Consider the following 112,237-nt stretch of genomic DNA (forward strand, 5'->3'; position numbering starts at 1 on the left):
TCCGCCAGTCCGACAAGGCCCCGGAGAGCGCGACACTCCCCCGAACGTCGATGTCGCGAGTTCGAGTCTCGTCATCCACTCCAGTTCTCCTCACAGGCCCCGACTCCTCGTACCGGGGCCAGGCGCGTTCTGCCGAGTCAGCACTACTGGTGCTGACTCGGCCCCCTACTTCTGCTGACTCGGCGGAAGGTCTGTGACAGGTGGTGCAGTTGACACTCGTGTGACTGATGGGGATGGTGGGAGGGCTCCCTCTTCCCCCACGCTCGGAGTCTCTCGGATGTCACGCCCACGATGGATCGCCATCGGCGCGCTCGCTCTCCTGCTGGCCGTCGCCCCCTTCGTCCCCCGGGGGGGCGATGACGACGACGGTGCGATCACGCCCTCCGGGCGCCAGCAGTACGACGCCCGCCCGGCGGCCACGGCCGGCCTGGGCCGGGTGACCCCGGAGGCCGCGAGCGAGATCGAGCGGGTCCTCGCGGAGACGCCGCCGGTGACCGCGCGGGCCACGCCCGCGGCGCTCGCCGGCGCGCTGACCCGCTGCGCGGAGTTCGAGGGGCAGCGCTACTGCCTCGGCACCGGCTGGACCACGGACAGCGAGGCCGACGTACGGGGTCGGGTCGCGACGGCCGCTCGACAGGCCGCCGTGACCGCCCGGCGGGCCGCCGTCGAGACGACCGGCGACCTCGACACCGCCGCCCGGCTGGAGCGGACCGCCGCGCTGCCGGCGGCGCGTCGTACGGCGCTCGAGCGGGCCGAGCTGACCGCGGCCGCCCGATCGGTCGCCAAGGTCTGGCTGCTGCGCCACGAGCTGCAGGGCGTCCCCCTCCCGAACGGCTTCCTGAGGCGGCACCCCGAGGCCCGCGCCACCGCGGGCGCGCCGGCGACCAAGGCGGCGACGTACCCGGCGAGCGCCCGGGTGCTGCGGGCCAGCCAGGTGAGCTCGCAGATCCGGACCTACTGGTGCGGCCCGACGGCGATGCAGATGATCGCCTGGGGGTGGCGCGGAGAGAAGGCCGCGCAGAGCCGCTGGGCGCGGCGCCTCGGCACCACCACCTCCGGCACCGCGATCTCCAGCATGGTGTCGACGATCAACGCGACCACCGGCTGGGACCGCCCGGACCGCGCGGGCCCGTACGTCGTCCTCGACATCGGCGACTGGAGCTTCCGCCAGTGGTCGTCGCTGCTGAAGCGCCACGTGGCGGACTACCGCGCGCCTGTGGTCCTGCACCCGATCCTGCTGAAGCGCTACTACCCCTACCTCGACGACGACGCGTCCGGGCACTTCCAGGTCGGCCGCGGCTACCGCCAGCGCCCGGGCAAGCCGCTGGCGATCTCCTACTTCGAGCCGTGGGACCAGCAGCGCTTCGACCCCTCGGAGCCGTACGTCGAGCGCGTGCAGTGGCGCAGCGCCTACAAGAGCTACCGCGCCAACCTGGCCCACCCGCACCAGAACATCGGCGTCTGATGATCCGGTACGCCGTCCCCGCCCTCCTGCTCGTGCTTGCCGGCTGCTCGGGCGACGACTCGTCGTCCCCGCAGGCCGAGCCAGCGGAGACGACGACAGAGACGACGACAGAGGCGGCGGCCGCCCCGGCCCCCGACTGGCAGCCGGTGCCCGGTCCGGCCGACCGGGCCCACACGCTGAACGCCCGCGGGACGGACCTGACCGGCGCGACGCACCGCGAGACGTTCCTGACCGAGACCCACTCGCTGGTGGTCGAGCAGGACCCACAGGAGACCGAGCCGGCACGCGCGGTGCTGACCGACCTGGAGTCGGGCGAGGAGACGGTGCTCGACGACGGCTCCGAGGTGCCCACCACCACCGGTGGCAGCTGGGCCCTGGGGACCGACTCCCTCGTGCACGCGACCGTCGACCCGGCCGGCGCCTACTGCCTGGCCACCGTCGACCTGGCCTCCGGCGAGGCGAGCATCGGCTGGTGCGCCCCGGAGCGGCACGGCTTCACCGGCGCCCGGGTCACCGCCGCCGGCACCACCCTGCAGACCTTCGACGACCAGCGCCCGTCCTGCCGCACCGTCGGGACCCTCGACGGCACCGAGGTGGTGCCGTTCCCCGACGCCCCCGACTGCACCGCCTGGGACGGCCTGCTCCTCGACTCCGGTCCGGTCTGGTCGGTGGTCCGCGACGAGGGCAACGTGGAGCGGGTCGACCTGTTCGCGCAGGGGCCCGGCGGTCCCGGCGACGTCGTCGAGCTCGGCGCCGGCACCTCGGGGACGCTCATCGAGTGCGGCGGATCGGCGTACTTCGTGCGCGACCCGCAGGACGACCGCGGACCCGCCCGGCTGGTCCGCTGGGACGGCAGCGCGGCCGAGGTGGTCTACGAGTCACCGGCCGGGCCCGCGTTCCTGGAGACCCCGCGCTGCGGCGGCGAGGTGCTCACGGTGACGGCGTACGCCGAGGGCGGCGACGAGCAGGTGACCGCAGTCCTCGGCTGACGCCGTCCGTAGGCTGAGGGGATGAGCTTCACCGGCTTCCCCGTCTCGGCCCTCGACTTCTACGACGACCTCGAGGTCGACAACACCAAGTCGTACTGGGAGAAGCACAAGGCCGTCTACGCCGAGGCGGTCAAGGCGCCGATGACCGCGCTGTGCACGGCCCTGGAACCCGAGTTCGGTCCGGCCAAGATCTTCCGGCCCTACCGCGACGTCCGCTTCGCGAAGGACAAGACGCCGTACAAGACCCACCAGGGCGCGTTCGTCCGGGTCGGCGAGGCGACCGGCTGGTACGTCGAGGTCTCGCCGCGCGGGGTCCGCACCGGCGCCGGCTTCTACGAGGCCAGCGGACCGCGGCTCGCCGCGTTCCGCGAGGCGGTGGCGCACGACCGGTTCGGCCCGGAGCTCCAGAAGGTGCTGCGCAAGCTCCAGAAGCAGGACTTCGAGGTCGGCGGCGACCGACTGAAGACCTCCCCGCGCGGGTACGACGCCGACCACCCGCGCATCGAGCTGCTCCGCCACCGCTCCCTCACCGTCGGCCGCTCGCTCGGCTTCGAGCCGGTCATCCACACCCCTGAGCTGCTCGGCCTGGTCCGCGCCGACTGGCAGGCGCTGCGGCCGCTGGTCGACTGGGTGGCCCGGCACACCAGCGTCTGAGGCGCGATGTACCGCGAGCACCCGACGACCGCCGGCCCGGGCACGACGTGCGCCTGGGACCGGGTCGTCGCGAAGCCCGCGGCGCCGCTGATCGTCCCGGACGGGTGCGTCGACCTGGTCTGGTTCTCCGACGGTGCCCTGGAGGTCGCCGGGCCGGACACCGGGCCCCGGCACGCGACGCTCGCCGACGCCGTGGAGATCGTCGGCGTGCGGATCGGTCCCGGCGCGGCGCGGTCGGTCCTGGGCGTCCCGGCCTCCGCGGTGCGCGACCAGCAGCTGCCGGTCCGCGATCTCGGCCGGACCTGGGAGGTGCTGGCCGACCGGCTGGCCGAGCACGCCGGCGCCGCGGACCTCGCCGTACGACGGGCCGCCCTGGCGGCCGAGGTCGCCGCCCTGCCCCGGACCGGCGACGACCGCGTCGTCGCGAGCGCCGTCCGACTCCTCGAGGCCGACCCCCGGCTCCGGGTGCGCGAGGTCGCCGGGCGCATGGGCCTCAGCAGCCGTCAGCTCCAGCGACGCTTCGACGAGGCCGTCGGCTACGGCCCGAAGACCTTCGCCCGGGTCGCCCGGCTGCAGCGGTTCGCCCGGATCTCGGGCCCGACGACCTCCCTCGCGGAGACGGCGGTGGCCGCCGGCTACGCCAGCCAGTCCCACCTCTCCGACGAGGTCCGCGCCCTCACCGGCTCGACCCCCGTCCGATTCCTGGAAGACCGGCGCGGCGAGGCGTCCTAGCGTGGAGGCCATGAGCACCCCGACCGCCAGCCGGCACGTCAGCACCGTCATCCGGCGCGCACCCGCCGAGGTCTACGCGTACGCCGCCGACCCCGACCACCTGCCCGCCTGGGCGGCCGGCCTCGCGCAGGCCGAGGTCACCCGCGAGGGCGACACCCTGCTGGTCGACTCGCCGATGGGCCGGGTGACGGTCCGGTTCGTCCCGGCCAATGACCTCGGGGTCCTCGACCACGACGTCACCCTCCCGAGCGGGACGACGGTGACCAACCCGGTCCGGGTCCTCGCGCACCCCGAGGGCGCGGAGGTCGTCTTCACCGTCCGTCAGATCGAGCTGAGCGACGACGAGTTCGAGAACGACGTCCGCACGGTCGCCGCCGACCTGGGACGGCTGCGGAGCATCCTGGAGGAGGCCGCCGTCACGCCGGGGTGAAGCTCGCCATCGTCCGGTCCGGCTCCCAGTAGGCCTTCATCGAGGCCACCCGGCCGTCGTCGTGCACGACGTAGACCATGATCAGCTCGGTCGTGGTGTGGCTGCCGTCGGGGAAGGACGTGCGGATCCGGCCGATGTTGGCGCAGGTGTTGCTGCCGGGGTTGGCGAACGACTCGTAGATCTCGAACTCGAACGTCGCGATCGGCTCGATGGCCAGCTTCCAGAACGCGGAGATGCCCTCGTGGCCGTGGTGGCCCTTGCCCTCGGGGTCGAACATCGACGGCCCGACCGGGTCCTCGAGCACGGCATCCTCGGCATAGACGGTCAGCCACTCGGCAAGGTCGCCCTTGGCCACGGCGGAGTACGACCGCTGCGAGGCGGTGCGGGCCGGGTGCAGGTCGTTCGGGGCGGTCCAGGTGATGGCGTCCGACGTGATCATGTCCGGCAGCCTAGAACCAGTTCTAGTTTCGGCGCACCTCGTTCGTCCCTCACGAGACACTCGACTACCGATTCTCCTCCTTTCACCCGCCCGCCACGCACGGTTCAGTCGGCGTCCGCCCGGCGCCCCGATGGTGGGCCCATGAGCAAGCGAGCGGCGTACCTGATCGTCGGCCTGCCGCACGGCGGCGGGACCTTCCTCCCCGCGGCCCTGCGCGCCCACGCGCCGAGCCTGGAGGCCGCCGGCCTCGGGCAGCCGGCCCGGTCGGCGGACGAGATGTTCCGGGCCGCGGTCGAGATCCGCCGCGACCACCAGGCCTGGGGCCTGCGCCGGCGCGACGTCGAGGGCGCCTGGGCCGAGATCTGTCGGCGTGCCTACCAGGGCAAGGGCGACGTCGTCGTCGGACACGACCTGCTCGCGGCCGCGAGCGGGGCCGAGATCGCCCTGCTGGTCGACCGGCTGCCCGGCTTCGACGTGCACGTCGTGGTCGCGGCCGGGCCGGCCGACCCTCGCCTGTCGCTCTTCCCGGACGACTACGACCTGGCCGCCGTCCTCGACCGCTGGGCCGCACACGCGCCGAGCCCCGCCCACGTCCACGTGCTGGTGACCGATCCGGGCGATCCCGCCGCGACCTGGGCCGCGCTGGGGCAGGTCGTCGGCTTCGACGCCGGCCTGCTGCCCGTCGCCGACGACCTCCTCGACGGCGACGGGTCCGGCCTGGACCTGGCCAACCTGCGCCTGCTGGCCGGCTCGGCGGGCTCGCTGACCCCGGTGGAGGAGCTCCGCGAGGCGGCCGAGGACTGGGCCAAGGCCGTCGCCGAGGGCGGGTACGACGTCCACGGCGACCTCGGCGGTCTGGCCCCACGCACGACGGACCCCGCCGGCGACGACGGACCCGTGCAGGCCCGGCTGGACCTGGTCAGCGAGGCGCTCGCGGAGACCGTCGCCGAGCTGGCCCGCCTGCGCGGGCAGCACGCCGAGCTGCAGGCGCGCACCGAGAAGCTGCAGCGCAAGCGCAAGAGGCTCAAGCGCCGACTGGCCGACGTGACGGGGGCCTGACGGCCCTCCCACTCAGTGGGGCTGCCAGGCGTCCTCGTCGGCGGTCCGCGTCGTGACCGCCTTCGGGAGCTTGCCGTCGGAGAGCTGCTGGATCGAGACCTGCTCGAAGACGTCGCGCAGCGATCGCCGGGCCGCGATCCAGACGTGCTGGAGCACGTCGGCGGCCTCGTTGTAGGACACCGCCTCGGGACGCAGGCCGTAGACCGACACGAGCGGGCCGTCGACCGCGCGGATGACGTCGGCGACGGAGACGCTCTCGGCGGCCCGTCCCATCCGCCAGCCTCCGGACTGGCCGCGCTGGGACATCACGATCCCGGCGCGACGCAGGTCGGCGAGGATCGCCTGGAGGAACCCGTGAGGGATCTCCTGGAGCCGTCCGAGCTCCTCGGCGCTGACCGCGCGACCGTCTGCCCGCGACGCCATCTCGATCAGCGCGCGGAGCGCATAGTCGGACTTCGCGGAAACTCGCATGGGTCCAGTGTGTCAGAAATGTCGATCCAGACACTCGACGACGCCCCGGTCAGGCGTCCACCAGCTCGGGCTCGGCGACACCCGCGGCCCGGGCCCGGCGCTCCTGGGCGACCGCCCAGCCGACCCCCGCGACCCCGAGCCCGCCCGCGACCAGGCCGACCCCGGTGACGACGGCGCCGCTCCCCCCGACCGCGCCGGTGATCGTGGTGGCGTTGGTGAGCACGATCAGGCTCCCGGCCGCCACGCCGAGGACCCGGGCGGGCAGGTGGCGGACCAGCCAGGCGGCGATCGGCGCCGCGATCACCCCACCGACCAGCAGTGCCGCGGCGTACGACCACTCGATGCCCTGCGAGCCGAGGGCGAAGAGGAAGCCCAGCGACCCGCCCACCGCGACCACGAACTCCGAGGTGTCGATCGAGCCGACGACCTTGCGCGGCTCCAGACGACCCGACGACAGCAGCGTCGTCGTGCCGACCGGGCCCCAGCCACCGCCGCCCACGGCGTCGAGCGCGCCGCCCACGACCCCCACCGGCACCAGCATCCGCACGCCGGGCCGCGCCTTGAAGGTCGGACGGCGACCGCCGAGGACGAGGAAGCGCCAGATCACGTAGCCGCCGAGCGCGAGCAGGATGCCGGCGACCCACGGCGCCGCCGCCTCACCGTCGAGGCTGGCCAGGAAGGTCGCCCCGGCGAAGGCGCCGACGAAGCCGGGGACGGCGAGCACGCCCACCGTGCGCCAGTCGACGTTGCCGAGCTTGTGGTGGGAGAAGCCGGAGACCAGCGAGGTGCCGATCTCGGAGAAGTGGACGGCGGCCGAGGCCGCGGCCGGGCCGACGCCGGCCGCCAGGAGCAGCGTGGACGACGTGACGCCGTACGCCATGCCGAGTGAGCCGTCGACGAGCTGAGCGAGGAGGCCGACGAAGCCGAGGACGAGGAGCTTGCGCATCGCAGGTGCCACCAGGGGGTCGGGGACAAGTTAGTCGATCGATCCGATGCAGTTACCCGTCCAGCGAGCGTTCATGCGGTCCGGGGACACCTGGTGTTGCACGGCGGGGAGAGCCGACCTACCATTAAGTTACCGGTCAGTAGTACGCCCTGCTGGCTCCTTCCTCAACACGTTCGATCACGAAAAGGTGTGCACCAGTGAGCCACTACAAGAGCAACCTGCGCGACATCGAGTTCAACCTCTTCGAGGTGCTCGGCCGCGACGAGGTCCTCGGCACCGGCCCCTTCGCCGAGGTCGACGCCGACACCGCCCGCGAGGTGCTGGCCGAGGTCGACCGGATCGCCCGCGAGGACCTCGCGGCGTCGTACGTCGACAGCGACCGGAACCCGCCGGTCTTCGACCCGGCGACCAACACCGCCCCGCTCCCCGAGAGCTTCAAGAAGAGCTACCGCGCCTGGATGGACGCCGAGTACTGGCGCCTGCAGATCAACGAGGACCTGGGCGGCACCCCCGCCCCGTCCAGCCTGGTCTGGGCGACCGCGGAGCTGGTGCTCGGCGCGAACGCCCCGGTGTGGATGTACGCCGCCGGTCCGGCCTTCGCGGGCGTCGTGCACCGCAGCGGCAACGAGCGCGACAAGCGCATCGCCCAGCACATCGTCGACCGCGAGTGGAACACCTCGATGGTGCTGACCGAGCCCGATGCGGGCTCCGACGTCGGCGCCGGTCGGGCCAAGGCCACCGCCAACCCCGACGGGTCCTGGAACATCGAGGGCGTCAAGCGCTTCATCACCTCGGCCGAGTCCGACGTGACCGAGAACATCATGCACCTCGTCCTCGCCCGCCCGGTGGGCGTCGAGGGCGTCGGCGGCCCCGGCACCAAGGGCCTGTCGCTGTTCCTGGTCCCGAAGTTCCACTTCGACCACGAGACCGGCGAGCTGACCGGCGAGCGCAACGGCGTCTACGTCACCAACGTCGAGCACAAGATGGGCATCAAGGTGTCCAACACCTGCGAGCTCACCTTCGGCGACCCCTCCGTCGGCGGCGGCGAGCCCGCCCAGGGCTGGCTGCTCGGCGAGGTGCACAACGGCATCGCGCAGATGTTCCAGGTGATCGAGAACGCCCGGATGATGGTCGGCACCAAGGCCATCGCCACGCTGTCGACCGGCTACCTCAACGCGCTCGACTACGCCAAGACCCGCGTCCAGGGCGCCGACCTGACCCAGTCGGGCGACAAGACCGCGCCGCGGGTCACGATCACCCACCACCCCGACGTACGTCGGTCGCTGATGACGCAGAAGTCGTTCTCCGAGGCCATGCGGGCGCTGGTGCTCTACACCGCCACCTGGCAGGACAAGGTGATGCTCGCCGAGCACGCCGGCGAGACCGACACCCTGGCGGCGGCCGTCAACGACCTGCTCCTCCCGATCGTCAAGGGCTACGGCTCGGAGCGCTCCTGGGTGCTGCTCGGCACCGAGTCGCTGCAGACCTTCGGCGGCTCCGGCTTCCTGCAGGAGTACCCGCTGGAGCAGTACGTCCGCGACGCCAAGATCGACACCCTCTACGAGGGCACCACGGCGATCCAGGGCCAGGACTTCTTCTTCCGCAAGATCGTCAAGGACCAGGGCGCCGCGCTGGGCCACCTCGCGGGCGAGATCCAGGCCTTCATCGACTCCGAGGCGGGCAACGGCCGGCTCAAGAGCGAGCGGCAGCTGCTCGCGACCGCGCTCGACGACGCCAACGCGATCGTCGGCCACCTCATCAACGAGCTGATGTCGGCCCAGGGCGAGATCCGCAACATCTACAAGGTCGGCCTCAACACCAGCCGCCTGCTGATGGTGCTCGGCGACGTCGTCTGCGCCTGGCTGCTGCTGCGCCAGGCCGAGGTCGCGCTGGCCAAGCTCGGGGGCGACCCGGGCAAGGACAAGTCGTTCTACGAGGGCAAGGTCGCGGCCGCGCAGTTCTTCGCGCAGACCAACCTGCCGCGGCTCACCGCCGAGCGGGCCATCGCCGAGGCGACCGACCTGTCGCTGATGGACCTCGACGAGAGCGCCTTCTGACGCTGGTTCGTCCTCGCGACGCCCCTCGCCCGGTCCGGGCGGGGGGCGTCGTACGTTCGCGGGCGGCGGGCGGCGGGCGGCGGGCGGTCCGGGGTGGCGGTGAGCTATTCACCGTTCTCCGGGCCGGAACGGTGGGCCACTCACCGCCGACCCGGCGTGCCGCGCGGACCCGCCCGGGCGGCGGTGACCAGCCACCGATCTCGATCGGCGTTCGGTGGACAGCTCACCGCCGGACCGGATCCGCGGCCGGTCCGGCTCACCCCCGCAGGTGCGCGCGGGCGGCCCGTCGTACGGCGTCGGTGAGGCGGGCCAGCGCCGGGGAGTCGAGGCGCCACCGCTGCCAGTGCAGGGGTACGTCGAGCCGCGCGCGAGCGCCCAGCGTGACCAGCCGGCCCGCCGCGACGTCCGGCAGCAGCTGCGGCTCGGGGAGCATCCCCCAGCCGAGCCCGAGGCGGACCGCCTCGTGGAAGTCGGCGCTCGTCGGGACCCGGTGCACGACCGCCGCGGCGTCGACGCCGTACGACGCCAGCACGTCGTGCTGGAGCCGGTCCTTCTCGTTGAAGACGACGACCGGCATCGCGGCCCAGTCGTGGCTGCGGCCGCGGCGCCAGCGCTCCGCGAAGGCCGGGGTGGCCGCGGGTCGGTAGCGCAGCGACCCGAGCCGCTCGACGACGCAGCCCTGGACCGCGACCGGGTCGCTGGTCACCGCGGCCAGCACGTCGCCGCCGCGGAGCAGGTCGGCCGACCAGGCCTGGTCCTCGACGTGCAGCCGCAGCACGCTGTCGTCCCAGGCGGCGACCTCGCCGACGACGTCGCGGAACCAGGTGGCCAGCGAGTCGGCGCTGACCGCCAGCGGGAGCTCGACGCGGTGCCCGCCCTCGCCGAGCGCCTCGCGCGCCTCGTCGTACAGGAGCTCGGTCTGGCGGGCCAGCCGCAGCAGGGTCTCGCCGGCCTCGGTCGGGCGGCAGGGCGTGCCGCGCCGGACCAGCACCCGCCCGGCCGCGGACTCGAGCGCCCGGATCCGCTGGCTCACGGCGCTGGGCGTCACGTGCAGCCGGCGGGCCGCCGCGTCGAAGGTGCCGGTGTCGGCGATCGCGACCAGGGCCGCGAGCTGGTCGGGGTGAGGACGCATGAAGCGATGCTAATGGTCCTGCAGATTCTTTCGCTGGTCTTCACGGCCGATCCGACCGTAGCGTCGCCCCGTGCTCGACTCCACCGCCGCCGGTCTCGCGACCGGCCTCTCTCTCATCGTGGCCATCGGCGCCCAGAACGCCTTCGTGCTGCGCCAGGGGCTCGCGCGCGAGCACGTCGTCCCGGTCGTGGCGATCTGCGCGGTCTCCGACCTGCTGCTGATCGTGGCCGGCGTGGCCGGGATCGGCACCGTCGTGGAGCGCGCGCCCGCGGTGGTGGAGGTCGTGCGCTGGCTCGGCGTCGCCTTCCTCACCTGGTACGGCGTCCGCACGCTGCTCGGGGCCCGGAAGGCGGCCGGGCTGACGGCCGACGGCGGCCGTCGTACGTCGCTGCGCTCGGCGGTCGGGCGGGCCACGGCCCTGACCTGGCTCAACCCGCACGTCTACCTGGACACCGTGCTGCTGCTCGGCTCGATCGCCAACACGCACGGCTCCGACGGGCGGTGGGGGTTCGCGGCCGGCGCCGGCGCGGCGAGCCTGCTGTGGTTCTCCGGGCTGGGCTTCGGCGCCCGGCTGCTCTCCCCGCTGCTCGCCCGACCGCGGGCCTGGCAGGTGCTGGACGTGCTGATCGGGGTGACCATGCTGGCCATCGCGGTCTCACTCGCGCTGGGCTGAACCAAGCAGCCGTTAGGGTCGCGGGCATGGACCAGCAGCGGCTCGCGACGTACGTCGAGGTCTGGAAGCAGGCGGTCGACGACCTCGTCGCCCTGCTGGAGGACCTGTCCGAGGAGGACTGGTCGCGGCCGACCGACCTGCCCGGCTGGGACGTCCGGGCGGTCGCGTCGCACACCGCCCACCTCGAGAGCCGGCTGGCCGGCGCCCCCGAGGAGACCGCCGACGTCGGCGAGCCGCCGCACGTCACGGGGCTGATGGGTCTCTACACCGAGATCGGGGTGGTCAACCGGCGCGACCGGTCCGGCGCGGAGATCGTCGCGGAGATCCGGACCGCCGCCGAGGCGCGGTACGCCGCCCTGCGGGCCGACCCGCCGACCGACCCGCTCGGCCTCCCGCCGGTCATCTTCGGCGGCGTGCCGTGGACCTGGGAGACGCTGCTGCGCAACCGGCCGCTCGACGTGTGGATGCACGAGCAGGACGTACGGCGCGCGGTCGGCCGGCCCGGCGGGCTCGACTCGGCGGCCGCGCGGCACACGGCCGACTACCTCGCCGAGGGGCTCGGCTACGTGCTGGTGAAGAAGGTCGGCGCGGCGCCGGAGACGGTCGTGGTGCTGGAGATCGAGGGCCACGAGCCGGTCGCCTGGACGGTCACGCGGACCGGCCGCGGGGAGCCGCTGCCCGTCGTACGGCACGGCGCGGACGCGACGCTGCGGATGGACCGGGAGAGCTTCATCTGCCTGGCCGGCGGCCGGCGAGCGGCGCCGGTCGAGATCGAGGGCGACACCGAGTTGGGTCAGCGGGTCGTCGACGCGCTGGCGACGACGCCGTGACGTCCGGTGCCGCCTGGTCGCTGGCCGACGTCCCCGACCAGACCGGCCGCACCGTCGTGGTGACCGGCACCAGCGTCGGCGGCCTCGGCCACCACACCGCGCTGGAGCTGGCCCGCCGCGGCGCCCGAGTGGTGCTCAGCGGTCGGACCCCGAGCAAGGTCGAGGAGACCGACGCCGCGATCCGCGCCGAGGTGCCGGGCGCGTCGCTGGAGCGGCTCGAGGTCGACCTGTCCTCCCTGGAGTCGGTACGCCGGGCCGCGGACGCCGCGAGCGCGCTGGGCCCGATCGACGTGCTCGTCAACAACGCGGGGGTGATGGGGACGCCGTACTCCCGGACCGAGGACGGACTGGAGCTGCAGCTGGCGACCAACCACTTCGGGCCGTTCCTGCTCACCGGGCTGCTGATGCCGCAGCTGCTCGCGAGCGGCGCCGGGAGGGTGGTGACGGTGTCCTCGCAGTTCCACCGCTACGCGCGCTCCGCCCCGCTGGGCGACCCGCGGGTCGAGGGCCGCTACTCGAAGTGGCCGGCGTACGGGCAGACCAAGCTGGCCAACCTGCTCTTCACCTACGAGCTCGACCGGCGCCTGCGGCACGCGTCGCTGCCGGTCCGCGCGCTGGCTGCGCACCCCGGCTTCGCCGGCACGCACCTGGCGGCGAACGGTCAGTACGGCCGGGCCCGCGGCGGCCGGGCCTCGATCCTGGACGCCGCCATCCGGGCCGTCTCGCAGTCCGCGGCCGCGGGCGCCTGGCCGACGTTGATGGCCGCGACGGCCGACCTGCCGGGTGCGACGTACTGCGGTCCCGCCGGGCTCGGCGAGATGGCCGGCGTCCCCCAAGTGGTCACCAGCAGCCGGCGCTCGTACGACGAGGTCGCCCAGCGCCGGCTTTGGGAGCTGAGCCAGGACGTCACCGGGATCCGCTACCCCTGAGCCTGTGGATAGGTGAGCCTGGGCACCCCTGACCAAAGTCGGGGCTCGGCGCGACGCGCGAACGATGTGCGCGGCCCGGTCCGGGTCCTAGCGTCGACACCATGGCCGACGACCCGCGACAGATCTGGGAGCTGGTCGTCGACGGCCACGCGCACCTGGTCGAGGTGCACGGCAGCGTGAACCGCCGGATCGAGTGGTACGTCGACGGCGAGCTCGTCGGCACGCAGAAGTCCACCGAGGACAAGATCCGGGTCAAGCCCGACGACGAGGAGCGCACGGATCTCGGCTCGATCGGGGTGTGGTTCTCCGGGATGGGTAAGCCGCGGCGGGCGACGTACTTCGACCCCGGCCAGGACGGCGACCTGAAGTCGCTGGCCGGCGTCGGCGGCGTCGACCTGGTGCCGGAGCCGGGGTCGCCGGCGGCGGCGTACGAGGACCGGGTCCGCGCGCACCCCACCCGCTACGCGCTGATCGCCACCGTCGGCGGGGTGGCGAAGGTGGTGCTGCCGATCCTGCTCGCGCTGCTGGCGGCGCGCATCGCGGTCTCGATCCCCTGGCCGGACTGGAACCTGCCGTCCGTCCCGACCCCCGACCTCCCGTCGGTGCCCACGCCCGACCTGCCCTCGATCCCGTGGCCCGACCTCCCCGACGTGAGCGTGCCCGGCTGGGTGGAGTGGCTGCTCGACAAGGTGAAGTACGTCTGGCCGATCGTGCTGGCGATCGTGATCGCGCGGGGCGAGATCCGGCGCCGGCGCAAGCAGGACGAGCTGCGCGAGCAGCGGCGGGGAGAGGCGTCAGGCTCGACCAAGGAGCAGCCCTAGGGGTCCGGTGCCGACCGGCAGCCCGTGCTCGTCGTAATAGGCGAACATCGCCCGCAGCCACGGGTGCGCGTCACCCACCTCGACGCGGCGGGCGACGTACCCGGCCTCGGCGGCGAGCCGCGCCGGCGACGCCACCCGCGTCGCCAGCTCGTACGTCGCTCCCGCGTGCCCGTCCCCGGTCAGCACCACCGCAGCCGCCTCCCCGACCTCGGCCAGGTCGGCGAACCCGAAGACCGCGTCGACGTCGTACGGGACCTCGAGGTCGGCGGTCAGGTCGAGGTTCTGCAGGTAGGCGCCGGGCTGGAGGATCGTCCAGGTCAGGCCCGAGCGCCGGACCAGGTCCTCGGAGACGGCCTTGCCGAGGTGGTGCGGCATCGCGGGCACGTACGGCGACGCCACCGAGTGGTAGACCACCCGCCCGACGCCCGCCTGCCCGGCCGCCGCGAGCACCTCGGCGACGTACGCCGGCTCGTCGGGGTGCAGGTTGGGCGCGATGACATACGCCGCCGCGCAGCCGGCCATCGTCTCGGCGAGGGCGGGCCACTCGGCCCGCCCGAGGGGCACCGGCACGACGTCCCGTCGGGTCAGCGCGGCCGCCACCGCGCGACCGGTCTTCCCGTGGCCACCGACGACCGCGATCCTGCTCGTCATCCGCCCATTCTGGGGGATCCACCCAGGCGCCGACGCGCGTAGGGTCCGCCGCATGAGCGACTGGCGCAGCGACGCGATCGAGCAGGTGCGGACCCTGATCCTGGCGGCTGAGCCGGCCACGGTCGAGGAGGCCAAGTGGCGCAAGGCGTCCAACCCGGACGGCGTCCCGACCTTCTCCCTCGACGACCTGATCTGCACCGCCGAGACCTACCAGGACAAGGTGAAGATCACCTTCGCCCAGGGTGCGTCGCTCGACGACCCGACCGGCCTCTTCAACGCCAGCCTGGACGCCGGCACCCGCCGCGCGATCGACCTGTTCGAGGGTGACGCCCTCGACGAGGCGGCGTTCACCGCGCTCGTGCACGCGGCGGTGGCGCGGAACCGGGGCTGAGCCGGGGGGAGTCCTAGTTACCCGGTGATCAGGGGAAGTAGGACGTTCCCGGGCAACGCGATGGCCGGGAAGTTCCTACTTTCCCGGTGATCAGGGGAAGTAGGACACCGGCCCCGTGCTGGGACCCGCCTGCTTGGCTGGGAGCGACCCGCCCCCGAGCCTCCTGGAGGAGACATGACCCGCGTGCTGGTGACCGGCGTCCGCGGCAAGACCGGCGTACCACTGGCCGAGCTGCTGGCCGCCCGACCGGAGGTCGAGGTGTGGGGCGGCAGCAGCGACCCGACCACGGTGACGATCGACGGCGTCACCCCGGTCGCGTTCTCCTGGGACGACCCGGCCGGCTGGGCGGCGGCGGCGACCGACGTCGACGCGGTGTACGTCGTACGCCCGGACCGTGAGGACGCACCCGAGCTGATCGGCCGACTGTTGGCCGACCTGGCGCCGGGGACCCGCGTGGTCCTGCTGTCGGAGCGCAACGCGGACGAGATCGCCTGGTCGGTGCGCTCGGAGGAGGTGGTCCGCGGCAGCGGCCACGACTGGACCATCCTGCGGCCCGGCTGGTTCCTGCAGGTGTTCTCCGACCCGCGGTTCTACCTCGACGAGATCCGCGCGGGCAGTCTCACGTTCCCGACCGGCGGGGCCGAGCTGGCCTGGATCGACGCCCGCGACATCGCCGCCGTCGCCGAGCGGGCGCTGCTCGACGACGACCTCGTCGGCCGGGTCCTGGAGCTGACCGGACCCGAGTCGCTCTCGCTCCCCCGCACCGCCGAGCTGCTCTCGCGCGCCGTCGGGCGCGAGGTGGTCCACCGCGAGACCACGATCGACGAGGCGGTCGAGGGGCTGGAGGGCTTCGAGCGCGAGCTGACGGTGGTGACCTTCGAGCGGGTACGTCGGGGCAGCTTCACCGAGGTCACCGACACCGTCGAACAGGTGACTGGACGACGGGCCCGGTCCCTCGAGGGTTTCGCTTCCGAGGGGCTCTGACCGCATGCCTGCGTGACTCTGCTGACGAGGGCGGGCATGCGGTCCGTCGTGAGCGGAGACAGAGCAGTGCGGACCTCCAGCGGCGACGCCCGAGCCGCCCCCACTGACGGCACGGGCACCCCGGACGCGTCGCCTCGCCGACACTCCCGCACAGCCTGGCTCACCTTCGCCGCGGCCGCGGTCGTGGCGGTGGTCGTGGCGGTGGTCGTCGCCGTGTCGACTCTCGTGCTGAGCTGGTCCCGGAAGGGTCCGCCCGGGTCTGATCAGTGAGGTGTGGAGGGTGCCACCCTCAGACGGTCGGGACGGTCCCTCCGTCGATCACGTACTCGGCACCCACGATGGCCGAAGCTCGATCGGAGACCAGGAAGCCGACCAGGTCGGCGATCTCCTCGGTGCTGGCGAACCTCCCCAACGGAACCCCGCCGAGGGCGTCGAAGATGCTCTGCCTGGCCTCGTCGCGCGTCATGGCGCGGCCGTTTGCGATGGTGTCCACGAAGCTCTCGTAGGCCTCCGTCTGGATCCCTCCCGGGCTGATGGTGTTGACCCGCACGCCGCGGGGCGCCAGCTCGTTCGCGAGACCCTTGCTGTAGGTCCGCAGCGCGGCCTTCGCCGACGCGTAGGGCAGCGACGCCTCGTAGAGGGGCATCTCGCGCTGGATCGATCCGACGTGCAGGACGACCCCCGCCCCGGACTCGACCATCGCAGGGAGGAGCGCTCGGTCGAGCCGCACCGCCCCGAGGAGGTTCAGGTTCAGCTCGACCAGCCACTGCTCGTCGGTGATCACGGCGTACCCACCGGGCGGCGTCGAGGAGCCGCCGACCACGTGGACCAGGATGTCCAGCGCCCCGTGCTTGCCCACGCGGGCGGCGACGGTCCCCGTGCCCTCGGCTGTCGAGGTGTCGGCCTCGATGAATCGGTCGGGGCGGTCGTATCCGGTGGGCATGGTCCGGGCGGACGCCCAGACGTCGGCGCCCAACTCGCGGAGCCGGTCGACCACGGCCCGGCCGGCGCCCTTCGAACCGCCGGTGACCAGTGCCCGGCGGCCGTCGAGGCGGTCGCGATTCTCGTGCGTCATGGGTGTCTCCTCGTCGTGCGTGATGTCGGTGCGGAACGGAGGTCAGGCGGGGACGAGCTGCCGGTGGAGCCAGGCCGCACGTGCGGCGATGGCGTCCTGCGAGATCGCCGCGTGCGGAGCAACGACGTCGAACCCGTGGAAGCCGCCGGGCCACACGTGCAGCTCGGCCCGGCCGCCCGCCTGCCAGATGCGGCTCGCATAGGCGACGTCCTCGTCCCGGAACGTCTCGGCCGACCCGACGTCGATGAAGGTCGGGGGCAGGCCCGCCAGGTCGGTGGCGCGCGCAGGTGCGGCGTACGGCGACACGTCCGCTCCCCCGCGGGCCCCGTCACCGAGCAGGGCGTTCCACCCCGTCGCGTTCGACGAGCGGTCCCAGATGCCGAGGCCCCGCATCTGGTGTGCGGAGGGCGAGTCGTTGCGGTCGTCGAGCATCGGAGCCAGGAGCAGGGCCGCGGCGATCGACGGGCCGCCGCAGTCGCGCGACAGCAACGTCAACCCCGCGGCAAGGCCGCCGCCGGCGCTCGCCCCCGCGACGACGATCCGGTCCGGGTCGATGCGGAGCTCACCGGCGTGCGCGGCCGTCCAGACCAGACCGGCGTAGCAGTCCTCGACCGGACCGGGGTGGGGCGTCTCCGGCGCGAGCCGGTACTCGACCGACACCACCGCCATGCCCAGCGGATCGGCCAGGGCCAGCATCTCGGGCAGCCCGAACCGGTTGTCCCCGACGATCATCCCGCCGCCGTGCACGTGGTAGATCGCCGGCGTAGGTGTGGATGCGTCCTTCGGGAGGCAGATCAGGAGCGAGATGTCCGGCGCTCCGTCCGGTCCGGGGACGGTGCGCTCCGCCACGTCGTACGCGCCGTCTCGCGAGAGCATCTCGTCGCTCGGCGCCTCCACGCCGGGCACCGGTTCGCGCATCTCGACGATGGTGTCGGGACGGTAGGCATCCGGCGCCCGCAGGCTCGCCAGCGCCTCGACCACCGGAGCAAGGTCCGGGTCGAACGGCGGCGGTGTCTGCGGCGCGACGTCGGGTTCCTCGGCGGTCACGGCGCGACGACGATGTCGATGCGCTGGATGCGCTCGCCGGCGAGCTCGAACCGGTAGTCCAGGTCCACGGTCCCGCCCGGGAAGTCGCCCTCGAGGTGGTGGCCGACCACCCAGGTCTCGCCGTCGCGACGTACGCCGGTGACCTCGGTGGTGACGGTGAACTTCGCCCCCGCCTCGGTGACGAAACGGCGCAGGTCGTCCTCGCCGCTGAAGGACTCTCCGACGTCGGAGATGACGGCTCCGGGGCTCAGCACGGCCAGAGCGGCGTCGGCGTTCCGCGACTCCTGGGCGTCCAGGTAGGTGCGGATCGTGGTGGGCAGCTGGGCGGTGTGGGTGCTGGGGTGGGTGCTGGGGTGGGTGCTGGTGTCCATGTGTCCAAGGCTGGGCACTCGGGCCGCGCGAGGGTCAAGGACTGGTGTCTCCCCCCGGGGGAGAGTCCAGACTTCACTCCATGTTGGCGATCGGTGAGTTCTCGCGCTTGACGCACCTCAGCATCCGCACGCTGCGGCGCTACCACGAGGGAGGTCTGCTCGAGCCCGAGCTGGTGGATGCGTCCAGCGGCTACCGCTACTACTCGCCCGACCAGATCCCCACGGCGCAGGTGATCCACCGGCTGCGCGAGCTCGACGTCCCCCTCGTCGACGTACGACGGATCCTGGGTGCCGCCGACCCCGAGCAGCGAGCAGCACTGGTCGCCGAGCACCTCGTGCGTCTGGAGGCGGAGCTGGCGCGCACCCGCGTGGCGGTCAGCTCGTTGCGACGGTTGCTGGCGCCGGAGCCGGCGCCGCTGCAGGTCGAGCTGCGCGCGGAACCCGAGGTGACCGTCGCCGCCGTCGAGGACGAGGTCGGCGCTGACGACGTCGGCACCTGGTTCGCCGGAGCGATGGCCGAGCTCGACGCAGCGCTCGGCCCACCGACCGACGCCGGACCACCCGGCGGCCTCTACGACAACAGCCTCTTCGAGCACGGACACGGACGCCTCCTGCTCTATCGACCCTCCCCCGAGCCGCCCCAGCGCGGACGTGTCCGCCCGGTCCGCCTGCCCGCCGTCGAGCTCGCCGTCACCACCCACCACGGCGAGCACGACGGCGCCGACGTGACCTACGGCCAGCTCGGCTCCTGGGTCGTCGCCAACGCCCTGACCGTGGCGGGACCCGTGCGGGAGCGGTACCTCGTCGGTCCGCGGGACACCGACGACAGCACCGCGTGGCGCACCGAGATCGGCTGGCCGGTGTTCCGCGTGGCCTCTGGTACTACGCCGCGTTGAGGGCGGCTCACCCGGATCTGCCGCGCCCGGGCGCGTGCTCATACCGATGAACGGGCGCAGCGGCTACTCGCAGTAGCAAGCTGGCTGGACGGGATTGGCGAGGACGACCGCAGCAGTTCAGGTCTTATGACCACGCCACGCGACACCCCGAGCGGTCAACCACTCGAATAGGGCAAGCGGCGAACGGAGCTCCAGGTCGCCAACGTCGTCGCGACGGACGTAACTACCGTCGCAGATCAGCCCTACCTCCGCGATCACGTCGTTACCAATGACGAACGCGAACGAGACGACCGGCATCTCCATCCAGTACACAGGTTCGCCCTCCGAGATCATCACATCGCAGAGTAGGGCGCCGAGCTGGTCAATCGCGGTCGGGTGCGTCTCGACGGCAAGAAGGTCATTCTCACGTCGCTTCTTCGGGTTGTAGCCGGAGCCGCGGATGACGACCACCTTCGTGGCGCTGCACAGAAGGGCGAAGTCGAGCATGTGACGAGTGTCCTGCAATCATCAGCCGGTCGCGCTGCCAATCGCCCGCTCATGCCGCTCATCCGCGCGACGCCGCGCGGATGAGGTCCTGAAGCAGAACCCCTAGCCCCGCAGCACCTTCTCCATCGGCCGCCCCTTCGCGAGCTCGTCGACCAGCTTGTCGAGGTAGCGGATCTGCCGCATCAGTGGGTCCTCGACCTCCTGGACCTTCACGCCGCAGACCGACCCGGTGATCAGGGCGACGCCGGGGTTGAGGCGGGCTGCGGCGAAGAAGTCCTGGAAGGTCGTGCCCTCGTCGAGGTGCCGGCGCAGCTCGGCCTCGTCGAAGCCGGTGAGCCAGCCGATCACCTGGTCGAGCTCGGCCTGCGTGCGACCCTTCCGCTCCACCTTCGTCACGTAGTGCGGGTAGACCGAGGCGACGCTCGTCGTGAAGATCCGGTGCACGCGTTCATTCTCCGACCCGGTCGCGCACCCGCACCAGCCCCGCGAGGGTGGCGACGTACGCCGACCCGTCGGGCGCGAGCGTCACCGCGGCGTAGTGGTTGTTGAACATCGACCCGAGGCCGGTGCGGACGGCGAAGGCGGTGCGGCCGGTGCGGGCGTCGAGGGCGGTGAGGTACCACGCGCTCACGCCCCAGCGGCTCGGTCGCTTGGTGTAGGCGTAGACGAGTCCGGTCCGCAGCGAGACCTTGGCGACCGAGGTGGGTCCGGTCGCCTCGGAGGTCCAGGCGACGCGGCACTCCTTCCGCGCGACGTCGACCCGGGCGAAGCCGGGCTGGGTGGCGAAGCCGAGCAGGGTGCTCCACGGGCCGTGGTAGCCGTGGTTGTTCTCGACCACGACGCCGCCGTCGCCGACCGAGACCAGCGAGTTGTCGGTGGCGCTCGCGCCCTTCCCGAAGACCGCCGCGCGGCAGACCTCCTTCCCGTCGTCGGCGCGCAGGAAGAGGACGTGCATCCGATCGTCGGCGTTGTCGGTGATGGCGACCAGGCCGTCGGGGAGCAGGGTCGGCGTGGTGCCGCTGCCCCGGCTGAGCTGGCCGGGCTTCTGCTCGTCCCCCCGGTCGTACGGCGTCCGCCACCGCACCACCGGCCGCTGCTTGCGGTCGTCGGCGACCAGCTTGTAGAGCGCCTCGACGGTCACGACGTACACGCCGCCGTCCTCGCCGGTGGCCAGCGAGTTCGCCACCTCCTCGTCGAGGTCGAGGGTCCGCACGACGGGCTCCTCGGACGCGCCGGTGTCGGTGATGGTGCCGACCAGGCCGTCGGCGGTGACCCACCAGATCCGCCCCTCCCAGTCCGGCATCAGCGCGATCAGGCAGTCGTCGTCGGGGACCACGCCGGAGAGGTCGTAGCTCTCGTCGACGGTCAGGTCCGGGTCGCCCGTCCCGTCGTCGGTGGCCACCACCAGCACCCGGCGGTCGGTCGTCGCGAGCACCGCCCGGTCCTCGGCGTCGAGGTAGAAGTACGACCCGCCGCACAGGTCCTCCCAGGGGCGCTTGCCCGAGCCGCCGCGACGGTCGGGCAGGTCCTTGGTGACCAGCGGGCGCATGGTGTCCGGGTCGAGGACGTGCAGCACCGGCCCCTTGCGGTTGCCGCAGAGCGCGACCATCCGCTCGTGCTCGTCGAAGGCGAGCGTCGCGCACTCCTCGAGGCCGTACCAGGCGGTGTCGACCTCCGGCGAGTCACCGGTCGGGCCGGGGCCGGCGTACGCGTCGGAGGCCCAGGCGTCGTTGTGCATCGAGCTGCGGCCGTTCGGGGCCAGGCCGGGATGCTGCGGCAGGCTCATGCTGATCGGGCGCTCGCTCACCGCGCGGCCGACGTACGACGGGGTCAGCAGCGACCCGCCGCCGGGCGGGATGGGGAACCAGCCGTCGGGCGCGAGCACCGGGACCGCCACCACCAGGACCACCGCCGCGGCCCAGGCGGCGACCACCCGGCGGGTCGGGCGCAGCCACGGCAGCAGCCGCCGGCGGCTGCGCGGGACGGCGAGCGCGAGCACCACCACGAGCACCACGACCGGCCCGAGCAGCAGGTAGAGCACCGCCGTCGCGAGCAGGGCGATCGTGCGTGGATACCTCACCGCGGCTCGTACGGCGGGCGCGGCGACATGCCGGGCATCCTCCCACCGACCGGCCGCTCGGCTGTGGATCTCGGGCTCAGCGGAACAGCGCGCTGTAGGCGTTGAGGGCCGGCTGCCCGCCGAGGTGGGCGTAGAGGACGTTCGAGCCGGGACCGATCTCGCCGGCGCGCACCAGGTCGATCAGGCCGGCCATCGACTTGCCCTCGTAGACCGTGTCGAGGATGACGCCCTCCAGGCTGCCGACCAGGCGGATCGCGTCGAGCGTCGAGTCGACCGGGACGCCGTACAGGTCGCCGGCCCAACCCTCGAGGACGGTGATCTCGTCGTCGCGCAGCTCGCGCCCGACGCCGATCAGCTCCGCCGTACGACGGGCGATCCGCTCCACCTGGTCGCGGGTCTCCTCGAGCTTGGCGCTGGCGTCGATGCCGATGACCCGTCGCGACCGGCCGCCGGCCGCCTCGAGGTCGGCGAACCCGGCGATCATGCCGGCGTGCGTGGAGCCGGTGACCGAGCAGACCACGACGGTGTCGAAGAAGACGCCGAGCGCCTGCTCCTGCTGCGCGACCTCGTGGGCCCAGTTGGCGAAGCCCAGGCCGCCGAGGCGGTGGTCGGACGCCCCGGCCGGGATGGCGTACGGCGTCCCGCCCCGGGCCTCGACATCGGCCAGGGCCTGCTTCCAGGAGTCCTTGAAGCCGATGCCGAAGCCGGCCGGGTCGAGCCGGACCTCGGCGCCCATGATCCGGCTCAGGAGGATGTTGCCGACCCGGTCGTTGACGGCGTCGGGCCAGTCGACCCAGTTCTCCTGGACGAGCACAGCCTTCATCCCGAGATGGGCGGCGACCGCGGCCACCTGGCGGGTGTGGTTGGACTGGTAGCCGCCGATCGAGACCAGGGTGTCGGCGCCGGAGGCGAGCGCGTCGGGGACGAGGTACTCGAGCTTGCGCACCTTGTTGCCGCCGTAGGCCAGCCCGGAGCTGACGTCCTCGCGCTTGGCCCAGATCCGCGGGCCGCCACCGGCAGGGGTGAGGTGGGCGCTGAGCCGGTCGAGCGGGTGCACGGGGCTGGGCCCGAAGGTCAGGGAGTGGCGCGGGAAGTCGGAGAGAGCCATGGGTCGCTTCAGCCTTCGGGTCGGGAGCGGGGTTCGTCGGTCAGGGTGTGCCAGGTGTCGTAAGTGACGAGGGAGGCCTGCAGGGCGTCGCCGGCCGCGCAGCGCTCGATGAGGGCGTCGTGGACCTCGATCGAGCGCAGCCCGGCACGGGTGGCGTAGCGGAGGTTCTCGGCGCGTCGCAGGACCGGGGTGTACTGCTCCAGGACCGCGGCGATCGCGCGGTTGCCGGCGACCCGGAGGGGGACGCCGTGCAACTCCTGGTCGGCCCGATGGGCGGCCTCCAGGTCGCCGGCCCGGATCGCCGTCGCGAAGCGCTCGTTGGCGGCGCGCATCTCGTCGAGGTCGTTCTCGCTCAGCCGGTCGACCGCCTGCCGGACGGCGACGGCGTGCATGCCCGCGACCACCTCGCGGGCGTCGCGGACCCCCGCCACGTCGAGGTCGCTGACAACCGTCGACCGGCCGGGCCGGGCGACGACCAGGCCCACCTCGCCGAGCCGGAGCAGGGCCTCGCGGACCGGCGTCCGGCTCACGCCCAGCCACTGGGCGAGCTCCAGGTCACGGAGCTGCTCTCCCGGCTCGAAGGAGCCGTCGACGATGGCGTCGCGGAGCCGGTGGAAGACGTCGTCGCGCAGCAGCGAACGCTCGATCAACGATTCGTCCGCCGGAATGGGCATGCAATATATTGCACACTGCGGCGACCGTCGGTCAACGTCCTCTGCCATTTCCCCCCGACTTCGGCAGCCGACGGATCGACGGTCGTCGTCTTTCGGTGGAGGTCGCCCCTTCCCCCACGCGGCATGATGTCCCGCATGGCCGACCCCCGCGCAGGACAGCCCGCCGAGCCCGCCGACCTCGTCGACGTCGCCCACCTCGTCACGGCGTACTACACCGGCGTGCCCGATCCCGAGGACGTCGACCAGCAGGTCGCCTTCGGCACCAGCGGGCACCGCGGCACGTCGCTGAAGACCTCGTTCAACGAGGCGCACATCCTGGCCACCACCCAGGCCATCTGCGACTACCGCCGCTCGCAGGGCACCGACGGTCCGCTCTTCCTCGGCCGCGACACCCACGCCCTGTCCGAGCCGGCCTGGGCCTCGGCGATCGAGGTGCTGGTCGCCAACGACGTCACGGTGCTGGTCGACTCCCGCGACGGCTACACGCCCACACCCGCGGTCTCGCACGCGATCCTGCGGGCCAACGCCGGCCGGACCTCCGGCCCCAGCCTCGCCGACGGCATCGTGGTCACCCCCTCGCACAACCCGCCGACCGACGGCGGCTTCAAGTACAACCCGCCGCACGGCGGCCCCGCCGACAGCGACGCGACGTCGGTGATCGCGCAGCGGGCCAACGAGCTGATCGTCGGCGGGCTCGCCGAGGTACGGCGGGTGCCGTTCACGCGGGCCCGGGCCGCGGCGTCGTCGTACGACTTCTTGGGGACCTACGTCGACGACCTGCCGGCCGTGGTCGACCTGGCCGCGGTCAAGGCGGCCGGGGTGCGGATCGGCGCCGACCCGATGGGCGGCGCGTCGGTGCACTACTGGGGCGAGATCGCCGACCGGCACGGGATCGACCTGACCGTCGTCAACCCGCTGGTCGACCCGACCTGGCGGTTCATGACGCTCGACTGGGACGGCAAGATCCGGATGGACTGCTCGTCGCCGAACGCGATGGCCTCGCTGATCGCGCAGAAGGCGTCGTACGACATCGCCACCGGCAACGACGCCGACGCCGACCGGCACGGCATCGTCACGCCCGGCGCCGGACTGATGAACCCCAACCACTTCCTGGCCGTGGCGATCGAGTACCTCTTCGGCGGCGCCCGCCCCGACTGGCCGGCCGGCGCTCAGATCGGCAAGACCCTGGTCTCGTCGTCGATGATCGACCGGGTCGCCGCGGCCGTCGGCAAGCCGATGGTGGAGGTGCCCGTCGGGTTCAAGTGGTTCGTGCCCGGGCTGCTCGACGGCTCGTTCGGCTTCGGCGGCGAGGAGTCGGCCGGCGCGTCCTTCCTGCGCCGCGACGGGTCGGCGTGGACCACCGACAAGGACGGGCTGATCCTCTGCCTGCTGGCCGCCGAGATCCTCGCGGTCACCGGGTCGTCGCCGTCGGACCGCTACGCCGCGCTGGTCGACCGGCACGGCGAGCCGGCGTACGCGCGCATCGACGCGCCCGCGTCCCGAGCCGAGAAGGCCGCCCTGGCCGCGCTCTCGCCCTCCGACGTCACGGCCACCTCGCTGGCCGGCGAGGAGATCACCGCCAAGCTGACCGAGGCGCCGGGCAACGGCGCCAAGATCGGCGGGCTGAAGGTCACCACGGCCTCGGCCTGGTTCGCCGCCCGCCCGTCCGGCACCGAGGACGTCTACAAGATCTACGCCGAGTCGTTCCGCGGGCCCGAGCACCTCGCGGAGGTGCAGGACGAGGCGCGGTCGGTGGTCTCCGCCGCGCTGGGCTCGTGAGCGCCCTGGCCGGCGAGGTCTACGACCTCGCCCTCGAGCCGCACGAGCGGATCGGCCTGCGGCGGGTGCAGGTCGCCGTATGGGCACTCGCCAGCATCGCGACCGTCGGAGCCCTCGACGGCCCCTCGGTCGGGGAGTGGGTGGTCCGGCGCCGCGCCGACGGGCAGGTGCTGGTGCGGGTCGACGCGGGCGACGCGGAGGACGCCGCGATCCTCCGCAGCGAGCTCGAGCGTCAGCTGGCCGAGCTGACGCCCGAGGAGTTCACCGAGCGGTGGGTCCCGGAGGCCGCTCAGGAGTAGCGGTGACTCTTGGCCGCGTGACCCTGCTCGCGGGTGCAGGTGCGGCCGCTCATGTTGCGGTGGCCGCAGAGCGCCTCGGTGGTCTCGGTCGACTCGACCGGGGCCGCCTTCTTCGGCGTCGCCGTCTTCTTCGCCGCCGGTGGCGCGACCGGGGGACGGGCCGCCGTCTGCCGCGACGCGGCCGGGGCCGACGCCCGGGCCGTCATCTCGGCGTAGCGCGCCTCACGCATCGCCCGCAGGGCGTCCATCTTGCTCATCGCTGCTTCACGCCCTGAACCCTAGGCGCCGCCACCGACAGTCCCGTGTCACCGCGCCCAGAGGCCGTGCGGCCGGATCAGCTCGACCACGCGGGACTCCAGCCAGCGGGCCTCCTCCCGGTCGGGACAGGCCGACCAGGAGACGTCGAGCTCGAGCCGGCGTACGGCGGCCGCGGCCCAGACGCGGGCCCGCGCCGGACCGGCAGCGAGCCGCTCCCCCACCCACTCGGGGTCGGCCAGGGCCCGATCGAGGGCGGCCTCGGCGAAGCCGGTCACCGGGTCGTGGCCGGCGATCGTGGCGCGCAGCCGGCCGTACAGACCCTGCGGTGACCCGCTGCCGGCCCGCTCGCCGGCGTGACCGACGTGCCGGACGACCCGCGTGCTCCGCTCCAGGAGGAGGTAGACGCCCGGCCGCCGGGGAGCCTCGGGGACGGCCTCGGCCAGCGTGGCCCAGGGCGACCATTCCGCGAGGTCCGCCAGCCCGGCGTAGGCCGCGAGCCGCGCCTCCTCGTCGGCGTACGTCGTCATGGCCCGCATGGTGCCGGGCGGCACCGACAGGACCGATCCCCCTACCGGAACTGCGACGGCAGCCCGTGCCGGATCGCCCAGGCCACGGCCTCGGAGCGGTTGTTGGCGTTGATCTTGCGGTAGGCGCCGCGGATGTGGGTCTTGATGGTGTTGATGCCGAGGTGGATCTCACCGGCGATCTCGATGTTGGAGTAGCCCTGGGCGATCAGGGCCAGGATCTCGCGCTCGCGCGAGGTGAGTCCCTGGCTGCTGCCGACCTGCTCGGCGTACGCCGCCGAGCCGCTCGACCCGACCACGGGGTTCTCGCCGGTGTCGCCGTCCTGCCACCCGGTCTGGGTCGAGAGGATCGCCTCGCAGATCTCGGGCTCGGCCGCGCCGAGCGGGAAGAACCCGTCGACCCCCCGCTTCAGCGCCTGCGCCACCAGGTCCGGCCGGAGCTCGCGCGACACGGCGAGCACCGCCGAGGCGGTCTTCCCGAGCACGATCTCCAGGTCGGTCCCGTCACCGTCGAGCAGACCCAGGACGTCGTAGAGCACGACGTCGGGATCCGGGCCGTCGGAGTCGAGGGGGACGATCTCGCTGGGGTGGTCGCAGTCCTCCAGGATCGAGCGCAGGCCGGCGACCACCACCCGCTGCGGGCTGACGATCGCGATGCGAACCGGTGCGGCGTCCACGCTCAGATGGTGCCAAACCCGCAGGTCAGGCTTCAACTAGCCGTTCGGGTGAGGTGACGCGTGAGACTCAGAGCGCGACGCGGGCCCGCTGCTCCGCGACCAGCACGTCGCTCGCGTGGGCGAGCGCCCCCAGCACCTCGGCCCGGTCGTCCAGGACCGACGCCCGCACCACGACCCGCGCCGCGGCCGCGGGCTGCGCCCCGTGCTCGACCGCGGCCCGGACGTGCTCGGCGAGCAGGGCGTTGAGCGGACCGACGTGGCCACCGACCACCAGGGCGCCCGGATTGAGCACGGTCACCAGGCTGGCCAGCACCTCGCCGATCCGGCGTCCGGCGTCGGCGACGACCCGTACGGCGCCGGGGTGCCCGTCGCGGACCAGGTCGCCGAGCCCGTCGGCGTCCAGGTCGTCGCGCGTGACGGGCGCCAGGCTGCCCAGCAGCCGGGGCAGCGAGACGACGGTCTCCAGGCAGCCGCGCGAGCCGCATCGGCACAGCACCCCGGAGGGATCGACCTGGACGTGCCCGATCTCGCCGGCGGTGCCGCCCGCGCCGCGGAAGAGCCGGCCGTCGAGCACCAGGCCTGCTCCGATCCCGGTGGCCAGCTTCAGGTAGACGAGCGACCCCTGCGGCGAGGCGGCGTCCACGCCGTGCCGCTGCTCGCCGAGCGCCCCCAGGTTGGCGTCGTTGTCGACGACCACCTGCACGCCCAGGAGCTCGCCGAGCTCGGCGCCGGGTCGTCGGCCCACCCACAGCGGCAGGATGTTGTTGTCCGCCACGCGGCCCGAGCTCTCCTCGAGCGGCACCGGCACGCCGACCACCGCGAGCCGCAGCTCGTCGAGACGCCGGCCGGCCGCGGTCACCACCTCCCGGGTCAGCTCGGCCGCGCGCCGGATCGTGTCCTCCGGTCGGTCGGCGCCCCCCAGGGTGGCGGCCCGCTCGGCCAGCACCGCGGCCCCGACGGCCGCCACCGCCACCCGGACGTGGGTGTTGCCGATGTCGACACCGGCGACGATCCCGGCGGGCGGGACCAGGCTCAGCAGGTACGCCGGCCGCCCGCGACCCCGCCGCTCCTGCCCCTCGGCGACCGCGGCCGGCCGCTCGCGGACCAGGCCCTCCGCGATCAGGTCCTGGCTCACCGCGGAGATGGCCGACGAGGAGAGCCCCGTACGGCGGCCGAGGTCGACGCGGCTCGCCGGGCCGTGGTCACCGAGCGCGGCCAGGACCTGACGCCGGCCCGCGCCGCGACTCCTATTTTCTCCGTTCACAGGCAGAAATGTGCCAGATCATCCGGTGTCGGAGGGGGTGTGGTGCGAATTGATCCGGCGGTGGTCTAATCCGGGCGTGACGCTCGTCACCTGTTCGCAGTTCTCTGCCAGTTGAGCGAAAGAAGACATCACTGCTCATGAACCTCCACACCCGACGGCGAGCGACTGCGGCGTCGCTCGCCCTCGTCACCACCGCGGCGCTCGTAACAGCGCTGCCCTCCGCGCCGGCCTCCGCGGCCGATCCCGACCTGGCCCAGCTGGGCACGGCCACCGCCTCCGCGTCCCAGGACGACCGGGACGGCACCTTCCCGGCGGCCAACGCCATCGACGGCAACCCCACCACCCGCTGGGCCAGCGGCAACGGCCCGGACGACGGCGCCGCGGTCTTCCTGGCCGACCTGACCTCCGACCTGGGCCGTGCGGCCACGGTCTCCTCGGTCGACCTGGCCTGGGAGGCGTCGTACGCCGTCGCCTACGACGTCCAGCTCGCGACCGAGGACCCCGAGGACCCGGCCAGCTGGACCACGGCGTACTCGACGACCACCGGGGACGGCGGTGCCGACGTCATCACCCTCGACACCCCCACGACCGCCCGGTACGTGCGCATCGCCATGAAGAAGCGGGCTGCCGCCACCTGGGAGGCGCCGACGCTGCACTACTACGGCTACTCGCTCTACACCCTCGCGGTGCGCGGCACCTTCGCCCGCCCGCTGGTCGGCCTCGGAGCCCCGACGACGGTGGCGGCGGGAGAGCCCGCCACCGTCCCGGTGCGCCTGTCCAACCCGTCCGAGACCGAGCAGACCGTCCGGGTCCGCACCGGCGGCGGGACCGGCGTCGCCGGCACCGACTACACGGCCGTCGACGAGGTCGTGACGTTCGCGCCCGGGGACACCGAGGAGGCGGTCGAGGTCGAGACCTTCAGCCGGGGCGCACTCGCGCCGCGGCGGACCGTCGACCTCGCACTCAGCGAGCCCAGCGCGGGCATCGACCCCGGTGCTCGCACGTCCACGACGGTGACCATCACGCCGACCGGTGCGCTGCCCGAGACGGGCAGCGCGAACGTGGTCCACGACTTCGAGGACGGCGTCCCCGCCGGCTTCACCACCTGGGGCATCACGGACGCGGTGAAGCCCGTCCTCACCACCGCCCCCGACGGCGACGTCCCCGGGTCCCCTGCCGGCAACGACGCGCTCGTGGCCACCGTGGGCGGTACGCCGGCCGCCGGCGACTGGTTCGGCTTCACGAACGACACCCCCGCCACGGACTGGAGCGCGTACGACGGCTTCAGCTTCTGGTTCCTCGGCACCGGCTCGGGCAAGCGGCTGAGCTACGAGCTGAAGAGCGACGGCCGGATGTTCGACCAGGACGTCACCGACGACTCGACCGGCTGGCGCCGGGTGAAGGTGCTCTTCACCGACCTCCGCCTGAAGGGCAACCACGCCTCCGACGCCCGGTTCACGCCGAACGCCTCGACCGGCTTCGCCGTCACCCTGACCGGGCTCGGCCAGGGCGCGTGGCGCTTCGACGACTTCGCGCTCTACGAGCGGGCGGTCCTGGTCGACGACTACGAGACGCCGGTGCAGATCTCCACCGACGCCCCGGTCGGCTACTTCATCTGGAAGGGCAGCGAGGACACGACCGTCACCATCGGCCAGGAGCCGCAGGAGCGCGGCGCCGTCGTCGACAACGACGTGCTGTCCGGGACCTACGAGATCCCGACCGGCAGCTACGGCGGGTTCTCCAAGAACCTGGTCGACTCCCAGGACTGGAGCAGCTTCCGCGGCATCCGCTTCTGGTGGTACGCCTCGCAGGCCAGCAACCCGGCCTCGCCCACGGCGGGCGCCGACATCCCCGTCGAGGTCAAGGACGGCGGCCCCGACGGCGAGCACTCCGAGCTGTGGCGCGCGACGTTCAAGGACAACTGGGGCTCCTCCACCAGCCGCTGGAAGCTGGTCGAGCTTCCGTTCTCGTCGTTCACCCCGAGCGCCTACCAGCCCGGCAACGCCGAGACCAAGAACGGCACCCTGGACCTGACCAGCGCCTGGGGCTTCGCGGTCACCTTCGCCGTCGGTACGCCGACGGCGGTCCGCTGGGCCCTCGACGACGTCGAGCTCTACGGCACGCCGGCCACCGCCGGCACCGCGTCGGTCGCCCCGACCCAGGACGTCACCCTCGTCGACGCGGGCCAGACCGCCACCGTCGACGTCGCCCTGACGACCACCACGGGCGAGCCGACCACCGAGGCCGTCGAGGTCGACTGGGCCACGGGCGGCGGCACGGCCGTCGCGGGGACCGACTACACCGCGGACTCGGGCACGCTGACCTTCCCGGTCGGCACCGAGTCCGGAGCGACGCAGCCCCTGCAGGTCGAGACCCAGGCCCGCGCGGGCGGGTCGGAGGCGCTCGACGTACCGATCGAGCTCACCGCCTCGGGGGTGACCCTGCCCGAGACCCGGACCCGGGTCGTCCTCAACGCCCACGACCTGCCCTACCTCGACGCGGCGCTGCCCACCCCGCAGCGCGTCGCCGACCTGCTGGGCCGGATGAGCATCCAGGAGAAGGCGGGCCAGATGGCCCAGGCCGAGCGGCTCGGGCTGACCAGCCCCGACCAGATCGCCGAACTGGGCCTCGGCTCGGTGCTGTCCGGCGGCGGGTCGACCCCGAAGGCCAACACGCCCGAGGCCTGGGCCGCCATGATCGACGGCTTCCAGCGCCAGGCCCTCTCGACGCCCCTGCAGGTGCCGCTGGTGTACGGCGCGGACGCCGTGCACGGGCACAGCAACGTCAAGGACGCGACGATCTTCCCGCACAACATCGGGCTGGGCGCGACCCGCGACCCCGCCCTGGTGGAGCGGATCGCCCGGGCCACTGCCTCGGAGACCCGCACCACCGGCGTCAACTGGGCCTTCTCGCCCTGCCTGTGCGTCAGCCGCGACGAGCGCTGGGGCCGCACCTACGAGTCGCTCGGCGAGGACCCCGCGCTCGTGCGGGCGTTCTCCCGGTCGGCCGTCGTCGGCCTCCAGGGCGACGACCCGACCGACATCACCGCCGCCGACGAGGTGCTGGCCTCGGCCAAGCACTGGGCCGGTGACGGCGGCACGTCGTACGACCCGACCAAGGTCGGCAACGGCTACCCGATCGACCAGGGCGTCACGAACGTGACCTCGCTCGAGCAGTTCCGCGAGCTGTACGTCACGCCGTACGAGCCGGCCATCGAGGCGGGCGCGGGCACGATCATGCCGTCGTACTCCGGCGTCTCGGTCGACGGCGGCCCGGTGGTGCGGATGCACGAGAACACCGTGCTTAACACCGACCTGCTCAAGGACGAGCTCGGGTACGACGGGTTCCTCATCAGCGACTGGGAGGGCATCGACAAGCTGCCGGGCGGCACCTACGCCGACAAGGTGGAGCGGTCGGTCAACTCCGGTCTCGACATGGCGATGGCGCCGTACAACTTCGGGGCCTTCATCAACGCCGTGGTCGCCGGGGTCGACGCCGGTGACATCACCGGTGCGCGGGTCGACGACGCCGTCAGCCGGATCCTGACCGAGAAGTTCGACCTCGGGCTCTTCGAGCAGCCGTTCACCGACGCCTCGCAGCGCGAGGCGTTCGGCGGCGAGGCGCACCGGGCGATCGCCCGGAAGGCCGCGGCCGAGTCGCAGGTGCTGCTCCGCAACACCGGCGCGCTGCCGCTCGCCAGGACCGGCAAGCTCTACGTCGCCGGCTCCAACGCCGACGACCTGGGCAACCAGATGGGCGGCTGGAGCATCTCCTGGCAGGGCGGCTCCGGGAAGGGCATGACCACCGGGACGACCATCCTCGAGGGCCTGCAGCAGTCCGCGCCCGGTCTCGACGTCACCTACTCGAAGACGGCCACCGAGCCGACGACCGGGTACGACGCGGGCCTGGTCGTGGTCGGCGAGACGCCGTACGCCGAGGGCCAGGGCGACGTCGGCAACAACGGCAAGTCGCTCGCGCTGTCGAACGCCGACCGGGCGGCGATCGAGACGGTCTGCGGCGCGATGGAGTGCACCGTCGTGGTGGTCTCCGGACGACCGCAGGTGCTGACCGGTGCGGCGGCCTCGGCCGACGCCGTGGTGGCGTCGTTCCTGCCGGGCAGCGAGGGCGCCGGCGTGGCCGACGTCCTGCTCGGCGACGAGCCGTTCACCGGCCAGCTGCCGATGACCTGGCCGGCCTCGGCCGAGCAGGTCCCGGTCAACGTGGGCGACGCGTCGTACGACCCGGCCTACGCCTACGGGTGGGGCCTGCGCACCGACGGTCCGCGGGCCCGGCTGACGACGCTGCGCGCGTCGCTGACCGGGACCGCCGCGAGCGCGGCGCAGGCGCTGCTCGACGCGCCGGTCTGGACGGCCGGGGCGATCGGCGACGCAGACCGCGCCTGGCCGCTGCTGACCGACCTGGCCGCCGAGCTCGGCGGTCGGGACGACGCCGTGCTGCCGCAGGCGGCGGTCGTGGGGTCGCTGGCCCGGGACGTGGCCCAGGCGGCGGTCGTCGCCGGCACCGCCGGGGCCCAGGCCCAGCGCGGGATCGCCGACGCGGAGCACCTGCTCTGGTCGGGGAAGGCCGCGGACGCGGTCGACCTGCTCGGCGAGGTGGCCGGCGTGGAGCCGGTCGCCGAGCCGGACGCGATCACCTCGACCTCGGCGCCGACCGTGCGCGGCAGCGCCGTCGCCGGTGGCCGGCTGGTCGCGACCGCAGGCACCTGGTCGGTGGCGGGGACGACGGCGTCGTACCGCTGGCTGCGGGACGGCAGCGTGGTCCCGGGGGCGACCTCGGCGTCGTACCTGCTGGGGGCGGCGGACGTCGGGCACCGGCTGCGGGTGCGGGTGACCGCGACCAAGGCCGGCTACCTGGCCGGGACGGCCACCTCGGCCGCCACGGCCGCGGTCCGCAAGGCCGTCCCGACGGTCTCGGTCTCGGTCACGCCGAAGCGGGTGCGGCCGGGGACCCGGCCCAAGGTCCGGGTCCGGGTGAGCAGCAGCGCGATCGACCGGGCGACCGGCCGCGTGACGCTGCGCTACGCCGGCAAGGTCCTGCGGGTCACCCTCGACCGCTCCGACAAGGGCGTCGTGACCGTGCGGCTGCCCGCCCGGAGGAAGGGGAGCTACCGGCTCGCCGTCTCCTACGACCCCACCGGCTCCGCGGCCCGCGTCCTCACCGGCGCGAGCGCGAGGAAGGTGACGGTCCGGGTGCGCTAGCCGCACCTCCCAGAACGACGACGCCGCTCCCCGCCCACCGGGGGGCGGCGTCGTCACGTCCGGGGCTTGACACGTTGTGGCTAACGTCGTTAGCTTTGGGCTAACAACATTAGCCACGAGGAGAACGACATGACCGAGCACCTCGCCGTCGACGGCGGCACCCTCGCGTACGACGTCACGGGCAGCGGGCGGCTGGTCGTGCTGGCCCACGGCATGGGCGACGACCGGGCGTCGTACCGCTTCGTGGTGCCGCAGCTGGTGGCCGCGGGCTACCGCGTCGCCGCGGTCGACCTCCGCGGCTGTGGGGAGTCCAGCGCGACGTGGCCGTCGTACACCCGCACCGACATCGCGGGCGACCTGCTCGCGCTGGTCCGCCACCTGGGCGGCCCGGCCGTGCTGGTCGGGCACTCGATCTCCGGCGGCGCCGTGACCGTCGCCGCCGCCCTGGCGCCTGAGCTGGTCGCCGGGATCGTCGAGCTCGGCCCGTTCACCCGCGAGCAGTCGGTCCGCCTGGGCGACCTGCGCTCGAAGCCGTTCCGCTCCGGGATGACCCGACTAGGGATGATGGCCGTGCTGGGCAGCACGACCTGGTGGCACCGCTACCTCGACGGCGCGTTCCCGGGGCGCAAGCCGGCCGACTGGGAGGACCAGCTCGCGCGCAGCGCGGCCCTGCTGGCCGAGCCCGGCCGGATGAAGGCCCTGCAGCGGATGGGCCGGACCGCGCCGACCGACGCCGGCGAGCAGCTGGGCCGCATCGCGTGCCCCGCGCTCGTCGTCCAGGGCACGCTCGACCCCGACTGGGCCGACCCCCGCGCCGAGGGTGAGGCCGTCGTCGCGGCGATGCCCGCGGGCCTGGGCACGCTCGAGATGATCGAGGGGGCGGGGCACTACCCGCACACCCAGTTCCCGGACGAGACGGTCGCACTGGTCCTCCCCTTCCTGCAGGCGCACGCCCGTGCCTAGGGCCGGCCTCGACCCGGCGGTCGTGGTCTCCGCCGCGGCCGGTCTCGCCGACGAGGTCGGGCTCCCGAACGTCACCATGGGCCTGCTCGCCGAGCGCCTCGGCGTCCGGCCGCCCTCGCTCTACAAGCACGTCGCCGGCCAGGCCGACCTGGTCCGCCGGATCGCCGTCCTCGCCCTCACCGAGGTGGGGGACGACCTCCGCGACGCCCTGCAGGGCCGCGCCGGCCGAGACGCCCTGGAGGCGGCGGCCCGGACGATCCGGCGCTACGTGCTTGAGCACCCCGGCCGGTACGCCGCCACGGTCCGCCTGGAGCCCCAGGGCCCGGACGACCCGATGGACGCGGCCGGGAAGCGCGTCCTGACCTCGCTCGCGGCCGTGCTGGAGGGCTACCCGGTCGACCCGACGGACACCATCCACGCGCTCCGGCTGCTCCGCAGCCTGACCCACGGCTTCGCCGTGCTCGAGGCGGCCGGCGGGTTCCAGCTGGACACCGACGTCGACGAGAGCTTCGCCTGGCTGGTCGACTTCGTGGACCGCGGCCTGCGCCGGACGGACTGACTGACGGCTCCCAGTGGTCGAGCAGGTCGCGCAACGCCGTACCCGGGAGACGACCCCGACCACCGTCACCTGTCGGCTGCGGGGGTTTCGACACGCTCACCCGCTAGCGCGGCCTCGCTGCTCAACCAACGGAGGGCACCACCACCGGTGGTCGAGCAGGTCGCGCAACGCCGCACCCGGGAGACGACCCCGACCACCGCCACCCGAGGGCTGCGGGGGTTTCGACACGCTCACCCGCTAGCGCGGCCTCGCTGCTCAACCAACGGAGGACGCCACTACCGGTGGTTGAGCAGGTCGCGCAGCGACCGTGTCGAAACCCCCGCACCCAACAGACGACCCCGACCACCGTCACCCGTCGGCTGCAGGGGTTTCGACACGCTCACCCGCTAGCGCGGCCTCGCTGCTCAACCAACGGTGGACGCCACCGAGATCGGCCGCGGGCGGAGCGTTGCCGTCATGCCACGCCGAACGGCCGCCCACCCCCGAGAGGGTGAGCGGCCGTTCGGTGCCTCAGCGACCGGTCAGCGGGTGAGCCGGACGGTCAGCCGCTGGGTGCTGCCGTCGGCGAACCGGACCACGAGCACGGCCCGGACCGCGGCCCTGCCCTTCAGCTGCTTGCGGGCCAGCTTGGTGAGGCTGAGCCGCACCTTGCCGCGGGCCCCCGCCTTCAGGCTGACCTTGCCCGTGCCGAGCTGCTTCCCGCTGGCCAGCCGGAGCGAGACCGTGCCCCGGCAGGCACCCTGGACGCAGCGCAGCGTGACCGCCGCCTTGCGACGAGCCTTGTCGGCGTCGACCTTGGTGCCGACCGTCGCCAGCTTCGGCTTCACGACCGGCGGCGGGGGCGGCGGGGTCACCACCGGCTTCTTCGTGACGGTCAGCGACCCGCTGCCCTCGCCCGGGTCGTGGGCGGCGTCGCCGTCGTACGACGCGGCGAGCGCGACCGGGCCGGTCCGGTCGAACGGCCCGACCGTGATGCTGGCCTTCCCGTCGACGAGGGTGGCCGCGGGGAGCGCCGTCCCGCCGACGGTCAGGACGACCTCGCCGGTGGGCGTCTCCTCGGCGGGCGAGCTGACCGCCACCTCGACCTTCGTGGTCCGACCGATCTCCACCGTCGCCGGCGTCGGGGTGACCGTCACCGTGGGGGCGACGTTCTCCGGGTCGGCCAGCTCCTTGACCTGCACGTCGCGGTAGAGGACGTTCTCGCCGTTGCCGTGGTTCTGCAGACCCACGTACGACGGCCAGTCCAGCCGCTCCGGATCCGCGCTGGTGAAGTCGTTGACCAGCACCTCGTTGAGGTAGATCCGGATCCGCTTGCCCTCCACCCGGATCTCGTAGTGGTTCCACGCACCCTGCGGGTTCAGCGCAGCGTCCCGCTTCGGCAGGTCCGCGGACTGGAAGTTGTAGACGGCGCCCGTGGTGCTGTCGGCGTCGTCCGAGGCGTCGATCTGGATCTCGTAGCCCCGGTTGACCGCGACCCACGGGTCGGTGCCCGGGTCGGGGAACCCGACGAACACGCCGCCGTTGTGGTCGGCCGTGAGCTTCCAGTCCAGCTGCAGGGAGTAGTCGCCCTCCAGCGCGTCCTGGTGCCAGAGCAGGCCCAGACCACCGTGGGTCTTCAGCGTGCAGTCCGCCTCGCGGGTGAAGAACCCGGGGCCGGCCATGTTCCAGTCCTCGAGGCTGGCCGCGGTGCCGTCGTACAGCATCCGGTAGCCGGGGTCGGCCGTGGTCGCCTCACAGGTGTCGGGCTCGACGACCGGCTCGGTGATCGTGAACTTCTCGAAGCGCCCGATCTGGGAGCCCGAGCCGTTGTACGCCGCCACGCCGACCTTCGGGTCGACCAGCCCGGTGGACGGGTAGCCCGCCCCCATGGACTGCCAGCTCGTTCCCTGGTCGAGGGAGTACTTCGCCTGGATGGTGGTGCCGGTCGAGACCATCTGCAGCTGCAGGTCGTTCGGAGCGCCGGCGAGCGCCGGGCTGTTGGAGAACACCATCTGCCCGTCGATGCGCCGTCCGAACTCGAGGACCCAGGTGCTCTGCGGGGTGCGCATGGCGACGACCTTGGCCCAGTTGTCCGTGCTGGTGTGGGCGATCAGCCCGCCCTGGAGGTACTCCTTGGTCCCGTTGAGCGACAGCTGCGTGGTCGCCGCCCAGGTGCCGTCGGACGGCGCGGGCTGCAGGACGACGTTGCGGGCACTGAAGATCCCACCGGTGATGTCGCCGCTCTGCGCAGAGAGCCGCAGCTCGCCGTCGCGGACCTCGAGCCCGCCGGGGGCGGGGTTGAGGACCGTGGTCCAACGGCAGGTGTCGAGCGCGTCGCCCTCGAACTCGTCGTCGGGCGAGACCCCCTCCGGGTCGCAGACCGGGGCGCTCTCGGCGACGTCGACGTAGTCGACGTTGACCCGACCGTCGGTCTGCCCGTTGGCGGCCGGCACCGTGTAGGTGACGGTGTTGCTGCCCTCCTGGAGGGCCACCTTCTCGACCGAGGCGCGCCACGCGTTCCACGCGCCGGTGTTGGCCAGCGACACCGACCGCGCCGGGCCGCCGTTGACCGAGAGATCGAGCTTCTTGGTCAGGTTCGGCGCCGGGTGCGGACCGTTGGCGTAGCCGAGCGTCAGGTCGTGGTCCCCGGCCGCGTCGGCGTCCACGGTGAAGCTCACCGAGGCACCCCCCGTCTCGAGACCGCCGACGTAGCCCGTGCCGCTGAAGCCGGCGTGCTCGTTCTGGAGGTTGGCACCGCCCGAGCGGGCCGCCGACTCCGCCTCGTACCGCGTGGAGGTCGGTCGGAGGACCTGGACGTAGTCGAGGTTCACGTGCCCGTCGTCGCCGGTCACCTTCTCGAGCCGGATCGTGCTCGGTCCGGCCGGGAGGGTGATCTGACGCGTGATGCTGCCCCAGGTCTTCCAGCCGCCGGTGGACGGCAGGGAGAGCTGGGTGCGCTGGTCGTTCACGAACACGCTGAGCTTCTTGGTGCCCTCGAACGGGTTGGGCCCGTTGGCGTAGCCGAGCTTGAGGTCGTAGGTGCCCGCCTCGTCGACGACGACCTGGACGGTCGAGCCGGCGCCCACGTCGCCCATGCCCGCGACGAAGCCGCTGCCACTGAAGCCCGCGTGCTCGTTCTGGATGTTGGCGCTGCCGGTGAGCTCACCGTCCTCCAGCTCGTAGAGCCCGAAGGGAGCGGGCTCCGGCTCCGGCTCGACGTACCCCGGGTAGGAGTTGAGCGTGTACCAGGCCTCGGTGCTCCACAGGGTCTCGCCGGAGGCGGCGGAGAACGGTCGCGGCGAGCGCAGGTGCACGACCCGGTCGGGCTTCATCCCGTCGACCTGGATCCGGACGGTGCGGCCGTCCGGCGAGGCGACGGCGCTGGTGACCTCGAGGGTCTCCTCGTCGAGCTTCGGGCCGCCGTACTGGGCGGTGGCCTTGTAGCGCCACTGGTCGAGCTGGTACTTGCTCGCCAGGTCGGCGAGCGTCGCCGGGGACAGCGGCTTGGTGTAGGTGACGTCGAAGCCGCCCTCGACGACCTTCATCGACTCCATGTCGAAGGGGACCGTGTCGTTCAGCTCCAGCTTCTGCAGGCCGAAGCGGAGCTTGCCGGTCTGGCCCCAGTTGCCGCCGGCGCCGATGCCGCCGACGTAGAGCGTGCCGTCCTCGTCGCGCAGCACCCGGCTCGAGCCGGCCTCGAGGCCCTGGCTCATCCGGAACAGCGCGCCCTGGTACTCGCCGTCGACCTTGTCCAGGTAGGCGCGCTGCAGGCCGCCGTACGTGACGTCGCCGATCAGCAGCTGGCCGGCGTACGGGCCCTCCTCGACCAGCACCGGCTGGCTCGGGGAGTTGGCGATCTCGTTCTGCGGCATCCACAGGATCGGCTTGGTCACCGGCTCCTCGTCGAAGCGGCCCTTGGTGCCGCCGGGGCCGGTGGTGAAGTGGTTGAAGAAGCGGCCGGGCTTGATCTCGACCAGCTTGGAGGCCGGCAGCCAGCCGCCCTGGTTGTCGGTCACCAGGATCTCGCCGTCGGGCCCTCGGCCCATGCCGTGCGGGGTGCGCAGGCCGCCGGCGACGTACTCGATCTCGCCGGTCTCCTTGTCGACCGTGATGTGGGTGCCGCGGTCGTGGGAGCCCTGCGGGACGGTGGTCGCACCGCCGAGGTTGATCGAGACCGACAGGTTCAGGTGGAACTTGCCGCCCTCGTAGAGCATCCCGAACGCGAACTCGTGGAAGTTGCCGTCGAACGGCCAGGTCGCGACCGTCTGCTTGGTCTCGAAGACGCCGTCGCCGCCGGCATCGACCAGCTTGCTCAGCTGGTGCTTCTCGGAGACGTAGACGTCGCCGTCGACGACCTTGACGCCCATCGGCTCCTTCAGGGTGTCGGCGATCTTGGTCCGAGTGACGCCGGCCGGGCTGGTGGCGGTCTTCACGCCCTTCAGCCGCCAGAGCTCGCCGAGGGAGACGTTGCCCTGGTCGTTGCCGTTGCCGCCCCAGGTGAGGACGAGCAGGTCGTCGCCGTCCCACTCCAGGCCGGAGACCTGCGGCTCGAAGCCCGCCGGGCGCAGGTCGACCAGGTCGTACGCCGGGTTGACCGCGTCGAGCTGGAGGCCGTCGCCGGCGGAGTCGGACTGGCCCTCGCACTGCTTGAAGCCGGGGGCGGTCACCCGGGTCACGCCGGCCTCGGTGCTGAGCACCGAGGTGGGGACCACGGAGAAGGTGGTCTGGCCCGGCTTCTGCCACTGCAGGGTCAGCCGCTCGCCGTTGGTGCCCTCGAAGTAGTTGACGCGCAGCGGGTGGACGCCGGCGGTCAGGGTGACGCTGCCGTCCTTGGCGGTCGGGCCGTGCAGGCCGTCGTGGTCGATGACGAGCTGGTCACCGATGATCAGCTCGGAGCCGTCGTCACTGGTCAGCCGGAACTGGTACGTACCAGCGGTGTCGATGCTCAGGTTCGCGAGCACCTGCACCAGGTAGTTGTCCTGCAGCCCGCCGAAGTCGTCGGGCGCGTCCCAGTCGATGGTCGGCTTGAGCAGGTCGACGTTCGGCGTCTGACCGGACTTGAGCGTGCAGAGGTCCGAGATGGGCTGGCCGAGCTGGAAGGCCCGCATGGTGACCCCCGGCTCGTCGCCGGCGGGGACCGCGGAGGCGGCCGTGACCCCGGTGGCGACACCCAGGGCGAGCGCGCCCGCGAGGACGACGGCCAGTGGCCCTCGTCTGCGCAGGCGGGACGGACGTTGCGACGTACTGCTCATCGACACCAGTGACCTCCAGAAGGGCCCCGGGCTGCGAGTGCCGGGGACGAGTGACCGGCGTCACTGTAGGGCGCTTTCGTCACAATGTGAATAACTTTGTCCAGTTGGTTGCAAAAGCCGTCCAGACCGCTACAGTCGCGGCGTGCTGGAGCAGCTGGGTCGCTGGACCCATCGCCGTCGTACGGCGGTCCTGGCCCTCTGGGCCGCCCTCGTCGTCGCCGGACTCGTCCTCGGCGGCGCGGTCTTCGAGAACGCCCAGGAGCCGGACGACCGGCCCGGCGTCGAGTCCACCCTGGTCGAGGAGCGGCTCGACGGGGTCGACCCGTCGGGCGAGACGGTCGTGGCCGTGCTGAGCGGCGCCGACGCGCTGGGGGTGACCCTGGTCGGGGAGGCCAGCCGGATCCTCTACGAGCTCCGCGACCTGCCCGGCGTCGCCGAGCTCCGCGACCCCTACACGAGCGGTGCCGCCGACCTGGTGGCCGACGACGGCCAGGGCGCCGTCGTCGAGGTCGAGCTCGACCCCGCGCTCGAGGACGACGACGCCCTCGACGTGGCCGACCGGGTCGCCGAGCAGCTGCGCACCCTGCCCTTCCCCACCGTGCTCGTCGGCGGTGAGCTCTACGCCGAGAAGGCCTTCGCCGACCAGGCGATGCGCGACGCCGCCAAGGGCGAGGGCATCGCGCTGGTGCTGCTGCTGGTCGTGCTGGTGGTCGCCCTCGGCGGCTGGCTGGTCGGGTCCCTGCCGGTGGTCACCGCGCTCGCGGCCGTGGCCGGATCGCTGCTGTCCCTGACCGGGCTGGCGGCCGTCACCACCGTCAGCGAGTACGCCGTCAACGTGGTCACCGTGCTGGGCCTCGGCCTCTCGGTCGACTACGGGCTCCTCGTCGTGGCGCGCTTCCGCGAGGAGCGCGCCGCCGCCGGCTCCCGCGGCGACCCCGAGCAGGTGCTCGGCCGGGTGGTCGCCACGGCCGGGCGCACCGTGCTCGTCTCCGGCCTCACCGTCGGCACCGCGCTCGCCGGCCTGCTCGTGCTGGGCGACCCGGTGCTGACCGGCATGGCCGTGGGCGGCGTCGTGGCGGTCGCGGTCGCGACCCTCGCCGGCCTGACCCTCACCCCGGCCCTGGTCGCGGTCGCCGGCGGCCGGATCCCGGCGCCCGACGTACGACGGGGCACCCGCCGGCCCCGGCCCGCGGGCCGCTCGCTGCTGGCCCGGCAGGCCGCCTTCGCCCAGGCCCGGCCCTGGCCGGTCCTGCTCGGCGCGACCGCGCTGCTGCTCCTGCTGGCCGCCCCGCTGCTGAGCCTCGAGGTCGGCAGCTCCGACACCCGGTCGCTGCCCGCCGACAGCGAGCCGCGGCTCGCGCAGGAGACCATCGAGCGCGATCACACCGAGACCAGCACGGCGTTCGTCACCGTGCTCGCGGATCCGCCGCCCGAGGACCCGCGCGTCGGCGAGCTGGCCCGGGCCCTGCGTGGGCTCGACGACGTCCGCGACGTCACCATCTGGGACCCGCTCGCCGACGGGACGAGCCAGCTCATCGTCGAGCCCGCCGGCGCCGTCGCGGGGCCGGCCGCGCAGGGGGTCGTCGAGGAGATCCGGTCGCGCGACCTCGGGCTCCCGGTCCTGGTCGGCGGGCCCGCCGCGCAGCTGGTCGACGCCCGGGGGGAGATGGCCGACCGGCTGCCGTTCGCGATCCTGCTCGTCGCCCTGGTCACCGGCCTGCTGCTGCTCGCGCTGACCGGGTCGGTCGTCGTCCCGCTGAAGACGCTGGTGCTCAACCTGCTCTCGCTCGGCGCCACCCTCGGCGTCACGGTGGCCGTCTTCCAGTGGGGCTGGGGCTCCTCGCTGCTCGGCTTCAGCTCCTGGGGCGCCCTCGACATCACCACGCCGCTGCTGCTGTTCATGTTCGCGTTCGGGCTCTCGATGGACTACCACGTGTTCCTGGTCGCCCGGATCCGCGAGGCCTGGCAGCACCCACCCCGCGGCCGCGACGCGCCGGCCCCCGGCAGCCGGGCCGCCAACGACCGGGCCGTGCTGGCCGGCATCACGTCGTCCGGACCGGTCGTGACCCTGGCCGCCGTCGCGATCGCCATCGTGTTCGTCGGCTTCGCCAGCGGCGAGCTGGTGGCGGTCAAGGAGATCGGCATCGGCATGACCGTGGCCGTCCTCCTCGACGTCACGGTCGTGCGCGGCCTGCTGCTGCCGGCCGCGATGACGCTCCTGGGGCAGTGGAACTGGTGGCCGGGGCTGGGCCGCCCGCGCCCGTCGTACGGCGGTGAGCAGGCCACCGGTCGGCGGCCTCGGACGGTGGAACGCTCACCGGCCGGCCGGTAGCTCGCGCGGCACGCCGGGGGGTGCCGCACCCTAGGGTGACCGGCGTGACGGAGAGCGAGTACGACGGGGAGGACTGGCGCGGCCGCGACCTGACCGGGGAGCGGTTCAGCGGAGTGTCCTTCCGCGACGTCGACCTCGGCGGAGCGGTCAGCCGGGGCGCGGTCTTCGAGGGCTGCACCTTCCACGACGTCGACCTCAACGGGGCGGTGCTGGCCGACACCGCCTTCACCGGCTGCACCTTCACCCGCTCGGCGCTGTTCTCGACGACCTTCCGGCGCTGCAAGCTCACCGGCTCGGAGTTCGACCGCTGCCGGTTCGGGCTGCTCCAGGTCGACGGCGGCACGTGGGACTTCGTGGGCCTGCGGGCCGCCGACCTCCGCAAGAGCACGTTCACCGGCGTCAGCCTCCGCGAGGCCGACCTGACCGGCGCTCGCTTCGACGGCGGCGCCCTGCGCGACGTCGACCTGCTCGGCGCCACCCTCCACGAGACGTCGTTCACCCGGGTCGACCTGCGCGGCTCCAACCTGGTCTCCGTGGACGCGCGGGTCGCCCTGCTCCGGGACGCGCTCGTCGACCCGGCGCAGGCCGCCGTGCTCGTCGAGGGCCTGGGGCTGCGCGTCGAGCAGTAGACCTCAGCGGTGCCGCACCACCGGCACCTCGATGCCGTCGCCGGCGTCGAGGTCGCCGTCGGCGTGGTCGTCGGGGAACGCCTCCAGCATGTCCTCGGGATCGACGAGCGTGACGTCGTGGCCGTCCTGGACGAGCCGGCGCACGGCCTCCAGCAGCATCCGGCGGCCGACGTCGCGCACCTCGTGCACGCGGGTCAGGTCGAGGACGACCGCCGACTCGGTCGGCGGCTCCTCGGTCAGGTAGCGCAGCACCCGCTCCATGCCGACGAAGTTGACCGACCCCTGGAGCTCGTAGGCCCATCCGTGCCCGGCCTTCCCGCCGGGCAGCTCGGTGCGGCCGCGGACCAGCGAGCGCGCGGGCGGCGGCACCTCCATCAGGTGCATGCCCATGTCGTGGGAGAGCCGCTCGAAGACCTGGACGCCGCGCACCGAGTTGCCGTGCTTGTCGAGCCGCGGCGAGAAGGTCGCCAGCCCGGCCTGGCCCGGGAGCGCGCCGATCAGGCCGCCGGCGACCCCGCTCTTCGCGGGGATCCCGACGCTGGTGAACCAGTCGCCGGCGGCGTCGTACATCCCGCAGGTGGCCATCACCGCCATCACCTGCCGGGTCACCTCGTGCGGGACGACGCGCTCGCCGCTGACCGGGTGCACGCCCCCGTTGGCGAGGGTGGCCGCCATCAGGGCGAGGTCGCGCACGGTGACCAGCAGCGAGCACTGGCGCGTGTAGCCCTCGACCACCTCCTGCGCGTCCTTCTCGACGATCCCGTGGCTGCGGAGCATGAAGGCGATCGCGCGGTTGCGGTCGGCGGTCTCGAGCTCGGAGGTGAAGACCTCCTCGTCGAGCTCCAGGTCCCGGCCGGCGAACGCGGAGAAGCCGCGCCGTACGGTCTCGTCGTCGATCAGCGCGTGCACCGTCAGCGCGCCGGCGTTGATCATCGGGTTGAACGGCCGCCCGGTGCCGATCTCCAGCGACAGCTCGTTGAACGCGTCGCCCGAGGGCTCGACGCCGACCTTCTCGAGGACCGCGTCGAGGCCGTGCTCGGCCAGCGCGAGGGCGTAGGCGAACGGCTTCGAGATCGACTGGATCGAGAAGGCGACGTCCGCGTCCCCGACCGCGTAGGTGGCCCCGTCGACGGTCGCCAGCGCCAGCGCGAACCGGTCCGGGTCGGCCTGGGCGAGCTCGGGGATGTACGCCGCGAGCTCGCCGCTCCCGTCGCCTCCGCACACGTCGAGGACCTCGGTCAGGTAGTCGGGGATCGGGGAGCGCACGCCCCCACCCTGACACCCGGCTGACAACATCGGGTCATGACCATCCTGGCCCTCGGGGGCGGCGGCTTCTCCATGGAGCCCGACAACCCGCTGCTCGACGACTTCCTGCTCTCCCTCGCCTCCCGACGGCGCGGCGCCGGCGGCCGGGCGCGGGTCTGCTTCGTGCCCACGGCGAGCGGCGACTCCGAGTCGTACGGCGACCGCTTCGTGGAGGCGTTCGCCGAGCGGGCCGAGACCAGCCAGCTGCGCCTCTTCCACCTCCACGAGCTCGAGGGTCGGTCGGTGCGCGAGCACCTGCTCGCGCAGGACGTCGTGTACGTCGGCGGCGGCAGCACCGCCAACCTGCTCGCGATCTGGCGGCTGCACGGCGTCGACGAGGTCCTGCGGGAGGCGGTCGCGGACGGCGTGGTGCTGGCCGGGATCAGCGCGGGGATGAACTGCTGGTTCGAGGGCTCGGTGACCGACTCCTTCGGCCCGCTCGCGGCGCTGCCGGACGGGCTCGGGCTGGTCCCGGGCAGTGCCTGCCCGCACTACGACGGCGAGGAGGAGCGGCGGCCGTCGTACCTCGACCTGGTCGGGAGCGGCGCACTCCCGGACGGCTACGCCGCCGAGGACGGCTGCGGGCTGCTGTTCCGCGACGGCGAGCTGGTCGAGGCGGTCTCGTCGCGCCCCGAGGCCCGGGCGTTCCGGGTGCACGTCGCCGGCGGTGGTCTGGACCTGGTCGACGGCATGCAGGCTCCGACGGTCGCCGAGAGCCCGCTCGAGGTGCGCTACCTGGGCTAGTGGCCCGCCAGATGCTCGGCAGCGAGGAACGCGAGCCCGAGGGCGGGCAGCAGCCCGTTCCCGGCGAGGTAGCCGGCCGCCCCGTGCCCGGAGATCCCCGCGGCGGCGCCGCCCGAGGCGTAGAGCCCGGGCACCGCCGAGCCGTCCGCGCGCAGCACCCGCGCGTGCTCGTCGACGACCAGCCCGCCCTGGGTGTGGAAGAGCGCGGGCGTGACCGGGACGGCGCGGTACGGCGCCTCGAGCGGGGCCTCCCAGCGGGTCCGGCCGTGCTCGTCGGGGGTCCCGTCCGCGGCCGACGCCCGGGCCGCCTCGAGGGTCGCGGCGAGGACCTCGGGGTCGACCTCGATCGCGGCCGCGAGGGCGGCGGCGTCGTCCGCCGTCCGGGTCACCCCTGACTCGACGGTGTCGCGGTAGTCGGTGAAGGAGAGACAGGCGTCGTGGACCCGCTCGTCGAGGACGATCCAGCCACGGCCGCCCTCGGCCGCCTGCAGCGCGGCGGCGTACTCGGAGTAGCCGGTGGTCTCGTCGCCGAAGCGCCGCCCGGCGACGTCGACCACGACGGCGCCGTGCATCACCGTAGCCCAGCCGGCCAGCGTCGCCGCCGGGGTGAGCGCGGCGTGGCCCTGGTAGGCGTCGAGGTACGCCGTCGCCGCGCCCAGCCGCTCGCCGATCCGCAGCGCGTCCCCGGTGGAGCCCTCGCTGCCGTGGTAGGTCGCACCCGCGATCTCGGGCAGGTGCTCGGCCACCAGCTCGCGGTCGGCGCCGAAGCCGTTGGTCGCGAGGAGCACCGCCCGGGTGGGGATCCGCTCCTCGCCGTTGGGGGTGGCGACGACCGCGTGCAGCACGCCGTCGTCCCCCTCCTCCACGTCGGTGAGCCGCGCCGGGACCATCAGGTCGACGAGGTCGGAGGAGCGCACCGCGCGCACGACGTCCGCCAGCATCGCCTGGCCGGCGCGCCCGGGGACGGTGTGGCAGCGGTAGGCGGAGTGGCCGGGGTAGCCGAAGTCGGTCACCAGCGACAGCGGGAGCCCCACGTCGTCGGCCAGCCACTCCAGCAGCCGGGCGCTGACCCCGGCCAGCGCGGCCGCCAGTCGCTCGTCGGCCTCGCCGTGGGTCTTGGCCCGCACGTCGGCGAGGAACTGCTCGGGCGAGTCCTCGACGCCGGCCTCGCGCTGCCAGCGGGTCCCGGCCCCGGGCACCATCGCCGTCGACATCGCGGTGTTGTTGCCGCGGGCGAAGTGCTCGTTGCGCTCCACCACCAGCACGCTCAGACCGAGCGACGCCGCACGCAGCGCGGCCACCAGCCCTCCGCCCGCGCCGGCCACCACCAGGTCGGGTCCCTCGACGGCGCTCATGCCCGTACCCCCGTCACCGAGCCGCGGTGGGCCAGAAGCGCCAGCGCGGCCGCCGTCGGGTCCAGGAGGTACGGCGCCCTCGGCTGCTCGGCCACCTCGACGGCCGAGCAGGCGTTCAGCACGTAGTCGCAGTCGAGCCCCTCGACCGCCCGCGCCGCGGCGACGGCCCAGGTCGCGTCGTCGGCGATGTCCTCGACACTGAGGTCCAGCACCGCGGTCGGCGCCACCGTCGCGACGTCGTACGACGCCAGCCGGCGATCGAGCTCGGCGGCGATGGCCGCGTTGCGGGCGACCGCCCCGATCCGGGCGCCCTGCCCGGTGACGAACCCGGCGGCCAGCCGGCCGATGCCGAAGACCGGTCGGGGCAGGTCGTGACCGGCACCGCTGAGCGGGTCGAGCACGCAGTCGGGCAGGTAGCCGTCCCAGCCGGCGGGGTCCACCGCGCGGTAGCGCTCCAGCAGGGCGGCCTCGCTCGCCCGCACGTCGGCCTCGGTCTCGAGGGCCCGCGGACCGTCGCCGAGGTGCTCGAGGTCGACGCGGACGCCGTCCGGCGCGAGCTCGTCGTACCGCGCCTGGCGGCGGGCGAGCTCGGCGTCGTCGACGACGATGGGGGTGATGGCGAGCAGGCGCATCAGGACGGGTCCTCCCGGGTCGTGAGCGGGTCGTTCGGGTGCTGCGCGAGCGGATGGACGGTGATGTCCATCCAGGGGTGCAGCGGCAGCGAGGTCAGGCAGGCGTGCAGCTCGGTGGCGTCGGCGACGTCGTACAGGCTCCAGTTGGCCCAGCGACCGGGGATCCGCCAGAGCCGCTGCAGCCGGCCCTCGGCCGCCAGCCGCTGCCCCTGGGCGAGCTCGCGCTCGAAGATCTCGGCGCGCCGCTCCTCGGGCTCGTCGGGCGGCCAGACGATCTCGATGTGGACGAGGAACTCCATGGCCGAGCTCCTCAGACCCCGAGGTACGCCTCGCGCACCCGCGGGTCGTCGGCCAGGTCGGAGGCCTTGCCCTCGAGCACGATCGAGCCGCTCTCGATGACGTAGGCCCGATCGGAGATCGCGAGCGCCTGGGAGGCGTTCTGCTCCACGATGAGGACGGTCACCCCGGTGTCGCGGATCCGGCTGATCGCCTCCAGGACCTGGGCCACCAGGTTGGGGGCCAGGCCGACCGACGGCTCGTCGAGGGTCAGGCAGGTCGGCCGCGCCATCAGCGCCCGGCCGATGGCCAGCATCTGCTGCTGGCCGCCGGACATGGTGTCGGCCCGCTGGAGGCGCCGCTCCTGGAGGATCGGGAACAGCTCGTAGACCTCCTGCAGCGACGACCGGACCGTCGAGCGGGACTGGGTGTAGGCCCCCATCTCGAGGTTCTCGACCACCTGGAGGTGGCCGAAGAGGGCCCGGTCCTGGGCGACGTGCACGAGCCCGGACCGCACGATCCTGTGCGGCGCACGGTTCTGCACGTCCTGGCCGTCGAGGCGGATGTGCCCGCGCGAGGTCGGGACCAGGCCGGCGATCGCCCGCAGGGTCGTGGTCTTGCCGGCGCCGTTCGCACCGATCAGGGAGACGATCTCGCCCTGGTCGACGTGCAGCGAGAGGCCGTGCAGGATCTCCAGGCGCCGGTAGCCGGCGTGGACGTCGTCGAGCTCGAGCATCATGCGTAGTCCTCCCCGAGGTAGGCCTCGACGACCCGGGGGTCACGGATGACCTCCTGCGGGTCGCCCAGGGCGAGCTCCTGGCCCTCCGCCATCACCAGCAGGCGCTCCGAGAGCGCCATCACGGCGGCCATGATGTGCTCGACGAACATCACCGTGACCCCGTCGGCGTGGATCTCGCGCAGCAGCTCGATGATCGGCGCACGCTCGGCGGGCACCAGCCCGGCCAGCACCTCGTCGAGCAGCAGCAGGCGCGGCTCCAGGGCCAGGGCCCGGGCCAGCTCCAGGCGCTTCAGGCCGGCGGTGGGCAGGCTGCCCGAGGGTGCGTGGACGTACTCGGCCAGCCGCACCCGCTCGATCACCTCGAGCGCGTGGCGGCGAGCGGCGCGCCGCGACCGGTGCCGGTGGTGGGCCGCCACGGCGACGTTCTCCAGCACGCTCATCGACTCGAAGGGCCGCATCAGCTGGAAGGTGCGCACCAGCCCGGCGCCGGCCACCTTGTCCGCGGGCCAGCCGGTGATGTCCTGGCCGTCGAAGACCACCCGTCCGCTGGTGGGCGGGAGCTGGCCGGCGAGCAGCGAGAACAGCGTCGTCTTGCCGGCGCCGTTCGGTCCGATGATCCCGAGGAACTCGCCGTCGGTGACGGTCACGTCGACGTCGCTCACGGCCCTCAGGCCGGAGAACGACTTGGTCAGCTGGTCGACCTGCAGGAGCGTCATGAGCGGAACCGATCGCGCAGGGTGCCGTAGATGCCCTTCGGCATGAACAGCACGATGAGGATGAGCAGGGCGGCGTACACCGCGACGTCGAGGCCGCTGAGCCCCTCGAGGAACGAGAGGAACCCGGGCGGCTCGCGCAGCACGTCGGCGATCCACTCCGAGAGCGGGCCGACGATCAGGGCGCCCACGAGCGGGCCCCAGATGGTGCCGATGCCACCGATCACGGCGGGCACGATCGCGTTGACCGAGACCGCCGAGCCGAAGCCCTGCTCCGGGCCGACGAAGAAGTAGTACTGGGTGTAGAAGGAGCCGGCCACCGAGGTCAGCGCACAGCTGGCCGCGACGGTCACCAGGCGCACCCGCATCACGTTGATGCCCAGCGAGGCCGCGGCCGTCTCGTCGTCGCGCACGGCCTGGGCGTACTGGCCGGTGCGGGAGTGGACGAACCAGATGGTGCCGAGCAGCCCCAGGGCCAGGATCCCCAGCGGGATCCAGAAGTAGAGCGGGCTGCCCGCCTTCCACTGCATCATCGTCCAGGAGTCCTCGGAGAGGATCGGGACGTTGAAGCCCTCGGTGCGGTTGAGCGCGTCGATGTTCTGCACCGCCAGCAGGAAGACCTGGGCGAAGGCGAACGTCGCGAGCGCGAAGTAGGGGCCGGCCAGCTTGTAGCGCAGGCACAGGAAGGCGATCAGGGTGCCGGCCGCCGCGGAGATCAGCGCCCCGACGACCATCGCGATCCACGGCGAGACGCCGTGCTGCACGAGGAGGTAGGCGTCGGTGTAGGCCCCGATGCCGAAGAAGGCGGCGTGGCCGAAGCTGAACATGCCGCCGTAGCCGCTCATCAGGTTCCAGCCGACGGCCATGATCGCGAAGATCAGGGTCCGCACCGCGACGGTCTCGGTCTGGTCGTCGAGCAGGAACGGGAGTACGGCGAGCACCGCGACCAGCACACCGAGGACGGCGTACGAGCGGGTGGCGCTGGAGTCCTTCAGCCGCGGGTCGTCCGCGGCGACGGTGGTGGGTCGCTCGGTCAGGGTGGTCACTGCGGGGCCCCCAGGATCCCCTGGGGCCGGAAGAACAGCACCAGGACGAAGACGGCGAAGACCAGGATCAGCGAGCCGGTCCCCGGGAAGTAGAGGGCGCCGACGGTCTGCACCAGGCCGATCACCAGGCCGCCCAGCAGGGCGCCGGTGACGCTGCCGAGGCCGCCGAGCACGACGATGACGAACGCCAGGATCGTGAACTGCTCGCCCACGGTCGGGGTGAGGCTGAGGAACGGCGCCATCAGGCCGCCGGCGACCGCGACGCAGGCCGCGCCGATGCCGAAGGTCAGCGCGTAGATCCGGCGGACGTCGACGCCGACGAGCGAGGCGCCCTCGGCGTTGGCCGAGACGGCGCGGATCGACATGCCGAACGACGTACGACGCAGCAGGAGCAGCAGCGCGACCGCGACGAGCAGGGCCCCGCCGAAGGCGATCAGCCGCTCGTACGACGCCACCGCGCCGAACACCTCGACCGACCCGTCGACCGAGCCGGGCACCCGCAGCGGCCGGCCGCCGAAGATCATCAGCAGCACGTTGATGATCAGCAGGCTCAGGCCGAGGGTGACCAGCAGCGGGCCCTCGTGGCTGCCGGCCAGGGTGAGCTTGTTGAGCAGCGCGGCCTGCACGACCACCCCGAACAGGAACATGATCGGCACGGCCAGGAGAGTCGCGACGTAGACGGGGAGCCCGCCCGAGGTCGTCATCTCGTAGACCAGGAACATCGCCATCGTGAGCATCGCGCCCTGCGCGAAGTTGACGATGCCGAGGACACCGAAGATCAGGGTCAGGCCGACCGAGACCAGCGCGTAGACGCCGCCGAGCAGCAGGCCGGTGACGATCGACTGGGTGACCAGGTCGGTGGCGCGCTGGCCCACGGCGTAGACGAGGACGAGCGCGACGACGACCGCCGCCATGACGCCCAGCGGCACCGCGACCTCGGAGGTACGGCGCTGCGTCCCCCGGTCCGGTGGTGCCTCCGGGGCCGGCGCGGTGGCCGTGCTGGTGGGGTCCGTCATGTCCTCACTCCTTCGCGCCGGCGGCGCGGCCGGCGGGGTAGACGATGTCGGCGGTCTTGAACTCGTCGGGGAAGACCTGCTCGACCTTCCCGTCGCGGATCTGCATGACCGTCACGGAGGCGTTCTCGTTCTCGCCCGCCTCGTCGAAGGCGATCGGTCCGCCGAACTCCAGCAGCGGGTCGTCGATCTCCAGGTCGGCGATCGCGTCGCGCAGCTCCTCGGGGTCCTTGGAGCCGGACTCCTCCAGGCCCTGGGCGATGACCACGACGGCCTGGTAGGCGAGCATCGCCGAGGTCTCCATGGTCCGGCCGTACTTCTGCTCGAAGCGGGCGCGGATGTCCTGGGCGCGCTCGTCGGTGGCGGCGTAGTGGTAGTTCGCGCTCAGCACGTCGGCGCCCGCGGGCCCCGAGTCGGCCGGGAAGGCGCTGTCGTCGAAGCCGCCGTTCGCGATGCCGTAGAGCGCGTCGACGTCGCCGCCGAGCGAGCGGACCGCCTGGGCGATGAGCAGGCTGTCGGGGTAGTAGCCGGTCACGACGACCACGTCCGGGTCGGCGGCGAGGGCCTCGCGGACCTGGGTGGTCGCGTCGGTGAAGTTGGTCGCCGGGTAGGTCACCTCGGACACCACGTCGATGCCCTGGTCGGCGGCCTCCTTCTCGAAGGCGTCGTGGACGCTCTGGCCGAAGGCCCCCTCGATGTGGAGGTAGGAGACCGTCCGGACCGGCTTGCCGTTGGCCTTCGAGAGCTCCGCCAGGGCGATCGCCCCGTCGCGGCCCATGCTGGAGGCGTTGGGCTGGATGCGGAAGGTGTGCTCGTAGCCCTGTTCGAGGATCACGTCGTCGACCGCCACGTCGATGACCAGCGGCACCCGGTTGCGCTCGGCGACCGCCGAGACGTTGGCGGTGACGTCGCTCTGGTAGGTGCCGATCAGGGCGACCGCGCCCTCGCTCACCAGCCGCTGCGCCTCGATCTGCCCGGCGTCGGCCGTGCCCTTGCTGTCACCCGCGCGGAGCACGAGGCTGTCCCCACCCAGCGACTCGATGCCGCCGGCCTCGTTGAGGTCGTCGACCGCGAGCTGGGCGCCCTCGTGCATCATCTCGCCCTGACCGGCGAGGGCGCCCGTGAGCGGGTGCACCGAGCCGATCACGACCTCGTCGTCGGCGGGCTCGTAGCCGCCGCACGCCGCTGCGGCCAGGACGATGAGCACACCGACCACAGCGAGGGAGAGCTTCTTCATGGTGCAGGACCATCCTTCCAAGCCCGACGACCTCCGGATCGTTCCTCTGACAGGAACACCATCGGGGCCGCCTAGCGTTTCGCTCAGCGAGCCGTTCAACCAAGCCTTGCGTCGCGCTGCACGCGATCCCCGTCACTATGGCACGGGTCACCCCTGTATTTCCAGGGCCTGGACGTCTCGACCTTCCCCCACTAGCGTTTCTCCTAGCGAAACGCAGGTAACGATCATGTTTCCCGAAAGGACCCACGCATGACCGAGCGAGAGACGCCGGGCGGTACGGAGGCGGCCGACCGGGTGGCCGACGTGCTGCTGCTCCTCGGGCGTTCCGACGAGCCGCTCGGGGTGTCCCGGATCGCGCGCGAGCTGGACCTCAGCAAGGCCGTGGTGCACCGGATCCTGCGCTCGCTCGCCTCGCGCTCGCTGATCCGGCCGGACCCCGGCGGCGCCGGGCACGTGCTGGGCCCGGCCGCGGCCGGCCTGGCCATCCGGGCCTGGAGCCAGCTCGACGTCCGGGCGGTCGCCTCCCCCGTGCTGCGGCGCCTGCGCGACCGCACCCGCGAGACCACGACGCTCTCGATCCTGGTCGGCGACCAGCGGGTCTACCTCGACCAGTTCGAGAGCCCGCAGGAGGTGAAGATGGTGGTCGAGATCGGCCCGCGCTTCCCGCTGCACTCCGGCGCGTCCAGCCGGGTGATCCTGGCCCACCTGCCGCAGCCGTTCATCGACGAGGCGGTGCGCCAGCTGGCGCAGGAGCGTCCGACCTTCGAGGTCGAGCCCTACCTCGCCGGGCTGGCCCGGATCCGCGAGGAGGGCTACGGCATCTCGCTCAACGAGCGGAGCACCGGTGCCGCCTCCATCGCGGCGGCGTTCTTCGACGCCGCCGGCAACGTCCTCGGCTCGGTCAGCGCGTCGGGGCCGATCTTCCGCTACAGCGACGAGTCGGACGAGCAGCAGCAGGAGCAGGTGCGGCTGGTGGTCGAGGCGGCCCGCGAGATCACCGACCGGCTCCGGCCGCCCGCCGACGACTGACCCTCACCCCCGAGGCCCACCGAAGGAGACCCGTGCTGCCCCGCTCGTTCCTCTACGTCCCCGCCGACCGTCCCGACCTGTTCGACAAGGCCGCGGCGGGGCCGGCGGACGCGATCGTCCTGGACCTGGAGGACGCCGTGCCGGCCGCGGGCAAGGCCGCGGCACGCGACGCCGTACGGCGGTGGCTGCCGTCGTCGCCCGCGACCGGGGCCGAGGTCTGGGCCCGGATCTCGCCGCTCGCCCTCGACGACGACCTGGCGGCCGTCTACCACCCGCGACTGGCCGGCCTGCTGCTCGCCGGCTGCACGCCGGAGGTGCTCGACCGGGTCGCCGCCACCACCCCGGCCGACCTCCGCCTGGTCGGGCTGGTCGAGAGCGCCGCCGCGCTGGTCGCCCTCCCCACCATGGCCGCCCATCCGCGGCTGACCGCCTTCGGCGTCGGGGAGGTCGACCTCCTCGGCGACCTCCGCGTCGCGCGCACTCCCCGCACCGACGCCGTCGTCGCCCAGCTCCGCACCCTGGTGGTGGTGCACAGCGCTGCTGCCGGTCTGGAGCCCCCGGTCGCCCCCACCTCCACCGACTTCCGGGACCTGGACGCCTTCGCCGAGTCCACCCGCCTCGCCCTGGACCTCGGCTTCCGCTCGCGGACCGCGATCCACCCCGGGCAGGTGCCGGTCATCCACGACGCGCTCACCCCCTCCGCCGAGGAGGTCGCGGCCGCCCGCGACCTGGTCCAGCGCTTCGACGAGGCGAGCGGCGGGGGCACGGTCGACGCGAGCGGGCGGTTCGTCGACGCCGCCGTGGTGCGGGGCGCGCGGGAGATCCTGTCCCGGGCGCGGTGACGCTCAGCGGGCGGGCCGGTAGCGCCGTACGTCCACCCGGGTGAGGTCCCGCACCGGGTGCCGGCGACCGGCGAGCACCGCGTCGTACGACCGGTCGCGCTGGAGGTAGCGGGCGAAGAACGCCCCGGCGTAGGTCCGCTGGACCCGGCGCTCGGCGCGTGGCCCGAGAATGCGCGAGGTCTCCTCGGAGAACCCGTCGGTGCAGCGACCGGGCCGACCCTCCGGGTGGCCGGCGTCGTCCTCGCCGCCGGGGCCGCCGCCGGCCGCCCAGCGCGTGTTGAGGTTGTTGTGGTTGGCGCCGTGCACGGTGATGCCGATGTTGACCCGGTTGCCCGCGCGCTGGGCCAGCTGGTTGTACTCGTCGCGGCCGGTGGCGTCGCAGGTGCCCGCCCAGGTCATCAGCGGGACGTCGGTGACCTGCAGCCGGCGGAAGTTCCGGTCCAGGAACGGCGGCCCGGCCGCGGCCAGGCCGAAGACGGCCCGGATCCGCACGCCCTCCGGCAGCCGCTGGCGGTGCGCGGCGGCCGCGACCCACATCACGCCGCGGCCGCCGCGGGAGTGGCCTAGCAGGCCGACGTTCCGCAGGTCGACCGCCCCGCGCAGGTCGGGACGCACCGGCCGGCCGGTCGCCGAGGAGCGGAAGGCGCCGACGAGCGGGCCGGTGCCCCGCTCGACCAGGTCGCGCCACATCCTCAGGTGGCGCAGCACGACCGTCCCGCGGGCCCGGTCGGCGACCTCGCCGAGCTCGCCCGCGTTGACGCCGTTGGCTCCCACCGAGACCACGACCATGCCGCGGGCGGCGAGGTCGCGGCCGAGGGCGTCGTACCCGCGGTCGCTGCGGATGGCGGTCCGGGTGCCGCGGCAGGGCCACCGGCCGTCGACCTCGCCGCTCGCCTCGTCGGCGCAGGTCCAGAACAGCCCGTGCGCGATCACGACGAGCGGGAGCCGTCGGCCCGCGGCGTCCGCGGGCGCGTAGACCCGACCGGTCAGCTCCAGGGGCGCCAGCTCCCGGGTGAGCTTGCCCTTCCGGTCGAACCCGTGGAAGCCCCGCACCGTCAGGGCGCGGTCACCGAGGTCGTAGTCGAAGGTCCGCACCGGGGCGGGCGCGCGGTCGGCACCCACCCCGGTGGCGGGGGACGGCGCGGCCGCGAGCGAGGCGGCGGCCAGCACCGCCACCAGGCTGCGGCGGATCAGGGTCGTCATCCGTGTCATGCCGACACGCTCGCGGGCCGATGTCAGGAACCTGTGTGCCCCCGGTCAGGGGCCGGTCAGCCGCAGGCGCGGCGACCCGGGACGCGGGAGGTCCTCCCCCGCGCCCCGGGCGCGCGGTCAGCGCACCCGCACCCGGACGACGGCCGCGGCCCGGGCGGTGTCCGCGGTCGCGGGCAGCAGCACCCGCACCCGGTGCGTGCCGCGCGGGAGCCCGCGCAGGGCAACCCGGGTCGTCCCGGCCGCCACGCGGGTGACGACCGGCCGGCGGCCCGTGCTCGTCCTCAGGACCAGGCCGGCGGGGCGGACCGGGAGGCCGGCGACCCGCACGCGCAGGCGGGGGCCCGAGCCCGACACCACCAGCCGCGGGCGGGCCTTCGCGACCCGCACGTCCACGGTCGAGCGGCTCGGCGCGGCGCCGGCCGACGGCGCGAAGACGACCGCGAGCCGGTGTGTGCCGGCCCCGAGCCGGCGCGGGAGCCGGACCGTCGCCACCCCGGCCCGGACGGTGCCGCTGGCCAGGACCCGGCCCTTCTCGGTGGCCCGGACCGTGCCGGTGCTCGCACCGCCGACCCGCACGCGCAGCACCGCGCCCGCGCCGTACGACGTCCGCGCCGCGGTGGCGGTGACGGAGGTCGCCGCGGCGGCGATCCGGCCGACGGTCACCGAGGCCGCGCTGACGGTGGTCGCGAGCTCGTCGGGGCTGGTGAGCAGCAGCCCGTGCACGACCGGCAGGCCGGCCCCGTCGGTCGACGTGGCCCCGAGGACGACGGTGGTGCTCGTCCCCGCCAGCCGGTACGACGTGCCGGGGGTGATCCGGCCCGCCGCGACCGGGTGACCCAGCACGGTGCCGCCGCCCGAGCTGACGACGGCGCCCGCGGCGGTGACGACAGTCCGCAGGTCCGTCAGGCGTACGGCGGCGTCGGTCCCGGGGAACAGGTCGAGGCGGCCGACGACGCTGCTCGCGCCGGTGGTGGCGACGGTGGTCCGCAGGCCGGTGGCGGTGACCTGCCCGGTCCCGTCGGCGAGCGTGTCGAGGACGCCGGTGGTGGTCGTCAGCGTCGCGAGCGGCGCGGCGTCGAGCTCGACCGAGCCGGTGGCGCGGACGCCGTACCCGTGCCAGGTGCCGGCCGGGACGACCGGCTGCTCGGGCTGCGGCTCGGGCTCCGGGCCGGTGCCCGGACCGTCGTCGACCCCGATCACGACCTGGCCCAGGATCACCTCGGGCCAGCTGCCGGTGTGGTCGACGTAGTGGAGCGCGTTGACGGTGGTGGTGCCGTCGGCGTGCTCGATCCGCTCGTTGACGCGCACCTCCAGCAGCACCTCGCCGTCCTCGTCGACCTTGGAGTAGATGTAGCCGTCCTGGTGATTCAGCCAGCGGCCGTCGGCGAAGAGCGCGTTGACGGAGTCGGCGAAGGTCACCGTCGACGCGCCGGCCGGGGTGACGTGCAGGTGCAGGTGGTTGACCCGCAGCGCGGAGGGGCGGTACTCGGCGAGGGCGTCCTCGGCCGGCAGCTGGGCGAAGGCGTCGACCTCGACGTCGACCGAGCCGTCGGCGGCGGTCGTGGCGCTGACGCCGGTGGCCCGGCTGCGGGCCCCGAGCGCGCGCACCTCGTCCACGGCGACACTCGCGGCGCCGGGTCCGGTGATCACGGGCGCCGGCTCGACCAGCCGTACGCCGTCCGCCCCGACGATCTGGACGCCCGCGACCCGGTGCGGCTCGCGGGCGGACGGCGCGATGTCGGTGCAGGTCACCTGGCCGAGCGCCAGGTCGCGGACCTCGTAGTTGTCGCCGTTGCGGATCCGCAGCCCGGTCGTCGTGCGGGCGGTGCCGGCGGTCGTGACCGCCTCGAGCGTGACGGTCGCGTCGTCGTCGTACGCCCCGGCGGTGGCGGGCAGCGGGATCGTCGTCCCCGCCGCCTCCTGGGCCGCGGCCGTGCGGTCGACGTCGCCGACCAGCAGCTGCTCGACGGTGACGAAGGAGCGCCCGCCCGGGGCGCAGCCGACGGTCAGGCCGCGCAGGGTGAGCGGCACCCGGCCGCGCAACTCGACCCGGGCCTCGGCGACCGTCGAGCGAGCACCGGTCGAGCCGGCGACGGTGCGGGTCCCGGTCGTCGTGATGACGTAGCCCGAGCGCAGGGCGGCCGGGGTCGTGGTGGCGGCGACCTCGCCGGCCACCTCAGCGTCCGCGGCCCAGCCGACGGACGCGGTCGGGGCCTGCAGGGTGCCGCCGTCGATGTCGCGGACGCTCAGACCGGCGGCGGTATGCAGGACGGGGTCGGCGGCGTACGCCGGCGTCGCGGGCAGGGCGAGCGCGGCCCCGGTGGTGGCCAGCGCGACGAGCGTCGCGGCCACCGTGCGGATGGAGGTCATGGTCGTTCTCTCTCGGGAGGGGTGGGGCCCGGTCACCGGGCGGTGCCGAACAGGTCGAAGAAGGCGGCGCCGCCGGGCAGGCCGACGCCGGTGAGCGGGTCCCAGCCGGGCCCCGAGACGAGCGACTGGGGGCGACGGTCGACGGTCACGACCGTCTCGGGCCAGGTCTGGCCGCCGCCGAGCGCCGTGGCCGACCAGAGGCCGGCGTTCGGGGGGGTCACGTCGCGCAGCGCCGCCGTGCCCGCCAGGCGGTAGAGCCACGGCGTGGCCAGCCCGATCCGCCGCCCGGAGCGGGCCTTGGCCATCGCGACCAGGGTGGCGACCGACGGGGTGGCCAGGCTGGTCCCGCCGATGGCGCGGTACGTCGGCCCGTCCGGCCCGGGGATCCGGGTCGTGAACCCGGTCAGCGGGTCGGCCAGCGCGGCGACGTCGGGCAGCAGCCGCCTCCCGGCGCCGGAGCCGTCGGCGAGGGTCGCCGGGACGTGCCCGCGCTGCCAGCCCGGCCGGGCGTGGACGTGGGAGGCGCCGCCGCCCCCGCCGGCGTGGAAGCCGGGCGGGATCAGCCCGCCGTTGCGGGCGAAGTACGGCGTGGACGCCCAGCCGCCGATCGCGGCGTACGAGCCGTCGCGCCGCATCCCCATCGACAGCCCGCCGACCGCGGTGACCCACGGGCTGGACGCCGGCGAGGTCACGTCGAGCTCGCCCGCGTGGTCGCCCTCGTCGCTGTAGTCGCCGTCGTTGCCGGCGGCCGCGAAGACCGACACGCCCCGCAGCGAGGCCTGCACGACCGCGCGGTGCAGCAGGGCCCGGTCGGCGTCGGTGCCGTGCTCCTCGCGGGAGCCGAGGGACATCGAGACCACGTCGACCTCGCCCGACTCGACGGCGTCGAGCAGGACCTGGAAGAGGTCGTGGGAGTAGCAGGTAGGGCTGGCCCAGTAGACGACCTTCGCGTCCGGCGCCATCGCGTGCACGGCCTGGACGTCGAGGTGCTGCTCCTCCGACCAGCCCTCGCGGTCCCCGCAGGCGGTGTCGTCCTCGGCGGTGCGGTGGACGACGTACTGCCCGGGGCGGAAGGGGGCGCCGCCGGTCTCGGTGAAGTAGTCGTCGGTGTTCTGCGCGACCGCGGGGTCGTCGTACGTCCCGACGATGCCGACGCGGGCACCCTCGCCGGTGATGTCCGCCGGGACCCGGTGCAGGGCGCGCAGGTCGGTGGGCGAGTAGCCGCAGAGCCGGTTGGAGCGGGTCGTCACGGCGGGCCGCGCGGGCCAGCGGTCGCTGACCCGCTCGCCCCAGTAGCGCGCGCAGCCGTCGGAGGTCTGCGGCCCGGTCGTCACGGCGGGCGCGGTGATCGACATCGGGACCGCGGGGGTGCGCACCAGCCCGGCGACGCCCTGGATCCGCAGCCCGCGCGGCACCGACACGGCACGGGCGGGCGCGACGATCTCGACGCCGTCGGTCTCGACCCGGACCAGCCGGGTGCGCAGGGCGCGCTCGACCCGGCCGACCCGGCCACGCACCTCGACGACCCCGAGGTCGCGTCGTACGGCGGTGACCGCGAGCCGCTGGGCGCGCAGCCAGCGGGCGGCCCGCCGTACCTGCCGCGGCGTCGCCGCGCCCTCGCCCCGCCACGGGAGCAGAACGCTGAGCCGGACCACCTCGCGGTCCGGCACCGCCCGCCGGCGTCCGGCGTCGAGCGCGGCGAGGTCCAGGCGCGACCCGGCGAGCACGGTGCGCGCGGCCGGGCGCTCCGCGGGCTCGGCGGCCGTCGCGGGCGGCGCTCCCGAGAGCGGGACGGACAGGGACGCGGCGGCGAGCACCGCGACGAGCAGGGGTACGCCGCGCTGCGGCGTGCGGGAGACGGGCACGAAGGGTCCTCGGGGTCCAGCCGCACCACCGTGGTGCGGCCCGCGGACTCTATCCGAGAACGATTCTCATTTGCATTTGGGGGTGCTGCCGATCGGGTACCACACGGGCATGAGCGACGACCCGAGGAAGACGAGCACGCAGGGCGACCCCGATCTCGACGCGGAGCGCGAGGAGATCGGGGCGCTGCAGGACCGGCTCGACGCCGAGTCGGACGAGGACGGCCTGGGGGCCGAGGCGGGCACGGCCGAGGAGAACGGCATTTCGCAGGGCTGAGCCCGCCGCGTCCTCAGGCCGCCCGCACCGCGACGGGCACCCGCACGTCGACGAGCGCCGTCCGCAGTCGTCGCTGGGTGGCCAGGACCAGGATCAGCTCCAGCACCATCGCGGTGACGGTCACGGCGAACGCCGCGGTGTGGCCGTGCGCGTCGGCGAGCCGTCCGGCGGCGCCCGAGCCGACGGCGTACCCCAGGCCGGTGGCGCTGGCCAGCAGCGTCATCGCGGTGGCGACCCGGGCGGGCGCGACCACCCGCTCGGCGAGCGAGAAGACGGCGATCATCAGGGGCGCCACGGCGCAGCCGAGGAGCAGGACGACCGGGACCAGGACGGCGAGCCCGTCCACGAGCAGCAGGGGCAGCGACAGCACCGACAGGGCGGCCGCGGCGCCGAGCATCCGGCGCTCCGGGCCGATCCGCTCGGGGAGGAACGCGGTCGCGACGCCCGCGACGGCGCTGCCGACCCCCAGCACGGCGTGCACCAGCCCGGCGGCACCCGGCACCCCGGCCTGGGTGGCCAGCACCGTCGTCCCGGTCTGGGTGGCGCCGAAGAGGCTGCCGATGAGCAGCTGCGCGACGACCAGGACGAGCAGGACCGGGGTGAGCAGCCGACCGGTCGGCAGCGGGATGCCGTCGCGCCGGACCCGGCGGGCGCTGCGGTGCAGCGCGAAGGCCGTGCCGAAGATCGCCAGCATCGCGGCCGCCAGCAGCAGCGCCCCGCCCGGCGAGACCACGGCGACGCCGACCCCGACGAGGGCCGGTCCGATCGCGAAGGACGCCTCGTCCGCAGCCCCCTCGTAGGAGAAGGCCACGTCGACCAGGCGCCGCTGGTGGACCCCGGTCGGGGCGGTGATCGGGCGCCAGCGCACCCGCGCCAACGGACCGACCTGCGGCATCGCGAGACCGGCGAGGGCGGCGGTGGCGACCACGGCCGCGTCGGCCGCTCCCCCGCGGACGAGCGCAACGAGAGCGACCAGCGCGGCGGCGCCGGCCAGCGACTGCACGAGGACGACGTGCCGCTGGCCGACCCGGTCGGCCAGGGCCCCCGCGAACGGGGCGCCGGCCGCGTTCGCGACGGCGAGCGCGCCGGCGGCCAGGCCGCCGAGGCCGTAGCTGCCGGTGGCGTCGGAGACGAGCAGCAGGGTGCCGAGCTGGCTCATGGCGAGCGGCAGCCGGGCGAGGAAGGCGACGACGACGTACGTCGTCCCGGCGAGCTCGAAGAGCCGCCGGTAGGAGGCGAGGGGTGACACGGGGGTGGGGCCTTTCGGGTGCGTCTGGACGACGCGCCGAACCCACCTCCAAGACGCGTGAAACCCTGTGCTCCCCCGATGGTACGGCGCCCTCCCGCGAGGTGGCGAACCCGCGACCCGCTCGACCCTCGGCGGTCCCCCGGCCGGCGCCCGGGGACCGCCGAGGCGGGCGATCAGGCCCGGATGAACTCCAGGATGTCGGCGTTGATGACCTCGGCCTGCGTGGTGGGCATCCCGTGTGGGAAGCCCGGGTAGGTCTTCAGCGTCCCGTTCGGGAGCAGCTTCACCGACAGCTCGGCGGAGTCGGCGATCGGCACGACCTGGTCGTCCTCGCCGTGCAGCACCAGCGTCGGCACCGTGACGGCCTTCAGGTCATCGGTGAAGTCGGTCTGCGAGAACGCGACGACGCCGTCGTAGTGGGCCTTGGCGCCGCCGAGCATGCCCTGGCGCCACCAGTTGGCGATGACACCCTCGTGCGGCTCGGCGCCCTCGCGGTTGTAGCCGTAGAACGGACCCTCGGCGAAGTCGCGGAAGAAGGCGGCGCGGCGGGTGGCCACCTGCTCCTGGATGCCGTCGAAGAAGTCCTTCGGCAGCCCGCCGGGGTTGCTCTCCGTCTGCACCATGATCGGCGGGACGGCGCTGATGAGCACGGCCTTGGCGGCCCGGTCCTGGCCGTGGCGGGCCAGGTAGTGCACGACCTCCCCGCCGCCGGTGGAGTGGCCGACGTGGACGGCGTCACGCAGGTCGAGGTGCTGGACGACGGCGGCGAGGTCGTCGGCGTAGTGGTCCATGTCGTGACCGTCGGCGACCTGCTCGGAGCGGCCGTGGCCGCGACGGTCGTGGGCGACCACACGGAAGCCCTGGCCGAGGAAGAACATCAGCTGGGCGTCCCAGTCGTCGGACGAGAGAGGCCAGCCGTGGCTGAAGACGACCGGCTGGCCGCTCCCCCAGTCCTTGTAGAAGATCTCGACGCCGTCGGTGGTGGTCAGGGTGGGCATGGGGGGCTCCCGGGAGGATCGAGGAAGGATCGAACGCACGCCCGGCGGGCGCGACGGTTCGAGTCTCTATCCCGCGGCCGTCCTCGCACCTGCACCTGGTGCGACAGGTTTCCCACGGTTTGCGTCACCGGAGGTGAACGAACCCTCCCGACGACGTACCTCGTCGCGGTAGGCCCGCGGGGAGCGCCCGAGCCGCGCCAGGAAGACCCGGCGCATCATCTCGCCGCTGGAGAAGCCCGCTGCGGTGGCGGCCGCCGCCACCGACGAGCCGGCCCGGAGCCAGTCGCAGGCGATGCCGAAGCGCAGGGCGGCCACGTAGGAGGCGGGCGTCGTACCGAGTTCGTCGCGGAAGAGCCGGGTCAGCTGCCGGTCGCTGACGTGGGCGAACGCGGCCATCGAGCGGACGGTGTGGGCCACCTGGGGCTCCGCCCGCACGTGGTCGGTGACCCGGCGGACGACGTGGGACTCCACGACCTTGGTGCTCGCGGACGGCGAGAACTGGGACTGGTCTCCGCCACGCTGGAGGTAGACGAGCAGGTCTCGGGCGACGGCCTGGGCGACCTCGCTGCCGTGGTCCTCCTCGACCAGCGCGAGGGCCAGGTCGATGCCGGCCGAGGCGCCGCCGGAGCTGTAGGTCAGCTCGTCGCGGACGTAGATCGCGTCGTGCCGCACCGAGACGCGGGGGTAGCGGGCGGCCAGGTCCCGGGTGTACTTCCAGTGCGTGGTGGCGGCCCGACCGTCGAGCAGGCCCGCCTCGGCGAGGACGAAGGCGCCCGTGCAGATGGAGGCGAGCCGCCGGCTGCGCCCCGCCAGGTCGAGCGTCGCCGCCACCAGCTCGGGCGTCACGAAGCGCAGGGCGGGCTGGGTGCTGCCGACCACGACGACCGTGTCGAAGGTCCCGGAGCCCGCGACGGCGACCGCCTCCATCCGGGCGCCCACGGACGTCTCGAAGGCTCCGCCGCCGACGGTCAGGACCGCGATCTCGTAGGCCCCGGGGACCTGCCGGTTCGCGGCCACGAAGACCTCGGCCGGACCACTGAGGTCGAGCAGCATCACCCCGTCGAACGCCAGCATCCCGATCCGGCGCGGGGAACGCGACGACTCCATTGTGGAATCATCGCTCCACCAACCGCGAGGTGTCCACCGGGCTCTGCTCGCGGGACCGGACGGGAGCCCGGCCTCCGGACGACGGCGATACGCTCGGCAGGTGCCGCGCCCCCGACAGTTCGACGAGCCCGCACTGCTGGACGCGGCCATCGAGCTCTTCTGGTCCCACGGGTACGCCGACACCTCCATCGCCGATGTGGCCCTCGCCTCGACGGTCGGCAACGGCAGCATCTACGCCGCGTACCGGTCCAAGGACGGTCTCTACCTGCAGGCCGTGGCCCGCTACTGCCGGCGGCTGACCGAGACGGTGCGCGAGGCCATGCAGGGGAGCTCCGGGGACGTCGCCACGAGCCTGCGGGCCTACCTCGAGCTCATCATCTGCGACTGCGTCAGCCAGCCCGGGCGGCGTGGCTGCCTGATGCTCAACAGCCTGACGCTGGTGGACCGGGTGCCCGAGCTGCGGCCCGTCATCGACGCGACGACCCGCGAGCTGCAGGAGATCGTCGCGGCGCGATTGCGACGCGACCTCGCGGGTGGCGCCGACCCGATCGACGTCGAGGGGCTCAGCGCGCACTACGTGACCCTGTCCCAGGGCCTCATCCACCGCAGCCGGCTCGGCCACGGTCCGGACGAGCTTCGGGCCGTGGCCGACGCCACCTTGCGGTTCAGCCCCGGCCGGAGCGCTTGACGAACTCCCCGCGCGGGTCGCCGACGACGGCGCCGTCGCTCAGGACCGCGGAGCCGCGGAGGTAGGTGTCGGTGACCCGGGCGGTCAGCTCGAAGCCCTCGAAGGGGGTGTACTCCTGCGTCGAGAGCGAGTCCTCGGCGCGGACCGTGTAGCTCACGTCGTCGTCGACGAGGCAGAAGTCGGCGTCCTTGCCGACGGCGAGGTCGCCCTTCTGCGTGAGGCCGAACCGCTCGGCGGGGTTGCGCGCGGTGAGCTCGGCGACGGCGCCGTACGACAGGCCGCGGCGGCGGCCCTCGGTGATCAGGCCGGGCAGCAGGTACTCGGTGCCGCCGAAGCCGGACTTGGCCAGGAAGACGTCGTCCTTCGGGTCGCCGAACTTCGTCTCCTCCTTGCAGCAGGCGTGGTCGGAGGTGACCCAGGAGAAGTGGCCGGCGAGCAGGTGCTCCCACAGCGCGTCGACGTCCTCGGGCGAGCGCAGCGGCGGGTTGACCTTGCCGCCGAGGTTGGCGGTGTTGAAGTCCGCGACCAGGTGGCCGACCGTGACCTCGCGACGGAAGTCGATGTGGGGGAAGGTCGCCTGCATCATCATCGCCGCCTCGATCGCCTTGCGGGACGTGAGGTGGAGCAGGTTGATGTTGGGCAGCTCGGTCTCGTGGGCGAGGTACGACGCGATGGTGATCGCCAGCCCCTCGGAGTGCGGCGGCCGCGAGGCGCTGTAGGCCTCCAGACCGGTGAGCGTGCCGTCCTTCTCCACCAGCTTGGTGTAGGCGCGCATGATCTCGGCCGTCTCGCAGTGCAGGGACAGCGAGATGGCGTCGCGGTCCTCGGCGAAGCGGGCGTCCTCGCGGGCCTTCTGGATGCCGCGCATGACGAACTCGAAGTGCGCGATGTCGTACGACTGGTCCTCGGGCAGCATCAGGAACGAGCCCTGGTCGGCCGAGCGGCCGTGCAGGCCGTGGCTGCCGTAGAACATGAAGATCTTGAACGACGGGACGCCCTGCTCGATGAGCATCGGGATCTCGTCGATGTGCTCCTCGAGGATCGGCGCGACGTGGAACGCGTAGTCGACGTAGGCGCGGCCGTCGGTCGCGGCGAGGATGTCGGGGAAGATCTCGCGGTAGGGGCCGGTCCGGTTGAGGTAGTAGGCGCCGGTGCGGATGTAGGTGATCCCGGAGGTCACGCCGCCCTGCGCCGAGGCCCGGCTCTCGGACTCGGCGTCCTCGCCCAGTTCGTTGTAGATGCCCCAGTGCTGGTGGACGTCGACGACGCCCGGGAAGAGGAGCTTGCCGCCGGCGTCGAGCACCTCGGCGCCGTCCCGGTCGAGGGACTCGCCGATCGCCGTGAAGACGCCGTCCTTGACGCCGACGTCGAGCCGCTCGGGCTCGTCGCGCCCGGGCCGGACCACGCGTGCGTTGGTGATGATCAGGTCGTGCTCAGCCATGAGGCTCACCTCTCCTTGATGTCGTCAGGGTCCACCGTCGTCAGCGGCGCGAGCACCGCGGCGACGTCGGGGCAGGTCTCCAGCTCCGCGCAGGCCCGGGCGAGGCCCTCGACCCGGTCGGCGGCCAGCGTGCGGCCGGCGTTCGCGCGGAACTTGGCGCTCAGCTCGTCGAACGAGAGCGGGCGCTGCGGCCCGCCGCGGGTCGTCAGCACCTCCTCGACCAGCTCGGTGCCGTCGGTCAGCCGCGCGGTCAGCACGGCCGGGAACTGGGTCGGGAAGATCGCCGTGCACCGCTCGTCGGGCACCACGTCGACCTTGGCCATCAGTGCCCGCCGCTCGGGGTCGCGGGCCAGCTCGTCGGTGTAGTCCTCGACGCCCGCGCCGAGCCCGGCGCCGCCGAGCAGGCCCACGGCGACGGCGTACGGGCCGCTGAACTGCGCCATGTAGCCGGTCTCGGGCGTGCGCTTGACCTCGATCGGCTCGCCGATCGTGCGCAGGTTGGGAGCGGGTACGCCGAGGGTCAGCCGCTCGACGCGGTCGGGCGTGACGCCCTGCTCGCGCAGCCGGGCGGCCGCGTCGACCGCGGCGTGGGTGAAGTGGTTGGCCGGGTAGGGCTTGAAGAAGATGTCGGGCACCGCCCAGGTCTCCCCCAGCCCGTCGACCACGGCGCCCGGGTCGAAGTCGCCGTGCAGCCAGGCCTGGTAGAAGCCGAACCGGCCCTCCAGGACCGTCGGCGGCCCGGTCAGCCCGAAGGCCACCAGCTCGGCGGCCGAGACCGCCGCGTGCGCGGCCCAGCCGCAGTGCAGCCGCTTGACGGTGCCGCCGGTGCGGTTGGCCTCGATGATCCCCGAGGCCATCGAGGCGGCGACCCCGAGGCTGTCGACGACCGCGTCCGCCCGGCCGCCCATCAGCACGGCGGCGGTGACCGAACCGCCCATCGCGCCGCAGATCGAGGTGGCGTGCTGGCCGTGCTCGAAGAAGGTGGAGTTCTTGGCGGCCTCGTCGTACCCGGCCATGCCGAGGCGGACGCAGGTCTCCAGGCCGAGCGCGATCGCGCGCACCAGCTCGGCGCCGCTCGCGCCCTCCCGCTCGGCCACGGCCAGCGCGACCGGGACGATCGTGGCGCTCGGGTGCAGCACCGAGGGGAGGTGCGTGTCGTCGTAGTCGAGGGAGTGGGCCAGCACCCCGTTGACGAACGCCGCCAGGCCCGCCGGCAGCCGCTCGGGGACGCCGACCGCCGACGCGACCGGCCGGCCGCCCTGCGAGCGGGCCCAGTCGCGGGCCGCGCGGCTGGTCTCGAGCGGGGCGGCCGCGACGGCGATCCCGAGGGTGTCGAGGACCCGCTTGCGGACGCTGTCGACGACCTCGTCGGGGAGGTCGGCGAAGGACGTGCGCTCGGCGAAGGCGCCCAGCTGCTGGGCCAGGGTGGGGGCGCTCACCGAGCGGCCCGCAGCGCCAGCGGCCGCACCGGCGAGCCGGTCGCGCCGAAGATGTTCAGCGGCACCAGCACGAACGTGAACTCGCCCCAGCCCGCGGCCGCGAGACCCTCCAGGTCGAGCGCCTCGACGATGTAGATGCCGTGCTCCACGAGCAGCACCCGGTGGGCCGGCAGCAGCGCGTGCCCGCCGCCGGGCGCGAGCCGCTCGAAGGCGATGGTGTCGGCCCCGGCCGCGTGCACGCTCCGCTCGGCCAGCCAGGTCGCCCCGGCCTCGCCGACGCCCGGCACGCCCGACGGCCCCCCGACGTACGGCGCCCCCTCGGCGAAGCGCGAGCCCCACCCGCTGCGGATCAGCACGACGTCGCCGGCACCGACGGTGACGCCCTGCCGCTCGGCGGTCGCCTCCAGGTCGGCGACGGTGATCTCGTAGCCGCCCTCGCAACAGTCGACCCCGAGGTGCCCGGCGACGTCGAGCAGCACGCCGCGGCGCACCATCGGCTCGATCGTGTGCACGCCGAGCTCCTCGTACTTGCCGCCGACCCCGGCCGCCACCGCGTCGACGCCGCCGTGCATCTTCCCCTGGAAGGAGACGTGGGCGAGCGCGTCGATGTGGGTGCCGACGTGGGTGCCGGTCGTGATCATGTCGTTCGCGGCGCTGCTGCCGTCCGCGCGGACCATGTCACCGTGGCGGCGCGGCAGGGTGTGCCAGAACTGGGGGTGGTTGGGCGACTGCGGCATGCCCGTGCGCAGCTGGCGGCCGAGGTCGATCGACTCGACCCCGCCCCGCACGACCTCGAGCAGTGGGTCCTTCGGGTGTGCGTCGTTCATCGCACGACCTCCTCGTCCTTGAGAGCAGTGATGTCCTCGGCCGCGTAGCCGAGCTCGCGGAGCACCTCGTCGGTGTCCTGGCCGAGATCGCGGCCCGTGAAGCGGATCCGGCCCGGCGACTCGCTCATCCGCCACATCACGTTGTGCTGCAGGACTGGGCCCAGGTCGACGTCGTCGACCTCGACCAGCATCTGCGTCTCCCGCACGTGCGGGTCCTCGGTGAGGTCGCGGGCGTCGTACACGGGCGCGATGGCGGCGCCGGCCTCGGTGAAGGCGGTGAGCACCGACTCCCGGTCGCGGGCGGCGATCCAGCTGCCGACGTGGTCGTCGAGCAGGTCGACGTGCTCGGCCCGGCCGGCGCCGGTCGCGAACCACGGCTCGTCCATGACCTCGGGGTGACCGACCAGCTCCATCACCCGCTCGGCGATCCGCTGGGCGCTCGTGGAGATGGCGACCCACTTGTCGTCGGAGGTCCGGTAGGTGTTGCGCGGGGCGTTGTTCGTGGAGCGGTTGCCGTGCCGCTGGGCGACCTCGCCGAGCTGCTGGTAGACCGTCGGACCCGGCCCGACGGCGGTCATCAACGGCTCCAGGATGCTCAGGTCGACCACCTGGCCGCGGCCCGTGGCGTCGCGGTGGCGCAGCGCCATCAGGACGGCGGACGAGGCGGCGATCCCGCAGATGCTGTCGGCCAGGCCGAAGGCCGGCAGGGTCGGCGGCCCGTCGGCCTCGCCGGTCGCGGCGGCGAACCCGCTCATCGCCTCGGCGAGGGTGCCGAAGCCGGCCCGGGAGGAATAGGGGCCGGTCTGGCCGAAGCCGGTCAGCCGGGCGACCACGAGGCCGGGGTTCTCGGCCATCAGCACGTCGGGGCCGATGCCCCAGCGCTCGAGAGTGCCGGGGCGGAAGTTCTCGACGACCACGTCCGCGGTCGCGGCCAGCCGGCGGAACACCTCGCCGCCCCGGGGCGCCTTCAGGTCGAGGGCGACGGTCCGCTTGTTGCGGCCGATCTCCTTCCACCACAACGGGACGCCGTCCTTGCTGCGGCCGTGGCCGCGCATGTTGTCCCCGCCCCGCGGGTGCTCGATCTTGACCACGTCGGCGCCGTAGTCGCCGAGGATCTGGCAGCACAGCGGGCCGGCGAGGATCGTGGAGACGTCGAGGACGCGGAGGCCCTCGAGGGGAGCTGGAGCGACAGACACACAGAATCCGTTTCGCTAGGAGAAACGTCCGAACTGATCCTCACCCTAGCGTTCTGGCGCGCCCTTCGGAACCCCGCGTACATTCAGGATCATGAGCGAACCCATGGCGTTCCGCTTGTCGGAACGCGCGGCTATGGCGATCGACGACCTCGTCGCGGGCGTCTCGACGCCGTACGACGACCTGCCCGTCCCGGTCCGGTCCCGGCTGCCCGTGGTGCTCGCCGACCTGCTGGGCGTGACCGCCGCCGGCCTGCGCACCCCGGAGCTGCGGCGCCTGCTCGACGCGTGGCCGCAGCCGGCCGGGCCGCACCCGCTGCCGGGCACCTCGCTGCGGACGACGCCCGAGACGGCGGCCCTGCTCGGTGCGGCCGCGGCCTGCTCGCAGGAGCTCGACGAGGGCAACAAGCACGCCGCCGGCCACCCGGCGGCGCACGTGGTCTTCGCGGCGGTGGCCGCGGCCCAGCAGTCGCCGACACCGGTCGACGGGCGGCGCTTCCTGGCGGCGGTCGCCGGCGGCTACGAGGTCGCGGCCCGCTTCGGCCGCGCCGTACGGCGTGACCCGGCGTGGCACCCGCACGGGCACTGGGGCGCCACGGGGGCGGCGTACGCCGCGGCCACGCTGCTCGGCGCGACCCCCGCCCAGGTCGCGGCCGCCGTGGACGCCGCGACCGGCCTGATGACCGTCGCGCCGTGGGACACCGTGCTGGCCGGCGACCCGACCCGGAACCTGTGGATGGGCCAGGCCAACCTCGCGGGCCTGTCGGCCGCCCACCTCGCCCGGGCCGACCTGGTCACGAACCGGGGTGGGGCGGCGGCCGCGCTCGCGCTGGTCGGCTCGCTGGACCCCGACCTCCTGGTGGCCGACCTCGGGGTGCGCTGGCTCGCCGCCGAGGGCTACCTGAAGCAGCACGCCGCGTGCTCGTTCACCCACGCGGCGATCGACCTGGTGCTCGCCCTGCGGCTCGCCGACGGCTGGTCGGGCGACGACGTCGCCTCGATCCGGGTCGGGATCCACTCGCTCGCGGCACCCCTGCTCGACCGCTCGCCGTCGAACCGGCTGGCGGCGATGTTCTTGCTGCCGTTCGCGGTCAGCACGGCCGCGGTCAGCGGCGCCGTCACCCCCGCCACGATGGAGCCCGGCACGTCCGCCTTCGCGGCGGCCGAGGCGTTCAGCCCCCGCGTCGACGTGGCCCTGCTGCCGGAGCTCGACGCCCACCTGCCGGCCCGCCGGGTCTGCGAGGTCGAGGTGGTCCTGGCCGACGGCTCCCGCGCCGCGCTCGCCCAGCCCGACCCGATCGGCGACACCGCCCACTTCCCGCTCGACGACGACGCGCTGGTGGCCAAGCTCGACGACCTCGCGGTCCCCGGCGCCGACCTGCTGGCCGCCGTACGACGGCTGCCGGAGGCCGACGACGTGGTCGCCGCGCTGGCGGGGCTGCCGTTCGACTGATCCTGGCGCCGCTCCCGCCGTACCCTCGGCGGATGGCGACCACCCTCGCGGCGACCGAGCAGCGCTCGCGCACGTCCCTCGGGCTCGCGCTGCTGGGCCTGGCGGGCGTGCTCCTCGTGGTCCTCGCGATCGGGTGGTACGGCGCCGCCGCGGGCTATGTCCACGCGGAGCGGCTCGACCACCCCACCGTCCTGACCCTCGCGGCCGGCGCGGCGGCCACCGTCGGCCTCGGCCTGCTCCTGCGCGGGACGGCCCTCACGGTCGTCGTCCTCATCGGGCTCGGCGCCACCACCCTGGGCTGCGCCGCACTGTTCGCCCTGGTCTCGGTCTTCTCGGCGTCGACCTGGGACGACCCCGCGGTCGTCGTCACCAGCCCCGACGGCAGCCTCACGACGCGAGTCCTGACCACGGGGCTGTCGGAGTCCTACGTCCTCCAGGTCCGGCAGAACGACCGCGGCCTGCGGAGCCGGGTCATCGATCTCGGGTGCCTCGACGCGGACGCCAACAGCCTGCGGGCGCTCCGGTGGGAGGGCGACGAGCTCGTCGCCGACACCTCGGCCGGGTCGATCGCGATCACGGTCCCCGCCCCGGACTCGGACCGACCGGTCGCGTGGCGGGAGGTCCTGGACGCGACGCTCGGCGAGGGCGCGGTCGGACCCGTCACCCTTGAGGAGTGCTGACCTCCCGCGTCACCACTCGCTGCACCACTCGACGTCGCCGTGGGCGAGGACGACCTCGACCCCGTCGCCACGCCACAGGTCGATCCAGGTCGGCGCGCCGTACCGCTTAGTGATGCGGGGCTTGCCCATCAGCGCGCCCCGCGCCTCCTCGTCGACCCAGGCGGGCTGGCAGCCGACGTACCCGCCGCAGCCGCAGCCCTCGAAGGCCAGGAGCGCGCCCGCCGACACCGCCGCGCTCGCCTGCTTCGGCGTGATCCGACCGACCCGCTCCAGGCGGCGGCCGTCGGGGTCGGTGAGGTCGCCGGCGCCGTCGAAGGTCCCGGGCCACTCGATGGGGTCCTGCTCAGGCTCCGACGCCGACCGCTCGGCCGCCACGTCGGCGACGATCTCGGCGAACGACCTCGACCTCTTCACCGCTCCAGGATGCACGCGGCATCGACGTCGCGGCCACGGGATTTCGCGGCTGAGATGCTGGGCGCGTGATCACCAAGGAGGAGTACCTGGCCCGAGGGCGGGCCGAGGACGACTGGGCGCCGGGCTGGCTGGCGATCGACGAGGCGTTCGCCCGGCTCTACCCCGGCGTCACCCCACCCCACCTCGGCGCGGACCTGGCCGCCCGGGCGATGTTCGGCGGCTCCGAGTACATCGACGGCTACAGCCTGTTCCCGAGCCCGCACGGCTACCAGCACCTGGTCACCTACGGCATGTCGACGCTCTACGTCGACGAGGAGTCGTACGGCGGGGAGTTCAGCGGCTGGGGCTACGAGATGACCATGAAGGTCGCGGGCACGGACCCCGACGACTGCCGGTGGGCCGTCGACTCCCTCAGCAGGCTGGGCCGCTACACCTACACGTCGAAGCGCTGGTTCGAGCCCGACCAGTTCATCAGCGGCCGGGGCGAGCCGCTCCGGGTCGGCAGCGAGACCCTGCTCACCAGCTACCTGATCGTCCCGGACACCGAGGTGCCGGGCATCGACACCGTCCACGGGCGCGTCGACTTCCTCCAGCTCGTCGGCATCACCCAGGCCGAGCTCGACTGGGTCGCCGGTGAGTCACCTGACGGTGCTGTCGAGCGGGTGCGGGATCTGGTGGGTCGGATGCGCGACGGTGGGGATGGGCTGCTCGTGACTGATCTGGCTCGGAGGCATAGCTACGTGTGACGGGGGCCTTCGAAGAGGGGCAACCGTCGGAGGCGGGAGTTCGATGCCAGGGCCTGTCGCCGTTGACAGCGCGTGCCCGAAGCGCGCTCTCATGGCAATGGGCGGTCGATTGCACGCCTGGTATCCGCCGCGGCCTGTACCGAGCATCATCGTGAAGCGGCGCGCTCAGTTCCGATCAGGACTTCGTCAAAGTCGGAGAGTCTCGTCTCGAGCCTAAACCGGTCCACGAGGTAGTCGAAGAACGGTTGCTCAACGGCCCATAGCGCCTCGGGAACACAGCCAAGATGCTTGGCCACGACCTCGTCTTCGAGGCCGACAAGTTCCCATCGAGCAGCCATTGCCTGGTGGCGGAATCCCTCGAGCACCCACTGACACGGCTCAACTGGGTTGCTCATGAGGTCGAAGGTACGCGCGAGGGCACGACGCGTCGCCCGGATCTGCCACCCTGAGTGCGCGGTCGTGCCGGTGAGCGGTAGCGCATTCACTCTCAGCCAATGTCACCAAGTGACGGCATCCGGCGGCACGGTGCCGTCTCGGAGCAGGGCGACGAGTTCCGCGAACACCTCGTCCAGTTGCACCGACGAGTTGAGGTCGTAGTGCTTGGAGACCCCCCGGACGTCAGCTTTCCGCCCGGCGTCCAGTTCAATCTCCCCTGTCTCCCAAGCGGCGACACTTGCGAGCCAGTCAGCGCTCTCGAATTCTGTTGTGGAGATCGCTTTGCCGTAGTTCGGCGAGATCGGGTTCACGCGGACCTCCACCGACATCGCAGTCCACTCGTGCTGGTGAGAGCGGATGCAGGGCTCGAAGTCAGTCAGGGCGAAGGCCACGTCGGCAGAGTTTCATGACGCGACCGCTCACGACGCCGAGTGCGCGGTCGTACCGAGAAGCGGTCGCTCGGTTCAGGCCGAGAACCTGAACGCGGCGTGGGGATTCGACCCAGGCACCGACCTCCCGGTCGGCCCATGCATGGTCCTCGGGTGCGGCCGCCTTGCTGGCCACCCAGCCACTCGGGCTCGAAGTCGTACCCGCCATCGACCGTGACGGGCGTTCTCTGAGGGGGTTGCACGCCGGCATGCTCTCAGCCCCGAGGACACACGCGCATGCTCATGCCGCCAAGCGCGCGGTCCTGGCGAGATCGGGACGTACTAGTCGCCCGGAGTTAGACGCTTCAGCGCATCCGCGACCAAGGTGTCGTACTGCCGGCTAAAGGGCTCGGGGAGCTGGCTCTCCAGCGAGCCCAGCAATCTTGCCAATGCCAGTTCTTCAGCGGGGTGCTGCGGGTTCACGTTGTCCTGGTCGTCGTCTGCCCATCGGCACAGGAGCTCGAAGAGCACGAGCGCCGCGTCAGCTTCGAGGATGATCGTCACATTGCGCTCGCCGTCGCTCACCCGGCCGATTCTGCCGCCCGACAGTCGGATATGCCGCCGAGTTCGCAGTCCTGCCGATGAGCGCTCGCCCGACTGATCCCACCGACCACGCTGAGGAGCTTCGGACTGCGGGCTGCCATGCCGCGGGGGGAACGCGGTCCCGCCGAGTTGAAGACATTGATCGGTGGCATAGAACCGATGCGCGTGGGGGCGCGTCGTACGGAGGTGGCGAATCATCGACTGTGCAACCTCTTGGTCTCGGCAGCGGCGGTCCCGGCGCTGTTCGGCGCCGCAGGGTGCTCTGGTGACGAAGTGAAGCCGTCGACCGAACCTGCGAAGCCAACGACGCAACCGTCACCTCACCTGCCCGGCAATCAGTCGCTCCCGCCGCCGGGTGGTTCGACCCCTTGTCCTTCTCTTTGACGTTGCGGTCGTCGACCGTGCAGCAGGGGAGAACCTTGCGAGGTCGCGTCGCCGTTGAGAACAACTCGACGAAGGTGGTCGTGGACCCGGACTGTGTCATCGCGGAAGGGCGGTATGCCCTGGTGCCCGTCGACGGACCGGAAACCGCCGACCTGTGGTTCAGGCCCATGACTGCCTGTGGCGGGCCGCACCGCATGCCACCCGCATACCGCGACGAATACAGCGGTCCCGAGTTCGTCGCTCGTACCATCTACGGCGCCCCGTTACCCCCTGGCGATTACCTCGCAGTGCTCGACATCAAGGGACTTTCGCAACGTCTGGAACACCCGGTAACCGTCACCCCTTGAAAGGTCCACACACGCCGCGATCCGCGGGCCCAACCTCTGCGTCGTGCCCCGCCTGTAGGCGCCTTCACCAACCTGCCCTTTCATGCCGTTGCCAGTGGTCAGAGGTCGACGGCCCGTAGCCGCAACTGGCCTCCGAACCCATCAGAGCAACGTCCAGCAGTCAGCACGAGTCGACACATGTCCGGGTTCGGGATCTGTTCAGCTCTGGACCTGCGCAACTAAATAGAACATGACGACTCGGACCCTTGATTTAGAACATAGGTTCGACCATACTGGTGTGGTCATCTCGTGGAGCTCTCGGAGGCTCGCATGGACCACCCCCACCCGATCAGGGTCGCTGTCCGCGAGATCGACCATGCGCTGAAGACCGTCGCTGACGTGAACCCGTCGTTCATGACCACGCCCGACAAGGCCGCTGCGTTGCGCGAGCTCGCGGTGTTGGAGGCGCGGGTGGGTGAGCTGCGGCTGCGGGTCGCGGCGGACGCCTGCGACGTGGCCGAGGAGCACGGGGCACGCGACGTCGGGGCCTGGACCGCGCACGCCGTACGACGCCGGCGGGCGGACTGTGCGCGCGAGCTACGGCTCGCACTGGCGCTGGCCGACCGGCCGGTGCTCGCGGCCGCGGTGCGTGAGGGGGCGGTGAACCTCGACCAGGCCCACGTGATCGCCGACGCCCTCGCCGCGCTGCCGGGTGACGTCGACGCTGAGGTGGTCGACCGGGCCGAGGTCGCGCTGGTGGGCTACGCCGCGGACTTCGACCCCACCGAGCTGCACCGCCTCGGTCGCCGCATCCTGGACGTGGTCGCGCCCGAGGTCGCCGAAGCCGTCGAGGCGCGGCACCTGGCCGACCTCGAAGCCTCCGCCCGGCAGCGGATGCGCCTCGGGCTCCGGGCCTGCGGGGACGGGACGACGCGCATCAGTGCGCTGATCCCCGACGCGTCCGCGGCCCGACTCGCGACCTACCTGCACGCGTTCACCAACCCACGCCGCGACACCGACGACGAGACGCCGGTCGAGCGGGCGCCGTCCGGGCGCCAGGCCGCTGCCGCGTTCTGCCAGCTCCTCGAAGCCGTCGACCCCGGGCGACTCCCCCTGCACGGCGGCGACACGACCACGCTGGTCGTCACGATGACCCTCGACTCGCTCCGCTCGGAGATCGGGACCGCGACGCTGGGCAACCCCGGGCCGGGTGACTCACATGATCGGATCACCGCCGGTGAGGCCCGCCGGTTGGCGTGCACCGCGAACCTCGTCCCCGCCGTCCTCGGCGGGAAGTCCGAGGTCCTCGACCTGGGCCGTTCCCAGCGGCTTTACACCCGGCCTCAACGCCGGGCGATGGGGCTGCGCGATCGTGAGTGCCGGGCCGAGGGGTGCCACATCCCGGCGCCGTGGTGCGAGGCGCACCACCTGCGACCTTGGTCGCGGGGTGGGCGGACCGATCTCGACGACGGCGTACTGCTCTGCAGCCGACATCACCACCACATCCATGACCCCGCCTACGGCGTGGAACACCTCCCCGAAGGCCAGTTCCGCTTCCACCGGGAAACCTAGGGATACCGAGCCACCGGGCTCGACTACTGACGCGTCGTGATGATCCGCATCCGCACGTTGCCGACCGATGAGTCCGGACGCCCGACCCGGTCGGAGTCCCATGATCACCGGACACCTCGACCCCCGCTTGGGCCGGGCCGACGCGACCGCACCCGCCTGGACCGACGTCGGGCGGCAGCTGGCCGAGGCCGAGCTCTACTGGTTGACGACCGTCCGTGCCGACGGCCGCCCGCACGTCACGCCGCTGGTCGGGGTCTGGCACGACGACGCCTTCGCGTTCTGCACCGGGGTGGGCGAGCAGAAGCAGGTCAACCTCGCGGGATCGCCGTACGTCGCCGTCACGACCGGGACGCCGACCTGGACCGCCGGCACCGACCTGGTCGTCGAGGGCCGGGCCGACCGCGTCGTCGGCCGGGGCTCCCTCGAGCCGGTGGCGGCCGCCTGGCGGGACAAGTACGACGGGGACTGGCCGTGGCGCGCCACCGAGCACGGCTTCGACGACGGTGACGGCTCCACCCCGTGGGTGTACGTCGTCCGCCCGGACAAGGTCATCGCCTTCGGCAAGGACCCGCACAGCCAGACGACGTACCGGCCCGGAGCTGCCGAGCGCTAGGATCAGAGCCTGACACTGACGTCAGAGGCAAGCGCTGAGAGAGGAAGTCACCCGATGCGGATCGGAGAGCTCGCCGACCGGAGCGGAGCCAGCGTGCGCTCGCTGCGCTACTACGAGGAGCAGGGGCTGCTGGCGAGCGAGCGCAGCGCCAGCGGTCAGCGGCACTACGCCGAGTCCGCCGTCGAGCGGGTGCTCTTCCTGCGCCGCCTGTACGCCGCCGGGCTGACCAGCAGCACCATCGCCCAGCTGCTGCCGTGCGCCTACGCGCCGAGCACCACCACCTCCGACCACGCGTTCGAGGTGATGGTCGAGGAGCGCGCCAAGCTGGACGCCCACATCGCCGAGCTGTTGCACACCCGCGACGCGATCGACGGCTTCATCGCGGCCAACCGCGCGCACCGCGGCGAGCTGGTCTCAGCCCAGCAATGAGTTCAACCCAGCAGTGATGGCAGTCCCGCGACGCTCGACAGCAGGTGCGTGTGCGGCTCGCGGCCGAGCGCGTCGGCGTCGAACGCCCCGCTGAGCACGCCGACCACGTGCCCGGCGCCGGCGTTGGTGCCGGCGGCCAGGTCGTTGGGGGTGTCGCCGGCGACCAGCACCTCGGCGACGTCGTGGACGCCGGTGCGCTCCATGCAGCGGAAGACCAGGTACGGCGCGGGCCGGCTCGCGGCCACCTCGTCCGAGGCCACCACGGCGTCGACCGGGCCGAGCGCCGCGAGTGCCGGCTCCGCGAGGTCCGCGGTCAGCCCGGTCTGGACGGCGACCTTCACCCCGCGGGCCCGCAGCTCGGCGATCGCCTCGGGTACGCCGGGCAGCGGTGTCGGCGGCTGGTCGCGGTAGGCGGTGGCCAGTCGCTGGGTGAAGTCGGCGTACGCCTTCTCGACGTCCGGTCCGTCCGCTGGCGCACCGAGCGCGCCCAGCAGTCCGGCGACGCCGTCGTGCGCGCCGCTGCCCTTCCACATCTCCAGGACGTCGTCGGGCACCGGTCGGCCCACCGCCTCGGCCACCGCCTCGCCGAGCACCCGGTCACCGAGGCCGCCGTCGTCGACGGTGGTGCCGGCGAGGTCGAGGGCGGCCAGGCGGAACGACAGCCGGTCGGGCAGCGCGAAGGTCGTCATCGGGCGGCGGTACCCCGCCACCCGACGACCAATCGGCTCAGGCCCGGGCGATCAGGCGGCCTGGGTCAGCTTGCGCGCCTGCTGCTGCAGCCGGGCCTGCGCGGCGCGGCGTACCTTCGGGCCCTTGGTGGTCATGGCCCAGAGCAGCTTGGTCTGCGCCGGCAGGTTCTTGGCGTTGGTGGTGGCCATCCAGCCGTTGGGCAGCGAGAGCCGCACGACCTTGTGCCAGGCGGAGTAGACCTGGGCCGGCAGCGGGGCCTCGTGGTAGTTCAGCTCGTACTTCTCGAACAGCGCCTTCACCTTCGGCGCGACCTCGGCGTACCGGTTGGACGGGAGGTCGGGGAAGAGGTGGTGCTCGATCTGGTGCGACAGGTTGCCGGTCATCAGGTGCATGGCCTTGGAGCCCGAGATGTTGGCGGAGCCCAGCATCTGGCGGAGGTACCACTCGCCGCGGGTCTCCTTGTCCGGGATCGCCTTCTTCTCGAAGGTCTCGACACCCTCGGGGAAGTGACCGCACATGATCACCGAGTGCGACCAGAGGTTGCGCACCAGGTTGGCGGTGAAGTTGGCGGCCAGGGTCGGCAGCGCGGCGCCGAACGGCAGCGCGAGGGCCGGGTTGACGACGTAGTCCTTGGTGGCCTGCTTGCGGATCTTCTTCAGGGTGCTCTTCAGGTTGGCCTTGAAGGCGTCGCTGCGCTTCTCCTTCGGGATCGACAGGTTCTTGCCGAGCTCGAGGTCGTAGGCCGCGATGCCGTACTCGAAGAAGCAGGCGTTGATGAAGTTCCACAGCGGCTGCGCGAGGTACATCGGGATCCAACGCTGGTCCTCGTCGACGCGCATGATGCCGTAGCCGAGGTCGTTGTCCTTGCCCACGATGTTCGTGTAGGTGTGGTGGATCTCGTTGTGGCTGTGCTTCCAGGCCTCGGCGGTCGAGGCGTTGTCCCACTCCCAGGTGGTCGAGTGGATCTTCGGGTCGCGCATCCAGTCCCACTGGCCGTGCATGACGTTGTGGCCGATCTCCATGTTCTCGAGGATCTTGGAGATCGAGAGACCGATCGTGCCGACCACCCAGACCGGCGGGAGCGCGGAGCCCAGCAGCACGGCCCGCGAGCCGAACTCCAGGTTGCGCTGCACCTTCACGATCTTGCGGATGTACGCCGCGTCGCGCTCGCCTCGGGTGTCGAGGACCTCCTGGCGGATGGCGTCGAGCTCGGCGCCCAGCTGCTCGATGTCCTCGGGAGTGAGGTGCGCGGTCGGGTTGACGGGCTGCTTCGTGATGACGGTCATCTCGGTGCCTTTCGTCGGTACGTGGGTTCGGTGGTCGAGTAGCCGTCGCGAGGAGCGAGCGACGGCGTATCGAGACCTAGTGGTCGATCGTGCAGGCGCCGGCGGCGGCGCTGATGCACGTCTGGATCGGGACGCCCTGGGGGCCGGTCTCGCCGGGGACGGCGGTGGTGATCGCGCCGTTGCGCAGGTCGCGCACGGCGCCGGAGCGCATCGGGAGGACACAGCCCATGCAGATGCCCATCCGGCAGCCGCTGGGCATCAGGACGCCGGCGTCCTCGGCGGCGTCGAGGATCGGGGTGGCGCCGTCGGCGTCGAGGGTGATGCCGTTGGTGAAGGTGACGGTGCCGCCGTCGCCGGGCTCGACCAGCATCGGGCGGAACCGCTCGGTGGTGAGGTCGAGACCGCGCTCGGCGTGGTGGGCCTCGAGCGCGTCGAGGAGTCCGGCCGGGCCGCAGGCGTAGGTGAGCCGCTCGTCGAGGTCGGGGACGAACGTCGTCAGGTCGCTCACGTCGAGCAGGCCGTGCTGGTCGTCGTACCGCTCGACGAGGGTGATCCGCCCGGCGGCGCCGTGGGCGCGGAGCTCGTCGCGGAAGATCGACGCCGACTCGCTCGGGTTGACGTGCACCAGGGTGATGTCGGTGGCCGGGGCCGTCGCCTTGGAGAACAGGTTGCGTAGCATCCCGATCACCGGGGTGATGCCGGAGCCGGCGGTGACCAGGAGCAGCTTGCGCGGCAGCGGCTGGGGCAGCACGAACTCGCCCTCGGGCTGGGCGAGCTGGATCATCTCGCCGACCTTCGCGCGGTGCACGAGGTAGCCGGAGACCACGCCGTCCGGGATCGCCTTGACCGTGATGGAGATGCAGCGGTCCTGGCGCGGGCCGTGGGTCAGGGAGTAGGTGCGCCACAGCCGGACGCCGTCGACGTCGACGCCGACCCGGACGTACTGGCCGGGCACGTGGCCGTCCCAGTCGCGACCCGGCTTGATGACCAGGGTCGCGGACTGCGCCGTCTCGGGGACGACCTGGACGATCCGGCCGCGCAGCTCGGTGCCGCGGCGCAGCGGGTGGAAGTGGTCGAGGACGTCGTCGAGCTCGAGCGGCGTGACCGCCGCATCGGCGACGCGACGCAGCATCCCCTTGAGCGAGCGTGTCGCTCCGGGGGAGGTACGGGGCATAGCGGCGGCCGTCATGCTTCTAGTCTCCTGCAACACGGAGGTAAAGTCCTGTCCAGGTGACGTGAACCGGGCCCCGTTTCTTGTTCACTGAGAACAAAGGAGTACGCCGTGGCGCGACCCAGCGGCCGTCGGACGACCGATCACGGCCTGCGCCTGCCGGCGGCCGCGGTGGCCGAGATGCGCGACCACCTGCCCGAGGTCGCCGAGCACGCGGTCACCGAGATCATCGAGCAGGTCCCGAGCTACACCGACGCCTTCAGCGGGCCGATGGGCGCCCGGATCCGCACCGCGGTACAGCTCGCGCTGGCCGGGTTCCTGTCGCTCGCGAGCGGGCGGCGCGGCGCCGACCTGCGCACCCCCGGAGCGCCCGCGGTCGAGGGCGCCTACCAGCTGGGGCGCGGTGAGGCCCGCAGCGGCCGCTCGACCGACGCCATCCTGGCGGCCTACCGGATCGGGGCCCGGGTCTGCTGGCGCGAGATGTCCTCGACCGCGGTCGAGGCCGGGATGGACGGCGAGACCCTCGCCGGCTTCGCCGAGCTGGTCTTCGCCTACATCGACGAGCTGTCGGCCGCGAGCGTGGCCGGCCACGACGACGAGTCGGCCCTCACCGGCCGGGTCCGCCAGGAGGCGCTCGAGCGGCTCGCCCAGCGGCTGCTCGACGGATCGAGCGCGGAGTCGGTGCTGGCCGCCTGCGAGCGGGCCGGCTGGGAGCCCCCGACCACGCTCACCGCCGTCCTGGTCCCGGCCGCCCAGGTCCGCCCGGTCCTCGGCGCGCTGACCCCGACGACGCTGCGGGCCGTCGACGTCCCGGGGCTCGAGGACGACGCGCTGCTGCTGGTGCCGGACGTCCACGGTCGCCGGCGGACCGCGCTGCTGCGGGCCCTGCGCGACCGAGGTGCGGTCGCCGGGCCGGCCCGGCCGTGGGAGCAGGTGCGGACGTCGTACGACCGGGCCCGGAGGGCGCGGCTGCTCGGTCTCGGGGCCGACACCTCCGACACCGAGGCCCACCTGCCCGACCTGGTGCTCACCGCCGACCCCGACGCCCTCGCCGACCTCCGCGCCCGCGCGCTGGCCCCGCTCGCCGACCTCCGGCCGGCCGCGGCCGAGAAGCTGACCGAGACGCTACGCGCCTGGCTGCTCCACCTCGGCCGCCGCGAGGACGTCGCCGAGGCCCTGTTCGTGCACCCGCAGACGGTGCGCTACCGGATGAACCAGCTCCGCGAGCTCTACGGCGACGCCCTCGACGACCCCGAGACCGTCCTCGCCCTCACCCTGGCGCTGGGTGTTCCTCCCCAGATCTGACGATGTCCGTCCCCCGACGGCAACCGTTCGGAGTTCCGCGACGAACCACCTGTCATGGAGAGCGGGCAGGCCATCGGCGTGCGCCTCGCGCGCCGCGAGGAGGCGGCGCTCGAGGACGCCTACGCGGTCTACGGACCGAGCCTGCTCGGCTACCTGCGCCGCTACGTGGGCGACGAGGCCGAGGACGTCCTGCAGCGCACCTTCCTCGACGTCTGGCGGTACGCCGGCCGCTATGACTCCGGTCAGCGCTTCTCGACCTGGCTCTTCACGATCGCCCACCGGCGCGCGGTCGACACGCTCCGCGCCCGGCGGCACCAGGTCGTGCCGGTCGAGGCGGCGCGCGACCTGGTCGGCGAGGACGGCCGGGAGACGCTGCAGCGCTACGCCGACGCGGCCGAGGTCCGGGCCGCGCTGGCGCAGCTGAAGGACCACGAGCGTGAGGTCCTGGAGCTCACCTACTACGCGGGTCTGACCCAGCGCGAGGTCGCCCGCCGGCTCGACGTGCCGCTCGGCACGGTGAAGGCACGGGCGTCCCGGGGCACCCGGCGCCTCGGTGCGCTCATGCGCGAGCAGGCCGACCAGGACGACCAGGACGACCAGGACGACCAGGACGACCGGACCGACGAAGGAGGCCCGTCGTGAGCGAGCACCCCGACCTGCTGGCGCTGCTGCGTGCCGAGCTCTCCAACCACGACGCGGCCACGACGGGCGACCACCTCGACGCGTGCGCGCAGTGCCGCGAGGACCTCGCGGAGCTGGCCACCGCCCACGCGATGCTCGCCCGCTCGGGCCGCACCCTCGGGGTCGTCCCTGCGGCCGACGAGCTCCGGCCCGCTCCCGCCCCCCGGCGGTCGCGACGCGGCCCGCTGCTCCTGGCCGCCGCTGCTGTCGCCGTCGCGGCGACCGCCGGCACGACGTACGGCGTGCTGCACGACGACGAGGAGCCCGCGCCGGCCGTGGCCGTGCTGGACCCGGTCGAGGGCACGGCGACCGGCCGGGTGGAGATGACGCCCGGGGACGGCGGCACCCGGATGACGATCACGACCCACGACCTGCCGGCGGCCGGGAGCGGCCGGTTCTACCAGGCCTGGCTGCTCGACCCGGCCACGAACAAGATGCTCGCCCTCGGCCAGCTCGGCCCGCGCGGCACCGCCTCGTTCGAGATCGACGATGCCCTCCTCGGCAGCTACGGCGCGATCGACGTGAGCCTCGAGGACGACGACGGCGACCCGCAGCACTCGGTCACCTCGGTGCTGCGCGCGTCGTACGACACCGACGGCTGACCCCCCAGATGTCCCCCCAGATGTCCCCCAGATGTCCCACTGAGAATCCCACCACCGGAGGAAACCCATGAAGACACGCATCACCACCGGCCTGGCCGCCCTCGCGACGGCCGCGCTCACCCTGACGGCCGTCGCGCCGGCGCAGGCGAGCGAGCCCGCGGAGCGCAAGGCCGGCAACCGGAGCCTGGCCAAGGTGCTCGCCGCGGACGGCAACCGTCTCGACCGGAACTGGCAGGACTTCGACATCCTGGAGAAGGGCGTGCTGACCGTCCTGAAGGCGAAGCCGGACAGCCCGGTCGCCCTGCTCACCCAGGGGCGCAAGCGGGCGACAGTCTTCCTGCCGACCGACGCCGCGTTCCGCGCGCTGGTCACCGACCTCACCGGGAAGAAGCCGCGGACCGAGCGCGCCACGGTCCGCGCGCTGCTGAAGGTCGCGGACGTCGACACGCTGGAGACGGTGCTGCTCTACCACGTGGTCGCCGGGCGGACCCTTACCTCGCCGAAGGTGGTCGCCTCGGCCGGCAAGCGGCTCACGACGGCCCAGGGCGGCACGGTCGGCATCCGGGTCCGCGGGAAGAAGGTCATCGTCAGCGACCTCGACAAGAACGACCGCAACGCCCGCGTGGTCGTGGTCGACATCAACAGGGGCAACAAGCAGGTCGGGCACGCCGTCAACCGGGTGCTGCGCCCGATCGACCTGCCCTGATCAACTTGCCCTGATCAACCTCGAGCCCGTCTGGCGGGGCCCTCTCAGAGGCCCTGCCAGGCGGGCTTCGCCTCGAACACGGCCCGGTGGTGCTCGGCGCGGGCCAGGCCGCCGGCCGCGCCGGGGTCGAGCAGCACCGTGACGTGCGGGTGCAGCTGGAGCACGCTCGCCGGACAGGAGGCGGACAGCGGGCCCTCCAGCGCGGCGGCCACCGCGTCGGCCTTCGCCGGCCCGAGGGCCACGAGGAGGAGGTGCCGGGCGCGGAGGATGGTGCCGAGCCCCTGGGTCAGGACGTGCCGCGGCACCTCGTCGGGCGAGTCGAAGAAGCGGGCGTTGTCCTGCCGGGTCTGCTCGGTCAGCGTCTTGATCCGGGTCAGCGAGGCCAGGGAGGAGCCGGGCTCGTTGAAGGCCAGGTGGCCGTCGGTGCCGATGCCGAGCACCTGCAGGTCCACGCCGCCGGCCTGCTGCAGGGCCCGCTCGTAGCGTTCCCCGGCCGTCGGCAGCGCGTCCGGTGCCGGGTCAGGTCCATGCACCCGCTCGGGTGGCAGCCCGAGGTCGTCGGTCAGCTCGCGGGCGATGGTCGCGCGGTAGGACTCGGGGTGGCCGAGCGGGAGACCGACGTACTCGTCGAGGGTGAAGGCCGAGACCGCGTCGTACGACGGACCCGCGCCGGCCCGGTGCCGCGCGACCAGCTCGCGGTAGACCGGGAGCGGCGACGACCCGGTCGCCAGTCCGAGCACCGCGTCGGGCCGGGCCCGGACGAGCGCCTCGACCGCGTCCGCGGCCAGGGCGGCGAGCGCGTCGACCGACGGGCAGGGGACGACCTCCATCAGGACCTCCGGTCCAGCACGACCACCCCGCCGACGACGGTGACCACCGGCTCCAGCGCCGGCGTGACCAGCACCAGGTCGCCCCGGGCCCCGATCGCCAACGAGCCGCGGGAGGGGTCGCCCAGCAGGCGGGCCGGTACGGCGGTCGCCGCGTGCACGGCCTCCGCGAGCGAGCAGCCGGTGGCCGCGCGCAGCACCGCGAGGCAGTCCATCAGCGACGCCGCCGAGCCGGCGAGCGTGCCGTCGGCCAGCCGCACCGTCCCCGCGCTGACGACGACCTCCTGATCGCCCAGCCGGGCCGGTCCGTCGGGCAGCCCGAGCGCGGCGGTGGTGTCGGAGACGGCGAGGAGCCGCTCGGGACCGAGGGCGCGCCGGTAGGCGGCCAGGGTGACCGGGTCGAGGTGGTGGCCGTCGGCGATCACCCCGGCCACCAGCGAGGCGGAGGCGAGCGCCGCCCCCACGGGGCCGGGCGAGCGTCCGGCCAGCGCCGGCATCGCGTTGCCCAGGTGGGTCACCGCCGTGGCACCGGCGGTGACGGCGGCCTCGATCTCCGCGGCCGAGGCCGCGGTGTGGCCGAGCGACACCACGACCCCGCTCGCCACGAGGGCGCGGACCGCGTCGAGCGCCCCGGGCAGCTCGGGTGCGAGGGTCACCAGCGCCACGCCGGCGTCCCGGGTCCAGCCGGCGACCAGCTCGGGGGACGGTGACGCCAGCCGGGCGGCCGGGTGGGCCCCGCGCCGCTCCGGCGCGATCATCGGCCCTTCGAGGTGCAGACCCAGCGGGACGGCGCCGACCCAGCCCGCGGGTGGCCCGGCGGCCAGGGCGGCCAGGGCGGCGGTCCGGGCCTCGGGCGACGACGTGATGACGGTCGGCAGGAACGCGGTGACGCCGTACGACGGCAGCGTGGCCGCGACCTCCCAGAGCCGGGTCGGCTCCGCGGTGACGTCGACCCCCGCCGCGCCGTTCACCTGCAGGTCGACCAGGCCGGGCAGCACGACCAGGCCGGCGGCATCGAGCACCGGCCCGTCGGACGCGGCCGCGACGACCCCGTCGGCGACCCGCACCGTGGTCGGCGCGCCGTCGACCGACAGCGCCCCGGTGACGACCAGCGAGCTCACGCCACGGCCTCGCGGGGGCCGAGCAGCGCCGCGCCGACCGCGGCGACCGGGTGGTCGACCGGCACGACCCGCAGCCGGCCGGCGAGGTCGAGCGAGGCGAGGAACGGGGAGGCGATCGCCTGGTCGTGCAGGGCGGACGAGACGGCGGCCCGCAGCGGCTCGCCGAGCTGGGCGACGCCCCCGCCGAGCATCACGACCCCGGGATCCAGGGACAGCCCGAGCACGCGCACGGCGTCGGCCACCCCCGCGGCGAAACGGTCACGCACGGCGACCGCCCGCACGTCCCCGGCAGCCGCGGCCGCGAAGAGGGCCTGGGCCGCCGGGACGTCCCCGGACGGCCAGGCGTCGGTGATCGCGCGCCCCGACGCGACGGTCTCCAGGCAGCCGCGCTGACCGCACTGGCAGGCCGCGCCGGCCGGGTCGACCGGCACGTGGCCGATCTCCCCCGCGGCCCCCGAGACGCCGCGGCGGAGCCGGCCGTCGAGCACCAGCCCGGCGGCCAGGCCGGTGCCGATGCTCAGGTAGACGAGGTCGTCGACCCCGGTGAGCGCGACCGCGCCGAGGGCGGCGGCGTTGACGTCGTTCTCGAGGGAGACCGGGACCCCGAGTCGGCTCGCGAGCAGATCCCCGAGCGGGAGCCACTCGCCGTCGACGCCGAGGTTGACCGCGTGGGCGAGGGCCCCGCGCTCGACGTCGACCAGGCCGGGGACGCCGACGCCGACGGCCGTGACGGCCCCCGCCGCGGCGGCCAGCGCCTCGACGACGCCCACGGCCGTGGCCACGATGCCCTCGGCGCCGGGCGCCGTCGCCAGCCGCTCCTGGGCCAGCACCCGCCCGTCCGCGTCCACGACGACGCCCAGCGTCTTCGTGGCGCCGATGTCCAGGCCGACGTTCACCGGTCCCACCCTGCTTCCCTCAACAGCTCGGTCACGGCGACGGCCCCGGGGCGGGACCAGCCGTGCGTTCGGATCCTCGGCAGCCCGCTCTCCCACGGGCCGGGCCAGCCCCACTCGACGACCACCACCGGGACGCCGGCCCGCTCGGCGACGTGGTCGACCACGCAGCGCGCCCACGGCTGGCGGTGCAGGTCGCGGACCTGGAGCACCAGCGGCGACCCGTCGGCCGCCGCGCGCCAGGCGTCGTAGTCGTCCGGGGTCACCGACACGTCCGCGGGCAGCCCCCACGGCACGTCGCCGACGGCGATGGTCGCGGGCGTCTCGACGGTCACGACCCGGGCCCCGGCCAGCGGCGGCAGCGTGCCGTCCAGGACCAGCGAGAGCCGGGCGTCCGCGAGCTCCCCGACCGCCATCGGCTCCGGACGGACCCGTCCGCGCAGCGCGGCGATCCGTCGTACGGCGTCCTCCAGGCGGGCCTGCTCGAGGCGTCCCGAGTCCACGGCCGCCACGATCGCCGCCTGCACCTCGCGGACCAGCGCGACGTCCTTGTCGGCGCCGAGGCAGAGCAGGTCGGCACCGGCGGCCAGCGCCAGCACGGCCGCCTCGGGGATGCCGCGGCCGGCGGACGCGCCGGCCATGTCGAGCGCGTCGCTGACGACGACGCCGTCGAAGCGCAGCCGGTCGCGCAGCAGCGTGAGCACCGGGCGGCTCAGCGTCGCCGGCAGGTACGGATCGATCGCCGGCACCAGGATGTGGGAGGTCATGATGGCGGCCACCCCGGCGTCGACGGCGGCCGCGAACGGCACCAGCTCGCGCGCCGCGAGCTGGGCGCGGTCCCGGTCGAGGACGGGCAGCGCGACGTGGCTGTCCTGGGCGGTGTCGCCGTGGCCCGGGAAGTGCTTCACGCACGCCGCGACCCCGGCCTCCTGGAGCCCGGTGGTCCAGGCCACGACGTGGGCGGCCACCGGCTGCGGCCGCGGCCCGAAGCTGCGGGTGCCGATGACCGGGTTGTCGGGGTTGCTGTTCACGTCGGCCACCGGCGCCAGGTCGAGGTCGACCCCGGCGGCGGCCAGCTCGACCCCCACCGCCCGGGCCGTACGGCGGGTCAGCGCGAGGTCGCCGACCTGCCCCAGCGCCGCGGCCCCCAGCACCGGGCTGCCCTCGTCGGGGTGCAGCCGGGTGACGTCGCCGCCCTCCTCGTCGACCGCGACGATCGCGCCCGGGCCCGCGGCGTGCACCGCGTCGGTGAGGTCGCGCAGCGAGCCGCCGCCGTGCGCACCCACGTTCGCGCCGACGTTCGCGCCGAAGAGGCAGATCCCGCCCAGCCCCTCGCCGAGCAGAGCAGCGACCTCCGGGGCGAGCGTCGTACCGCTGAAGCCGGGGAGCTGGACGGCCAGCGCCAGCGCGTCGAGGCTCATCCCTTCACCGCCCCGGCCGTCAGCCCGGAGACCATCCGACCCTGCACGATGAGGAAGAAGACGACGACCGGGACGGCGATCAGCGTGGATCCGGCCATCACCGCGCCCCAGTCGGTGCCGCGGTTGACGTCGAGGAAGGTGCTCAGCCAGACCGGCAGGGTCTGCTTGTCCTCGCGGGTCATCACGACCACGGCGAGGGTGAACTCGTTCCACGCCTGGAGGAAGCCGAAGACGCCGGTGGCGACCAGGCCGGGCGCCAGCAGCGGGAAGGTCACCCGCCAGAAGGCCCCGAGCCGCGAGCAGCCGTCGACCATCGCCGCCTCCTCCAGCTCGTAGGGCACGCCGGCCACGAAGCCGCGCAGGGTCCAGATCGTGAAGGGCAGCACCGAGGCGACGTAGACGAGCGTCAGGCCGGCGACGGTGTTGAGGAGCGAGAAGCCCTCCAGCATCTTGTACTGGCTGATGAACAGGCCCTCGACCGGGATCATCTGGATCAGCAGCAACGCCACGATGAAGCTGGTCCGCCCGCGGAAGCGGAACCGCGAGACCGCCAGCGCCGCGAGGAACGCGAAGACCAGCGCGACCACGACGGTGGCCAGGGTGACCGACAGGCTGACCAGCAGCGCGTCGGTGAACCGCCCGCCGGAGAGCACCCGCCGGTAGTTGTCGAACGAGCCGCCGAACGGCAGCCAGGTCGGGTCCGGCGAGCGGATCTCGTTGCGCTTCAGCAGCGAGGTGTTGACCATCCAGTAGACCGGGAAGACCGCGACCAGGAAGACGAGCAGCCCGACCAGGTCGACCAGGATCCGCGCGGGGCGCGAGGTGGGACGGCTCATCAGGACTCCTCCTGGCGCAGCATCAGCCGGACGTACGGCGCGGTGAGCACCACGGTCAGCGCGAGCATGAAGACCGCGACGGCGGCCGCCGTCCCGAAGTCGCCACTGCCGATCCCGAGCCGGTAGATGTAGGTGCCGAGCAGGTTGGTGTCCCGCGTGGTGCCGCCGGCCTTCTGCAGCACGTAGATCTGGGTGAAGACCCGCAGGTCCCAGATGACCTGGAGCAGCCCGACCACCAGCAGCACCGGGCTGACCGTCGGCAGCACGACGTGCCGCAGCCGCTGGCGCGGGCTGGCGCCGTCCATCGCGGCGGCCTCGACCAGCTCGGCGGGCACCTGGGTGAGGGCGGCGTACGCCGTGAACGCCACGAACGGCACGCTCATCCAGACCACGATGACGCTGGCGACCAGGAAGAAGGAGAGCGGCTCGAGGAGCCACGAGTGGCCCGCGTAGTCGCCGCCGGCCTTCGTCAGCAGCCAGTTCACGACGCCGTACTGGCTGTCGAAGAGCCACTGCCACACGGTCAGCGCGGCGAGCACCGGCATCGCCCAGGCGAGCAGCAGCCCGCTCTGGACGAGCAGCCGGACCGGCTTGGACATCCGCTGCATCAGCAGCGCCAGTCCCACGCCGACGGCCATCGTCACCGCGGCGTTGACCAGGCAGAAGAGGACCGACCGGAGGACGACCTTCCACAGGTAGGGGTCGCCGACCAGCTCGCGGTAGTTCTGCAGACCGACCCATTCCGCGGGCCGCCCGAACTGCTGGGCCAGGCCGAACTCCTGCAGCGACAGCACCACCTGGCGCACCAGGGGGTAGCCGAGGGCCAGGCCCAGGGCGAGCACCGCCGGCAGCAGCAGGCCGAACGGCAGCGGCGAGCGGGTACGCCGTGGCCGCGTCGGTCGGGAGCCGTCGGGAGCGGCGTCGTCCACGGAGGGCGGGGTCAGCGTGCTGGTGGCCATTCGGCCCTCCTTCCTTCAGTCGTCGCGATGAGCATGGCCGCACCGCTGGTCGAGGCCCCACGCTGGTCGAGCCCTCACGTTGGTTGAGGTGCGAGGAGCGCTAGCGACGAGCCTCGAAACCCGGTGCGCCGAGAGTCGACCTCGATCAGGACCGAGGGTCGACCAGCCAGGTTTCGAGGCTCCTCCGTCGCTCCGGAGCACCTCAACCAGCGGCTCAGCCGAGCTGGGCGTCCATCTGCTCGTCGGCGGCCTGCGCGAGCTCGGCGGGGTCCCCGCCCTTGGCCAGGTCGACGAACAGGTCCTCCAGCACCCGCGCACCCTCGACCTTGGCCCAGCCGGACGCGGCCGGCGTGAGCTTGGCGTTGGAGGCGGCGGCGATGGTCGCGGCGGCGTACTCGTCGTCACCCAGCAGCGTGGCCAGCGACGTCTTGGCCGGCGTCAGCCCGTTCTCGGCCAGGATCGTCTGGTAGTCGTCGCTGAGCATCAACGCCACCGCGTCCTGGGCCAGCGCCTGGTTCGGCGACTTCGCCGAGACGGCGATGTCGGACCCGCCCAGGAGCACCGGGGCGGGCGAGCCGTCCGAGCCCGGGAGCGCGAAGACGCCGGTCTTCTCGATCATGTCGGGGCAGCCCGCCTCGGGGTCCTCGATCTGGCCCTTGACCCAGCCGGGCGCCGACATCATGCCGATCTCGTTGTTGCAGTACGGCGTCCACGGGTCGGCCTCGTTGCCGTCCTTGGCCGCGCCGGAGGCGTCCTGGAAGAGCGTCTGCACCGTCTCGAGACCGGCGATCGACTCGGGGCTGGACAGGCTGCCCGTCCAGGCCCCGCCGTCCTCGGTGGCCAGGTCCCCGCCGGCGTCCCAGAGGAACGCGACGCCGTTGCGCCAGTCCTGGCCGGGGAGCCAGAAGCCGGAGAAGTTGGCCGGCTCCGGGTTGGCCTTCTTCAGCGCGACGGCGGCGTCGACGAACTCCGCCATCGTGGTCGGCACCTCGAGGCCGGCGGCCTCGAGCAGGTCCTTGCGGTAGAAGACGTACTTCGAGCCGGCGTAGTAGGGCACGGCGTAGGTCGCGCCGTCGACGGTGGCGCCGTCGACGAAGCCCGGGAGCAGGTCGTCGCCGCCCAGGTCACCCAGCTGGTCGGAGAGGTCGGAGAAGGCGCCGGCCTCGGTGAAGGTGGGGGCCTGGGTGTTGCCGACCTCGACGACGTCGGGGGTCTCGGACTCGCTGGACAGGGCGGTGGTGAGCCGCTCGACGAGGCCCTCCCACTGCTGCTCCTCGATGGTGAGCGTCGAGCCCGGGTGATCCTTCTCGAAGGTGGTCTTCAGCCAGTCGCGGGCGGCCTGCGGCGTGTCCGCGCCGTTCAGCCACACGCGGATGTCGGCCTTGTCGGGCCCGGCGTCGGGGCTCGCCTCGCTGTCGTCACCGCAGGCCGAGAGGCCCAGCAGGGCGGTGGCCGTGACGGCGGCGATCGCCAGTGTCTTCCTGTTGCGCACTGCGGTGCCTTTCTGTGGGGTGGAGCGGGTCGTTGTCTGTCTTCTGGGAGGTCAGGAGACGCCGAGCTGGCCCGCGAGGACGAGCACGGCGGCACCGACGAGGACGACGTCCTCGCCGAGGGTCGAGGTGCGGACGACGAGCTCGTCGCCGGTGACGGGCATGGTCCGCGCCCGGATGGTGCGGTCGGCGGCCTCGCGCAGCGGACCGTCGAGGAGCTCGGCCGGACCGCTGAGGACGACCTCGTGCAGGTTGAGGGTGCCGACGACGGGCGCCAGCGCGGCGCCGAGCTGCTCGCCCACCTCGGTCAGGGCCGTGTCGTGGTCGGACGCGGCGATCCGCTCGCGCAGGTGCGGGACGGCGAGCAGGGTCTCCAGGCAGCCGCGGCGCCCGCAGGCGCAGGTCGCGCCGGCGGGGTCCACGACCACGTGGCCGATCTCGCCGGCGGCCGCGCGGTGACCGTGCAGCAGCGCGCCGCCGAGCACCAGCCCGGCGCCGACGCCGGTGCCGATCCGCAGCAGCATCAGGCCGCCGTCCCGGGCGTCGCCGAAGGTGTGCTCGCCCAGCACCGCGGTGTTGGCGTCGTTGGCCACGAAGACCGGCAGCCCGAAGGCCTCGCGCAGGCCGGCGGCCAGCGTCGTGCCGGACCAGCCGAGGTTGGGGGCGTCGACCACCGTGCCGTCGTGGTCGACGACGCCCGGCGTCCCGACCCCGATGCCCAGGACCGGCTTCGTCGTACGCCCCACGAGCTCGCGGACCAGCTGGTGGACCAGCTCGACGGCCTGCGCCCCGCGGCGACCGGCGATCGGGAGCTCGTGCCGCTCGCGGACGTCCCCGAGCAGGGTGAGCACGGCCCCGGTGACCCGGTCGTCGCCGGACAGGTCGACCGCGACGATGTGGGTCGCGTCGGCAGCCAGCCCGACCAGCGTCGGCGGCTTGCCGACGCGGCTCTCGACGGGCGCGCCGAGCTCCTCGATCAGCCCCTCCTCGACGAGCTGACCCACCAGGTCCGAGACGGTCACCCGGGTGAGGCCGCTGGTCCGGGCCAGGTCGGCCCGGCTCGCCGGTCCCTCCCGGAACAGCTGCTGGAGGAGCAGCGAGCGGTGGTGCCGCCGGGCGTCCTCCTGCAGCAGCTTGCCCCGCGGGCGGAGCGGCCGGCTCACCGGTGTCGTCTGGGTCACGTTTGTTAGTTCAGCGCACTTACATATTCCCCGTCAAGAGGGTCCGGCTCTCGAATCCGCACTGGTCCAGAGCTGCCGAGTCAGCACCAGTAGTGCTGACTCGGCCCCCCACTCCTGCTGACTCGGCGGGAAACAGGGGGTCAGGGGGTGAGCGCGGGCTCGTCGGGCGGGGCGAGGGTGAGGATCGCGTCCTCGATCATCGGGTCCTGCTCGACGTCGGCCTCGACCCGGCGGAAGCGCAGGGCGAGGTGGTTCTCGGTGTCGTCGCCGACCAGGTCGACCGCGGCGACGACGAAGACCCGCTGGGGGCCGACGTACTCGACGTGGAGGTAGGTGATCCGGTCGATCTCGGGGTGCTCGAGCAGCCGGGCCAGGACCCGGGCGCGCAGCTGAGGCGACAGCCCCTCCCCCAGCAGGTACTCCATGTTGCGGCGCATCAGGAAGATCGCCACCCCGGCCAGCAGCACGCCGACCGCGATCGACCCGAGGGCGTCCCAGACCGGGTCCCCGGTCAGCTGGTGCAGGGCGATGCCGCCGCCCGCGAGCAGGATGCCGATGAGCGCGGCGGAGTCCTCGAAGAAGACCGCCCGCAGCGTGGGGTTCGACGTACGGCTGACGTAGCGCAGCGGGCGCATCCCCCACCGCTTCGCCGCGCCGCCGACCTGCCGCGACGCCTGCAGGAACGACGAGCCCTCCAGCACGAGGGCCACCGCGAGGACGACGTAGTTGACCAGGTAGCTCTCCGGGCCCGACTCCTCGTCCAGCAGCTCGGTGACGCCGTGCCACACCGACACCACGGCGCCGGCCGAGAAGAGACCGAAGGCCGCCACCAACGACCAGATGTACGTCGAGCGCCCGTAGCCGCGCGGGTGCTCCTCGTCGCGCGGGCGGCGACCGGTCCGCTCGGCGACCAGCAGGAAGACCTCGTTGCCGGTGTCGGCCCACGAGTGCGCCGCCTCCGCGACCATCGCCGCGGACCCGGTCAGCACCGCGGCCACCGACTTGGCCACGGCGAGCAGCCCGTTGGCGGCCAGGGCGACCAGCACGGTCAGCAGGGACTCCTGCCCGCCCTGCTCCTCGGATCCGCTCTTCTCCCCGGGTGTGCTCACCGCCGGGTGGTACCCGATCCGTACCGTTGCCGCATGTCCCGACGGCTCCCGGCGCTCGCGAGCCCGCTCGCGTGGGGGATCCTGGCCCTCGCGGCCCTGACGGGCTGCAGCAGCGGCAGCGGCAGCGATCAGGAGGAGCCCGAGGCGCTCGAGTACGTCGCCCTCGGCGACTCCTTCACCGCGGGACCGCTCATCCCGCCGGCCGACCCGGCCGGCGGCTGCCTGCGCTCGGGGAGCAACTACCCGTCGCTGGTCGCGGCGGCCCGGGACGACGTGGAGCTCACCGACGTGAGCTGCTCGGGCGCCGGCACCGTCCACCTGACCGCGCCGCAGACGATCGGGGCGGACATCCACGCCCCGCAGCTGGACGCGCTCGACGCCGACACCGACCTGGTGACGGTGAGCATCGGCGGCAACGACGACCAGATCGCGGGATCGCTGCTCGGGGTCTGCCAGCAGCTCGCCGTCGCCGACCCCACCGGCGCTCCCTGCGCCACGGCCGAGGCTGCCGGCGGCGACCCGGTGAGCACCCGGCTGGCCCGCCTGAACACGCGGCTCGTCGACGCCTTCGCCGCGGTCCGCGACCGTGCGCCCGAGGCCCGGGTCGTGGTGGTGGGCTACCCGCAGATCGTCCCGTCCGAGGGCGGCTGCGCCGACCTGCCGCTCGGCCTGGGCGACCGGGCCTGGGCCTACCGGCTCAACCAGGGCCTCACCCTCACCGTGCAGGACGCGGCCGAGAGGGCCGGGTTCGAGTACGTCGACACCTGGGCCGCCAGCGCCGGACACGACATCTGCTCCACCGACCCGTGGATCAACGGGCGGACCACCGACGAGGGAGCCGCCATGGCCTACCACCCGTTCCGCGCCTACGAGCAGGCCGTCGCCGACCTGCTGCTGGAGCTGCTGTGAGGCGGCTGCTGGCCGGGGGGCTGTTGGTGCTGGCGCTGGCCGCGTGCAGCGACGACGGGTCGTCCGCGGACACCTCCGAGACCGCGCCGTCTCCCACCGGGAGCACGACCACCGAGCCCGCAGGGCCGGCGTACGTCGCCCTCGGTGACTCCTACACCGCCGCGCCGCTCATCACCGACGACGCCGCCACCGACGGCTGCCTGCGCTCGCCGGCCAACTACCCGGCCCTGGTGGCGGCGGAGCTGGGCTACACGCTGAGCGACGTCAGCTGCGCGGGCGCCACCACCGACAACCTGCGGACCGCCCAGGGCACCAGCACCGGCGAGGCGCCGCCCCAGCTGGACGCCGTCACGGCGGACGCCGAGCTGGTCACGATCGGGATGGGCGGCAACGACGGCGCCGTCTTCTCGCGCCTGATCGGCTGCGCGACCACCGGCGCCTCCGCCCCCGCGTGCGGGGGTCCTCTGGAGGCCGCGATCGACGAGCTCGGCGGCCACCTCACCGCGGCCGTCGCCGCGATCGCCGAGCGGGCGCCCGAGGCGCAGGTCGTGGTCGTCGGCTACCCGCAGATCATCGCGCCCGACGCCGACTGCCCCGACCTGCTCCCCGTGGCCGCCGCCGACGCCCCCGCGCTGGCCGCGCTCAACGAGCGGCTGCACACCGTCCAGCAGGCGGCCGCGGAGGCCGCGGGCGTCACCTACGTCGACCTGTACGACGCCAGCGCCGGCCACGACGTGTGCTCCGACGATCCCTGGGTCAACGGCGTGCAGACCACGCCCGGCGTCGGCCTGGCCCTGCACCCGCTGGCCGTCGGCCAGCGCGAGACGGCCGACCTGGTGGTCGCGGCGCTCGAGGGCTAGCCCCAGCCGACCGTGGCGTCGAGGACCGGCCCGGCCGCGTCCAGCGGTCGGACGCGGACGGCGACCGGGCGGTCCGCGGCGTCGAGCCGGTAGTCGTACCGCAGTCGTTCCGTGCGCACCCGCAGGACCAGGTCGCCCACGACGTCCCGCGCCACCGAGACGTCGGCCACCGGGCCGGCCAGCGGCATCAGCAGGTCGCGGGTCGTGGCGACCTTCAGGTCCGGCGAGGGGGCCCGGGTGGCGCTGCCGGAGGGCACGTCGTCGAGCGCGCGGGGCGTGGGGGCCCGGTCCGGGGCACAGAGCGGCCACCGGTCCGACCCGGGGCTCGCGAGGAGCACGGTCGGACCGTCCGCGCCGACCCGGCGCAGCTGCTCGATGACCACCCGACCGTCCTGCTCGATCCGGGCGCAGGCGGTGCCGGTCGAGATCGCCACCCGGACCCGCTCCGCCAGCGCCTGCCGGTCGGGCAGCGGTGCCGTCGTCGCCGGCTGCACCGCCGGGACCGGCTCGTCGCGGGAGGTCACCCAGGCGAGCGTGCCGACCGAGGCCAGCAGCACGCAGGCCACCGCGGCGGCCGCGGCGAGCGGCACCCACCGCGTCGTACGGCGGGACGCGTGCACGGTCCGCAGCACGCGGGCGTGGTCGAGCTCGGCGTCCACGGAGCGCAGCACGGTCCGGAGATCCTGCAGGTCGTCGCTCATCGGGAGAACACCCCTTCGGTGTCGTCGTCGTGCTCGGAGTCCTGGGCGGCCAGCGCGTCCCGGAGCCGGCGGCGGGCCCGCGAGGCGCGGGCCGAGGCGGTGTTAGGGCTGCAGCCGAGCGCGGCGGCCAGGTCGCGCTGGTCGAGGTCGGCGGCCAGCAGCAGGCCGACGACCTCCTGGTCGCGCGGCCCGAGGGTGGCGACGGCCCGCCGCAGCGCGTCGGTGCGGTCCACCGACCGGGCCGGGTCGACCGCCTCCGGGGTCCGCTGCGCGCGCAACCGCTCCCCCAGCGCCGTACGACGACGCGCGGAGCGCACGTGGTTGGCGATCACCCGGCGGGCGACGCCCAGCAGCCAGGCCAGCTCGTGCTCGGGGACCTCCCGCCACCGCCGCAGCGCGACCACGAACACCTCCGCCGTCACGTCGTGCGCGTCCTCGGTGTCGAGCCGGCTGCGGGCGTAGCGGAAGACCACCGGCCCGTGCCGCCGGTACAGCTCGTCCACCCGATCCACACCTTGAAGTGTCCGGCACCCGACGGTCGGTGACAGGCGGACGCAGGTGGGTTTGCTCACCCGAGGGCCGGTCATCGCGACCGGCCGACCGGACAGTCCCCGAGTGTGTTCGCCTCCTTCATCGCGGCCCTGCTGAGCCTGCTCGCCGCCGTCGTCCCGCCCCCGTCCTTCGACCGGGCCGCGCGCTCGACGACCGACCCGTCGAGCCCCTGGGTCGTGGTGAACAAGCGGCTCCCGATGACGCCCGCCGACTTCGAGCCGGACCTGGTCGTCGTCGACCAGCACCTGGTCGCCCGGGCCGCGGCGGCCGACCTGCAGGCGCTGCTCGACGCGGCCGCCGACGACGGGATCGAGCTGCACGTGGCGAGCGCCTACCGCTCGCCGTCGTACCAGCGCGGCGTGTACGACGGCATCGTCGCCCGCGACGGGCAGGAGCTCGCCGACCGCTGGTCGGCCCGGCCGGGGCACAGCGAGCACCAGACCGGCCTGGCCGTCGACGTCGACACCCCCGCCCATCCGGAGTGCCGGATCGAGGCCTGCTTCGGCGACACCGACGCCGGCCGCTGGGTGCGCGAGCACGCCGCCGGCTTCGGGTTCTGGCTGCGCTACACCGAGGCCGACCAGGCGATCACCGGCTACGGCCCCGAGCCCTGGCACCTGCGGTACGTCGGCCGCCGGCTCGCCGCCGAGCTGACCCGCACCGGCATCGGCACCCTGGAGGAGTTCTTCGGTCTGCCGGGTGGTGACTACGCGGAGTGATGCACGACCCGCCCCGCCACGACGGTCAGCGCGACGGACATGTCGCGCAGGACCGTGGCGGCGTCGGCGGCCGAGGCCGCGGGCGCGAGCGGGTCGGCGTCGAGGAGGACCAGGTCGCCGCGGGAGCCGACCGCCACGGTGGGCTGGCCGTCGACCGACGCGGCGAGGGTCTCGCGGGCGGTGAGGGCCTGCTCGCCGTGCCAGGCCTCGCGCTCGTCGGCGCTGCGGTGCACGGCCGCGGCCATGGCCAGCCAGGGGTCGAGCGGCGAGACCGGCGCGTCCGACCCGAGGGCCAGGGTCACCCCGTCGTCGAGCATCCAGCGGAACGCGAAGCAGCGCTCGGTGCGGTCCGGCCAGACCTTCTCGGTCAGGTCACGGTCGTCGAGGAGGTGGGCGGGCTGGACGCTGCCGCGGATGCCCAGCCCGGCCATCCGCCGTACGTCGTCGCGGCCGACCAGCTGGGCGTGCTCGATCGAGCCGCGCGCGCCCGTCTCGGCGTACGCCGCCAGCGCGTCGGCCACCGCCGCGTCGCCGATCGCGTGCGTGGCGATCTCCAGCCCGGCGCCGTGGGCGCGCGCGAGCAGCCGGCGCAGCTCCTCGGGCGGCTGGTTGGGCTGGCCGGCGGGGTACTCCAGGCGGTGCGCGTCGGCGTACGGCTGGCAGCACCAGGCCGTGCGGGTGTTGAGCGAGCCGTCGCTGATGATCTTCAGCGGGCCCATCGTCAGCCGGTCGTCCCCGAGCAGCGGGTCGCCGGTGCGCAGCCCGGCCGCGATCACGTCCTCGAGCGTGTCGGCGTACGTCGCCCACCGCACCCGGAGCGTGTCGCAGCCCTGCGACCAGCGCTCCAGCCAGTCGGCCCGGCTGGCGCCGAACTCGAAGTCGGTGAACCCGACGATGCCCATCGACGCGGCGTGGTCGAGGGTGCGCCGGTAGGCCTCGGGCGAGGTCCCGTCGTTGCCGACCAGGGTGGCCAGCCGGGGGTACGCCGCGAACCACTCCGTCTCGCGGACGACCGAGTCGCGCACCGGCATGGCCAGGTGCATCAGCGCGGTGGTGTTGAGCCAGGCGTGGTGCCCGTCGCCGCTGATCAGCACCACGGCCGTGTCGCCGGAGACCGCGTCCAGCTCGGAGACGGTGACGTCGCGCTCCCAGGCGCCCGAGCGGTGGCCCCAGCCGATGACCGGGAACCCGGGGTAGTCGGCGATCCACTCCGTCACCCGGGCCAGGATCTCCTCCGGCGTCCGGACCGCGGCCAGGTCGAGCCGCTGCGAGGCGAGGGTCCACTGCGCCATGTGCACGTGGGCGTCCCACAGCCCCGGCACCAGCCACCGGCCCCCGCCGTCGACCTCCTCCACGCCGTCCGGGCGAGCCAGCCCCGGACCGACCGCGGTCACGGTGCCGTGCTCGACCAGGACGTCGACGGGCGCGTCGGGCACCCGGTGGCCCGCCTCGACCGGGACCAGGCGCGCGTCGCGCAGCAGCAGGCTCGTCATGGGGCCGACGCTAGGGCAGCGGCACGCATCCGCCGAACCCGGCCACCACCCACGGACGCGCGAGGGCGGTGCGACCCGTCGGATCGCACCGCCCCCGCCCCTGCCTACGACGTCACCGCCTCTGACGTCACCGCCGCTTGCGCACCACCTTCACGACCACCCGCTTCGACGCGGACGGCTTCCACGCGGTCGTGCCGAGGAACTCGGCCCGGACCCGGTGCCGCCCGACCCGCAGCCGCGGCAGGCTCACCCGGGCCCGACCCCGGGTCACGGTGACCGTGCGGACGACCTTGCCGTCCACCCGGATGCGGACCTGGCCGCTCGCCCGCGAGGAGACGGTGACCGTGGCGACCGCCCGCTTGCCTGCGGTGACCCGCTTCGGCGTCACCACCAGCTTCGTCGTGGTCGCCTTCGCCGGCTGGGACGGCGGGACCGGCGGCGTCGGCGGCGTCGTGGACACGGGGATCGCCGTGTCGCGGTACGGCGACAGCACGACCGGGCCGCGGAGCCCCGCCTCCTGCCAGGCCGGCAGCTGGTAGTTGCTGTCGCCCGACTTGCGAACCGCGTTGAACATCGTCGTCGCCACCCGGACCACGATCGTGTTCGTCCCCGGGCGCAGGTTCTTCCCGAGGTCGATCCGGTCCCGGTCGGCCTGGTCGACGACGACCGAGGTGCCGTTGACCGTGACCGACGCGGAGTCGAGGACCGCGCCGAGCGCCAGGTAGGCGCCGTCGGTGGCCGCCTTCCAGGTCGCCGGCAGCTCCACCGTGGTCGTGTAGGTGCCGACCCCGGACGACTGACTCAGGTCGACGGGAGAGGTGACGTCGCGCCAGGAGGGCAGAGTGCCGTCCTCGCGAGCGCTCAGGCCGACCGCGGGCTGGTCGGTCTTGACCGTCGTCCACTGCTGGGCGCCCGGAGTCCAGGTCTGGGCCACGAGCGACCAGGTGTCCAGGCCCCGCGCGGCGGTCAGGCCGCTCACCGCGGTCGTGCGGGTGGCGCCGTTGCTGAGCCGGGTGACGTACTGGCCGTCGGCACCGGCCCGCAGGGTCAGGGCGTCACCGGCGGCGCGGACGTCGCCGGTGCTGTCGACGGCGTGGACGGCCGGAGCCGGGGCCGGTGCGGCCGTCGTACCGGCGAGAGCGACGACCACCTTGTCGTACGGCGCGATCTCGACCGGGACCGTCACGGTGCCGTCGCCGGTCGTGTACTCCGCGATCGGGGTGATCTCGCCGGTCCAGCTGTCGAGCAGGTACGGGCGGCCCGTCCCCGTGAGGGTGAGGCGCTGCTCGACGGTCTCGCCGGACCGGTTGTGGACGAAGTCGTAGCTGACCCCGTCCGCCTCGCGACGGACCAGGCCGAGGGCCGCGGTCGGCTCCTCGGGCGTGACGGTCGGCCGGATGCCGGCGGCCACCAGGGCGGCCGGCAGGTCGGCCTCGTCGGCCACGTGCTCGACGGTCGGCTGCGCGAGCAGCTGGTCGACGACCGTGGCGAGCGCGGCACCGCCCGGCTTCGCGCCGGTGGTGGTGGTCGGCAGGCCGCCGACGAGGAAGACCCGCAGGCCGTCGGTGGCCAGGTCGCGGAGGCGCTCGGCGGTGGCGACCGACAGCGTCGTCTGGTTGTTCAGCAACAGCGCCGCGTGGTCGGACCGGTCGGCGAAGAGCCCGCCGTCGGCCTCGACCTCGAGCTCCGGGTCGGCCAGGAAGTCGGGCGCGACGTACTCGTAGGTGTAGCCGGCCTTCGAGGTGGCCGAGCCGGTGCCGAGCAGGTGCTGGACGGGCTGCTGGGTGCCGACGCTGGCCCCGGCGAGGCCGAGGTCCTCGTAGTAGACGCCGAGGTCGACCGTCGCGCGACCCTGGCGCAGGACCAGCTGGTCGCGGGCCAGGGAGTCGTTGACCGGGGCGTAGTCGGGCCAGCTGGCCTGCCGCGGTCCGAACTCGTCGTTGACGCTGATCGCGCCGAAGATGTCCCACGGGTGGTAGCCGGGCCAGGAGCCGTCGCGGCCGCTGGTGCCGACGCCGACCGGGGCGTCGCGGTAGGCGTAGCCGTGCCAGACGAGCTGGTTCACGCCCCCGGCGTACGACGTGTAGATGCTGTCGAGCAGGCCCTGCGAGTACTTGCCGCCGACCTGGGTGCCGTCGCCGCCCTGGCCGAACTGGCCGCCGACGTAGGGCCCGGCCAGGCTCGAGCGGTAGCCGCCCTGGAACACCGCGCAGCACTCGACCGAGACCACGTTCTTGCCGCTCAGGTGCGCGCCCGAGGAGACCGCCCGGTAGTTCTGCTCGGCGCCGAGGGTGCCGTTCCAGAAGTTGAGGGACTCGCCCTCGGGGATCCCGGCGACCGCTCCGGCGGCGCTGGTCGAGATCGGGACGCCGTACGACTGCGCCCGGTAGTTCAGCCCGTGGCCCTCGGCCCACTCCTGCATCGGCGCGACGTAGCGCTCGACGTAGAGGTCGCTCAGGGTCTGGCGGTAGTCCTCGCGCACCTGCGCGCCGATCCCGGCGAGCTCGAAGGCGGGGGTGCCGCTGCCCTGGATCCCGGCGCCGGCGAGGGCCGGCAGCAGGGTGGTCGGGTCGTAGCCGCGGCGCTTCTCGAACTGCTGCAGGAGGCCCCAGGTCCACTTCTGGGTCTCACCGAGCTCGAGGGAGTCCTCGAAGACGGCGCCGCTGCCGATCTTGCGCAGGTTGGCCCGGACCTTCGGGGTGAGGATGTGCTCGTCCCAGAAGTTGGTCTGGATCTGCACGCCGCCGCGACTCCAGTGGTCCGGGACGTAGTTGGGCTGGGTCGCGGTGTAGCCGTTGCGCTGCGCGACCAGGCCGGAGGCCGTCTGGACGAGGTCGATGACCACCCAGGGGTTGCCGTTGCCGGTCGGGAAGGTGTGGTCCAGGCGTCCGCCGCTGACCTGGGCGGTGACGTCGGTGACCGACGACGGGACCAGCTGGACCGGCGCCGGAGTGGTCGCGTCGCACGCGGCCGCGCACTGGGCGACCAGCGTCTTGAGGCGGGTGGTGCGGGCCACGGTGACGACGGCCTCCGCGACGGCGTGCGCGTTGCGGAGCGGCGAGACCGACAGGTCGGCGCAGGTCGCCGTACGGTCGCCGAGAGCGCTCACGACCACCTTCTCGGCGGTCCCACCGGCTCCCACGGTGACCGTGTCGCCCGGGGCGTAGCCGCCGAGGCTGTTCACCTTCAGCACCTCGTCGCCCGGAGCTGCCGGACCGCACAGCTGGGTGGTGACGTTGGGCGGGGCCACCGTCGGCGCCGGCAGCGCGCCGCTGCGGGTGGAGCCGGCGGGGTTGAACTCGCGGCCGAAGATCAGCTTCTGCTCGGCCTCGCGCTGGTTGAAGCTGTTCAGGGTCGGGACCGTGGGCGGGTACTGCGGGCCCAGGTTCTGGTCCACGACCAGGCCGAGCTCCGCCGCCTCGGCGGTGATGACCTCCATCTTGTGCGCCCAGGCCGGCGTGCCCCAGCCGTATTGCTCGAGGAAGGCGTTGGTCTGGTTGCCCGCGCCGGGGACGCCGAACGGCGCGATCTCCACCCCGCCGGCGCCCGAGGCCGCCATGTCCCGGAGCTCCTGGCGCAGCACCTCGTCGTCGGTGTAGGCCAGCGGCATCCAGTAGCGGTACATCGGCCGCACGCTGGTCGGCGGGTCGGCGTACGTCGCCGCGGTCAGCGCCGGTGTCCCCGTCGTCGGGGCGGCGGTCGGGGCAGCGACGGCCGCGGAGGCCGCGGGGCCCACGGTCGCCGTGACCGGTACGGCGAGGGCGGCGGAGGCCGCGACGGCCAGCGCGGTCGCCGCGACCGCTGGAAGGCGGCCGAGCCGCCGAGGTGCAGGAGTTCTGGTCATCGGTCCCCCGGGGTGATGAAAGGTTTCAATGTGGCGGTCGTCACCGTAGGTCTGCTCCTCTCGTCCCGTCAATAGGACACTCACAGTGTCTTATCTCCGGGCTAGACGGCTTCGCGTGACACCGGTGCGCGACAATCGCCTCCGTGGACGCCCCCGTGGACCAGGTGAGGACGCGACGCCGGGGCGCCGTCCTCGAGCAGGCGATCCTCGACGCCGCGTGGGCCGAGCTCGGCGAGCACGGGTGGTCGAGCTTCACGATCGCCGGCGTCGCCGCCCGCTGCGGCACGGCGAAGAACGTGGTCTACCGGCGGTGGGAGAACCGGATCCAGCTCGCCCAGGAGATGCTCGTGCGGGCCCTGCGCTCGGCCGACGAGGTCGTCGAGACCTCCGGCGACCTCCGCTCCGATCTGCTGGGCTTCCTCCGCGGCCTGGAGGCGTTCTACGACGGCCCGTTCGGGGAGGCGGTCCGCGGGGTGCTGCTGGAACGGGCCGACCGCACCAGCTCGCTGACCGGGCCCGAGGTCCCGTTCCCGATCGTGGCCATCGTCGACGCCGCCCTGGACAGGGGCGAGCTCACCGCCCGACCCCCCGCCCTCGTGCAGAACCTGGGCCACGCCCTGATGACCTCGGAGCTCGTCCACACCGCCGCGCCGCTGCGCGGTCCCGCCGTCGAGCTGCTCCTCGACGACGTCTGGCTGCCCGCGCTGCTGCGGCGACCCACGGGCGGCTGACCCCACGGCACCCACTACGGTGTCCGCCATGTCTGTGCGCGCGCTGGGGGCCTTCGCGGTCCTCGCGATCGCGGGCGTCGCCGGCGGGTACGGCGTCAGCGCCCTGCAGACCGACGCCCCGCTCACCATCTCGGTCGCGGCGCCCGTCCCGGCTGCGTCGCCGTCGTACCCGGTCACCGAGTACGACGTCGAGCCCGACCCCGACGACGCCCCGCTGGCGACCGGGCTGCCGCTGGAGGCCGCCAAGCTGCGGGCCAACGGCAAGCGCCTCGAGTTCAGGGTCCCGGAGGGCTGGAGTCGCGGCGGCGAGCTGCCGAACGCGATCTTCACCGCCGACCGGAGCGCCACGAACACCTACCAGCTCCGGGTGACCGGCCTGGGCGGGCTGAGCTCGCAGCGGGTCGAGGTGATGAACCGGATCAACGCCCTGCGCGACGCCGAGGCCAACGAGCAGCTCGAGAACCTGGTGATCGAGACCCAGGGCGACGACCGCTTCGTGGCGACGTACCTCCAGGGCGGCTACCGCCGGGTGTCGATGGAGCGCTTCCTGGTCCTCGGCGACAGCGGGGCGACCGCGGCGGTCGCGGCCGTGGGTCGCGAGGCGGACCGGGACGGCCTGCAGGACCTGCTGACCCGGGTCAGCGACTCGCTGCGCCTCGGCTGACCCGGGCGGCCGCCGCCCGCCGCCGCCGCCGCAAAGTTTCATCGGCTAGCCGATGAAACTCATCCCTGGACGATGAACCTTTGTCGTCCCGGCAGGAGGTTCATCGGCTAGCCGATGAAACTCTCACCCGGCCTCGCACCCCGCCGCTACATCCCGTACACCGCCACCGAGTCGAGCACCCGGTTGGCGGTGGCCCGGTCGTGGCTGCGGACCTGGATCCAGACCAGCTGGTCGGCGGTGACCTGGACGACCCGCTCGACGGTGAGGCCGCCGGGGCAGTCCCCGAAGACCACCGTCCGTACGGCGTCGCCGTCCTGGACGTCGTCGGAGTGCGGGCCGGCCCGGCCGCACTCGGGGTGCTGGGGCAGCTGCTCGGGCAGCTCGGTGCCGGCGAGGACGCCGACGAACACGCCCTGGTCGTCGCCGTCGGGGTCGTTCCAGTCGCGGGCGGTGCCGACGGAGAGGGCGGGCTGCTCGCCCTGGTCGTCGCTGCCCGGCGGCGCCCAGGCCCCGGTCGCCACCGCGGCGTCCCAGGCCGCGGGCACGGTGACCTCGAAGGTGCCGTCGTCGTCGGAGACGGTGACGTCGGGGTCGGGGCGGCTCTGCTGCCAGACCCAGCCGCCGATCCCACCCGCGCACAGGACGACGAGCCCGGCCACCGCGGCGGCCAGCACCCGCAGCGGCCGCCGGCGCCGAGAACCCGCCGACGACCGGGCGGGGACGGACGGCTCGGGGACCGCCGCGACGTCGGTCGCGGGGTCCGGGCGGGCCCCGGGCTGGGTGAGCTCGGGGTCGATCGGCAGCCACGGCGCGGGGGTGGCGGCGGTCGCCTCCGGGCCGAGCGCCGCGGCCAGCGCGTCGACGTACGACGTGACGTCGGGCCAGCGCTCCTCGCGGTCGACCGCCAGCGCCCGTCGTACGACGGCGTCGACCGCGTCGTCGTAGGGCCGCTCGTCGGTGGACAGCGGCGGGGGCGGCACCGGGCTGGCGGCGGCGCTCAGCGTCGCGTGCGTGTACGGCGCCCGCCCCGTCAGCAGCAGGTAGGTCAGCGCGCCGAGGGAGTACTGGTCGGCCCGGGCGTCCAGCGACTCGGCGGCCGCCTGCTCGGGCGCCACGAACGATGGCGTTCCCGCGACCATGGTCAGCCGCGACGACACGTCGAGCGCCTTGCCCAGCCCGAGGTCGGCGACCATCGCGCGGACCGTCCCGTCGACGCTGCGGAACAGCACGTTCGCCGGCTTCACGTCGCGGTGCAGGATGTCGTTGCGGTGCAGGGCGGCGAGCCCGGCGCCGACCTGGCGGACCACCTCCAGCGCCTGCCCGGCGGCCAGGCCCTCGACCTCGAGCCGGTCGGCGAGGGTGCCCTGGTCGGCGTAGGTCATCACCAGGTAGGGCCGGCCGTCCTCGAGCTCGCCGGCGTCGAAGACCTGGACGACGTGCGGCGACTCGACCCGCCGCAGGTAGCGGCCCTCCTCGAGGAAGCGGCGCCGTACCTGGTGGTCCTCGGTCCAGTTGTCGGCCAGCACCTTCACCGCGACCGGCGCGTCCAGCTGCTCGTCGTAGGCCAGCCACACGGTCGCGAACCCGCCCGCACCGATCCGGCGGCGCACGGCGTAGCGGCCGAGGCGGCTGGGCATGGACACCGCGCCATTATGGGCGAACCCTGAGAGGGCCCCTGAGACCGAGCCAGGGTTCGCGCCGGGGTCGGGCCAGCGTTCGTCCCCGATGCGGCAGGGGTCGGACCGCCAGCAGGCTGAGGTCCATGATCCAGGTCGAGAACCTCACCAAGAAGTACGGCGCCTTCACCGCCGTCGACGACGTCAGCTTCACGGCGCGCTCCGGGCGCGTCACCGGCTTCCTCGGGCCCAACGGCGCCGGGAAGTCCACCACCATGCGGATCATGGTGGGGCTCACCCCCACCGACTCCGGGACCGCGACGGTCGCCGGTCGGCGCTTCGCCGACCTGCCCAACCCCGGCCTGGAGGTCGGCGTCCTGCTCGACGCCTCCGCCCAGCACGCGGGCCGCACCGGCCGGGAGATCCTCACCGTCGCGGCCCTGACCATGGGCCTGCCCAAGCGCCGGGTCGACGAGATGCTCGACCGGGTCAGCCTGACCCCCACCGAGGCCGGTCGCCGGGTCCGCAACTACTCGCTCGGCATGCGGCAGCGGCTCGGCATCGCCACCGCCCTGCTCGGCGACCCCGAGGTGCTGATCCTCGACGAGCCGGCCAACGGCCTCGACCCGGCCGGCATCCGCTGGATGCGCGACCTGCTGCGCGGGTACGCCGACCAGGGCGGGACCGTCCTGCTCTCCAGCCACCTGCTGCACGAGATCGAGGTCATCGCCGACGACCTGGTCGTCATCGGCCAGGGCCGGATCGTCGCCGACGGCACCAAGGCCGAGCTGCTGGCCAGCGCCGGCACCCTGGTCCGCACCCGGGTGGTCGACGACCTCGCCACCGCCCTCACCGCCTCCGGGCTCACCCCGGTCCTCAGCGGCGCCACCGGCGGCTCCGACGTGCTGCGCGTCGACGCCGACCCCGAGGTCGTCGGCAAGGTCGCGCACGAGGCGGGCATCCCGCTCGTCGAGCTGCGCGCCGCCGACGGCGCGGGCCTCGAGGAGATGTTCCTCGAGCTCACCTCCGACACCCAGCGCGAAGGAAACTCCTGATGAGCACGCTCACCGCCCCCGCCCGCACCATCACGCCCATCCCCACCGCACGCCTGGTGCACGTCGAGGCCCGCAAGTCCTTCGACACCCGGTCCGGCTTCTGGCTGATCGCCAGCATCGGCATCCTGGCCACGCTCGCCACCGCCGCGGTGATCCTCTTCGCGCCCGACTCCGAGGTCGACTTCGAGGCGTTCGCGAGCGCCATCGGCTTCCCGATGGCCGTCGTGCTGCCGATGGTGGCGATCCTCTCGGTGACGAGCGAGTGGAGCCAGCGCACCGGACTGACGTCGTACACCCTGGTGCCCCACCGGGGCCGGGTGCTGCGGGCCAAGGCGATCGTCGCCGGCATCGTCGGCGTCGTCTCCATGGTCCTGGCCCTCGGCATCGGCGCCCTCGGCAACGTCGTCGGGTCGGCGATCAACGGCACCGACCTGGTCTGGAACATCTCGGCGCAGGAGTTCGCGCTGATCGTGCTCGGCAACCTGATCGGGATGGCCGTCGGCTTCATGCTCGGCGTGCTGATCCGCAACAGCCCCGGCGCGATCGTCGCCTACTTCGTCTACTCGCTGCTGCTCCCGACCGTCACCATGGTGCTCGGCGAGACCCAGAAGTGGTTCGCCGACAAGCAGGCCTGGATCGACTTCAACTACGCCCAGGGCCCGCTCTTCGAGGGCTCGGTCAGCGGCCAGCAGTGGGCGCAGCTGGCGGTCACCGGCGCGGTCTGGCTGGTGCTGCCGCTGACGATCGGGATCTGGGCGGTGCTGCGCTCCGAGGTGAAGTAGCCCCCACCAGGGATGATGTGCGCATGACGGAGACACCTCTCGGGCCCGACGAGATCGACGACCTCGCCCGTCGGGCCCGAGACGGTGACCGCGACGCCCTGGAGGACCTGCTCGCCGCGGTCCGTCCGCGGGCGCTCAACGTGTGTCGCGGCGTGCTGCCCTACACGCCGGACGCCGAGGACGCCTGCCAGGAGGCGATGATCAACGTCGCCACCAAGATCGGCGGCTGGAACGGCCAGGGCCGGTTCACCACCTGGATGCACGTGGTCGCGGTGAACAGCGCGCGGTCGACGTACCGCCGGATGAAGAACCAGGCCGTCGCCACCGACCCGCACGACCACGGGCCCCTCGAACGGCCCGACCCCCGCACCACCAGCGTCATCGCCGGCACCCGCCTCGACCTGCTCGAGGCGATGGAGACCATCGAGCGCGACCACCCCCAGTTCGTGGAGCCGCTCCTGCTGCGCGACGTCTACGGCCTCCCGTACGACGAGATCGCCCGGCTGGTCGGCGCCCCGCTCGGCACCGTCAAGGCCCAGATCCACCACGGCCGCAAGCTGGCCCGCCCGCTGCTGCGGGGGCAGGAGTGACCGCCCGCGTGCGGCTGGCCGCCGGCGCCGCCGCGCTGACCGCGCTGGCCCTGCTGGCCGGCGGGTGCAGCGACGGGACCTGGGAGGGCGAGGCCGACCGGGACCCGACCAGCTCCTCGGAGCCGACCACCGGCACCGACACCGACGACCCGCCCGAGGCCGATCTCGACCTGGCCCTCAGCGAGCCGGTCGAGGACCCGCTCTACCCCGAGGTCGGCGACCCCGGCGTCGACGCGCTCCACTACGACCTGACCCTCGACTGGGATCCCGCGACGTCGGTGCTCACCGGCGAGGAGGTGCTCACCTTCCGGGCCACCGCGACGGCCGAGCGGTTCCAGCTCGACCTCGGCGAGCCGCTGGAGGTCGGCGACGTGCTGCTCGACGGCGAGCCGGTCGAGGTCGAGCACGACGGCAAGGACCTGGTGGTCCTCGCGCCCGTGGAGGAGGACGCCCGCCACGAGCTGACCCTCTCGTACGCCGGCACGCCCACCCCCGCGCCCGCCCCCACCCAGCGCAGCGACTTCAGCACCACCGGCTGGACGATCACCGACGACGGCGAGACCTGGACCATGCAGGAGCCGTTCGGCGCCTACACCTGGTACGCCGTCAACGACCAGCCCTCCGACAAGGCCCTCTACGACTTCACCATCACCGTGCCGTCGCCCTGGTCCGGCGTCGCCAACGGCGAGCTGCTCTCCCGCACCGACGCCGACGGCGTCACCGAGACGCGCTGGCACCTCGCGGAGCCGGCGGCGTCGTACCTCGTCACCGTCGCGACGGGCGACTTCACGATGACCGAGGACGAGTCGGCCTCGGGCGTGCCCATCACCTACTGGACGCCCTCCGACGAGCCGGAGTACATCGAGAAGCTGCAGGAGACCCCGGCCGGGCTCGCCTGGCTGGAGGAGAGGCTGGGGCCCTACCCGTTCGACACCCTCGGCATCGTCATCGTCGACTCCGAGAGCGGCATGGAGACCCAGACCATGATCACGCTCGGCGACACCGAGTACGCCACCTCGCCCGCCGTGCTGGTCCACGAGATGGCGCACCACTGGTACGGCGACCAGGTCACGCCGCGCGACTGGCGCGACGTGTGGATGAACGAGGGCATGGCCATGTACCTCCAGGGCGCCTGGGAGGCCGACGACGCCGGCGTCCCGGTCACCGACGTGATGGACGAGTGGGCGCCGTACGAGGAGGACTTCCGCGCGGAGTCCGGCCCGCCCGCCGACTTCGACCCCGACCAGTTCGGCGCCTCGAACATCTACTACGGTCCGGCCCTGATGTGGCAGGAGGTCCGCGAGCGGATCGGCGAGGAGAGGTTCTGGTCGATGGTCCGCGCCTGGCCGGCCGCCCGCGACAACCTCAGCACCGGCCGCGAGGACTACCTCGCCTGGGTCGAGGAGGAGACCGGCGAGGAGCTCACCGACCTGTTCGACGCCTGGCTCCTCGGCGAGACCACCCCACCCCGCGACTGACCCGCCCGCGCCGACTCGGCTATTCCGTCCACAGCAGAAGAGGGTTGTCGCGGGTCTCGGCCCGGGGGAGGGTCGTTCGCATGCGGATCCTGGTGCTGGGCGGCTCGGTGTTCCTCTCGCGCGCGGTCGCCGCGGAGGCGGTACGACGGGGCCACGACGTCGTCTGCGCCTGCCGCGGTACGTCGGGCTCCGTCCCCGACGGCGCGCGACTCGTGGAGACCGACCGCACCGGACCGCTGCCGGACGAGCTGACCGGCTTCGACGCCGTGGTCGAGGTGGCCCGGCAGCCGTCGTGGGTCCGGGCCGCCGTCGAGCGGCTGCCCGGCGCGCACTGGGTCTTCGTATCGACGATCAACGTCTACGAGGACGAGTCCACCCCCGGTGGCCGGCCCGGCACGCTCCCGCTCCGCGCGCCGCAGCCCGACGACGTCGACCTGGCCGTCGACCCGGAGGCCTACGGACCGATGAAGGTGGCCTGCGAGGAGATCGTCGCCGCCGGCGCCGCGTCCTCGATGGTGGTCCGGCCCGGGCTGATCGTCGGACCCGGCGACCCGACCGGACGGTTCAGCTACTGGCCGGCCCGGCTCGGATCCGGACCCGCGGAGGTCCTCGCGCCCGGCGACCCCGGCGACGTCGTCCAGGTGGTCGACGTGCGCGACCTCGCCGACTGGGTCGTCGACAGCTGCGAGACCCGTCGTACCGGCACCTACGACGGCGTCGGCCCCGCCCGCCCCCTCTCCCAACTGCTGGCCGAGGTCGCGGCCGGCTGCGACGCCGACCCGATCTGGACGTGGGTGTCCCAGGACGCGCTCGAGGCGCAGGGCGTCGAGCCCTGGTCCGGTCCGCGGTCCGTCCCGCTCTGGCTGCCCCGCCCGGCGTACGACGGCATGCTCGCCCACGACGTCACCCCCTCGCTCGACGCTGGCCTGCGGATCCGCCCGCTCGCCGACACCGCCCGCGACACCCTGGTCTGGCTGCGCGCCACCCCCGACGCCCCCGTCACCGGCCTGACCGCCGAGGAGGAGGCCCAGCTCCTGCGCCGACCCGTCACTGAATGACCGTTTTCCGCGGTGTGTCGCGGCGGGACTGACGGTTCGATCAGCGGACGTCGTACGTCGCTCATCGAACCGTCGATCACCGACCGACTCGCCGTGAAAACTGGTCATTGAGTGACGGGTCAGCGTCGCTAGAACACGTTACAGTTTCGGCTCGTGAAGACGTACGTCGTGACCGGGGCCGCCTCGGGGATCGGGGCGGCCACCGCCGCCCTCCTGCGCGAGCAGGGCGGGCGGGTGATCACCGTCGACCAGCGCGACGCCGACGTGGTCGCCGACCTGTCCACTGCGGCCGGCCGGGCCGAGGCGGTGGCCGGGGTCCAGGCGCTGACCGACGTGGTGCACGGGCTGGTGCCGGCGGCGGGGATCGGGGGGTTCACGGGCGTCGACCCGCAGCTGGTCGTGTCGGTGAACTACTACGGCGCGGTCGCGCTCGTCGAGGGGCTGCGTCCGCAGCTGGCCGCGGCCGGGGGCGCGGGGGTCGTCCTGCTGGCCTCCAACTCGATGACCTGCCAGCCGGGCTGGGACACCGGCCTGGCCGAGATGCTGCTGGGCGCCGACGAGGCGACCGCGCGCGAGCGGGTGGCGGGGATCGACGCGGTGATGGTCTACCCGGCGACCAAGGGCGCGCTCGCGTGGTGGGCCCGCACGCACGGCGTCACCGCCGAGTGGGCCGGCGCCGGCATCCGCCTGAACGCCGTGGCGCCCGGCCTCATCGCCACCCCGATGACCGAGCAGCTGCGGGCCGACCCGGTCTTCGGCCCGTTCGCCGACACCTACCCGACCGCCCTCGGCCGGCCCGGCCGTCCCGAGGAGGTCGCCGCGGCCATCGGCTTCCTGCTCTCGGACGCGGCGTCGCTCGTGGTCGGCGTGGTGCTGATGGTCGACGGCGGCACCGACGCCATCACGCACCCGCGGTCACCGCGCCCCTGAGGCCCGAGGACGGGACCTAGGACGGCATCAGGCAGCCGACCGCCGCGTCGGTGATCTGCTGGACCATGTCGGGGTTGCTGACGATGCCGGCGGGGAGCAGCTTGCCCTCGGCCGTGAACAGCCCCATCTCGACCATCTCGTCGAAGCCGATGTCGTCGACCAGGGCCGCGGAGATGCAGCGCGAGTCCTCCTCGTTGGCCGCACCGGTGGCGAGCAGCTGGTCGGTGAACTCCTTGATCGCGCGCTTCTCCGGACCCGACCGCCCGCCGCCGTCGGTGACCGGTGCCTCCGTGGTCGGCGTCGGGGTGGGGCTCGGTGTCGGGGTCGGGGTCGGGGTGGGCGTCGGGCTGGGCGTGGGCTCCTCCGACGGCGTGGGGTCCTCCGAGGCGCTCGACTCCGCGGACGCCTGCTTCGGCTCGTCGCCGTCGCGGGTCAGCGCGTACGCCGTACCGGCGCCGGCCGCCGCGAGCAGCACCACGACCGCTGCGGCGATCAGGCCGACCCGTCGCCCGGACCGGGCCGGACCGGCGGGCGGTCCGACCGGGCGCGGCGTCAGCGGACCGGTGGGCGGGCCGCCCGGACGCGAGCCCCGCGGCGGCGGGCCGGCGGGCATCGCCCGGACCCGGCGCAGGTCGTCGCGCATCGCGGCGGCGGTCGGGTAGCGGTCGGCCGGGTTCTTGGCCAGCGCGGTGCGCAGCACCCGGTTGACCTCGGCCTCGCGCGGGCCGCCCGGCGGCAGCTGCGGGATCGGGTCCTCGAGGTGGGCGGAGACGACCTGGAAGTCGGTGGTCCCGGCGTACGGCGCGGTGCCGGTGAGCGTCGCCCAGAGCACGCAGCCGAGCGAGTAGACGTCGGAGGCCAGCCCCGGCGCCGAGCCGGTGTGCAGCTCGGGCGCCATGTACGACGGGGTGCCGACCGCGGTGTTGGTGAGCTGCTGCTCCACGCCGACCTGGCGGGCGATCCCGAAGTCGGCCAGGTAGGCGTGCCAGTCGGAGCCGCGGCGGCGCAGCAGCACGTTGGCCGGCTTGATGTCGCGGTGGGCCAGGCCCGCCTCGTGGGCGTCGGCGAGCCCGGAGGCGACCTGGCCGATCAGGTCGAGCGCGACGTCGAGCGGCGGGGCGCCGTACTGCTCGAGGAGGGCGCGGAGGTCGCCGTCGGGGACCAGCTGGCTGGCGATGTAGAGCCGGCCGTCCTGCTCGCCGAACGCGTGCACCGAGACGACGTGCGGGGAGTCGA

107 protein-coding genes (1 of these 107 cut by a window edge) are annotated in these 112,237 nt (G+C 73.5%); 48 read left to right on the forward strand and 59 right to left on the reverse strand.

Features of this window, described 5'->3' with window-relative positions:
- Nucleotides 1-277 precede the first annotated feature (277 nt).
- The 5 genes from V7S47_RS13840 to V7S47_RS13860 are packed head-to-tail and all read left to right on the forward strand — an operon-like array spanning nt 278 to nt 4,270.
- Nucleotides 278-1,465 carry a C39 family peptidase gene (locus tag V7S47_RS13840; protein WP_336562089.1) on the forward strand — a complete coding sequence of 396 codons (1,188 nt, stop codon included), beginning with the start codon at nt 278-280 and terminating at the stop codon, nt 1,463-1,465.
- Complete coding sequence (locus tag V7S47_RS13845; RefSeq protein WP_336562090.1) at nt 1,465-2,454, forward strand: hypothetical protein; 990 nt, start codon at nt 1,465-1,467, stop codon at nt 2,452-2,454. The genes V7S47_RS13840 and V7S47_RS13845 overlap by 1 nt, the downstream gene beginning before the upstream one ends.
- Nucleotides 2,455-2,475: 21 nt before the next feature.
- The gene (locus V7S47_RS13850) at nt 2,476-3,108 is read left to right on the forward strand and encodes a DUF2461 domain-containing protein (RefSeq protein ID WP_336562091.1); all 633 of its coding nucleotides are present in this window, start codon (nt 2,476-2,478) and stop codon (nt 3,106-3,108) included.
- A gap of 6 nt (nt 3,109-3,114) precedes the next feature.
- The gene (locus V7S47_RS13855; protein ID WP_336562092.1) at nt 3,115-3,840 is read left to right on the forward strand and encodes a helix-turn-helix domain-containing protein; all 726 of its coding nucleotides are present in this window, start codon (nt 3,115-3,117) and stop codon (nt 3,838-3,840) included.
- Nucleotides 3,841-3,850: 10 nt separating this feature from the next.
- Entirely contained in the window at nt 3,851-4,270 is a 420-nt protein-coding gene (locus tag V7S47_RS13860; protein WP_336562093.1) for an SRPBCC family protein, read from the forward strand.
- On the opposite strand, the gene V7S47_RS13865 is transcribed toward V7S47_RS13860, so the two are convergent.
- A complete protein-coding gene (locus tag V7S47_RS13865) occupies nt 4,257-4,709 on the reverse strand; it encodes a nuclear transport factor 2 family protein (protein WP_336562094.1) in 453 nt (150 codons plus the stop codon). The genes V7S47_RS13860 and V7S47_RS13865 overlap by 14 nt on opposite strands.
- A 141-nt stretch (nt 4,710-4,850) precedes the next feature.
- On the opposite strand from V7S47_RS13865, the gene V7S47_RS13870 reads away from it, so the two are divergent.
- Nucleotides 4,851-5,768, forward strand: coding sequence for a hypothetical protein (locus tag V7S47_RS13870; RefSeq protein ID WP_336562095.1), 918 nt, complete (start codon nt 4,851-4,853; stop codon nt 5,766-5,768).
- A gap of 12 nt (nt 5,769-5,780) precedes the next feature.
- Here V7S47_RS13870 and V7S47_RS13875 read toward each other — a convergent pair whose 3' ends face one another.
- Together V7S47_RS13875 and V7S47_RS13880 are read right to left on the reverse strand one after the other, a co-directional pair.
- Nucleotides 5,781-6,239, reverse strand: coding sequence for an RrF2 family transcriptional regulator (locus tag V7S47_RS13875; protein WP_090860568.1), 459 nt, complete (start codon nt 6,237-6,239; stop codon nt 5,781-5,783).
- A 49-nt stretch (nt 6,240-6,288) separates the two neighbouring features.
- Complete coding sequence (locus V7S47_RS13880) at nt 6,289-7,185, reverse strand: sulfite exporter TauE/SafE family protein (RefSeq protein WP_336562096.1); 897 nt, start codon at nt 7,183-7,185, stop codon at nt 6,289-6,291.
- Between the two features lie 197 nt (nt 7,186-7,382).
- On the opposite strand from V7S47_RS13880, the gene V7S47_RS13885 reads away from it, so the two are divergent.
- Nucleotides 7,383-9,242, forward strand: a complete 1,860-nt coding sequence (locus V7S47_RS13885) for an acyl-CoA dehydrogenase (protein WP_336562097.1) — start codon at nt 7,383-7,385, stop codon at nt 9,240-9,242.
- Between the two features lie 256 nt (nt 9,243-9,498).
- On the opposite strand, the gene V7S47_RS13890 is transcribed toward V7S47_RS13885, so the two are convergent.
- Nucleotides 9,499-10,374, reverse strand: coding sequence for a LysR family transcriptional regulator ArgP (locus tag V7S47_RS13890; protein WP_336562098.1), 876 nt, complete (start codon nt 10,372-10,374; stop codon nt 9,499-9,501).
- A gap of 70 nt (nt 10,375-10,444) precedes the next feature.
- Here V7S47_RS13890 and V7S47_RS13895 point away from each other — a divergent pair, with 70 nt between their 5' ends.
- From V7S47_RS13895 to V7S47_RS13910, 4 genes are all read left to right on the forward strand, one after another.
- Complete coding sequence (locus V7S47_RS13895) at nt 10,445-11,047, forward strand: LysE/ArgO family amino acid transporter (protein ID WP_336562099.1); 603 nt, start codon at nt 10,445-10,447, stop codon at nt 11,045-11,047.
- A gap of 26 nt (nt 11,048-11,073) precedes the next feature.
- Complete coding sequence (locus V7S47_RS13900) at nt 11,074-11,877, forward strand: maleylpyruvate isomerase family mycothiol-dependent enzyme (protein WP_336562100.1); 804 nt, start codon at nt 11,074-11,076, stop codon at nt 11,875-11,877.
- Nucleotides 11,874-12,806, forward strand: a complete 933-nt coding sequence (locus V7S47_RS13905; RefSeq protein ID WP_336562101.1) for an oxidoreductase — start codon at nt 11,874-11,876, stop codon at nt 12,804-12,806. Before V7S47_RS13900 ends, V7S47_RS13905 begins: the two co-directional genes overlap by 4 nt.
- 101 nt (nt 12,807-12,907) lie before the next feature.
- Entirely contained in the window at nt 12,908-13,627 is a 720-nt protein-coding gene (locus V7S47_RS13910; RefSeq protein ID WP_336562102.1) for a hypothetical protein, read from the forward strand.
- Here V7S47_RS13910 and V7S47_RS13915 read toward each other — a convergent pair.
- Nucleotides 13,601-14,278, reverse strand: a complete 678-nt coding sequence (locus tag V7S47_RS13915; RefSeq protein WP_336562103.1) for an SDR family oxidoreductase — start codon at nt 14,276-14,278, stop codon at nt 13,601-13,603. The two genes, V7S47_RS13910 and V7S47_RS13915, sit on opposite strands and share 27 nt — an antisense overlap.
- A 52-nt stretch (nt 14,279-14,330) precedes the next feature.
- Between V7S47_RS13915 and V7S47_RS13920 the strand changes: the two genes are divergently transcribed.
- Complete coding sequence (locus V7S47_RS13920; protein ID WP_336562104.1) at nt 14,331-14,669, forward strand: DUF1801 domain-containing protein; 339 nt, start codon at nt 14,331-14,333, stop codon at nt 14,667-14,669.
- 174 nt (nt 14,670-14,843) lie between these two features.
- Nucleotides 14,844-15,653, forward strand: a complete 810-nt coding sequence (locus tag V7S47_RS13925) for an NAD(P)H-binding protein (RefSeq protein WP_336562105.1) — start codon at nt 14,844-14,846, stop codon at nt 15,651-15,653.
- Between the two features lie 289 nt (nt 15,654-15,942).
- Here the strand turns inward: V7S47_RS13925 and V7S47_RS13930 are convergent, their stop codons facing one another.
- From V7S47_RS13930 to V7S47_RS13940, 3 genes are read right to left on the reverse strand one after another with little or no spacing between them, the layout of a single operon-like run.
- Nucleotides 15,943-16,728 (reverse strand): SDR family oxidoreductase, encoded by a 786-nt coding sequence (locus V7S47_RS13930; protein ID WP_336562106.1) that lies wholly within the window; start codon nt 16,726-16,728, stop codon nt 15,943-15,945.
- Nucleotides 16,729-16,770: 42 nt separating this feature from the next.
- A complete protein-coding gene (locus tag V7S47_RS13935; RefSeq protein WP_336562107.1) occupies nt 16,771-17,775 on the reverse strand; it encodes an alpha/beta hydrolase in 1,005 nt (334 codons plus the stop codon).
- Nucleotides 17,772-18,146: a nuclear transport factor 2 family protein gene (locus V7S47_RS13940; RefSeq protein WP_336562108.1), complete on the reverse strand. Its 375-nt coding sequence runs from the start codon at nt 18,144-18,146 to the stop codon at nt 17,772-17,774. Before V7S47_RS13940 ends, V7S47_RS13935 begins: the two co-directional genes overlap by 4 nt.
- 80 nt (nt 18,147-18,226) lie before the next feature.
- Here V7S47_RS13940 and V7S47_RS13945 point away from each other — a divergent pair, with 80 nt between their 5' ends.
- Nucleotides 18,227-19,042: a MerR family transcriptional regulator gene (locus tag V7S47_RS13945; protein ID WP_336562109.1), complete on the forward strand. Its 816-nt coding sequence runs from the start codon at nt 18,227-18,229 to the stop codon at nt 19,040-19,042.
- A 117-nt stretch (nt 19,043-19,159) separates the two neighbouring features.
- Here V7S47_RS13945 and V7S47_RS13950 read toward each other — a convergent pair whose 3' ends face one another.
- The 5 genes from V7S47_RS13950 to V7S47_RS13970 form a co-directional block, all read right to left on the reverse strand.
- Entirely contained in the window at nt 19,160-19,528 is a 369-nt protein-coding gene (locus V7S47_RS13950) for a hypothetical protein (RefSeq protein WP_336562111.1), read from the reverse strand.
- A gap of 102 nt (nt 19,529-19,630) precedes the next feature.
- Nucleotides 19,631-19,972, reverse strand: a complete 342-nt coding sequence (locus V7S47_RS13955; protein WP_336562112.1) for a DUF2200 domain-containing protein — start codon at nt 19,970-19,972, stop codon at nt 19,631-19,633.
- Between the two features lie 4 nt (nt 19,973-19,976).
- The gene (locus V7S47_RS13960; RefSeq protein WP_336562113.1) at nt 19,977-21,608 is read right to left on the reverse strand and encodes a hypothetical protein; all 1,632 of its coding nucleotides are present in this window, start codon (nt 21,606-21,608) and stop codon (nt 19,977-19,979) included.
- Nucleotides 21,609-21,684: 76 nt separating this feature from the next.
- Entirely contained in the window at nt 21,685-22,716 is a 1,032-nt protein-coding gene (locus V7S47_RS13965) for a 1-aminocyclopropane-1-carboxylate deaminase (RefSeq protein ID WP_336562114.1), read from the reverse strand.
- A gap of 8 nt (nt 22,717-22,724) precedes the next feature.
- Nucleotides 22,725-23,390 carry a GntR family transcriptional regulator gene (locus tag V7S47_RS13970; protein WP_336562115.1) on the reverse strand — a complete coding sequence of 222 codons (666 nt, stop codon included), beginning with the start codon at nt 23,388-23,390 and terminating at the stop codon, nt 22,725-22,727.
- Between the two features lie 135 nt (nt 23,391-23,525).
- On the opposite strand from V7S47_RS13970, the gene pgm reads away from it, so the two are divergent.
- Entirely contained in the window at nt 23,526-25,169 is a 1,644-nt protein-coding gene (gene pgm, locus V7S47_RS13975; RefSeq protein WP_336562116.1) for a phosphoglucomutase (alpha-D-glucose-1,6-bisphosphate-dependent), read from the forward strand.
- Nucleotides 25,166-25,468, forward strand: coding sequence for a hypothetical protein (locus V7S47_RS13980; RefSeq protein ID WP_090860547.1), 303 nt, complete (start codon nt 25,166-25,168; stop codon nt 25,466-25,468). Before pgm ends, V7S47_RS13980 begins: the two co-directional genes overlap by 4 nt.
- Here V7S47_RS13980 and V7S47_RS13985 read toward each other — a convergent pair.
- From V7S47_RS13985 to V7S47_RS14000, 4 genes are all read right to left on the reverse strand, one after another.
- Nucleotides 25,459-25,725, reverse strand: coding sequence for a hypothetical protein (locus V7S47_RS13985; protein ID WP_090860546.1), 267 nt, complete (start codon nt 25,723-25,725; stop codon nt 25,459-25,461). The genes V7S47_RS13980 and V7S47_RS13985 overlap by 10 nt on opposite strands.
- Before the next feature lie 48 nt (nt 25,726-25,773).
- A complete protein-coding gene (locus V7S47_RS13990; protein WP_139175806.1) occupies nt 25,774-26,253 on the reverse strand; it encodes a hypothetical protein in 480 nt (159 codons plus the stop codon).
- A gap of 41 nt (nt 26,254-26,294) precedes the next feature.
- Entirely contained in the window at nt 26,295-26,927 is a 633-nt protein-coding gene (locus tag V7S47_RS13995) for a response regulator transcription factor (RefSeq protein ID WP_211753168.1), read from the reverse strand.
- Between the two features lie 67 nt (nt 26,928-26,994).
- The gene (locus V7S47_RS14000; protein ID WP_090860544.1) at nt 26,995-28,191 is read right to left on the reverse strand and encodes an ROK family transcriptional regulator; all 1,197 of its coding nucleotides are present in this window, start codon (nt 28,189-28,191) and stop codon (nt 26,995-26,997) included.
- 137 nt (nt 28,192-28,328) lie between these two features.
- On the opposite strand from V7S47_RS14000, the gene V7S47_RS14005 reads away from it, so the two are divergent.
- The 3 genes from V7S47_RS14005 (at nt 28,329) to V7S47_RS14015 (ending at nt 34,932) form a co-directional block, all read left to right on the forward strand.
- Complete coding sequence (locus V7S47_RS14005) at nt 28,329-33,410, forward strand: glycoside hydrolase family 3 N-terminal domain-containing protein (RefSeq protein WP_336562117.1); 5,082 nt, start codon at nt 28,329-28,331, stop codon at nt 33,408-33,410.
- A 129-nt stretch (nt 33,411-33,539) separates the two neighbouring features.
- On the forward strand, nt 33,540-34,373 hold the full coding sequence (locus V7S47_RS14010) for an alpha/beta fold hydrolase (protein ID WP_336562118.1): 834 nt from the start codon (nt 33,540-33,542) through the stop codon (nt 34,371-34,373).
- The gene (locus V7S47_RS14015) at nt 34,366-34,932 is read left to right on the forward strand and encodes a TetR/AcrR family transcriptional regulator (protein WP_336562119.1); all 567 of its coding nucleotides are present in this window, start codon (nt 34,366-34,368) and stop codon (nt 34,930-34,932) included. Before V7S47_RS14010 ends, V7S47_RS14015 begins: the two co-directional genes overlap by 8 nt.
- 521 nt (nt 34,933-35,453) lie before the next feature.
- Here the strand turns inward: V7S47_RS14015 and V7S47_RS14020 are convergent.
- Entirely contained in the window at nt 35,454-40,163 is a 4,710-nt protein-coding gene (locus V7S47_RS14020; RefSeq protein WP_336562120.1) for a family 16 glycoside hydrolase, read from the reverse strand.
- A gap of 142 nt (nt 40,164-40,305) precedes the next feature.
- Between V7S47_RS14020 and V7S47_RS14025 the strand changes: the two genes are divergently transcribed.
- Nucleotides 40,306-42,495 carry an MMPL family transporter gene (locus V7S47_RS14025; RefSeq protein WP_336562121.1) on the forward strand — a complete coding sequence of 730 codons (2,190 nt, stop codon included), beginning with the start codon at nt 40,306-40,308 and terminating at the stop codon, nt 42,493-42,495.
- A 44-nt stretch (nt 42,496-42,539) separates the two neighbouring features.
- On the forward strand, nt 42,540-43,124 hold the full coding sequence (locus V7S47_RS14030) for a pentapeptide repeat-containing protein (RefSeq protein ID WP_336562122.1): 585 nt from the start codon (nt 42,540-42,542) through the stop codon (nt 43,122-43,124).
- A 3-nt stretch (nt 43,125-43,127) separates the two neighbouring features.
- Here V7S47_RS14030 and V7S47_RS14035 read toward each other — a convergent pair whose 3' ends face one another.
- Nucleotides 43,128-44,390 carry a glutaminase gene (locus V7S47_RS14035; protein WP_336562124.1) on the reverse strand — a complete coding sequence of 421 codons (1,263 nt, stop codon included), beginning with the start codon at nt 44,388-44,390 and terminating at the stop codon, nt 43,128-43,130.
- Between the two features lie 36 nt (nt 44,391-44,426).
- On the opposite strand from V7S47_RS14035, the gene V7S47_RS14040 reads away from it, so the two are divergent.
- Nucleotides 44,427-45,173: a peptidase E gene (locus tag V7S47_RS14040; RefSeq protein ID WP_336562125.1), complete on the forward strand. Its 747-nt coding sequence runs from the start codon at nt 44,427-44,429 to the stop codon at nt 45,171-45,173.
- On the opposite strand, the gene V7S47_RS14045 is transcribed toward V7S47_RS14040, so the two are convergent.
- The 8 genes from V7S47_RS14045 to V7S47_RS14080 are packed head-to-tail and all read right to left on the reverse strand — an operon-like array spanning nt 45,170 to nt 52,184.
- Nucleotides 45,170-46,528, reverse strand: coding sequence for an FAD-dependent oxidoreductase (locus V7S47_RS14045; protein ID WP_336562126.1), 1,359 nt, complete (start codon nt 46,526-46,528; stop codon nt 45,170-45,172). The two genes, V7S47_RS14040 and V7S47_RS14045, sit on opposite strands and share 4 nt — an antisense overlap.
- Nucleotides 46,525-47,160 (reverse strand): aspartate/glutamate racemase family protein, encoded by a 636-nt coding sequence (locus V7S47_RS14050; RefSeq protein WP_336562127.1) that lies wholly within the window; start codon nt 47,158-47,160, stop codon nt 46,525-46,527. Before V7S47_RS14050 ends, V7S47_RS14045 begins: the two co-directional genes overlap by 4 nt.
- Nucleotides 47,160-47,459, reverse strand: a complete 300-nt coding sequence (locus tag V7S47_RS14055) for a muconolactone Delta-isomerase (RefSeq protein ID WP_336562128.1) — start codon at nt 47,457-47,459, stop codon at nt 47,160-47,162. Before V7S47_RS14055 ends, V7S47_RS14050 begins: the two co-directional genes overlap by 1 nt.
- A gap of 11 nt (nt 47,460-47,470) precedes the next feature.
- Nucleotides 47,471-48,175, reverse strand: a complete 705-nt coding sequence (locus V7S47_RS14060; RefSeq protein WP_336562129.1) for an ABC transporter ATP-binding protein — start codon at nt 48,173-48,175, stop codon at nt 47,471-47,473.
- A complete protein-coding gene (locus V7S47_RS14065; RefSeq protein ID WP_090860533.1) occupies nt 48,172-48,891 on the reverse strand; it encodes an ABC transporter ATP-binding protein in 720 nt (239 codons plus the stop codon). Before V7S47_RS14065 ends, V7S47_RS14060 begins: the two co-directional genes overlap by 4 nt.
- Complete coding sequence (locus V7S47_RS14070; RefSeq protein WP_336562130.1) at nt 48,888-49,934, reverse strand: branched-chain amino acid ABC transporter permease; 1,047 nt, start codon at nt 49,932-49,934, stop codon at nt 48,888-48,890. Before V7S47_RS14070 ends, V7S47_RS14065 begins: the two co-directional genes overlap by 4 nt.
- Nucleotides 49,931-50,950 (reverse strand): branched-chain amino acid ABC transporter permease, encoded by a 1,020-nt coding sequence (locus V7S47_RS14075; protein WP_090860531.1) that lies wholly within the window; start codon nt 50,948-50,950, stop codon nt 49,931-49,933. Before V7S47_RS14075 ends, V7S47_RS14070 begins: the two co-directional genes overlap by 4 nt.
- Nucleotides 50,951-50,954: 4 nt before the next feature.
- The gene (locus tag V7S47_RS14080; RefSeq protein ID WP_336562131.1) at nt 50,955-52,184 is read right to left on the reverse strand and encodes an ABC transporter substrate-binding protein; all 1,230 of its coding nucleotides are present in this window, start codon (nt 52,182-52,184) and stop codon (nt 50,955-50,957) included.
- Nucleotides 52,185-52,433: 249 nt separating this feature from the next.
- Here V7S47_RS14080 and V7S47_RS14085 point away from each other — a divergent pair, with 249 nt between their 5' ends.
- Together V7S47_RS14085 and V7S47_RS14090 are read left to right on the forward strand one after the other, a co-directional pair.
- Nucleotides 52,434-53,213, forward strand: coding sequence for an IclR family transcriptional regulator (locus tag V7S47_RS14085; RefSeq protein ID WP_336562132.1), 780 nt, complete (start codon nt 52,434-52,436; stop codon nt 53,211-53,213).
- A gap of 32 nt (nt 53,214-53,245) precedes the next feature.
- Nucleotides 53,246-54,055 carry an HpcH/HpaI aldolase/citrate lyase family protein gene (locus tag V7S47_RS14090; protein ID WP_336562133.1) on the forward strand — a complete coding sequence of 270 codons (810 nt, stop codon included), beginning with the start codon at nt 53,246-53,248 and terminating at the stop codon, nt 54,053-54,055.
- Nucleotides 54,056-54,058: 3 nt separating this feature from the next.
- Here V7S47_RS14090 and V7S47_RS14095 read toward each other — a convergent pair whose 3' ends face one another.
- The 3 genes from V7S47_RS14095 to V7S47_RS14105 form a co-directional block, all read right to left on the reverse strand.
- Nucleotides 54,059-55,267, reverse strand: a complete 1,209-nt coding sequence (locus V7S47_RS14095) for a hypothetical protein (protein ID WP_336562134.1) — start codon at nt 55,265-55,267, stop codon at nt 54,059-54,061.
- Between the two features lie 117 nt (nt 55,268-55,384).
- Nucleotides 55,385-57,637, reverse strand: coding sequence for a hypothetical protein (locus V7S47_RS14100; protein WP_336562135.1), 2,253 nt, complete (start codon nt 57,635-57,637; stop codon nt 55,385-55,387).
- A gap of 32 nt (nt 57,638-57,669) precedes the next feature.
- Nucleotides 57,670-59,502 (reverse strand): S53 family peptidase, encoded by a 1,833-nt coding sequence (locus V7S47_RS14105; protein WP_336562136.1) that lies wholly within the window; start codon nt 59,500-59,502, stop codon nt 57,670-57,672.
- Between the two features lie 109 nt (nt 59,503-59,611).
- Here V7S47_RS14105 and V7S47_RS14110 point away from each other — a divergent pair, with 109 nt between their 5' ends.
- On the forward strand, nt 59,612-59,776 hold the full coding sequence (locus V7S47_RS14110; RefSeq protein ID WP_170867207.1) for a hypothetical protein: 165 nt from the start codon (nt 59,612-59,614) through the stop codon (nt 59,774-59,776).
- A 13-nt stretch (nt 59,777-59,789) separates the two neighbouring features.
- Here V7S47_RS14110 and V7S47_RS14115 read toward each other — a convergent pair whose 3' ends face one another.
- From V7S47_RS14115 to V7S47_RS14125, 3 genes are all read right to left on the reverse strand, one after another.
- Complete coding sequence (locus V7S47_RS14115) at nt 59,790-61,025, reverse strand: MFS transporter (RefSeq protein ID WP_336562137.1); 1,236 nt, start codon at nt 61,023-61,025, stop codon at nt 59,790-59,792.
- Nucleotides 61,026-61,198: 173 nt separating this feature from the next.
- Nucleotides 61,199-62,023: an alpha/beta fold hydrolase gene (locus tag V7S47_RS14120; protein WP_336562138.1), complete on the reverse strand. Its 825-nt coding sequence runs from the start codon at nt 62,021-62,023 to the stop codon at nt 61,199-61,201.
- Between the two features lie 66 nt (nt 62,024-62,089).
- Nucleotides 62,090-63,130, reverse strand: coding sequence for a GlxA family transcriptional regulator (locus tag V7S47_RS14125; protein ID WP_336562139.1), 1,041 nt, complete (start codon nt 63,128-63,130; stop codon nt 62,090-62,092).
- A 100-nt stretch (nt 63,131-63,230) separates the two neighbouring features.
- On the opposite strand from V7S47_RS14125, the gene V7S47_RS14130 reads away from it, so the two are divergent.
- Nucleotides 63,231-63,818: a TetR/AcrR family transcriptional regulator gene (locus V7S47_RS14130; RefSeq protein ID WP_336562140.1), complete on the forward strand. Its 588-nt coding sequence runs from the start codon at nt 63,231-63,233 to the stop codon at nt 63,816-63,818.
- On the opposite strand, the gene V7S47_RS14135 is transcribed toward V7S47_RS14130, so the two are convergent.
- The 4 genes from V7S47_RS14135 to V7S47_RS14150 are packed head-to-tail and all read right to left on the reverse strand — an operon-like array spanning nt 63,796 to nt 68,721.
- The gene (locus V7S47_RS14135) at nt 63,796-65,259 is read right to left on the reverse strand and encodes a dihydroorotase (RefSeq protein WP_336562141.1); all 1,464 of its coding nucleotides are present in this window, start codon (nt 65,257-65,259) and stop codon (nt 63,796-63,798) included. The two genes, V7S47_RS14130 and V7S47_RS14135, sit on opposite strands and share 23 nt — an antisense overlap.
- Nucleotides 65,260-65,264: 5 nt before the next feature.
- A complete protein-coding gene (locus tag V7S47_RS14140) occupies nt 65,265-66,698 on the reverse strand; it encodes an MmgE/PrpD family protein (protein WP_336562142.1) in 1,434 nt (477 codons plus the stop codon).
- On the reverse strand, nt 66,695-67,525 hold the full coding sequence (locus tag V7S47_RS14145; RefSeq protein ID WP_336562143.1) for a cyclase family protein: 831 nt from the start codon (nt 67,523-67,525) through the stop codon (nt 66,695-66,697). The genes V7S47_RS14140 and V7S47_RS14145 overlap by 4 nt, the downstream gene beginning before the upstream one ends.
- Nucleotides 67,522-68,721 carry a CaiB/BaiF CoA transferase family protein gene (locus tag V7S47_RS14150; RefSeq protein ID WP_336562144.1) on the reverse strand — a complete coding sequence of 400 codons (1,200 nt, stop codon included), beginning with the start codon at nt 68,719-68,721 and terminating at the stop codon, nt 67,522-67,524. Before V7S47_RS14150 ends, V7S47_RS14145 begins: the two co-directional genes overlap by 4 nt.
- A gap of 91 nt (nt 68,722-68,812) precedes the next feature.
- Between V7S47_RS14150 and V7S47_RS14155 the strand changes: the two genes are divergently transcribed.
- Together V7S47_RS14155 and V7S47_RS14160 are read left to right on the forward strand one after the other, a co-directional pair.
- Entirely contained in the window at nt 68,813-70,171 is a 1,359-nt protein-coding gene (locus V7S47_RS14155) for an MmgE/PrpD family protein (RefSeq protein WP_336562145.1), read from the forward strand.
- 32 nt (nt 70,172-70,203) lie between these two features.
- Nucleotides 70,204-70,851, forward strand: a complete 648-nt coding sequence (locus V7S47_RS14160; protein WP_336562146.1) for a hypothetical protein — start codon at nt 70,204-70,206, stop codon at nt 70,849-70,851.
- A gap of 9 nt (nt 70,852-70,860) precedes the next feature.
- On the opposite strand, the gene V7S47_RS14165 is transcribed toward V7S47_RS14160, so the two are convergent.
- The gene (locus V7S47_RS14165) at nt 70,861-71,265 is read right to left on the reverse strand and encodes a hypothetical protein (protein ID WP_336562147.1); all 405 of its coding nucleotides are present in this window, start codon (nt 71,263-71,265) and stop codon (nt 70,861-70,863) included.
- 65 nt (nt 71,266-71,330) lie between these two features.
- Between V7S47_RS14165 and V7S47_RS14170 the strand changes: the two genes are divergently transcribed.
- On the forward strand, nt 71,331-72,011 hold the full coding sequence (locus tag V7S47_RS14170; RefSeq protein ID WP_336562148.1) for a suppressor of fused domain protein: 681 nt from the start codon (nt 71,331-71,333) through the stop codon (nt 72,009-72,011).
- A 146-nt stretch (nt 72,012-72,157) separates the two neighbouring features.
- On the opposite strand, the gene V7S47_RS14175 is transcribed toward V7S47_RS14170, so the two are convergent.
- The 3 genes from V7S47_RS14175 to V7S47_RS14185 form a co-directional block, all read right to left on the reverse strand.
- Nucleotides 72,158-72,406 carry a hypothetical protein gene (locus tag V7S47_RS14175; protein WP_336562149.1) on the reverse strand — a complete coding sequence of 83 codons (249 nt, stop codon included), beginning with the start codon at nt 72,404-72,406 and terminating at the stop codon, nt 72,158-72,160.
- A 102-nt stretch (nt 72,407-72,508) separates the two neighbouring features.
- Nucleotides 72,509-72,838 carry a hypothetical protein gene (locus V7S47_RS14180; RefSeq protein ID WP_336562150.1) on the reverse strand — a complete coding sequence of 110 codons (330 nt, stop codon included), beginning with the start codon at nt 72,836-72,838 and terminating at the stop codon, nt 72,509-72,511.
- Nucleotides 72,839-73,156: 318 nt separating this feature from the next.
- Nucleotides 73,157-73,399, reverse strand: coding sequence for a hypothetical protein (locus tag V7S47_RS14185; protein ID WP_336562151.1), 243 nt, complete (start codon nt 73,397-73,399; stop codon nt 73,157-73,159).
- Nucleotides 73,400-73,785: 386 nt separating this feature from the next.
- Between V7S47_RS14185 and V7S47_RS14190 the strand changes: the two genes are divergently transcribed.
- The 4 genes from V7S47_RS14190 (at nt 73,786) to V7S47_RS14205 (ending at nt 76,741) form a co-directional block, all read left to right on the forward strand.
- Nucleotides 73,786-74,148 carry a hypothetical protein gene (locus tag V7S47_RS14190; protein ID WP_336562152.1) on the forward strand — a complete coding sequence of 121 codons (363 nt, stop codon included), beginning with the start codon at nt 73,786-73,788 and terminating at the stop codon, nt 74,146-74,148.
- Nucleotides 74,149-74,457: 309 nt separating this feature from the next.
- Nucleotides 74,458-75,699: an HNH endonuclease signature motif containing protein gene (locus V7S47_RS14195; protein ID WP_336562153.1), complete on the forward strand. Its 1,242-nt coding sequence runs from the start codon at nt 74,458-74,460 to the stop codon at nt 75,697-75,699.
- A gap of 100 nt (nt 75,700-75,799) precedes the next feature.
- A complete protein-coding gene (locus V7S47_RS14200; protein ID WP_336562154.1) occupies nt 75,800-76,312 on the forward strand; it encodes a pyridoxamine 5'-phosphate oxidase family protein in 513 nt (170 codons plus the stop codon).
- Nucleotides 76,313-76,366: 54 nt separating this feature from the next.
- Nucleotides 76,367-76,741 carry a MerR family transcriptional regulator gene (locus tag V7S47_RS14205; RefSeq protein WP_336562155.1) on the forward strand — a complete coding sequence of 125 codons (375 nt, stop codon included), beginning with the start codon at nt 76,367-76,369 and terminating at the stop codon, nt 76,739-76,741.
- 2 nt (nt 76,742-76,743) lie between these two features.
- Here the strand turns inward: V7S47_RS14205 and V7S47_RS14210 are convergent, their stop codons facing one another.
- From V7S47_RS14210 to V7S47_RS14220, 3 genes are all read right to left on the reverse strand, one after another.
- The gene (locus V7S47_RS14210) at nt 76,744-77,430 is read right to left on the reverse strand and encodes a phosphonatase-like hydrolase (protein WP_336562156.1); all 687 of its coding nucleotides are present in this window, start codon (nt 77,428-77,430) and stop codon (nt 76,744-76,746) included.
- A 51-nt stretch (nt 77,431-77,481) separates the two neighbouring features.
- Nucleotides 77,482-78,717, reverse strand: coding sequence for a fatty acid desaturase family protein (locus tag V7S47_RS14215; protein WP_336562157.1), 1,236 nt, complete (start codon nt 78,715-78,717; stop codon nt 77,482-77,484).
- A 76-nt stretch (nt 78,718-78,793) separates the two neighbouring features.
- Complete coding sequence (locus V7S47_RS14220; protein ID WP_336562158.1) at nt 78,794-79,906, reverse strand: ferredoxin reductase; 1,113 nt, start codon at nt 79,904-79,906, stop codon at nt 78,794-78,796.
- A gap of 93 nt (nt 79,907-79,999) precedes the next feature.
- Between V7S47_RS14220 and V7S47_RS14225 the strand changes: the two genes are divergently transcribed.
- From V7S47_RS14225 to V7S47_RS14240, 4 genes are all read left to right on the forward strand, one after another.
- A complete protein-coding gene (locus tag V7S47_RS14225; RefSeq protein WP_336562159.1) occupies nt 80,000-81,193 on the forward strand; it encodes a PucR family transcriptional regulator in 1,194 nt (397 codons plus the stop codon).
- A gap of 54 nt (nt 81,194-81,247) precedes the next feature.
- Nucleotides 81,248-81,835 (forward strand): RNA polymerase sigma factor, encoded by a 588-nt coding sequence (locus tag V7S47_RS14230; RefSeq protein WP_336562160.1) that lies wholly within the window; start codon nt 81,248-81,250, stop codon nt 81,833-81,835.
- Nucleotides 81,832-82,476, forward strand: a complete 645-nt coding sequence (locus V7S47_RS14235; RefSeq protein ID WP_090850901.1) for an anti-sigma factor — start codon at nt 81,832-81,834, stop codon at nt 82,474-82,476. The genes V7S47_RS14230 and V7S47_RS14235 overlap by 4 nt, the downstream gene beginning before the upstream one ends.
- A 67-nt stretch (nt 82,477-82,543) precedes the next feature.
- Nucleotides 82,544-83,182, forward strand: a complete 639-nt coding sequence (locus V7S47_RS14240; protein WP_336562161.1) for a fasciclin domain-containing protein — start codon at nt 82,544-82,546, stop codon at nt 83,180-83,182.
- A gap of 44 nt (nt 83,183-83,226) precedes the next feature.
- On the opposite strand, the gene V7S47_RS14245 is transcribed toward V7S47_RS14240, so the two are convergent.
- From V7S47_RS14245 to V7S47_RS14285, 9 genes are all read right to left on the reverse strand, one after another.
- A complete protein-coding gene (locus V7S47_RS14245) occupies nt 83,227-84,012 on the reverse strand; it encodes a glucosamine-6-phosphate deaminase (RefSeq protein ID WP_336562162.1) in 786 nt (261 codons plus the stop codon).
- A complete protein-coding gene (nagA, locus tag V7S47_RS14250; protein WP_336562163.1) occupies nt 84,012-85,130 on the reverse strand; it encodes an N-acetylglucosamine-6-phosphate deacetylase in 1,119 nt (372 codons plus the stop codon). Before nagA ends, V7S47_RS14245 begins: the two co-directional genes overlap by 1 nt.
- Nucleotides 85,127-86,026: an ROK family protein gene (locus V7S47_RS14255; RefSeq protein WP_244509240.1), complete on the reverse strand. Its 900-nt coding sequence runs from the start codon at nt 86,024-86,026 to the stop codon at nt 85,127-85,129. The genes nagA and V7S47_RS14255 overlap by 4 nt, the downstream gene beginning before the upstream one ends.
- Nucleotides 86,023-87,444 (reverse strand): glycoside hydrolase family 3 N-terminal domain-containing protein, encoded by a 1,422-nt coding sequence (locus V7S47_RS14260; RefSeq protein WP_336562164.1) that lies wholly within the window; start codon nt 87,442-87,444, stop codon nt 86,023-86,025. Before V7S47_RS14260 ends, V7S47_RS14255 begins: the two co-directional genes overlap by 4 nt.
- A complete protein-coding gene (locus V7S47_RS14265) occupies nt 87,441-88,280 on the reverse strand; it encodes a carbohydrate ABC transporter permease (protein WP_336562165.1) in 840 nt (279 codons plus the stop codon). Before V7S47_RS14265 ends, V7S47_RS14260 begins: the two co-directional genes overlap by 4 nt.
- A complete protein-coding gene (locus V7S47_RS14270) occupies nt 88,280-89,239 on the reverse strand; it encodes a carbohydrate ABC transporter permease (RefSeq protein ID WP_336562166.1) in 960 nt (319 codons plus the stop codon). Before V7S47_RS14270 ends, V7S47_RS14265 begins: the two co-directional genes overlap by 1 nt.
- A gap of 214 nt (nt 89,240-89,453) precedes the next feature.
- Complete coding sequence (locus V7S47_RS14275; RefSeq protein WP_211752705.1) at nt 89,454-90,731, reverse strand: extracellular solute-binding protein; 1,278 nt, start codon at nt 90,729-90,731, stop codon at nt 89,454-89,456.
- Between the two features lie 51 nt (nt 90,732-90,782).
- Nucleotides 90,783-91,910, reverse strand: a complete 1,128-nt coding sequence (locus V7S47_RS14280; protein ID WP_170866927.1) for an ROK family transcriptional regulator — start codon at nt 91,908-91,910, stop codon at nt 90,783-90,785.
- 140 nt (nt 91,911-92,050) lie between these two features.
- Entirely contained in the window at nt 92,051-93,019 is a 969-nt protein-coding gene (locus tag V7S47_RS14285) for a cation diffusion facilitator family transporter (RefSeq protein ID WP_336562167.1), read from the reverse strand.
- Between the two features lie 33 nt (nt 93,020-93,052).
- Here V7S47_RS14285 and V7S47_RS14290 point away from each other — a divergent pair, with 33 nt between their 5' ends.
- Together V7S47_RS14290 and V7S47_RS14295 are read left to right on the forward strand one after the other, a co-directional pair.
- Nucleotides 93,053-93,928 carry an SGNH/GDSL hydrolase family protein gene (locus tag V7S47_RS14290; protein ID WP_336562168.1) on the forward strand — a complete coding sequence of 292 codons (876 nt, stop codon included), beginning with the start codon at nt 93,053-93,055 and terminating at the stop codon, nt 93,926-93,928.
- Nucleotides 93,925-94,788, forward strand: coding sequence for an SGNH/GDSL hydrolase family protein (locus V7S47_RS14295; RefSeq protein WP_336562169.1), 864 nt, complete (start codon nt 93,925-93,927; stop codon nt 94,786-94,788). The genes V7S47_RS14290 and V7S47_RS14295 overlap by 4 nt, the downstream gene beginning before the upstream one ends.
- On the opposite strand, the gene V7S47_RS14300 is transcribed toward V7S47_RS14295, so the two are convergent.
- Together V7S47_RS14300 and V7S47_RS14305 are read right to left on the reverse strand one after the other, a co-directional pair.
- The gene (locus V7S47_RS14300; protein ID WP_336562170.1) at nt 94,785-95,489 is read right to left on the reverse strand and encodes a hypothetical protein; all 705 of its coding nucleotides are present in this window, start codon (nt 95,487-95,489) and stop codon (nt 94,785-94,787) included. The genes V7S47_RS14295 and V7S47_RS14300 overlap by 4 nt on opposite strands.
- Complete coding sequence (locus V7S47_RS14305) at nt 95,486-95,992, reverse strand: RNA polymerase sigma factor (RefSeq protein ID WP_170866929.1); 507 nt, start codon at nt 95,990-95,992, stop codon at nt 95,486-95,488. Before V7S47_RS14305 ends, V7S47_RS14300 begins: the two co-directional genes overlap by 4 nt.
- A 114-nt stretch (nt 95,993-96,106) precedes the next feature.
- On the opposite strand from V7S47_RS14305, the gene V7S47_RS14310 reads away from it, so the two are divergent.
- A complete protein-coding gene (locus tag V7S47_RS14310; protein WP_336562171.1) occupies nt 96,107-96,760 on the forward strand; it encodes a M15 family metallopeptidase in 654 nt (217 codons plus the stop codon).
- On the opposite strand, the gene V7S47_RS14315 is transcribed toward V7S47_RS14310, so the two are convergent.
- Together V7S47_RS14315 and V7S47_RS14320 are read right to left on the reverse strand one after the other, a co-directional pair.
- The gene (locus V7S47_RS14315) at nt 96,748-98,253 is read right to left on the reverse strand and encodes an amidohydrolase (protein WP_336562172.1); all 1,506 of its coding nucleotides are present in this window, start codon (nt 98,251-98,253) and stop codon (nt 96,748-96,750) included. The two genes, V7S47_RS14310 and V7S47_RS14315, sit on opposite strands and share 13 nt — an antisense overlap.
- Before the next feature lie 127 nt (nt 98,254-98,380).
- A complete protein-coding gene (locus tag V7S47_RS14320) occupies nt 98,381-102,097 on the reverse strand; it encodes a glycosyl hydrolase (protein ID WP_336562173.1) in 3,717 nt (1,238 codons plus the stop codon).
- A gap of 143 nt (nt 102,098-102,240) precedes the next feature.
- On the opposite strand from V7S47_RS14320, the gene V7S47_RS14325 reads away from it, so the two are divergent.
- Both V7S47_RS14325 and V7S47_RS14330 read left to right on the forward strand, forming a co-directional pair.
- Nucleotides 102,241-102,828 carry a TetR/AcrR family transcriptional regulator gene (locus V7S47_RS14325; protein WP_336562174.1) on the forward strand — a complete coding sequence of 196 codons (588 nt, stop codon included), beginning with the start codon at nt 102,241-102,243 and terminating at the stop codon, nt 102,826-102,828.
- 28 nt (nt 102,829-102,856) lie between these two features.
- Complete coding sequence (locus V7S47_RS14330; RefSeq protein WP_336562175.1) at nt 102,857-103,492, forward strand: hypothetical protein; 636 nt, start codon at nt 102,857-102,859, stop codon at nt 103,490-103,492.
- Between the two features lie 146 nt (nt 103,493-103,638).
- On the opposite strand, the gene V7S47_RS14335 is transcribed toward V7S47_RS14330, so the two are convergent.
- A complete protein-coding gene (locus V7S47_RS14335) occupies nt 103,639-105,129 on the reverse strand; it encodes a serine/threonine-protein kinase (protein ID WP_336562211.1) in 1,491 nt (496 codons plus the stop codon).
- Between the two features lie 125 nt (nt 105,130-105,254).
- On the opposite strand from V7S47_RS14335, the gene V7S47_RS14340 reads away from it, so the two are divergent.
- From V7S47_RS14340 to V7S47_RS14365, 6 genes are all read left to right on the forward strand, one after another.
- On the forward strand, nt 105,255-106,163 hold the full coding sequence (locus V7S47_RS14340; RefSeq protein WP_336562176.1) for an ABC transporter ATP-binding protein: 909 nt from the start codon (nt 105,255-105,257) through the stop codon (nt 106,161-106,163).
- Nucleotides 106,163-106,945: an ABC transporter permease gene (locus V7S47_RS14345; protein ID WP_336562177.1), complete on the forward strand. Its 783-nt coding sequence runs from the start codon at nt 106,163-106,165 to the stop codon at nt 106,943-106,945. Before V7S47_RS14340 ends, V7S47_RS14345 begins: the two co-directional genes overlap by 1 nt.
- A 23-nt stretch (nt 106,946-106,968) precedes the next feature.
- On the forward strand, nt 106,969-107,535 hold the full coding sequence (locus tag V7S47_RS14350; RefSeq protein ID WP_090850938.1) for an RNA polymerase sigma factor: 567 nt from the start codon (nt 106,969-106,971) through the stop codon (nt 107,533-107,535).
- Nucleotides 107,532-109,013 carry a M1 family metallopeptidase gene (locus V7S47_RS14355; RefSeq protein ID WP_336562178.1) on the forward strand — a complete coding sequence of 494 codons (1,482 nt, stop codon included), beginning with the start codon at nt 107,532-107,534 and terminating at the stop codon, nt 109,011-109,013. Before V7S47_RS14350 ends, V7S47_RS14355 begins: the two co-directional genes overlap by 4 nt.
- 80 nt (nt 109,014-109,093) lie before the next feature.
- Nucleotides 109,094-110,071, forward strand: a complete 978-nt coding sequence (locus V7S47_RS14360) for an epimerase (protein ID WP_336562179.1) — start codon at nt 109,094-109,096, stop codon at nt 110,069-110,071.
- Between the two features lie 153 nt (nt 110,072-110,224).
- A complete protein-coding gene (locus tag V7S47_RS14365; RefSeq protein ID WP_336562180.1) occupies nt 110,225-111,001 on the forward strand; it encodes an SDR family oxidoreductase in 777 nt (258 codons plus the stop codon).
- A gap of 16 nt (nt 111,002-111,017) precedes the next feature.
- Here the strand turns inward: V7S47_RS14365 and V7S47_RS14370 are convergent, their stop codons facing one another.
- A protein-coding gene (locus tag V7S47_RS14370; RefSeq protein WP_336562181.1) for a serine/threonine-protein kinase crosses the window boundary here: on the reverse strand, nt 111,018-112,237 show its 3' portion. The gene runs 211 nt beyond the window's last position; 1,220 of the gene's 1,431 nt are visible here — the last part of the coding sequence; the start codon falls outside the window, past its right edge; the stop codon is at nt 111,018-111,020.

Source organism: Nocardioides sp. CCNWLW216 (assembly GCF_037120545.1).
Classification (GTDB): domain Bacteria; phylum Actinomycetota; class Actinomycetes; order Propionibacteriales; family Nocardioidaceae; genus Nocardioides; species Nocardioides lianchengensis.

Excerpts from the sequence above, each read along its gene's own strand:
- V7S47_RS13840 (WP_336562089.1), top strand. The coding sequence starts at position 278 with ATGTCACGCCCACGATGGATCGCCATCGGCGCGCTCGCTCTCCTGCTG.
- V7S47_RS13985 (WP_090860546.1), bottom strand. The coding sequence starts at position 25,725 with ATGAGCAAGATGGACGCCCTGCGGGCGATGCGTGAGGCGCGCTACGCC.
- V7S47_RS14085 (WP_336562132.1), top strand. The coding sequence starts at position 52,434 with ATGACCGAGCGAGAGACGCCGGGCGGTACGGAGGCGGCCGACCGGGTG.
- V7S47_RS14010 (WP_336562118.1), top strand. The coding sequence starts at position 33,540 with ATGACCGAGCACCTCGCCGTCGACGGCGGCACCCTCGCGTACGACGTC.
- V7S47_RS14045 (WP_336562126.1), bottom strand. The coding sequence starts at position 46,528 with ATGAGCGCCGTCGAGGGACCCGACCTGGTGGTGGCCGGCGCGGGCGGA.
- V7S47_RS14320 (WP_336562173.1), bottom strand. The coding sequence starts at position 102,097 with ATGACCAGAACTCCTGCACCTCGGCGGCTCGGCCGCCTTCCAGCGGTC.
- V7S47_RS14345 (WP_336562177.1), top strand. The coding sequence starts at position 106,163 with ATGAGCACGCTCACCGCCCCCGCCCGCACCATCACGCCCATCCCCACC.
- V7S47_RS14315 (WP_336562172.1), bottom strand. The coding sequence starts at position 98,253 with ATGACGAGCCTGCTGCTGCGCGACGCGCGCCTGGTCCCGGTCGAGGCG.
- V7S47_RS13860 (WP_336562093.1), top strand. The coding sequence starts at position 3,851 with ATGAGCACCCCGACCGCCAGCCGGCACGTCAGCACCGTCATCCGGCGC.
- V7S47_RS13870 (WP_336562095.1), top strand. The coding sequence starts at position 4,851 with ATGAGCAAGCGAGCGGCGTACCTGATCGTCGGCCTGCCGCACGGCGGC.
- V7S47_RS14335 (WP_336562211.1), bottom strand. The coding sequence starts at position 105,129 with ATGCCCAGCCGCCTCGGCCGCTACGCCGTGCGCCGCCGGATCGGTGCG.
- V7S47_RS13950 (WP_336562111.1), bottom strand. The coding sequence starts at position 19,528 with ATGCTCGACTTCGCCCTTCTGTGCAGCGCCACGAAGGTGGTCGTCATC.
- V7S47_RS14065 (WP_090860533.1), bottom strand. The coding sequence starts at position 48,891 with ATGACGCTCCTGCAGGTCGACCAGCTGACCAAGTCGTTCTCCGGCCTG.
- V7S47_RS14175 (WP_336562149.1), bottom strand. The coding sequence starts at position 72,406 with ATGAGCAACCCAGTTGAGCCGTGTCAGTGGGTGCTCGAGGGATTCCGC.
- V7S47_RS14120 (WP_336562138.1), bottom strand. The coding sequence starts at position 62,023 with ATGCCCACCCTGACCACCACCGACGGCGTCGAGATCTTCTACAAGGAC.
- V7S47_RS14240 (WP_336562161.1), top strand. The coding sequence starts at position 82,544 with ATGAAGACACGCATCACCACCGGCCTGGCCGCCCTCGCGACGGCCGCG.
- V7S47_RS13920 (WP_336562104.1), top strand. The coding sequence starts at position 14,331 with ATGAGCGACTGGCGCAGCGACGCGATCGAGCAGGTGCGGACCCTGATC.
- V7S47_RS13845 (WP_336562090.1), top strand. The coding sequence starts at position 1,465 with ATGATCCGGTACGCCGTCCCCGCCCTCCTGCTCGTGCTTGCCGGCTGC.
- V7S47_RS13965 (WP_336562114.1), bottom strand. The coding sequence starts at position 22,716 with ATGGCTCTCTCCGACTTCCCGCGCCACTCCCTGACCTTCGGGCCCAGC.
- V7S47_RS13880 (WP_336562096.1), bottom strand. The coding sequence starts at position 7,185 with ATGCGCAAGCTCCTCGTCCTCGGCTTCGTCGGCCTCCTCGCTCAGCTC.
- V7S47_RS14110 (WP_170867207.1), top strand. The coding sequence starts at position 59,612 with ATGAGCGACGACCCGAGGAAGACGAGCACGCAGGGCGACCCCGATCTC.
- V7S47_RS13855 (WP_336562092.1), top strand. The coding sequence starts at position 3,115 with ATGTACCGCGAGCACCCGACGACCGCCGGCCCGGGCACGACGTGCGCC.
- V7S47_RS13875 (WP_090860568.1), bottom strand. The coding sequence starts at position 6,239 with ATGCGAGTTTCCGCGAAGTCCGACTATGCGCTCCGCGCGCTGATCGAG.
- V7S47_RS14260 (WP_336562164.1), bottom strand. The coding sequence starts at position 87,444 with ATGAGCCTCGACGCGCTGGCGCTGGCCGTCCAGCTCCCCGGCTTCAGC.
- V7S47_RS14075 (WP_090860531.1), bottom strand. The coding sequence starts at position 50,950 with ATGACGGACCCCACCAGCACGGCCACCGCGCCGGCCCCGGAGGCACCA.
- V7S47_RS14100 (WP_336562135.1), bottom strand. The coding sequence starts at position 57,637 with ATGACCTCCATCCGCACGGTGGCCGCGACGCTCGTCGCGCTGGCCACC.
- V7S47_RS13945 (WP_336562109.1), top strand. The coding sequence starts at position 18,227 with ATGTTGGCGATCGGTGAGTTCTCGCGCTTGACGCACCTCAGCATCCGC.
- V7S47_RS13925 (WP_336562105.1), top strand. The coding sequence starts at position 14,844 with ATGACCCGCGTGCTGGTGACCGGCGTCCGCGGCAAGACCGGCGTACCA.
- V7S47_RS14005 (WP_336562117.1), top strand. The coding sequence starts at position 28,329 with ATGAACCTCCACACCCGACGGCGAGCGACTGCGGCGTCGCTCGCCCTC.
- V7S47_RS14060 (WP_336562129.1), bottom strand. The coding sequence starts at position 48,175 with ATGATGCTCGAGCTCGACGACGTCCACGCCGGCTACCGGCGCCTGGAG.
- V7S47_RS14360 (WP_336562179.1), top strand. The coding sequence starts at position 109,094 with ATGCGGATCCTGGTGCTGGGCGGCTCGGTGTTCCTCTCGCGCGCGGTC.
- V7S47_RS14095 (WP_336562134.1), bottom strand. The coding sequence starts at position 55,267 with ATGACACGGATGACGACCCTGATCCGCCGCAGCCTGGTGGCGGTGCTG.
- V7S47_RS14245 (WP_336562162.1), bottom strand. The coding sequence starts at position 84,012 with ATGGAGGTCGTCCCCTGCCCGTCGGTCGACGCGCTCGCCGCCCTGGCC.
- V7S47_RS14200 (WP_336562154.1), top strand. The coding sequence starts at position 75,800 with ATGATCACCGGACACCTCGACCCCCGCTTGGGCCGGGCCGACGCGACC.
- V7S47_RS14340 (WP_336562176.1), top strand. The coding sequence starts at position 105,255 with ATGATCCAGGTCGAGAACCTCACCAAGAAGTACGGCGCCTTCACCGCC.
- V7S47_RS14210 (WP_336562156.1), bottom strand. The coding sequence starts at position 77,430 with ATGACGACCTTCGCGCTGCCCGACCGGCTGTCGTTCCGCCTGGCCGCC.
- V7S47_RS13910 (WP_336562102.1), top strand. The coding sequence starts at position 12,908 with ATGGCCGACGACCCGCGACAGATCTGGGAGCTGGTCGTCGACGGCCAC.
- V7S47_RS14155 (WP_336562145.1), top strand. The coding sequence starts at position 68,813 with ATGAGCGAACCCATGGCGTTCCGCTTGTCGGAACGCGCGGCTATGGCG.
- V7S47_RS14125 (WP_336562139.1), bottom strand. The coding sequence starts at position 63,130 with ATGGAGTCGTCGCGTTCCCCGCGCCGGATCGGGATGCTGGCGTTCGAC.
- V7S47_RS14290 (WP_336562168.1), top strand. The coding sequence starts at position 93,053 with ATGTCCCGACGGCTCCCGGCGCTCGCGAGCCCGCTCGCGTGGGGGATC.
- V7S47_RS14230 (WP_336562160.1), top strand. The coding sequence starts at position 81,248 with ATGGAGAGCGGGCAGGCCATCGGCGTGCGCCTCGCGCGCCGCGAGGAG.
- V7S47_RS14020 (WP_336562120.1), bottom strand. The coding sequence starts at position 40,163 with ATGAGCAGTACGTCGCAACGTCCGTCCCGCCTGCGCAGACGAGGGCCA.
- V7S47_RS14145 (WP_336562143.1), bottom strand. The coding sequence starts at position 67,525 with ATGAACGACGCACACCCGAAGGACCCACTGCTCGAGGTCGTGCGGGGC.
- V7S47_RS14220 (WP_336562158.1), bottom strand. The coding sequence starts at position 79,906 with ATGACGGCCGCCGCTATGCCCCGTACCTCCCCCGGAGCGACACGCTCG.
- V7S47_RS13900 (WP_336562100.1), top strand. The coding sequence starts at position 11,074 with ATGGACCAGCAGCGGCTCGCGACGTACGTCGAGGTCTGGAAGCAGGCG.
- V7S47_RS14270 (WP_336562166.1), bottom strand. The coding sequence starts at position 89,239 with ATGGCCACCAGCACGCTGACCCCGCCCTCCGTGGACGACGCCGCTCCC.
- pgm (WP_336562116.1), top strand. The coding sequence starts at position 23,526 with ATGGCCGACCCCCGCGCAGGACAGCCCGCCGAGCCCGCCGACCTCGTC.
- V7S47_RS13915 (WP_336562103.1), bottom strand. The coding sequence starts at position 14,278 with ATGACGAGCAGGATCGCGGTCGTCGGTGGCCACGGGAAGACCGGTCGC.
- V7S47_RS14160 (WP_336562146.1), top strand. The coding sequence starts at position 70,204 with ATGGCGACCACCCTCGCGGCGACCGAGCAGCGCTCGCGCACGTCCCTC.
- V7S47_RS14080 (WP_336562131.1), bottom strand. The coding sequence starts at position 52,184 with ATGAAGAAGCTCTCCCTCGCTGTGGTCGGTGTGCTCATCGTCCTGGCC.
- V7S47_RS14350 (WP_090850938.1), top strand. The coding sequence starts at position 106,969 with ATGACGGAGACACCTCTCGGGCCCGACGAGATCGACGACCTCGCCCGT.
- V7S47_RS14055 (WP_336562128.1), bottom strand. The coding sequence starts at position 47,459 with ATGGAGTTCCTCGTCCACATCGAGATCGTCTGGCCGCCCGACGAGCCC.
- V7S47_RS14040 (WP_336562125.1), top strand. The coding sequence starts at position 44,427 with ATGACCATCCTGGCCCTCGGGGGCGGCGGCTTCTCCATGGAGCCCGAC.
- V7S47_RS14330 (WP_336562175.1), top strand. The coding sequence starts at position 102,857 with ATGTCTGTGCGCGCGCTGGGGGCCTTCGCGGTCCTCGCGATCGCGGGC.
- V7S47_RS13890 (WP_336562098.1), bottom strand. The coding sequence starts at position 10,374 with ATGCGTCCTCACCCCGACCAGCTCGCGGCCCTGGTCGCGATCGCCGAC.
- V7S47_RS13940 (WP_336562108.1), bottom strand. The coding sequence starts at position 18,146 with ATGGACACCAGCACCCACCCCAGCACCCACCCCAGCACCCACACCGCC.
- V7S47_RS13990 (WP_139175806.1), bottom strand. The coding sequence starts at position 26,253 with ATGACGACGTACGCCGACGAGGAGGCGCGGCTCGCGGCCTACGCCGGG.
- V7S47_RS13865 (WP_336562094.1), bottom strand. The coding sequence starts at position 4,709 with ATGATCACGTCGGACGCCATCACCTGGACCGCCCCGAACGACCTGCAC.
- V7S47_RS14050 (WP_336562127.1), bottom strand. The coding sequence starts at position 47,160 with ATGCGCCTGCTCGCCATCACCCCCATCGTCGTCGACGACGCCGAGCTC.
- V7S47_RS14135 (WP_336562141.1), bottom strand. The coding sequence starts at position 65,259 with ATGGCTGAGCACGACCTGATCATCACCAACGCACGCGTGGTCCGGCCC.
- V7S47_RS14265 (WP_336562165.1), bottom strand. The coding sequence starts at position 88,280 with ATGAGCCGTCCCACCTCGCGCCCCGCGCGGATCCTGGTCGACCTGGTC.
- V7S47_RS13930 (WP_336562106.1), bottom strand. The coding sequence starts at position 16,728 with ATGACGCACGAGAATCGCGACCGCCTCGACGGCCGCCGGGCACTGGTC.
- V7S47_RS14195 (WP_336562153.1), top strand. The coding sequence starts at position 74,458 with ATGGACCACCCCCACCCGATCAGGGTCGCTGTCCGCGAGATCGACCAT.
- V7S47_RS13970 (WP_336562115.1), bottom strand. The coding sequence starts at position 23,390 with ATGCCCATTCCGGCGGACGAATCGTTGATCGAGCGTTCGCTGCTGCGC.
- V7S47_RS14215 (WP_336562157.1), bottom strand. The coding sequence starts at position 78,717 with ATGACCGTCATCACGAAGCAGCCCGTCAACCCGACCGCGCACCTCACT.
- V7S47_RS14300 (WP_336562170.1), bottom strand. The coding sequence starts at position 95,489 with ATGAGCGACGACCTGCAGGATCTCCGGACCGTGCTGCGCTCCGTGGAC.
- V7S47_RS13850 (WP_336562091.1), top strand. The coding sequence starts at position 2,476 with ATGAGCTTCACCGGCTTCCCCGTCTCGGCCCTCGACTTCTACGACGAC.
- V7S47_RS14205 (WP_336562155.1), top strand. The coding sequence starts at position 76,367 with ATGCGGATCGGAGAGCTCGCCGACCGGAGCGGAGCCAGCGTGCGCTCG.